This is a genomic window from Brevundimonas sp. CEF1 (assembly GCF_051353055.1).
Taxonomy (GTDB): domain Bacteria; phylum Pseudomonadota; class Alphaproteobacteria; order Caulobacterales; family Caulobacteraceae; genus Brevundimonas.
In genome coordinates, this window is the sequence record NZ_CP195593.1 from 3,212,501 (window position 1) to 3,325,661 (window position 113,161).

Sequence of the window (113,161 nt, forward strand, 5' to 3'; positions counted from 1 at the left end):
GCCCGGCCGGATCGGCGAGAAGGAGGTCTCGGTCCAGGAGGTGTTCGAGGCCATCGGCGCCCACGGCGCCGGCGCCCTGTCCGACGAGGGCCTGAAGGCGGTGGAGAGCGCGGTCTGCCCCGGCGCCGGCGCCTGCGGCGGTCAGTTCACCGCCAACACCATGGCCATGGCCCTGTCGATCATGGGCATCAGCCCCATGGGCGCCAATGACGTCCCCGCCGTCGATCCGGCCAAGGGCGCCGAAGGCGAGCGTTGCGGCCGTCTGATCGTCGAGCGCGTCTTCGCCGGCGACACGGCGCGCAAGTTCATCACCCGCGCCAGCCTGAAGAACGCGGCCATCGCCGTCTCGGCCTCGGGCGGCTCGACCAACGCCGTCATGCACCTGACCGCCATCGCCGCGGAAGCCGGCGTCGATTTCGGCATCGAGGACTGCCACCAGGCCTGCGTCGAGGCTCCGGTCATCTGCGACCTGAAGCCCGGCGGCCGCTTCCTGGCCTCGCACCTGTTCGCGGCCGGCGGCACGCGTCTGGTCGCCCAGCGCCTGGCCGAGGCGGGCAAGATCGTCAACACGCCGACCGTCAGCGGCCGCAGCCTGTTCGCCGAGGCCGCCGAGGCCGAGGAGACCCCGGGCCAACAGGTCGTCACCAGCATGGACGCTCCCGTCATGGCGCGCGGCTCCTACGCGGTTATCTATGGCGACGTCGCCCCCGAGGGCGCGGTCATCAAGCTGACCGGCCACAAGGTCGACCGCTTCGAAGGCCCCGCCGCCGTCTTCGACTGCGAGGAAGACGCCTTCCACGCGGTCCAGGACGGCTCGGTCGGCGAAGGCGACGTCATCATCATCCGCTACGAAGGTCCCAAGGGCGGTCCCGGCATGCGCGAGATGCTGCAGGTCACCGCCGCCCTGAAGGGCCGCAAGATCGAAAACGTCGCCCTGCTGACCGACGGCCGCTTCTCGGGCGCCTCTTACGGCTTCGTCGCCGGCCACGTCTCTCCCGAAGCGGCGGCGGGCGGCCCGATTGCACTCATTCGCGATGGCGATCCGATCGTCATCGACGTCACCAACCGAAGGATCGATGTGCTCGTCGATCTGGAGGCGCGCCGGGCGGACTTCGCCCCCAACCGGGTCCGTCCGGCGCAAGGCGTTTTCGCGAAATACCGCGCCGCCGTCGCCTCCGCCTCGCAAGGGGCCGTGACCATCCCCAATCCGCCACCGGCCCAAACGCCCGCGACCTATTCCAACGCTGCCATCCCAAACGACCAGATTTCTGAGGACGCCTGAACCATGGCCATCACCATCTACACCAACGACGACATCAAGCCGGGCGCCATCGCCGGTCAGCGCATCGCCGTCATCGGCTATGGCTCCCAAGGCCGCGCCCACGCCCAGAACCTGAAGGACTCGGGCCATGACGTGGTGGTCGGCGTTCGTCAGGGCGGCACCGGCTGGAAACACGCCACCGCCGACGGCGTCCCCACCGCCGAGCCGGCCGAGGCCGTTCGCGGCGCCGACATCATCGCCATCCTGACCCCGGACATGATCCAGAACGAGGTCTATCGCGACATCATCGAGCCCAACGCCAAGCCGGGCGCCGCCCTGCTGTTCGCCCACGGCTTCTCGATCATCTACGGCCGCATCACCCCGCGCGACGACATGGACGTTATCCTGGTCGCCCCTAAAGGCCCGGGCGATCTGGTCCGTCGCGAGTTCGCGCGCGGCCGGGGCGTCCCCTCGCTGTTCGCCATTGAGAAAGACGCGACCGGCAAGGCGCGCGACCGCGCCATGGGCTACGCCAAGGGCATCGGCGGCGCGACCGGCGGCCTGCTGGAGACGTCTTTCCGCGAAGAGACCGAGACCGACCTGTTCGGCGAACAGGCCGTCCTGTGCGGCGGCGCCAAGGAGTTGGTCATCTCGGGCTTCAACACCCTGGTCGAGGCCGGCTACCAGCCCGAGATCGCCTACTTCGAATGCCTGCATGAGCTGAAGCTGATCGTGGACCTCTTCTACGAGGGCGGCATCTCCAAGATGCACCACTTCATCTCGGAAACCGCCAAGTGGGGCGCCGTCGCCTCGGGTCCGCGCGTCATCACCGACGAGACACGCGCCCGCATGAAGGAGGTCCTGACCGAGATCCAGGACGGCACCTTCGCGCGCAACTGGATCGCCGAGAACGAGGCCGGCAAGCCGCAATACGACGCCTGGCTGGACGCCGATCGCCAATCCCACATCGAGCAGACGGGCGCCCGCCTGCGCGAGCGCATGGCCTGGCTGCAGACCCCCAAGTCTGAAGCCGCCTGACCTGCATATATATAAAGAGAGACTGACCCGATGAGCGCCGCCGCGCCCGCCCTGAAAACCGCCTCCGCTCCGGCGACCGTGAACGACACGGCCACCGGCGCGCGCCTGCTCGTCTCCAGCCTGGAGCGGATGGGCGTGGAGGTGGTCTTCGGCTACCCCGGCGGCGCCATCATGCCCATCTACGACGCCCTGACCGGGACGGGCCTGAAGCACATCCTGGTCCGTCACGAACAGGGCGCGGCCTTCGCCGCCGACGCCTATGCCCGCGCCTCGGGCAAGGTCGGCGTCTGCATGGCCACCTCTGGCCCCGGCGCCACCAATCTGATCACCGGCATCGCCAACGCCATGATGGATTCGGTGCCGATGGTCTGCATCACCGGCAACGTCCCCCAGGGCGTCATGGGCACCGACGCCTTCCAGGAGATCGACATCCTGGGTGTCACCCTGCCGATCGTGAAACACTCTATATTGGTGCGCGACGCCTCGGAGATCCCGGCGGCCGTCGAACAGGCCTTCCACATCGCCGCCTCGGGGCGCCCCGGCCCGGTTCTGGTCGACCTGCCGAAAGACGTCCAGTTCGCCACCGCCGTCGCCCCCTTCGGCTTCAACATCCCCAATGAGACCAGCGACGTCGATCACGACGCCATCGCCGAGGCCGAACGCTTCATCCGCGCCGCCGAGCGCCCGCTGATCTACATCGGCGGCGGGGTGAAGATTGGTCGCGCGACCGAGGCCGTCCGCGCCTTCGCCGAGGCCACGGGCATCCCCACCGTCTCAACCCTGAACGCCCTGGGCACGGTCGCTACCGACGCCCCCGGCTATCTGGGGATGCTGGGCATGCACGGCACGCGCGCCGCCAACGAGGCGGTCCAGTCGTCCGACCTGCTGATCGTCCTGGGCGCCCGCTTCGACGACCGCGCCACGGGCAAGCTGGCCGAGTTCGCGCCCCACGCCCGCGTCGTCCACTTCGACGTCGACGCCTCCGAGATCGGCAAGCTGCGCGAGACCCATGTCGCGGTTCCCGGCGAGCTGAAGTCCGGCGTCGAGGCCCTGACGGCGCGTCTGGCGTCCGCCCCTCTGGCTATCGACCCCTGGGTCATCCGCTGCGCGACGGCAGCGGTGCATCACGCCGCCCGCTATGACGCGCCGGGCGAAGGCGTCTATGCGCCCGCCCTGCTGAAGCAATTGTCCGAGGCTGCAGGCGACCGCTTCGTCGCCGCCTGCGACGTCGGCCAGCATCAGATGTGGGCGGCCCAGCACTGCCGCTTCTCCAAGCCGGAAGCCCACATCACCTCGGGCGGTCTGGGGGCCATGGGCTTCGGCCTGCCCGCCGGTCTGGGCGCCAAGCTGGCCGACCCGTCGGCCACAGTCGTCACCATCGCCGGCGACGGCGGCTTCATGATGAATATCCAGGAGCTGGCCACCCTGAAGCGTTACGGCGTCGCCCTGAAGATCGTCCTGCTGGACAACGCCTCGCTGGGCCTGGTGCGCCAGTGGCAGGAGCTGTTCTTCGAGGAGAACTATTCCGAGGTCGATCTGTCCGACAACCCGGACTTCGTGAAGGTGGCCGAGGCCTTCGGCATCGAGGCCTTCCGCATCGACCGTCGCGATCAGGTCAAGGACGGCATCGCCCGCCTGCTGGCAGCCGACGGCCCCTGCCTGGCCCACGTCATCATCAACCCCAAAGAGAACGTCTGGCCCCTGGTTCCCCCGGGCAAGAGCAACGCTGAAATGATGGAAGGCGCATGAGCATGAGCGACACCATTCACATCCAGATCGACCGGGCCGACGGCTCGCTTCAGCGTCTTATCGGCCTGGTGGAGCGCCGCGGCTTCCACATCGACGGCATGAGCATGGCCGACGAAGGCGCCTCGCGCCGCATCGCCCTGACCGTGCGCGGCCGCGACGCGGCGCGCTCCATCGACAATCTGGGCTGCCAGATCGACCGCCTGTTCGGCGTCGCTCGCATCGGCGCCCCCGCCTACCAGTCCGAGGCCGCGTAAAATGTCCCGAGTAGAACGAGTATCCAGAACGGCCGAGATTACGGCGTCGGATCCCAACCGCGTCATCATCTTCGACACCACCCTGCGCGACGGCGAACAGGCCCCCGGCTTCTCCATGTCGGCCGAGGCCAAGCTGAAGATGGCCCATGTCCTGCGCGACCTGGGCGTGGACGTGATCGAGGCTGGCTTCGCCGCCGCCTCGCCGGGCGACGAGGAATGCATCCGGCGTGTCTGCGGCGAAATCGAGGGACCGATCTTCGCCTCGCTGAACCGCGCCAACGAAAAGGACATCGACGCCTCGTTCCGGGCTCTGGCCCCGGCGCCGAAATCGCATCGCCGCTGCCACGTCTTCCTGGCCACCAGCCCGATCCACCGCTCGGCCAAGCTGCGCATGAGCACCAACGAGGTGCTGGCCACCATCTCGCGGACGGTGGAATACGCCGCCTCGATGTTCGACGACGTCGAGTTCTCGGCCGAGGACGCCTTCCGCACGGAACCCGAGTTTCTGACCGAGGCCTTGATGGCCGCCGCCGATGCGGGCGCCCAGACGCTGAACGTGCCCGACACCGTCGGCTACGCCACGCCCGAGGAATCGCGCGAACGCTTCGCCTATCTGGACAGCATCATCCGCCCGCGCCACGCCGATGTGATCTTCTCGTCGCACGCGCACAACGACCTGGGTCTGGCCGTGGCCAACTCCCTGGCCGCTGTCGAGGGCGGGGCGCGTCAGATCGAGGGCGCCATCAACGGCATCGGCGAACGCGCCGGCAACGCCTCCATCGAGGAGATCATCATGGCCCTGCGCACCCGCGCGGACCGCTATGGTGTCAGCGTATCCGCCGAGAGCCGTCACCTGGTGCGCGCCTCGCAGACCCTGCGCGACGTGACCGAGACGGTCATCGCCCGCAACAAGGCCATCGTCGGCCTGAACGCCTTCGCCCACGAGGCCGGGATCCACCAGCACGGCATGATGGCCGACGCCCGCACCTACGAGATCATGCGTCCCGAGGACGTCGGTTTCGAAGGCAGCTACTTCGTGCTGGGCAAGCATTCCGGCCGCCACGCGGTCGGCAAGCGGGCCGAGGCCCTGGGTCACGTGCTGGAAGGCCAGCGCCTGGCCGACGTCTTCGCCGGCTTCAAACAACGCGCCGACCAGATCGGCGAAATCAATGACGCGGAGCTGACCGCCATCATCACGGCCGTGACAGCCGGGGGCGCCTCCGCACAAATGGACAAGACCTATGCAACCGCTGGCTAAGAATATCTGGATCAATGGCGAACTGATCGCGTGGGAAAACGCCACGGTTCACGTCATGAGCCACGCCCTGCACTACGGCACCTCGGTGTTCGAAGGCATCCGCGTCTATGACACCCCCAACGGCCCATGCGGCTTCCGCCTGACCGACCACGTGCGCCGCCTGTTCGACAGCGCCCGCATTTATCATTTCCCCCTGCCCTTCACCGAGGACGAGCTGGTTCAGGCCTGCAAGGAGGTGGTCCGTTCCGAGGGCCTTCGTTCGGCCTACCTGCGCCCCCTGGCCTTCCTGGGCGAGTGCGGCATGGGCGTGTCCCCGTCGCCGGACAACATCCGCACCGACGTCATGATCTCGGCCTTTCCCTGGGGCGCCTATCTGGGCGAGGAGGCCCTGGAAAAGGGCGTCGACGCCTGCATCTCCAGCTGGAACCGCGTCGCGCCGAACACCATCCCGGCCGGGGCCAAGGCGGGGGGCAACTATCTGTCCGGCTATCTGATCGGCCGCGAAGCCCGCGTGCGCGGCTTCGGCGAAGGCATCGCCCTGGGCGCTGACGGCCTGCTGTCCGAAGGCGCGGGCGAGAACCTGTTCGTGGTCAAGGACGGCGTGCTGATGACCCCGCCCGCCGCCGCTTCCATCCTGCAGGGCATCACCCGCGACAGCGTCATGAAGCTGGCGCGCGGCCTGGGCTATGAGGCCCGCGAACAGATCCTGCCGCGCGAAGCCCTCTATGTGGCCGACGAGGTCTTCATGACCGGCACCGCCGCCGAGATCACCCCGGTCCGCTCCATCGACGGCATCGCCACTCGCGCCAACGGTCCCGGCCCGATCACCAAGGCGGTCAACAAGGCCTTCCGCGGCCTGTTCGACGGCACGACGCCGGACCGCTTCGGCTGGCTCGAACCCATCGGCGAGGCCGCCACCGCCCCCAAGGAGCGCGTGCATGAGCCAGCCTAGAACCCTGTATGAAAAGGTCTGGGACCGGCACGTCGTCGTGCCGGAAACGGCCGAGACTCCGGGGGTGATGTATGTGGACCTGCACCTGGTCCACGAAGTCACCTCGCCGCAGGCTTTTTCCGAAATCGAGGCGCGCGGACTGAAGGTCCGCCGCCCCGACCGCACCTTCGCCACCCTGGATCACTCCACCCCGACCCTGCCCGCCGGACCGGACGGCCAGCACCCCTATGTCACCGACCAGGCCCGCAAGCAGGTCGAGACCCTGGAGGCCAACTGCGCCCGCCACGGCGTCGAGCTGGCCGGATGGGGCTCGGACCAGCGCGGCGTGGTTCACGTCATGGGGCCTGAGCTGGGCCTGACCCAGCCCGGCATGACCGTGGTCTGCGGCGACAGCCATACCGCCACGCATGGAGCGTTCGGAGCATTGGCCTTCGGCATCGGCACCTCCGAGGTCGGGCACGTCCTGGCCACCCAGTGCCTGTTGCAGCGCCGCGCCAGGTCCATGCGCGTCACCGTCAACGGGGCCCTGCGTCCCGGCGTCTCGGGCAAGGACGTGGCTCTGGCCGTCATCGCCGCCATCGGCTTTGGCGGCGGCACCGGCTACGTCATCGAATATGCCGGTGAGGCCGTGCGCTCGCTGGACATGGAAGGGCGCATGACCCTGTGCAACATGTCCATCGAAGCGGGCGCGCGCGCCGGCATGATCGCCCCTGACCAGACGACTATCGACTGGCTGCGTGGCCGTCGTCATGTCCCCGCCGACTATGAGACCGCCGCCGCCGACTGGCTGGGTCTGGCCTCCGACCCCGGCGCGACCTTCGACAAGGAGGTGACGCTGGACGGCGCCGCCATCCGCCCCATGGCCACCTGGGGCACCACCCCCGACGCGGGCGCTCCGGTCGGCGCCCCAGTGCCGCAGCCGCGCTCGGACTCGGACCGCAAGGCCATCGCCTACATGGGCTTCACCGCGGGCGAGGCGACGACCGGCCACAAGGTCGACGTCGTCTTCATCGGCAGCTGCACCAACGGCCGCCTGCCCGATCTGCGCGCCGCCGCCGAGGTCCTGCGCGGCCGCAAGGTCCAGCCGGGCGTGCGCATGCTGGTCGTCCCCGGCTCCGAAGCCGTGCGCCGCGACGCCGAGGCGGAAGGGTTGGACAAGATCTTCACCGAGGCGGGCGCCGAATGGCGCATCCCCGGCTGCTCCATGTGCATCGCCATGAACGGCGACGTGGTCGGCGAGGGCCAGTTGGCGGTCTCCACCTCCAACCGCAATTTCGAGGGCCGTCAGGGCAAGGGCGCCCGCACCATCCTGGCCAGCCCGGCCACCGCCGCCGCCAGCGCCGTCGCCGGCTTCCTGACCGACCCGCGCGTCTATCTGGAGGCCCCCCTCATGCAGCCGAGCGCCGCGCGCGAGGCGGTAGGGGAGAAACACCATGTCTGAACCGTTCAAGGTGCTGACGTCGAAAACCCTGACCCTGAGCCAGGCCAATATCGACACCGACCAGATCATCCCGGCCCGCTTCCTGACCACCACCACGCGCGAGGGTCTGGGCGCCCAGGCCTTCTATGACTGGCGCTATGAGGCCGACGGCGCGCCCAAGCCGGAATCCGTGCTGAACCGCATCGATCCAAGCGAGCACCGCATCCTGCTGGCCGGGCCCAACTTCGCCTGCGGCTCGTCGCGCGAGCACGCCCCCTGGGCCCTGCTGGACTATGGCTTCCGGGCCGTGATCTCGACCGAGATCGCCGACATCTTCACCTCCAACGCCCTGAAGAACGGCCTGCTCCCCATCGTCGTCGATCAGGCCATCTGGGACGATCTCGCCGCCCACCCGGAACAGCCGGTGACCATCGACCTGGAAGCCGGCGAGATCCGTCGCGGCAACGTCGCCCCCGTCCCGTTCAAGGTCGAGGCCTTCGCCCGCCAGTGCCTGCTCGACGGCGTCGACACCCTCGGCTGGCTGCAAGCCAGGCTGCCCTACATCCAGACCTATGAACGCTTCCGTGAACCGGAGACCATCTGATGCCCAACACCCGCACCTTCAACATCGTGGTCCTGCCGGGCGATGGCGTCGGCCCTGAGGTCGCCCTGGCGGCCCAGCGCGTGCTGACCTGCATCGGCGACATCTATGGCCATCGCTTCGAGTTCGCCGAGCACCTGATCGGCGGCGCCGCCATCGACGCCACCGGAGAAGCCCTGCCCGAGGACACCAAGGCCGCCTGCTTGGCGTCCGACGCGGTCCTGCTGGGCGCCGTTGGCGGTCCCAATTGGGACGGCGCCCCGGTTCGACCGGAGCAAGGCCTGCTGGCCATCCGCAAGGCCATGGGCCTGTACGCCAACCTGCGCCCCCTGCAGGTCTCGCCCGTCCTGGCCCACCGCTCGCCGCTGAAGAAGGAGATCGTCGAGGGCGTCGATCTGATCGTCTTCCGCGAGCTGACCAGCGGCGTCTATTTCGGCGAGAAGACCCGCACCGAAACCAGCGCCTCGGACCTGTGCGTCTATACGGTCGAGGAAATTGAGCGCGTCGCCCGCGCCGCCTTTCAGGCCGCCGGCCAACGCCGCGGCAAGGTCACCTCGGTCGACAAGGCCAATGTCATGGAGACCAGCCGTCTGTGGCGCGAGGTCGTGACCCGCATCCACGCCGAGGAATATCCGCAGATCACCCTGGAGCATGCTCTGGTCGACTCCATGGCCATGCACCTGATCCGCAAGCCGCGCGACTATGACGTCATCCTGACCGAGAATATGTTCGGCGACATCCTGTCGGACGAGATCTCGGTCCTGGGCGGCTCCATCGGCCTGCTGCCCTCGGCCTCTCTGGGCGCCGACGGTCCCGGCCTGTTCGAGCCGATCCACGGCTCGGCCCCGGACATCGCAGGGCAAGATCTGGCCAACCCCGTCGGCATGGTGCTGTCGGCGGCCATGATGCTGCGCCACAGCTTCGATCTGGAGGACGAGGCGGATTCCATCGAGGCCGCCGTCGCCGCCGTCCTGGCCTCGGGCGCCGTCACCGCCGATCTGGGCGGGGCTCTGGGTACGGTCGAGGCCACCCGCGCCATCGTCGACGCCATCCGCGCCATCCACTGGGCGGCGGCGCGTCACGTGCCCATGCACTGGGCCTGAACCTCGGCGTCTATATCTTTAAAGAGAAAGGGCGGGCCTCGCGGCCCGCCCTTTTACATTCAGTTGTCGATCAACCCCTGCAGGGCCACGGCCAATCGCCGCGCCATCTCGGCCTTTTGCGTCTCGTCGAGCGAGGCATAGCCGTCCGACAGCTCGCGTCCGATCGCCATGCCCATGATCAGGCCCGCCGCCAGACGCGCGCGCACTGGCGCATCGGGTCCGCCGATCCACGCCGCCAGAGGATCGAAGAAGCGGCTGTTGGAAGTCCTCTGCATGACGTCCATCGCCTTGGCCGAACCGACCGAGCGCAGCAGGATCAGCAGGCCGCGCATCTTGGCGCCCGCCCCGTCGTCCTGACAGGGCATGACTTCGTCGTAGATGATCTCGCGCGCCATTCGATCGCCGAAATCCTCACGAGGACCATCCATCAGATCGCGGCCGTTCTTGCAGCTGTCGAGGACGGCGACGAACAGGTCTTCCTTTGAGCCGAAGTAGCGGCTGATCAGGGCCGCATCCACGCCGACGTCGCGCGCGACATCGCGCATGCCGACGTCGTCATAACTGTCGGAACAAAAACGCTCCCGCGCCGCTTCCAGAATTGCCTGGCGCGTCGCGTTCGCATTGCGTGGTCGGGGGGCGTCGCACAGGACCAAGTGGTCGTACTCCTATAAACCTTATCGCCTATATGGCTTTGTCATCAGGCGTTGACAAGCGCAACCATGATCATCATTAAGTCACCCGATGTTGACTGGCGCATCCTCCCCCGATGATCGCCGTTCCGCTATGTCTGTTACGTCAAAATCCCCTCCCAAGGAGAATGCGCCGATGCGCACGGTGAAGATCGCGGCCGCGTCCGTACTGATGGCGACCGCCCTCTATGGCTGTTCCAAGGGCGGTGAAGCGCCCGCCCCCCAGGCCCCCCCGGTGACGGTGGCCACCCCTCTGGCCCGTCAGATCGTTGATTGGGACGAGGTCACGGGTCGTTTTGAAGCTCCGCGCACCGTCGATGTGCGCGCCCGCGTCGGCGGCTACATCCAGTCGGTCCACTTCAAGGACGGCGACTTCGTGCGCCAGGGCCAGCTGCTGTTCACGCTCGACCCGCGTCCGGCCCAGGCCGCCCTCGCCTCCGCCCAGGCCCAACTGGCCCAGGCCCAGGCCCAACTGACCCTGGCCCGCACCGAGTTCACGCGCTCCGAAGGCCTGCTGGCCTCGCAGGCCGTGTCCCAGGCCGAAGTCGACTCCAAGCGCGGCGCCGTGGCCCAGGCCCAGGCTGCCGTCTCGGCCGCCAACGCCGCCATCCGCGCGCGTCAGCTGGATGTCGAGTTCACTCGCGTCACCGCCCCGATCTCGGGCCGCGTCTCTGACCGTCGCGTCGATCCGGGCAACCTGGTCGGCGGCGGCTCCTCGGCCCGCGACGTCCTGACGACCGTGGTTTCGGCCTCGCCGATCTACTTCGTCTTCGACGGCTCCGAAGCCCTGGCGCTCAAGTATCAGCGCGACGCCCGCACCGGCGGCGCCGCTCCGATCCGCATCCGACTGCAGGACGAGACCAGCTACGACCGCGTCGGCACGCTGGACTTCACCGACAACGCCATCGATCCGGCCTCGGGCACCATCCGCCTGCGCGCCGTGGTGGCCAACGCCGACGGCTTCCTGAAGCCCGGCATGTTCGGTCAGGCCCAACTGGCCGGCGCCGGCGCCTATCAGGCCCTGCTGGTGCCCGACGCCGCCATCTCGACCGACGCCGCGCGCCGCGTGGTCATCGTCGTCAAGCCCGACGGCTCGACCGAGCCGCGCGCCGTCCAGACCGGTCCCCTGGTCGACGGTCTGCGGGTCATCCGTTCGGGTCTGAAGCCGACCGACCGCGTCATCATCGCCGGCGGCCAGCGCATCCAGATGCCGGGCATGAAGGTCCAGGCCAAGAACGGGACCATCGCCCCGGTCGCCCAACAGCCGACCGCCGCCCCCGTCACCCAGGCGGCGCCGGCCTCCAGCGCCTCCTTCGCCAACGCCGGCTGAACCTAAATGAATATCTCCCGCTTCTTCATCGATCGGCCGATCTTCGCGGGCGTGATCTCGGTGTTCATCACCCTGATCGGCCTGTTCGCCTATCCGATGCTGCCCCTGTCGCAGTATCCAGAGATCGCGCCGCCCACCATCACCATCAACGCCGCCTATCCCGGTGCCTCGGCCGAAACCCTGGCCGAGACCGTGGCGGCCCCCATCGAGCAAGAGGTCAACGGCGTCGAAAAGATGCTGTATCTGACCTCCTCGTCCACCTCGGACGGGGCCGTGGCGATCACGGTGACCTTCCAGCCCGGCACGGATCTCGATTCCGCCCAGGTCCTGGTCCAGAATCGCGTCGCCCTGGCCGAGCCCAAGCTGCCTGAGCAGGTCCGCCAGATCGGCGTGACGGTCAACAAGGCCGAGAGCGGCTTCCTGATGATCGTCGGTCTGACCTCGCCCGACGGCAGCCTGGACAACGACTACGTCGGCAACTTCGCCAACTCGACGCTGCGCGACCGCCTGTTGCGGATCGACGGCGTGGGTCAGGTCCAGGTCTTCGGCGGCGGCAACTATTCGATGCGCGTCTGGATCGACCCGGCCAAGGCGGCCGAGCGCGGTCTGACTGGCTCCGACATCGTCGCCGCCCTGCGCGCCCAGAACGTCCAGGCCGCCGCTGGCTCGATCGGCCAGCCGCCCTTCGCCACCAACGCCGCCGCCTTCCAGCTGCCGGTTCAGGTCCAGGGCCGTCTGTCCGATCCCGATCAGTTCGGCGATGTGGTCATCAAGACCGACGCCGAAGGCCGCGTGACCCGCGTCCGCGACATCGCCCGCGTCGAACTGGGCGCCCAGGATTACGGCATCCGCGGCTTCTTCGACGGCGAGCGCGGCGTCGGCGTCGCCATCGTCCAGCAGCCGGGGGCTAACGCCCTGGGCACCGCCAACCGCGTCCTGGCCGAGGTCGAGGCCGTCAAGGCCGAGCTGCCCGCCGGCATGGCCATCTCCATCCCCTACAACCCGACGGAGTTCGTCGCCGCCTCGGTCGAGGCGGTGCAGCACACCGTGTTCGAAGCCGTCGTCCTGGTGGCCATCGTGGTCCTGGTCTTCCTGCAGACCTGGCGCGCGGCCATCATTCCCATCATCGCCATCCCGGTGGCCCTGGTCGGCACCTTCGCAGTGCAGTTGGCCCTGGGCTATTCGATCAACTCCCTGTCGCTCTTCGCCCTGGTTCTGGCCGTCGGCATCGTCGTCGACGACGCCATCATCGTGGTCGAGAACGTCGAGCGATACCTACGAGAGGGACTGACTCCCAAGGAGGCCGCCTATCGTTCGATGCAGGAGGTCTCCGGCGCCCTGATCGCCATCGGCCTGGTGCTGACGGCGGTGTTCGTCCCGACCGCCTTCGTGCCCGGCATCCCCGGCATCTTCTATCGCCAGTTCGCTGTCACCATCGCCTCGGCGACGCTGATCTCCCTGGTGGTGTCCCTGACTCTGTCCCCGGCTCTGGCGGCTCTGCTGCTGAAGCCGCACGTTCACCACGACAACGTCCGCAAGCCGGGCCTGTGGGGCGCGGTCACCTATTACGTCCGCTGGGCCGGCGATAAGTTCAACCAGGGCTTCGACTGGCTGTCCGACAAATACGGCCGCCTGACCGCCCGCCTGGTGCGTTCGCTGATGGTCGTCATGATCGTCTATGCGGGCCTGCTGGCCCTCACCGGCTGGCGTCTGGTGGACACGCCCTCGGGCTTCATTCCGGAACAGGATCAGGGCTTCCTGATCGGCGTCATCCAGCTTCCGGCCGGCGCCTCGCTGGAACGCACCGAAGCCGTGATGAAGCGCGCCGACGAGATCATCCAGAAGACCGAGGGCGTCGACGGCACCGTGGCCTTCGCCGGTCTGGACGGCTCCAGCTTCTCGTTCGGCTCCAACGCCGCGACCATCTTCGTGCGCCTCGACGCCTTCGAGGACCGCACCAAGGAACAGGCCGCGACCGCCCTGGCCGGCGCCATCACCGGCGCCACCGGCGGCATCGAGGAAGCCAACATCTTCGTCATCGCCCCCCCGGCCGTTCAAGGCCTGGGTAACGGCAACGGCTTCAAGATGATGATCCAGGACCGTTCCGGCGCGGGCTACCGCGCGCTGGAAGGGGCCACCTTCGCCATGATGGGCGGCGCGGCCCAGATGCCCGATCAGGTGCAGCAGGTCTTCTCGACCTACAACACCGGCTCGCCCCGCATCGCCGCCGACGTCGATCGCAACAAGGCCCTGATGATGGGCGTCCAGCCGTCGGCGGTGTTCGACACCCTCGGCGTCTATCTGGGCTCGTCCTACATCAATGACTTCAACCTGCTGGGACGCACCTTCCGCGTCACCGCCCAGGCTGAACCCTCGGCCCGCGACGACATCGCCGACATCGCCAACCTGAAGACCCGCTCCGCCTCCGGCGCCATGGTGCCGATCGGCGCCGTCGCCAACCTGCGCGAGGACTCCGGTCCGGCCCGCGTCGTCCGCTACAACCTGTTCCCGGCTTCCGAACTGCAGGGCCAGGCCGCGGCGGGCGTCTCGTCCGGCCAGGGCATCGCGGCGATGGAGCAACTGGCCTCTCAAGCCCTGCCGCGAGGCTTCAGCTACGAGTGGACCGAACTGGCCCTGCAGGAGAAGCAGGCCTCGGGCGGCGCCTCGGTCATCTTCATCATGGCCGTGGTCTTCGTCTTCCTGGTGCTGGCGGCGCAGTATGAGGCCTTCACCCTGCCGCTCGCGGTGGTGCTGATCGTCCCCATGTGTCTGCTGGCGGCCATGATCGGGGTGAACATCCGCGGTCTGGACAACAACATCCTGGTCCAGATCGGCCTGGTGGTCCTGATCGCGCTGGCGGCCAAGAACGCCATCCTGATCGTCGAGTTCGCCAAGCAGGCGGAAGAGGAAGAGGGCATGGATCGCTTCGAAGCGGCTGTTTACGCCGCCAAGGTGCGCCTGCGTCCGATCCTGATGACGTCCTTCGCCTTCATCTTCGGCGTCGTGCCGCTGATGCTGGCGACCGGCCCCGGCGCCGAAATGCGCCAGTCGCTGGGCACGTCGGTCTTCTCCGGCATGCTGGGCGTGACCTTCTTCGGTCTGATCTTCACCCCGGTCTTCTACGTCATCATGCGCTGGCTCTCGGCCAAGCTGCCCAAGCCCCCGGTCAAGGCGCGCGAGCTGCCGACGACCTACGGCGCGCCGCCGCATGATCCGTATGACCCCCACGACCCCGCGCCGGCCGCCCCCACCACGGCCAGCCCGCGCCTGGGAGACGCCTGATGCACCGTAAAGTCCTTCCCCTCCTGACCGCCTCCAGCGCCGCGCTTCTGCTCGCCGCCTGTGCGGTCGGGCCCAAGGCGCCGGACCCTACGGTTCCGGTGCAGGGCCAGGGCGCCTTCATCGGCTCGCAATCCGCCTCGGTTTCGACCGAGGCGGCCCGCGCTGACTGGTGGCGGCTCTACAACGACGCCACGCTTGACGGCCTGATCCAGCAGGCGCTGACCGAGAACAACGAGCTGGAGGCGGCCGCGGCCAATCTGCGCGCCGTCCGGGCCTCGCTGTCCGAGGCCCGCGCCGGCCGTCTGCCCACGACGAACGCCAACGCCGGCTTCACCCGCAGCCAGGCCTCGACCATCACCAACCCCGCCGCCAACGGCGCCAAGCTGGACGACGTCGACACCTACAGCGTCGGCCTGGACGTCTCCTATGAGGTCGACCTGTTCGGCCGGGTGGAGTCCTCGGTTCGCGCCGCGCGTGGCGACGCCGACGCCGCCCGTGAGGCCCTGGAGGTGGTGCGGATCACCGTCGCCGCCGAAACGGCGCGGGCCTATGCCGACACCTGCTCGGCCAACGCCCAGATCGCGGTGGCCGAGCGCACCATCGAGCTGCAAGGCAAGACCGTCGATCTGACCCAGCGTCTGCTGGACGGCGGTTCGGGCAATGGTCTGGACGTGGCCCGCGCCCGCGCGGCCCTGGAACAGACCCGCGCCAGCCTGCCGCCGCTGCGGGCCTCGCGCGACGGGGCCCTGTATCGCCTCTCGACCTTGACCGGACGCACCCCGGCCGAGGCCAGCGAGGCGGCGCGCGGTTGCCAGTCGCCGCCGCAGCTGTCGCAGCCGATCCCGATCGGCGACGGCGCGGCCCTTCTGGCCCGTCGTCCCGACGTGCGTCAGGCGGAGGCCCGCCTGGCCGCCGCCGCCGCGCGCGTGAACGTGGCCACCGCCAGCCTCTATCCGTCGATCAGCCTGGGCGGCTCTCTCGGCTCGACGGCGCTGGACTCCTCGGACCTGGGCGAGGACGCCAACTTCCGCTTCAGCGTCGGTCCGCTGATCAGCTGGAACTTCCCCAACATCGCCGTGGCCCGCGCCCGCATCAAGCAGGCCGACGCCCAGACCGACGCGGCCCTGGCCACCTTCGACCAGACCGTGCTGACGGCGCTGCAAGAGACGGAAACCGCGCTCAGCAGCTACGCCAACGAACTGGACCGCCGCACGGCCCTGCGCACCGCGCGGGACCAGGCGGCGACGGCGGCCCGTCTGTCGCGTCTGCGTTTCGACGCCGGCGCCGACAGCTTCCTGACGGTGCTGGATTCGGAACGGACCCTGGCCGGCGCCGACGCCGCCCTGGCCGCTTCGGAAGCCCAGGTCACCACCTACCAGATCGCCCTGTTCAAGGCCCTGGCCGGCGGCTGGGATCAGGCGCCCGATCCCGAAGCCTGATCCTCGGATCATCGCTGAAACAGAGACGCCCGGCAGGTTCGACCCCGCCGGGCGTTTTCTTTTGGCCGCGCGCGCATGATTTTGACGCCTGAAGGCGTGACCCTGGCCCGATTGATGCTCTAGGAAGGGCGTCGTGACCCTTTCCGCTGCGCCCTCCCCCGCCGCCGAGACCACCGCCGCCCCCGCGGCGGCCCTGGCCCATGCCCCCCGCGTGGTGGTCAAGATCGGATCCTCTCTGCTGGTTGACGCCGCCACCCGCGCCGTGGCCCGCGACTGGCTGGCCTCCCTGGCCCAGGACATCGCCGACCTGCGCGCGCAGGGCCGCGAGGTCATTGTCGTCTCCTCCGGCGCCGTGGCCCTGGGGCGCGGGCGGCTGAAGACCTCGCCGGGCCGGCTGCAGGACAAGCAGGCCGCCGCCGCCGTCGGCCAGACCCTGCTGATGCACGCCTGGGAAGAGGCCCTGGCCCCCCACGGCCTGATCACCGCCCAGGTCCTTCTGACCCGCGACGACACCGAACGCCGCCGCCGCTGGCTCAATGCCCGCGCCACGGTCGAGGCCCTCCTGGCCCACGGCGTCGTCCCCGTGGTCAACGAGAACGACACTGTCGCCACCGAGGAAATCCGCTACGGCGACAACGACCGACTGGCCGCCCGCACCGCCCAACTAGCGCGCGGCGACCTGTTGATCCTGCTGTCCGACGTGGACGGCCTCTACACCGCCGACCCCCGCCGCGATCCCGAGGCCCGCCACCTGCCCCTCGTCGAGAGCCTCGGCCCCGACATCCTCGGCATGGCCAGCGGCGCCAATGCCGAGGCCGGCGTCGGCACCGGCGGCATGGCCACCAAGCTGGCCGCCGCCCAGATCGCTCGTTCGGCCGGCTGCGCCACCGTCATCGCCTCGGGCCTGACCCCGCACCCGCTGAAGGCCGTGGCCGAGGGCGCCCGCGCCACCCTGATCACCGCACCCGCCACGCCTCTGGCCGCCTGGAAGCAGTGGATCGCCGGCAGCATGGCGCCGGGCGGTTCCTTGACGCTGGACGAGGGCGCCGTGCGTGCGCTGAAGGCGGGCAAGAGCCTGCTGCCCTCGGGAGTCGTCACCGTCAGCGGCGAGTTTGAAAAGGGCGACAGCCTGCGCCTGCTCGACCCGACCGGCGCCGTCGTCGGCGTGGGCCTTGCCGCCTATCCCGCCGACGAGATCGCCCTGATCCGGGGCCGCCACTCCGATGAAATCGAGACCCTGATCGGCTATCGCGGCCCCTCGGTCGTGATCCACCGCGACGACCTGGTGCTGGAAACCCGATGACCGACGTTGCCGATCTCATGCTCGACATGGGCCGCCGCGCCCGCGCCGCCGCCGACGCCCTGCGCGCCACCACGCCGACCGCCCGCACCGAGGCCCTGACCCGTCTGGCCGAGGGCTTGCGCGCCGCCGAGGCCGAGATCCTGGCCGCCAACGGCCGCGACATCGAAAACGCCCGCGCCTCCGGCCTGTCCGAGGCCCTGATCGACCGTCTGGCCCTGACGCCCGCCCGCGTCGAGGGCGTGGCGGTCGCCGTCGAGACCATCGCCGCCCAGCCCGATCCCGTCGGCGCCGAGATGGCCCGCTGGACCCCCGCCAATGGCCTGGACATCGCCCGCGTCCGCACCCCCATCGGCGTGCTGGGCGTCATCTATGAGAGCCGGCCCAATGTGACCGCCGACGCCGCCGCCCTGTGCTTGCGCTCGGGCAACGCGGCCATCCTGCGCTGCGGTTCGGACTGCCTGGCCACCTCGCGCGCCATCGCCGCCGTGGTCGCCCGCGCCGTGTCCGAGGCCGGCCTGCCCGCCGACGCCATCCAGCTGGTCCCCGTCCCGGATCGCGAGGCCGTGGGCGCCATCCTGTCTGGCCTCGAAGGCGCCATCGACCTGATCATTCCGCGCGGCGGCAAGAGCCTGGTCGCCCGCGTTCAGGCCGAGGCCAAGGCCCCCGTGCTGGGCCATCTCGAAGGCCTCTGCCACACCTATCTCGACGCCGCCGCCGACCTCGAGGTCGCCCGTCGCGTCGCCGTCAACGCCAAGATGCGCCGCGTCTCGGTCTGCGGCGCCACCGAGACCCTGCTGGTGGATCGCGCCGCCGCCGCGCGCCTCCTGCCCGCCGTCGCCGCTGACCTGATGGCCGCCGGCTGCGAACTGCGCGGCGATACTGAGACCCGCGCCCTGGTCCCCGCAGCGACCGAGGCGAATGAGGCCGACTGGACCACCGAATACCTGGCCCCCGTCCTGTCGGTGCGGGTCGTGGACGGAGTGGCGGGCGCCGTGGACCATATCCGCCGCTACGGCTCGGGCCACACCGAGGCCATCATCACCACCGATCCCGAGGCCGCCGAACGCTTCGCCAACGGCATCGACAGCGCCATCGTCCTGATCAACGCCTCGACCCAGTTCGCCGACGGCGGCGAGTTCGGCTTCGGCGGCGAGATCGGCATCTCGACCTCCAAGCTGCACGCCCGCGGCCCTGTCGGCGCCGAGCAGCTGACCACCTACAAATACGTCGTGCGCGGCCAGGGCCAGACCCGACCCTGAAACAGAAAAGGCCGGAGCCGCCGCCCCGACCTCTCTATACGGGCCTCAAGCAGCCCGAAGGGCGATAGGCCCAAAAAGGAAGCTTACGACCTGCCTTCCGGCAGGGCGTAAGCGATCACATAGTCCCCCTCGGGCGTCTCCATGAAGTGATGCCCGCCGGCCATGATGACCAGATACTGACGGCCGTTCTGCTCATAGATCATCGGATTGGCCTGGCCGCCCGCCGGCAGGACGTCGGACCAGACGGTCTTGCCCGTTTCGATGTCTATGGCCCGGATCAGGTCGTCGGTCGCGGCGGCGATGAAGATCAGTCCGCCCGCCGTCACCGCCGAGCCGCCGTTGTTCGGCGTCCCGATCTCGAACGGCAGCAGGGAGGGGATGCCGAAGGGCCCGTTCTTGCGCGCCGTGCCGAACGGGCGATCCCACAGGGTGCGGCCGGTCTTCAGGTCGATGGTGCGGAGGCCGCCATAGGGGGGCTGCTTGCACAGCAGACCCGTGGCCTTGACCCGCCAGCCGGCGTTGACGTCGATGGCGTAAGGCACGCCCGCCTGCGGGTCGCCCGCCCCCTCGGCCTTGGACTTTGACAGGTTGCCGCCGCGGTTGGCCGCTTCCTTCTCGCGCTCGATGTAGCGGGGGTCGTCGCGCGAGAACCAGCCCAGCCGATCGGCCTCGGCGCGCGGCACCAGGCGGTTGTGGTTGGGCATGTCGTTGTAGTTGGCGACGATCACGCCGCGCGCCGGATCAACCGCCACCCCGCCCCAGTCCGAGCCGCCGTTGTAGCCCGGATACTGGATCCAGTGCCGATCCGAGGTCGGCGGAGTGAAATAGCCCTCATAGGCCGCCTGACGGAACTGGATGCGACAGAACATCTGATCGATCGGCGACATGCCCCACATGTCGCGCTCGGTCAGGTCCGCCTTCCTCAGCGTGTGGAACAGGGAGAAGGGCTGGGTCGGGCTGCGTTGCGAGGGCTCGACGCCGCCCTGGGGCACGCGGCGATCCTCGACCTTGTGCAGGGGCTGACCGGTGCGACGGTCCAGAATATAGAGATCGCCCTGCTTGGACGGCAGGATCACCGCCGGCACGCCCCCGGGCATGTCCACCAGGGTCGCCTGCGAGCCCAGGTCGTAGTCCCAGACATCCTTGCGCACCGTCTGGAAGTGCCAGCGCGGCTTGCCGGTCGTCACGTCCAGCGCCACCAGAGAGGTCGAGTATTCGTTCTCGGCCGGACGGCGCAGACCGGAATAATAGTCAGCCGCCGAATTGCCCATGGGCAGGAAGACCAGGCCCAGGGCCTCGTCCGCCGTGGCCGTGGTCCACATGTTCGGCGTGCCGGGGGTGTAGGTCTGCCCCTCCGGCGGCAGGGCGGTGATGTCGGGCCGCATCATGTCCCAGGCGAAGCGCAGTTGCCCCGTCACGGCGTCAAAACCCTGAATCACGCCGGACGCGTTCCAGCGCTTCTGCCCGTCCAGGACCTGATGCCCCGTCACCACCACGCCGCGCACGATGACCGGGGCCGAGGTGATGGAGACCATCCCCGGATAGGGGTCGCCCATGCCGGTCTTGATGCTGACCGCGCCATTCGTCCCGAAGCCGGCGCAGGGCGCCCCCGTTCGGGCGTCCACGGCCACCAGCCGACCGTCCAGGGTGCCCTCGATGATCCGCGTGGCGCAGGGCTGGGCTGCATCGACATTGGGCTGGGCGTAATAGGTCACGCCCCGACAGGCGGCGGTATAGGGGATCTGGTCGTCGGCGACCTGAGGATCATAGGTCCACTTCTGCTTGCCGGTCGTCGCATCCAGGGCGAACAGCCGGTTCCGGGCCGAGCACAGATAGAGGGTGTCGCCGATCTTCAACGGGGTGGTTTCCGCTCCGAACCGCTCCTCCGGCAGATCGCCGGTGCGGAAGGTCCAGGCCCGCTGCAAGCCCTTCACATTGTCCTTGTTGATCTGGCTCAACGGCGAATAGCGCTGGGCGCTGTCGGCTCCGCCATAGGCCGGCCAGTCGGCGCCCGTCTTGATCAGGGCCGGATCGCCGATCCCGCCCTGCCCCGCCGCCGGGACCGGGCTTTGCACCCTCGCCTTGTTGGCCTGAGCCACCACCACGCCGGAGATCAGCCCCAGGACGACGATCAGGCCGATCCCGCCGAACGCCAGCTTGCCGCCTCCGCCTTCGCGCTTCAGCGCGGGGAAGGACAGGACGACGAAGATCAGCAGCACCAGGGGCGCGATCACACGCGGCACCAGGGCCCAGCCGTTCAGCCCCACCTCCCACAGCGCCCAGATCACCGTGCCGATGAAGATCAGGATGTAGAGCCAGGCGCCGGTCGTCCTCAGCAGGGCCAGCAGCCCCCCGGACAGGATCATCAGCAGGCCGACGATCAGATAATAGGGCGAGCCGCCCAGCATGATCAGTTGCCCGCCACCGATGGTCAGCGTCAGCCCGATCAGGGCGATGACCACCCCGAGCAATCGCACCAGGACGCTTCCGAATCCGCGCCCGCGTTCAATGGAGGACATGTCGCACGACTCCTGGGAGTTCAGCTTAGGGGCCAGCTTGGCCTTGCCTCAACACCCGCGAAGCCGAGCCGTTCCAGAATGCGGCGAGAAAGCGACCAAAGAAAAAGGGCGGCGCCGCAGCGCCGCCCTCTCCTATCGCTCCGAACCGAACCGATCCGTCAGTTGACGGGGCGGCCTTCGGTGTCGACCACCTGAACCTCGCCCAGGTTGAGGGCGCGGATCTTGGGTTCGATCGCCGCGCGATCGCCGACCACGACCCAGGTCGTCGGCCCGTCGCCGACGATGGCGCGCGCCGCGACCGAGGCCCGCTGCGGATTGGTCGCGTTCACCGAGGCGGCGTAGCCGTCGTAATAGTTTTCCGGCACGCCATAGACGACCATGCTGGTCAGGTCGCCCGCCACGGCGGCATTGGTCTCCCAGTTGCCGGCCATGCCCAGGACCAGGTTGGAGCGCACGGCGGCGATCTCTTCCTCGGTCAGGGGACGCGAACCGACCACGTCGCTCAGCTCCTTGCGGATCTCGACCAGGCTCTCGGCCGTCTTGTCCGACTGGACGCCCGTCGAGACCAGGAACATCCGCTCGCCACGCGTGGTGCGGATGCCCGACCCGGCGCCATAGGACCAGTGCTTGTCCTCGCGCAGGTTCATGTTGATGCGGCTGGTGAAGGCGCCGCCCAGGGCGGTGTTGGCCACATCGATGGCCCCCTCGGTCGCCGCGTCGAAGGCCGGGGCCAGACGGCCGGCGGTGATCGACGATTGCGGACCGGCGCGGTCCACGATCAGGACGCGGGGCGCCGATTGCGACGGCAGGGCCGGCGCGGCGGCCTTGACCGGCAGCGGGGTCGAGGGCGCGCGCCAGGTGCGGAAGGCCTTCTCCAGCGCCGGAGCCAGTTCGGCCTGGGTCGTGTCGCCGACCACCACCAGGGTGGCGTTGTCGGGGCGGAACCAGGCGGCGTGATAGGCCTCGGCGTCGGCGGGCGTCAGGGCCTGAACGCTGGCCTCGGTGCCCGAGGTCGGACGGCCATAGGGGTTTTCAGGACCAAAGACATTGGCCGCCAGAACCCGGCTGGCGATGGCGCCGGGGTTGCGGTTCGACTGCTGAATGCCCGACACCTGCTGGGCCTTGGCCCGCTGGAAGTCCTCGACCCGGAAGGCCGGATTCTGGATGATGTCAGCGTAGAGGGCCAGCGACGGCTCCAGACGCGACTCGATCGCGTTCAGCGAGACGTTGGTGTAGTCGACCGCCGAACCCGCGCCGATCGAGGCGCCCAGCAGTTGCAGCTGGTCGCTGATCTGCAAGGCGTTCAACCGGTCGGTGCCATTGGTCATGACGGCGGGGGCCAGCTGGGCCACGCCGTTCTTGCCCGCCGGATCAGCCGCCGAACCGGCCTCGACGATCAGGTTCATGCTGACGGTCGGCACGCCCGTGCGCGGGGCCAGAACCACCTTCAGGCCGTTGGACAGGGTGAAGCGCTCGAAGCTGGGGAAGTCGGCCTGGGGCGCGGCGCCCGGGTCCGGCATCTTGCTGCGGTCGGCGCCGGTCGCGGCCGTGGTGAAGTCGGGGAAGGGCAGGACTTCCAGGGCATAGCTGCCGTCGGTCAGCCAGTCGCGGCCCGCGCCCGTCAGGTTTGCGGGCGTGGCGGTCAGCAGACGCTCGTAGCTGGCCTTCCAGGCGCCGGGGTCGCCGAGGAAGACCTGGCTCTCGGCCAGGCGGTCGGACTTGCCGCCGAAGCCGCCGATGCGCTCCAGGCCGCGCACCAGACCGGCGCCGGTGACGGTGCGGGCGCGCTCCAGCTCCTCGGCGCTCGGGCCGTCGCGCAGCAGGCGGGCCATTTCCTCATCCACCACGCGTTCGATGGCGCCCAGGTCCTGACCCGGCTTGGCGGTGACCATGACCAGGAACTGGCTGCCGATCTCGCTTTCCGAGGTGCCGGCGAAGACGCTGGTGGCGACCTGATCGTCAAACACCAGACGCTTGTGCAGACGCGAGGTGCGGCCCGACGACAGGACCTGGCCCAGCAGGCCCAGATAGTCGGTGGCGGCGTCGCCCGTCGGCGGCACGTTCCACACCTTGTAGAGGCGCGGCTGGCCGACGCGGTCATACATGATCTCGCGCTGCGCGCCCTCCATACGCGCGATCATGCGCTGCGGCTGGGTGACGGGCGGGCCCGAGGGGATGTCGCCGAAATAGTGCTCGACCTTGGCGCGGGCTTCCTCGGGCGTGATGTCGCCGGCCAGGACGATGGTGGCGTTGGCGGCCCCGTAATAGTCGCGGAACCAGCCCTTCACGTCGTCCAGGCTGGCGGCGTCCAGATCGGCCATCGAGCCGATGACGGTGTGGCCATAGGGGTGGTCGGCCGGATAGGTGGCCTCGGTGATCGCATCCCAGACGCGGCCATAGGGCTGGTTCTCGCCCTGGCGCTTCTCGTTCTGGACGACGCCGCGCTGTTCATCCAGGCGGGCCTGGTCGATGGCGCCCAGCAGGTGGCCCATGCGGTCGCTTTCCAGCCACAGGACGCTGTCCAGCGCCGAGGTCGGGACGTTCTGGAAATAGTTGGTGCGGTCGGTGTTGGTGGTGCCGTTCTGATCGGTGGCGCCGAGCAGTTCGGTCGCCTTGAAGAAGTCGTTGTTGAAGTTCTCCGACCCGTTGAACATCAGGTGCTCGAACAGGTGGGCGAAGCCCGAACGGCCGACCGGCTCGTTCTTGGACCCCACATGATACCAGATGTTCACCGCCACGATCGGCGCCTTGTGGTCCTCATGGACGATCAGGGTCAGGCCGTTCGGCAGCACCATCTTGGTGAAGGGGATGTCCACATCCGGCAGGGCCGGCAGGGCTGCGGCGGCCGCCCGGTTCTGGACGGCGGGCGGCGCGGCGGGCGCCGGAGCGGCGTGAGCGGCGGCGGCCAGCAGGCTGACGGCGGCCCCGCCCAGAAGGGCCAGGCGGCGGGCGGCGATGGTCATGAAGTCCCCCAATGCGATATCGCGATGGCGGGGACCGTAACGGCGCTACGCCGCCAGAAACCAACCTGTCCAAAATTTAATCCGCCCCAGAGGGCCGTCATGCGCCTTCCGGATCGGAATTTCGCGCTGCGACGCACACCGATAATCGGTCGCAACATGCGTCAACCGCAAACGCAACCTCAAATTCATGCCCAAACTCATCATTTTTAGGCTTTGCTTAGAAAAATATTTGCACACCTGCCCCATGTTTCGCTTAATGAGCAGATGCAAAAAGGTGGTCGTTCCAACCCTGGTGGTTTTCTGATTGAGCAGCGTCGGCTGGAGAAACAGCCCGCTGAGTTACGCGTGCGCGCCTTTACAGAGATCACGCTCAAACCGACCGCCGACAGCGGGACGGTTCAGGCGTCGCGCTGCACCGACTGCGGCGTGCCCTTCTGCCAGAACGCCTGCCCGCTGCAGAACAACATCCCCGACTGGCTGGCCCTGTCGGCGGACGGCGACCTGCGCGAGGCCTGGCGCGTCGCCTCGGCCACCTCGACCATGCCGGAAATCTGCGGCCGCATCTGTCCTCAGGATCGCCTGTGCGAGGGCGCCTGCACCCTGCAACAGTCCGGCTGGGACGGCGTCACCATCGGCTCGGTCGAGGCCTGGATCGCGGATGCCGCCTTCGACAACGGCTGGGTCGAGCCCATCCGCCCCCTGGCCGAACGCGGCCAGAACGTGGCCATCGTCGGCTCCGGCCCCGCCGGCCTGGCCGCCGCCGACCGTCTGCGCAGCGAGGGCTACGCCGTCACGATCTATGACCGCCACGACCGCGCCGGCGGCCTGCTGACCTACGGCATCCCCGGCTTCAAGCTTGAGAAGCCCATCGTCCAGCGCCGCGTCGACCGTCTGGTCGAGGGCGGGGTCAAGTTCGTGCTCAACACCAACGTCGGAGTCGATGTGACGATGGACGAGTTGCGTGATCGCCACGACGCCGTCCTGCTGGCCATGGGCGTCTATCAGGCCCGCACGCTCAGCGTGCCCGGTCGCGGTCCGAACGACACCGTCGCCGCCCTGGACTTCCTGATCGCCCAGAACCGCGTCGACTGCGGCGACGTCGCCGACGCGTCAGCGCCCCACGCGGCCGGTCGCGACGTCGTCGTCGTCGGCGGCGGCGACACGGCCATGGACTGCGTCCGCACCGCCATCCGCCAGGGCGCGAACAGCGTCGTCTGCCTCTATCGCCGCGACCGCGACAACATGCCGGGTTCTGCCCGCGAAGTGCAGAACGCCGAAGAGGAAGGCGTCCGCTTCGAATGGCTGGGCGCGCCCAAGGCCCTGATGTCCAAGGGCGAGGCTGTCACCGCCGTCCGCGCCCAGCGCATGGCCCTGACCGAGGCCTCGGCCGGCGGGCGGCGCGACATCGCCCCGGTGGCCGGCTCGGACTTCGACCTGCCCGCCGACCTGGTGATCGAGGCCCTCGGCTTTGAACCCGAGGCCTTTGGCGAACAGCTGGACGCCAACCTCGGCCTGACCAAGTGGAACACCCTGCAGGTGGCGCGTGGCGGTTTCGCCACCACCCTGCCCGGCGTGTTCGCCGCCGGAGACGCCGTGCGCGGCGCCTCCCTCGTCGTCTGGGCCGTGCGCGACGGCCAGGACGCCGCGGCTGAAATCGACCGCTACCTGCGCGCGCGTACCGAGGAAGCCGCCGCATGACCGACGCATCGCAACAAAACTGGCTGGCCCAATACGAAGCCAACCGCGCCCGCCTGATCGACGGCGGCGCCTATGACCCATCGTCGGAACGCGACGCCTGCGGCGTGGGCCTGGTCTGCGCCATCGACGGCAAGCCGCGTCGCGAGATCGTCGAGATGGCCATCAAGTCGCTGAAGGCGGTGGCCCACCGCGGCGCGGTCGACGCCGACGGCCTGTCCGGCGACGGCGCCGGCGTCATGATCGAACTGCCCCAGGCCTTCTTCGCGGCCCAGGTGCGCGCCGTCGGCCAGACCCTGCGTCCCGGCCCCATCGCCGTGGGTCAGGTCTTCCTGCCGCGCACCGACCTGGGCGCCCAGGACCACGCCCGCGCCATCGTCGAGGCCGAGGCCATCCGCTCGGGCTTCTACATCTACGGCTGGCGCCAGACCCCGCTGGACCTGTCGGTCGTCGGCGTCCGCGCCGACGCCACCCGGCCCGAGATCGAGCAGATCATGCTGGCCGCCCCCGAGGGCATGGAGATCGAGGAACTGGAGCGCGAGCTCTTCCTGTGCCGCCGCCGCATCGAAAAGGCGGTGCAGGCTTCAGGCCTGAACGGCTTCTACCTGTGCTCCCTGTCGGCCCGCTCCATCGTCTACAAGGGCATGGTCCGCGCCGAGCTGCTGGGCCAGCTGTATCACGACCTGAACGACCCCAGCGTCGAGTCGGGCTACGCCGTCTTCCACCAGCGCTACTCGACCAACACCTTCCCCGAGTGGAAGCTGGCCCAGCCCTTCCGCATGCTGGCCCACAACGGCGAGATCAACACGCTTCAGGGCAACCTGAACTGGATGCGCGCCCACGAGATCCGCATGGCCGCCTCGGCCTTCGGCGAGCGTGATCAGGAGGTCAAGCCGGTGGTCCAGCCGGGCGGTTCGGACTCGGCGGCCCTGGACAATGTCTTCGAGGTTCTGGTCCGCGCCGGGCGTCCCGCCCCCCTGGCCAAGGCCCTGCTGGTGCCCGAAGCCTGGTCCTCGGACGACGTGGTGATGAAGCCCGAGCACCGCGCCCTCTACGCCTACTGCAATGCGGTGATGGAGCCGTGGGACGGCCCCGCCGCCCTGTGCGCCGTCGACGGCCGCTGGGTCGTGGCGGGCAAGGACCGCAACGGCCTGCGCCCCCTGCGCGCCGTCGAGACCGTGGACGGCCTGCTGCTGGCCGGCTCCGAGGCCGGTCTGGTTCCCCTGCCCGAGGGCCGCATCAAGCGCCGCCTGCACATCGGCCCCGGCAAGCTGATCGCCGTCGACCTGAAGCACGGCCGCATCTATGACGAGCATGAGGCCGTCGACGCCCTGGCCGCCGCCCAGCCCTATGAACAGTGGCTGGAGAACATGGTCGATCTGGAGCCCATCATCGGCCCCGGCCCCGAGCCGCGCGCCGCCACCGGCGAGGCCCTGATCCGGCGCCAGATCGCCGCCGGTTTCAGCCGCGAGGATCTGGACCTGCTGCTGGACGCCCTGGTCCGCGACGGCAAGGAGGCGGTCGGCTCCATGGGCGACGACGCCCCGCCCGCCGTCCTGTCCAGCCTGCCCCGCCCCCTGGCCCACTATTTCCGCCAGAACTTCAGCCAGGTCACCAACCCGCCCATCGACCCCCTGCGCGAAGCCGGGGCCATGAGCCTGAAGACCCGCTTCAAGAACCTGGGCAATATCCTGGCCCAGGACGAGGCCCAGACCGAGGTCTTCGTGCTGGACAGCCCGGTCCTGACCACCGGCATGTACCAGCGCCTGCTGGGCGTCGTCGCCGACGGCTCGACCACGGTGATCGACTGCACCTACCCGGTCCCGGCTCAAGGCGACCGCTCCGGCGCCGGCCTGCGTCAGGCGCTGGACCGCATCCGCGACGAGGCCGAGGCCGCCGCGCGCGAGGGCGCCACCCTGATCGTCCTGACCGACGAGCACGCCTCGGCCGAGCGTCTGGCCGCGCCGATGATCCTGGCCACCGCCGGCACCCACGGCCGCCTGATCGCGGCGGGTCTGCGGACCTATTGCTCGCTGGTCGTGCGCTCCGCCGAGACCCTGGACCCCCACGCCTTCGCCGTTCTGGTCGGGGTCGGCGCCACCGCCGTCAATCCCTGGCTGGCGCAGGAGCTGTTCCAGGAACGTCTGGATCGCGGGGCCTATCCGGGCCTGACACTTCACGACGCCTGCCTCAACTACAAGCACGGCATCGAGGCTGGACTACTGAAAGTGCTGGCGCGCAAGGGCATCAGCATCATCTCCGCCTATCGCGGCGGCTGCGAGTTCGAGGTTCTGGGCCTGTCGCGCGCCCTGGCCGCCGAGTTCTTCCCCGGCGCGCCGTCGCGCATCTCCGGCATCGGTCTGGCCGGTCTGGAGCAGGCGGCGCTCAAGCGTCACACCGTGGCCTTTGGCGCGGCGGTCCCGTCTCCGTCCATGGGCGGCTTCTTCCGCATCCGTGCGGGCGGCGAGGCCCACGCCCATGACGCGAAGACCATCCACCTGCTGCAGGACGCGGTGAACCGCGGCGACTTCAAGCGCTTCAAGCAATACTCCGCCGCCGTCCGCGAGCAGCCGGATCTGGCCCTGCGCGACCTGCTGGATTTCAAGGAGGGGCTGACCCCGGTCCAGCTGCACGAGGTCGAGAGCGTCTCGGACATCCGCCGCCGCTTCCTGTCCCAGGCCATGTCTCTGGGCGCCCTCAGCCCTGAAGCGCATGAGACGCTGAACATCGCCATGAACCGGATGGGGGCGCGCGCCGTCTCCGGCGAGGGCGGCGAGGACCCGGCCCGCTATGTGCCGCGCCCGAACGGCGACAACGCCAACTCGGCGGTCAAGCAGGTGGCTTCGGGCCGTTTCGGCGTCACCGCCGAATACCTGAACCAGTGCCGCGAGATCGAGATCAAGGTGGCCCAGGGCGCCAAGCCCGGCGAGGGCGGCCAGCTGCCCGGCTTCAAGGTCACCGAGTTCATCGGCCGGATGCGCCACGCGGTTCCGGGCACGACCCTGATCAGCCCGCCGCCGCACCACGACATCTATTCGATCGAGGATCTGGCCCAGCTGATCTACGACCTGAAGGCGATCAACCCCGACGCCAAGGTCACGGTCAAACTGGTCTCGGCCACCGGCATCGGCGCCATTGCCTCGGGCGTGGCCAAGGCCAAGGCCGACGCCATCCTGATCGCCGGGCACAACGGCGGCACGGGCGCCTCGCCCCAGACCTCGGTCAAGCACGCGGGCATGCCGTGGGAGATCGGCCTGGCCGAGGCCCATCAGGTCCTCAGCCTGAACCATCTGCGCTCCTCGGTCAGCCTGCGCGCCGACGGCGGCATCCGCACCGGCCGCGACGTGGTCCTGGCCGCGCTTCTGGGGGCCGAGGAATACGGCATCGGCACCTCGGGCCTGATCGCCATGGGCTGTCTGATGGTGCGTCAGTGCCACTCCAACACCTGCCCCGTCGGCGTCTGCTCTCAGGACGAGCGCCTGCGCGCCAAGTTCACCGGCACGCCGGAGAAGGTGGTCAACCTCTTCACCTTCATCGCCGAGGAGGTCCGCGAGATCCTGGCCTCCATCGGCGCGCGCACGATCGATGAGATCGTCGGCCGCACCGACCTGCTGCGTCAGACGCGGCGCGGCGGCTCGCACCTGGACGATCTGGACCTCAACCCCCTGCTGATGAAGGTCGACGTCGACCGGCCCGGCCGCTGGGCCGACAAGGTTCGCCAGCCGGTCCCCGAAAGCCTGGACGCCCAGGTCTTGAAGGACGCCGCCCCCTTCCTCGAACGTGGCCAGACGCTGGAACTGTCCTATCCGCTGAACAATACCCAGCGCACCGCCGGCGCCGGGGTCTCCTCGGCCATCGTCCGCAAGTTCGGCCCTCAGGGTCCGCAAGGCCGTCTGAAACTGAAGCTGGAAGGCATCGCCGGTCAGAGCTTCGGCGCCTTTGGGGCCAAGGGCCTGATCCTCGACGTCACCGGCGAGGTCAACGACTATGTCGGCAAGGGTCTGTCGGGCGCCGACATCCACGTCCGTCCCTATGAGTGGCGCGCCGACCAGCAGGTCTGCGGCAACACCACCCTCTATGGCGCCACCTCGGGCCGTCTGTTCGTGGCCGGCGCGGCGGGCGAACGCTTCGCCGTCCGCAACTCGGGCGCCGAAGCCGTGGTCGAGGGTCTGGGCGCGCACGGCTGCGAATACATGACCGGCGGTCGTGTGGTCGTGCTGGGCTCGGTCGGCTGGAACCTGGCGGCGGGCATGAGCGGCGGCGAGCTGTTCGTGCTGGACGCCGAGGGCCGCGCGGCTCAGGCCCTGAACGGCGACATGGCCGGGATCGGTCGCATCGACGCCGAAGCCGAGACGCGGCTCAAGGCCCTGATCGAGGCCCACGCCGCCGCCACCGCCTCGCCCCTGGCCAAACGCGTCCTGGCCGACTGGACGAAGTTCGCACCGCGCTTCGTCCGCATCGCGCCCAAGACCGTCCTCGCCGCCGAGGCCGCCAACACCGACGTCAGGCTGGCCCAACCGGCCTGACGTCGCCCTCTCCTTTTCGCCCGCGTCTTCTCCTCGAGACCTTCATGACACCACCGACGATCACCAAGGCCGCAGCATTCTGTTGCGGCCTTTTCGCCTTTGCGTTCGCGGCGCCCGCCTTCGCCGCGCCGCCGAACCTGCTGGCGCATCAGGTCCCGCTGGCGCTGGATGGGCCGGGCACGGCCTGGATCCTGACCTCAACGGCCCTGGTGCTGATGATGACCCTGCCGGGTCTGGCGCTCTTCTACGGCGGCATGGTGCGCAAGAAGAACCTGATCGCCACCATCGCCCATTCCACGGCGGCCATGGCCATCGTCACCGTCCTGTGGTTCGTCGCCGGCTACACCCTGTCCTTTGGCACGATTGACGGCCCCGCCAACGGCTTCATCGGCGGGGTTCAGGCCCTCTTCCTCAACGGCGTCGGGGTGAAGACCGCGCACAGCCTGACCCCCGGCCTGCCCGAGTTCCTGTGGATCGGCTATCAGCTGACCTTCGCCATCATCACCCCGGCCCTGATCGCGGGCGCCTTCGCCGAGCGGATCAAGTTCTCGGCCAGCGTGCTCTTCTTCACCCTGTGGCACCTGATCGTCTATGCGCCGATCTGCCATCAGGTCTGGGGCGGCGGCTGGATGGGCGAGCTGGGCGTGCTCGACTTCGCCGGGGGCGCCGTGGTCCACGTCAATGCGGGCGTGGCCGGTCTGGTCTGCGCCATTGTGCTGGGCCCGCGCCACGGCTGGGGCCGCGACAACATGGCCCCGCACAACCTGGCCTTCACCGCCATCGGCACGGGCCTGCTCTTCGTCGGCTGGATGGGCTTCAACGGCGGCTCAGCTGCCGGGGCCAATGAGATCGCCGCGGTCGCCGTCTTCAACACCCTGCTGGCCCCCGCCGCCGCCGCCGTCGGATGGATCGCGGTCGAGTGGACGCTGAAGAAGAAGCCGACCCTGCTGGGCCTGCTGACCGGCGTGGTCGCCGGTCTGGTCGCCATCACCCCCGCCGCCGGTTTCGTCGACCCCAAGGGGGCCTTCTTCATCGGTCTGATTTCCGGCCCCATCGCCTATGTCGGCGCAGTCTGGCTGAAACATAAACTCAAGTATGACGACAGCCTGGACGCCTTCGGGGTGCATGGCATCGCCGGCATCGCCGGCGCCCTGCTGACCGGGGTCTTCGCCAACGCCGCCATCAACCCCGTCGCGGAGGGGGCCACGGTGTGGAAGCAGGCCATCGGCCTGGGCGGCGCCATGGTCTGGAGCGCCGTCGGCACCTTCGTCGTGCTGATGATCTGCAAATACACCGTCGGCCTACGCGTCGAGAAGGAGGCCGAGATCGAGGGCCTCGACTACAGCCAGCACGGCGAAGCCATGCACTGATCCACCGGGCGGCGAGCGCGTGAAGCCTTCGCCGCCCCTCTGCGTTCTGGCTGGATGGCGGCGCGCGGTGAACTCGGCACCTATCAGGCCAAACGGAACTTCGGCGTCACGCCGGAGCCAAAGGGCCGCAAGCTCAAGCCGCGCCAGACCGGCCTGCGCTATCTGATCCAGCGCCACGCCGCGTCGCATCTGCACTACGACTTCCGCATCGAGCACGACGGGGTGCTGAAGTCCTGGGCCGTGACCAAGGCCCCGTCGCGCGATCCCCACGTCAAGCGTCTGGCGGTCGAGGTCGAGGACCATCCGCTCGACTATGGCGGCTTCGAAGGCACCATCCCGGCGGGCAATTACGGCGCCGGCACGGTGCAACTCTGGGACGTCGGCGAGTGGACCCCCCAGGACGCCGACATCGACGCCGCCTTCGCCAAGGGGGCTATCAAGCTGACCCTCGACGGCGAGCGGCTAAAGGGCGGCTGGGCCCTGATCCGGCTCAAGTCCGATCGCGGCAAGCCCTCCAAGCGACCCAACTGGCTGCTGATCAAGGAGAAGGACGCCTATGCCGTCGATGGCGAAGGCGACGCCCTGGCCGAGATCGACGCCTCGGTCGTCAGCGGACGCAGCCTGGCCCAGATCGCCGAGGGCGAGACGCAATGGACCTCATCCAAGGCCACGACGCGCAAGTCGCCGCCCAAACCCCAGCCGTCCAGGGCGACGCACCCCCTCGCCAAACCCCACGCCTTCGTCCCGATCCAGTTGTGCCAGGTCGCCGACCGCCCGCCCTCGGCGCCGGGCTGGGCGCATGAGATCAAGTTCGACGGCTACCGCATCCAGGTCGCCACCGGCGGCGGGCGCGCGACCCTTCGCACCCGCAAGGGGCTGGACTGGACCGACCGCTTTCCCGAACTGGCCGCCGACGCCGCCCACTGGCCCGACGGCGTGCTCGACGGCGAGTTGTGCGCCCTGGACGATCACGACATGCCGGACTTCTCGGCCCTACAGACCGCCATTTCGGAGGGCGCGACCGACCGCCTGGTCTACTTCGCCTTCGACCTCCTGTTCGACGGGTCCGAGGACCTGCGCCGCCTGCCCCTGTCGCACCGCAAGGCCCGACTTCAGGCCCTGATCGACCGCACGCCCAAGGCCGCCGCCGCTCGCCTGCGCTACGTCGAGCATTTCGGGGCCAGTGGTCAGACCTTCCTGGAAAGCGCCTGCCGCATGAATCTGGAAGGCGTCATCTCCAAGACGCTGGACGCCCCCTATCGCGCCGGGCGCTCGGTCGCCTGGATCAAGGCCAAGTGCCGGGGCCGCGACGAAGTGCTCATCGGCGGCTGGTCGTCGGAGGGCGCAACCCGCTTCCGTTCCCTGCTGGTCGGGGTGAAGACAAAGGGCGGCCTGCGCTATCTGGGCCGCGTCGGCACGGGCTATTCGGCGGCCCTGACCAAGAGCCTTCTGCCCGCGCTAAAGGCCGCCGCCGCCGACCGCTCGCCCTTCGTCGCCACGCCCGAGGCGGAGGACCAACTGCACTGGGTCGCCCCCGTCCTCGTCGCCGAGATCGAACACGCGGGCTACTCCAGGGACGGCCTCCTGCGTCAGGCCGCCTTCAAGGGGCTGCGCGAAGACAAGGCGCCCGCCGACGTCACCGCGCCGCCGCAGCCGCCGTCACTCGCCGCCAAGCCCGTCAAGCTGGTCGTCGCGGGCGTGACCATCTCCCACCCCGACAAGATCCTGTGGCCCACCACCGACGCCCACCCCGCCGTCACCAAGGCCGACCTGATCGCCTATTACGAGGCCGCCGCCGAGCGCCTCCTGCCCCACATTCTCGACCGCCCCGTCTCCATCATCCGCGCGCCGGACGGCATAGATGGCCAACGCTTCTTCCAGCGGCATGCCCTGGCCGGCCGCCATCCGGGCCTACGCGCCGTCGATGTCGGCGAAGGCCGGCTCTATCTCGCCGTCACCGACCTCAGCGGATTGATCGCCATCGGCCAGTCCGGCGGGCTGGAGTTGCACCCCTGGGGCTGCAAGCCCGGCGATCCCGAGACGCCGGATCAGATCACCTTCGACCTCGACCCCGACGAAGGACTGGATTTCGACGCCGTGGTCGCCGCCGCCCTCCTGCTGAAACTCCGTCTCGAAGCCCAGGGCCTGAGCCCCTTCGTCAAGACCACCGGCGGCAAGGGTCTGCACGTGGTCGTCCCGATCAAGGCGGACGCCCGCAGTCGCGTCGATTGGGATCAGGCCAAGGCCTTCGCCAAGGGGGTGTCCGAGGCCCTGAAGACCGACCATCCCGACCGCTTCACCACTACCCTGGCCAAGAAGGCGCGCAGCGGAAAGATCTTCCTCGACTATCTGCGCAACGGCCGCGCCGCCACCGCCGTCGCCCCCTGGTCGCCCCGCGCCCGGCCCGGCGCCGGGATCGCCTGCCCCCTGTCCTGGGATCAGGTGAAGCCCGGTCTGGACCCGACCGCCTTCACCCTGCTGAGCGCCGCCGACCTCTTGCAGGCGCCCGATCCCTGGGCGGACTTTCGCGCCTCGGCGGCGTCGCTGAAGCCCGCCCTGCGCCAGCTGGGCTAGGCCTTCAGCCGCTCGGCCAGGAAGTCGACGAAGACCCGCACCCGCGCCGGGGTATTGGCCCCGCCGACGAAGACCGCGTGGATGTTCTCCACGTCGCCCGGATTGAAGTCCTCCAGCAGGGGGACCAGCCGGCCGGCCGCCACGTCATCGGCCACGCTGAAGGCGCCCACCCGCGTCACCCCCACCCCAGCCGCCGCCAACTGGCCCAGGGTCTCGCCGTTGTTGGCCTCGACAGCGCCCCTGACCGACAGGCTGTATTCCCGCCCCTCGCGCACAAACGGCCAGACCGGCTCGACGCGGCGGAAGTTGAAATTCAGGCAGTTGTGGTCGTGCAGGTCCTCGGGCGTCCTCGGAGTCCCGCGCGCGGCCAGATAGGCGGGCGAGGCCACGATGACGCGCCGCGTCTCGCCCAGCTTGCGCGCCGTCAGGCCGCTGTCGGCCAGGGGGCCGAAGCGGATGGCCACGTCCGCCTGCCCCGCCGCCACGTCCACCACCACATCGGTCAGATTGATGTCGACCAGGATGTGCGGATAGAGGGCGACAAAATCGCCCAGCAGGGGCACCACACACAGCCGCCCGTGCGACAGGGAGGCGCTGACCCGCAGCCGTCCGCGCGGCGCCCCTTGGTCGGCGATGGCCTGCTCGGCGTCGTCCAGATCGGACAGGATGCGCCGCGCCGCGCCCAGATAGGCCTGCCCCTCCGGCGTCAGGGTCAGGGTCCGGGTCGTGCGCAGCATCAGCCGCACCCCCAGCCGCGCCTCGATCCGGTCCAGGGTCCGGCTGACCGCCGAGGGGGTCAGCCCCAGGTCGCGCCCGGCGGCGGAGAAACTGCCGCTGGCCGCCACCGCCGCGAAGACCGCCATCTCGCGCGCCCGATCGGCCCCGCCCGCCTGCATCTTTGCGTTCATTTCAAAAATCCTTGGCCTGAACCGCCTCTAACGCGCGCGGCCCCCGCCGTCCATCTGTGCGCCTTCGAACAGAACGGAAGGGACCGTCATGGACTATCGTCAACTCGGATCGTCAGGCCTGCGCGTGCCGGTCCTCAGCTTCGGCACAGGGACCTTCGGCGGTTCCGGCCCCCTGTTCGGGGCCTGGGGCAATAGCGACGTGACCGAGGCGCGCCGCCTGGTCGACATCTGCCTGGAGGCCGGGGTCAATCTGTTCGACACCGCCGACGTCTATTCCGACGGCGCCTCCGAGGAGGTCCTGGGCCAGGCGATCAAGGGCCGCCGCGATCAGGTGCTGATCTCGACCAAGACCGGTCTGCCGACCGGCGACGGCCCCAATGACTGGGGCGTGTCGCGCGACCGCCTGATCCGCTCCGTCGAGGCCGCCCTGCGCCGCCTCGGCACGGACCATATCGACCTGCTGCAACTGCACGCCTTCGACGCCTCGACCCCGGTCGAGGAACTGCTGGCCACGCTGGACCTGCTGGTGACCTCAGGCAAGGTGCGCCACACCGGCGTCTCCAACTATCCCGGCTGGGCCCTGATGAAGGCGCAAGGCCTTGCCGACCGCGACGCCCGTCCCCGCTTCATCGCCCATCAGGTCTATTATTCCCTGATCGGCCGCGCCTATGAGGCCGACCTAATGCCGCTGGCCGCCGATCAGGGCCTCGGCGCCCTGGTGTGGAGCCCCCTGGGCTGGGGCCGGTTGACCGGCAAGATCCGCCGCGACGCCCCCATCCCCGACGGCAGCCGCCTGCATCAGACCGCCGCCTTCGCCCCGCCGGTCGAGGACGAGCACCTGTATCGCGTCGTCGACGCCCTGGACGCCGTCGCCGCCGAGACCGGCAGGACCGTGCCCCAGGTGGCGATCAACTGGCTGCTGCAACGTCCGACCGTTTCCTCGGTCATCATCGGCGCCCGCAACGAGGAACAGCTGCGCCAGAATCTCGGCGCCGTCGGCTGGAGCCTGACGCCGGCGCAGGTCGCCGCGCTCGACGCCGCCAGCGACGTCCTGCCGCCCTATCCCCACGCCCCCTATCGCCAGCAGGAAGGGTTCGCTCGCCTGAACCCGGCCCTGGTCTGAGCCAAGGTTTCCGCCCCATGAAACTCAACCCTCCCCTTCTGGCCCTCGCCGTCGGCGCCTTCGGCATCGGCGTGACCGAGTTCGCCCCCATGGGCATGCTGCCCGTCATCGCCGGCGACCTGGGCGTCTCCATCCCGGCGGCGGGCCTGCTGGTCAGCGCCTACGCCTTCGGCGTCCTGATCGGCGCGCCGCTGATGACCCTGACCACCGGCCGCGTGCCGCGCCGGACCCTGCTGATCGGCCTGATGGGGATCTTCACCCTGGGCAACCTGCTGTCGGCCGTCGCGCCTGAGTATTGGAGCCTGATGGCGGCGCGGGTCGTGACCTCGTTCAACCACGGGGCCTTCTTCGGCGTCGGCTCCATCGTCGCCGCCAGCGTGGTCGCGCCGAACCGGCGCGCGGGCGCGGTGGCGGCCATGTTCATGGGCCTGACCATCGCCAACATCACCGGCGTGCCCCTGGCCGCCTGGGCCGGCGAGACCCTGGGCTGGCGCGCCTCCTTCTGGGGCATTGCGGGCTTGGGCGCCCTGGCCATGATCGCCCTGCGTCTGACCCTGCCCCACGGTCCGGTCGAGGTCTCAACCGATGGCGGCGCCATGAAGGCCGAGCTGGCGGTGCTGAAGCGCGGCCCGGTTCTGGCCGCCCTGGCCCTGACCGTCATCGGCTCCAGCGCCATGTTCACCGTCTTCACCTATATCGCCCCGATCCTGAAGGAACAGACCCTGGCCTCCGGCGCCTTCGTCACCGCCATGCTGGTCGTCTATGGCGTCGGTCTGACGGTGGGCAACTGGCTGGGCGGGCGCTTCGCCGACCGCTCGGTGGACCGCACCCTGATCGTCACCCTGGCCGCCCTGGCCGCCCTGCTGATCCTGTTCGCCGTCGTCATGCCGTGGCAGGCGCCGGCCGCCGTGGTCATCTTCGCCTGGGGCGTGGCCAGTTTCGCCCTGGTGCCGCCGCTGCAGATGCGAGTGATGACGGCCGCCGCCGACGCGCCCAACCTGGCCTCGGCCATGAACATCGGCGCCTTCAACCTGGGCAACGCCATCGGCGCGGCCCTGGGCGGAGCGGTGATCGGCCTCAACCTCGGCTACCCCGCCGTGGCCCTGGCCGGGGCGGCCATGGCGGCCTCGGGCCTGATCCTGGTCCTGCTGCTGGTTCGACGCGAGACCCGCATGACGGCGGCCACAGCCTCCGCCGGCTGCTAGAAAAGTCGGCCCCTTCTTGGTCTGAAGAAGGGGCCGTTTCGCCGCTTTGGTGCTAGGCTTGGTCTTTGCGGATCAAGGACACCCTCATGGCGGGCCTCAAGGACAAGCGCGGCTTCATCGACAAGGACCGGCTGGACCTGTCCGAGCGTCAGGCCGTCGAATACTGGATGAAGCGTTGGGGCGTGACCAAGGACCAGATCACCGCCGCCCACCGCAAGGTCGGCCGCATGACCAAGGACATCGCCGCCGAACTGGGCAAGAAGCGTTGATCCCACAGGCCCTGCTGGTCATCGACATCCAGCCCAGCTTCAGTCCGCCGGACTGGCTGATCGAGGGCGTCAATCGCCTGATCGGGACCATGCCGTCGGTGGCCACGGTCGAGCGCCACGACGAGGCCGTCACCCCCTTCGCGCGCCAGCTCGGCTGGACCCCCGGCCCCGATGACGACAGCCTGATCACCGCCGACGTGGTTCACGTGAAACACGGCTATGCCCCGACGCCCGAAACCATCGCCCATCTGAAGAGCCTGAACCCGGAACGGGTCCTGGTCTGCGGCATCCAGGCCGACACCTGCGTCCTGGCCGCCGGCTTCGCCCTGTTCGACGCCGGCCTGACCCCGACCCTGATCAGCGACCTGACCGTCGGCTCGTCGCTGGATCGCTCGGGCGAACTGGGCGCCCGGCTGTGGCGGCACCACTTCGGCCATGTGGTCGCCACGGCCGACCTCTAGCCCGCCTTCGTCTTCGGCACAGGCTTCTTGGTCGCAGGCTTGGCCGGCCCCTTCAAACTGGCCTTCAGCGCCGCCATCAGGTCGATGACGTTCGTGTCGTCCGGTTCGGGCGCCGAGACCACGCCGCCCTTCTGCTTGGCGGCGATCATCTCGCGCAGGGCCTCGTCGTAGCGATCGTGGAAACGGGCCGGGTCAAACTCCGCCTCCTTCTGGCCGATGATGCGGGCGGCGATCTCGACCATGTCGGCGTCGGCCGTCACCGCCGGGATGTCGTCGAAGAAGTCGTCGGCGTCCTTCACCTCGTCATGGGCGCGCAGGGTGTAGGCCACCAGCCCCTTGCCGTGGACCTCCAGCGCCAGTTGCCGCTCCTTGCCGCGCAGCACCAACTGACCGAGCGCGATCTTGCCCGCGCTCTTCATCGCCTCTCGGATCACGGCGAAGGCCTCGACCCCCACGCCCTTTTCCGGCACCACATAGAAGGGATCGTCCCAATAGAGCCGGTCGATGTCCGCCTCATCGACGAACTGATCGATGGCGATGGTCCGGGTGCTGTCCAGCCTCACCTTGTCGAAGTCGGCCTCGTCGAACAGGACGTATTCGCCCGCCGAGACCTCATAGCCCTTGACCAGGTCGGACCGCTCGACCGGCCCGGTGTCGGGGTCCGTCGTCACCATGCGGATGCGGTTGTTCGTTGCCGGATTGATCAGGTGAAAACGCACGTCGCCGGCGCTGGTCGTGGCCGTGTAGAGGGCGACCGGACAGGTCACCAGCGACAGCTTCAGATGCCCCTGCCAGGTCGGTCGCGTCGCCATGTTCCGCTCCTTCGCCCCTGACCGAACGGGCACAGGGCGGATTTGTTCAGTCCCACTGGCTGCCGTCGCAGAACCGCGCCATCATCCATCCATGTCCTGGATCGTCCGCTCGTTCCGACTGCACGCCGCCCTGTGGCTGGGCCTGGGAGTTCTGGCGGTCGCCGTCGCCGCCACCCCCGCCGCCTGGGACTGGCAGATGCGCGTCGCCGTGGCCTGGGACGTCAGCGCCAGCGTCTTTCTGTTGCTCACCCTGGCCCGGCTGCGGCGCGCCCGCACCGCCGACGCCATCCGTCGACGCGCGGCGGCCCTCGATCAAGCCGGCGCCGCCGTCCTGCCGCTCAGCCTGCTGGCGGCGGGGGCCAGCGTCTTCGTCATCGTCATGGAGACGGCGGACGGCGGCAAACCCACGACGGCCGAGGCCCTCTTCTCCATCGGCACCATCGCCGTCTCCTGGCTCTTCGTCCACGTCATCTTCGCCCTGCACTACGCCCACGAGTTCTACGCCCCGTCCAGCAAGGGCAAGGGCGACCGCCGGGGCCTGATCTTCCCTGGTGAAAGCGAGGCCGACTACTGGGACTTCCTGCACTTCTCCTTGATCATAGGCGTGGCCAGCCAGACCGCCGACATCCAGATCAGCAGCCGCAGACTGCGCCGCATCGCCACCGTCCACAGCCTGATCGCCTTCGTCTTCAACACGGTCATCCTGGCCTTGGCGGTCAATATGGCGGTCAGCCTGCTCTAGGCTTATCCGTCCTTCGCCTTGACTTGGCCGCTATTGAGGCCCATCTGCGCTGCACCGCACAATCGCGGTATCCGGTTTCCTGCAACGCGTGTGGGTCTTCCTCCCCGAAGACCTGATTGCAGACGCAGCCGGCCAGACCTCAGAGTCATTACGTCGTCCGGACACGCGGGGCGGCGCCCGATCCACCCCGACGGCTTCATTCCGAAGCTCTATCGGGACTGGCGGTGCGTCTTCCTTGTTGCGTGCGGTCAGAAGGCTTCGCCTTCTCGACCCGACGCACGCGGGATGCGCACTTCCGCAAGCGAAAGACGCTCCGTGAGCAATATCACTTTTGAATCCATGGGCCTGAACAAGGCCCTCCTCCAGGCCCTGGCCTCGACCGGCTACGAAAAGCCGACCCCGATCCAGGCCAAGGCCATCCCCGACGTCATGGCGGGCAAGGACCTGCTGGGCATCGCCCAGACCGGCACCGGCAAGACCGCGGCCTTCGCCCTGCCGATCCTGCATCGCCTGGCCGAGAACCGCGTCGCGCCCCAGCCGCGCACCACGCGCGCCCTGATCCTGTCGCCGACGCGCGAACTGGCCACCCAGATCGCCGACAGCTTCAAGCAGTACGGCGCCCACCTCGGCTTCCGCGTCGCCGTCATCTTCGGCGGCGTGAAATACGGCCCGCAGGAACGCGCCCTGCAACAGGGCCTGGACGTCCTGGTCGCCGCCCCCGGCCGCCTGCTGGACCACCTGCAGCAGAAGACCCTGGACCTGTCGTCGACCGAAATCTTCGTCCTGGACGAAGCCGACCAGATGCTGGACCTGGGCTTCATCAAGCCCATCCGTCAGATCGTCAGCCGCATCCCGGCCAAGCGTCAGAACCTCTTCTTCTCGGCCACCATGCCGTCGGAGATCGGCAAGCTGGCCGGCGAGCTGCTGAAGGACCCGGTCAAGGTCCAGGTCACGCCGCAGTCCACCACGGTCGAGCGCATCAAGCAGTCGGTCATCCACATCGAACAGGGCCGCAAGCGCGCCCTGCTGACCGAACTGTTCAGCGACCCCGCCTATACGCGCTGCCTGGTCTTCACCAAGACCAAGCACGGCGCCGACAAGGTCGCAGCCTATCTGGAAGCCGGCGGTGTCGAGGCCGGCGCCATCCACGGCAACAAGAGCCAGCCGCAGCGTGAGCGCGCGCTTGAAGCCTTCAAGAACGGCAAGCTGCGCGTCCTGGTCGCCACCGACATCGCCGCGCGCGGCATCGACGTGGACAAGGTCACCCATGTGGTGAACTTCGAACTGCCCTATGTGCCGGAAGCCTATGTCCACCGCATCGGTCGTACGGCCCGCGCGGGCAAGGACGGCACGGCCATCAGCTTCGTCGCCGGCGACGAGATGAAGCTGCTCAAGGACATCGAGAAGGTCACGCGCCAGAAGATCCCGGCCGTGGACCGCCGCAACGACAAGGCCCTGGCCCAGCTGGACGCCTCGATCATGGCCGCCGGCGTCAAGCAGAAGGCCACCCTGCCCGAGCGTGAGGGCCGCGAAGGCCGCGGCGGCGGCGAAGGCCGCAACCGTGCTCGCAACCCGCGTCGCGACGGCGTCAAGCCGGAGGGCGGCGGTCAGCCGCACCGCCAGCGCAAGGGCGGCGCCAACCGCGACCGAACCCACCACGCCGATCGTCCGGCCGCCGTCTATGATCCGATGGCGGGCGAACGTCCCAAGTCGTCGCCGCGCGCCAATCCCTCGGCCGAGCCCAAGCCGGTCGGCGAGATGAAGCGCCGTCCGCGCCGTCGCCCGTCGAACGGCGGCAAGGGCTACGGCTCGCAGAACTGATCCTTCGGATCAGCGCCAAGACCGAAACGCCGGGCCCTCCTCGAGAGCCCGGCGTTTTTCATTTCCGCTCCTGCTTTCCTCCCCACTCTGTGGGGAGGGGGACCGCGTAGCGGTGGAGGGGGCGACGCAAACGTCCGCCGCCGCCCATTGCACTGTTTTTTCGCGGCGCCGCGCAATGCCGACCAAGAAAAACGGCGGCCCCCGCAAAGGAGCCGCCGCATTCCTGTTCGCGATGTCGCTGGATCAGAAGGCCCAGCGCGCGCCCATGGAGGCGACCAGGGCCGAACCCTCGGCCGTGCCGCGCAGGTGCGAGGTCGTCGCCGCCGCCGAGCCGGCATAGAAGGTGCGGTCGTCATAGATGTCCGCATCGCTGAAGGCGACGTAGGACAGGCCCGCGTCGAAGGTCACGCCCTCGGTCACCTCGGTCGAGGCGCCGACCGAGAACAGCCAGCGGTCGGCGTCCGGGATGCGGGCCGTACGCAGGCTGTCACGGGTCGGGGTCGGGTCATAGCCGACGCCGGCGCGCAGGGTGGTCTTGTCGCTGAGGGCGTAGTCCAGGCCGATCGCGCCTGTGGTCACGTCCTTGTAGTTCTGATGGATCGAGTCACCGCCCGCGCCGTATTCGACGTCGATGGCCTGGAACTCGGACCAGCCGATGCGGTTGACCTGGGCGTTCAGCGTCAGCTTGTCGTTGACGGCGTAGCGCACCGAGGCCGAGGCGAACCAGGGCGTGTTGAAGCTGGCCTTGCCGGCGGTGGCGACATTGGCGCCGGCCAGGGGGCCCAGCAGGCCGGCGATGGCGATGTCGCCTTCCAGCTCATGCTCGATCTTGGAGCGGTAGCTCAGGCCGAGGTCCCACGGACCCTTGTGCACCTGGGCGCCGACGTTCCAGCCGTAGTCCCAGCCGTCGCCTTCCAGGGTGTTGGTGCCGTCCGGCAGCAAGGGCGACAGGTTGGGCAGGGCCGAGGTCAGCTTGGCTTTGACGAATTGAGCGTCCAGACCGGCGCCCACGTCCAGCCAGTCGTTGACCTGATAGGCCACGGTCAGGCCGGCGTTGGCCGAGCGCAACTCCGAGGTCAGGGCGTCGTAACGGGTGAAGGAAGCCTTCTCGTACTTGGTCGTGAAGTTGTAGGGCGCGGCCACCGAGAGGCCGACGGCGAAGCGGTCGCCGATCGGCGTGGCGAAGGCGAAGTTCGGCACCAGGCCGCTCTCGATCGGATCGACCGTCGTGTTGCGCGGATTGGTCACCGGCACATTGGCGCCGCCCGGATAGGTCACGTAGGAGCCGCTGTTCTTGACCTCGGAATCGATGCGGATGGCGTGCATGCCGAAGGACAGTTCGCGGCCGCTGCGGGCGATGGCGGCGGGGTTCCACCACAGCGAGCCGACGCCGCGATCCGCAGCCTCGCCCGAATTGGCCCGGCCGACGCCGCGCACCGATTGTTCCTGCAGATAGAAGGAGCCGGCGAAGGCCGGAGCGGCCACGGAGGCCATGAGGATCGCGAGGCCGCTGATGCGGGCCATGTTCCTGGGAGTCATACTGTTTCACCTATGTGGGACCGCCCGACCTTACTGATGGTCGGGTCGTTGTTCGGGGAGAGAGGCGACGCTAACAGCCACAGCGCCTGTGTCATGAAAGCGTTGCGCCCAAGGCCCCTGTCGGACCGCAAATCGGCCAAACCGTGGCGATGAAGTCGCACAATTTCACACCTTGGTGAGGTTACGCAACGGCAAGATCAATGCCCAAATAACGCAGTTCTTGAGAAAGATCGTGTTCCGCAAGGTCAACTTCACCCCCATCACGACCACGAATCACCAGCTGAATTTTGGCCTCTTCGTCGCCGCCGAACCCGAAGGGATAGCCGCAGCACGACAGGCCGGACCATGCGCCGCCTTCCGCCGCGTCATCGTCGCCGCCTGACGGGGTTGAGCTTTTGTGCTAGGTTCGCCATCTGACGTCCAAGACACAGCCCAGCCGCTCCCCCCCTTATCGCGGCGCGCCCGAAAGCAGATCATGTACGAGACCCCCGACCTGGATACCGACGCCTTCGTCCGCAGCCACGAAATCCGCATCCACGATGCGGAGGCCTTCGAGGGCATGCGCAAGGCTGGCCGTCTGGTGGCCGAGGCCCTGGACATGATCGGCGAGCATGTGAAGCCCGGCGTCACCACCGGCGAACTGGACGATCTGGTGCGCGAGTTCACCCTGGCGCGCGGCGGCGTCCCCGCCTGCCTCGGCTACAAGGGCTACACCAAGACGGTTTGCACCTCGATCAACCACGTCGTCTGCCACGGCATTCCCGGCGACAAGGTTCTGAAGGAAGGCGACATCGTCAACATCGACCACACGGTCATCGTCGACGGCTGGCATGGCGACTCGAGCCGCATGTATCCGGTCGGCGAGATCAACGCCCGCGCCAAGAAGCTGATCGACGTCACCTATGACTCGCTGGAACTGGGCCTGGCCCAGGTCAAGCCGGGCAACACCTTCGGCGACATCGGCTTCGCCATCCAGAAATTCGTCGAGGCCCAGCGCATGAGCGTGGTCCGCGACTTCTGCGGCCACGGCATCGGCCGCGTCTTCCACGACAGCCCCAACGTCCTGCACTACGGCCGTCGCGGCGAGGGCGCCGTGCTGAAGCCCGGCATGTTCTTCACCGTCGAACCGATGGTGAACCTGGGCAAGCCGGCGGTGAAGGTGCTGTCGGACGGCTGGACCGCCGTGACCCGCGACAAATCCCTGTCGTCCCAGTGCGAACACACCATCGGGGTGACGGAAGACGGCCTGGAAATCTTCTCGGCCTCGCCGAAGGGCCTGTTCCGCCCGAAATTCTGAGCTAGTCTCCCTTTCGGGGGAGGCTGATGCTCGATCAACCGCCGGAAAAGCCGAAGGCCAAGCCGCACCACGCCGGTCATCGCGAACGGCTGCGCGAGCGTGCGCGCGGCGCCGGCGTCCACCACCTGCCCGACTATGAGCTGCTGGAGCTCTTCCTGTTCCGCAGCCAGCCTCAGGGCGACGTCAAGCCCATCGCCAAGGCCCTGCTGACCCGGTTCGGGTCGCTGGCCGCCGTCCTGGCCGCCTCGGTCGAGGACCTGATGACCGTCCGCGCCGAGGACTCGCGCGGCCGCTCCAAGGGGGTCGGCGCCGAGACGGCCCTGGACCTGGCCGCCCTGCACGAGGTGTCGCGCCGCGTGGCCAAGGAGGAGGCCAACAAGCGCACCGTCATCTCGTCGTGGACGGCGCTGCTGGCCTATGTCCGCCTGTCGCTTCAGCATGAACCGCGTGAGCAGTTCCGCGTCCTCTACCTCGACAAGAAGAACCAGCTCATCCTCGACGAAATCCAGAACCGGGGCACGGTCGATCATGCCCCCGTCTATCCGCGCGAAGTGGTGCGCCGGGCGCTGGAACTGTCGGCCAGCGCCATGATCATCGTCCACAACCACCCCTCGGGCGACCCGACCCCCAGCCGCGCCGACATCGATATGACCAAGCAGGTGATCGAAGCCGCGCGCTCGCTCAGCCTTCAGGTCCACGACCACCTCATCGTCGGCCGCGAAGGCGTGGCCAGCTTCAAGCAACTGGGTTTGATGTGACCATACTGACCACCGACCGCCTGACCCTGAGCCCTGTCGCGGTCAGCGACATGCAGGACTTGATCGGCCTGTGGGCCGACGCCGACTTCACCCGCCACATCATGGGACGCGGCCTGTCCGAGGAAGAGGTCTGGTTCCGGCTGTTGCGTGATCTGGGCCACTGGCAGGCCAAGGGCTACGGCAACTGGTCGATCCGCGAGACCGAGACCGGCGACTATGTCGGCAGCGTCGGGGTGCTGGACTATCGCCGCGAAATGACCCCAGCCTTCGACGCGCCGGAACTGGGCTGGGGCGTCGCCCCCGCCTTCCAGGGCCAGGGCCTGGCCTATGAGGCGCTTCAGGCCGCCCTGGCCTGGACCGACGCCTATCGGCTGGAGCCGCGCACCGTCTGCATGATCTCGCTCGACAACGCCCCGTCGGTGAAGCTGGCCGAGCGTGTCGGCTATCGCCCCTATGCCGAGGCGAACTACAAGGGCTCGCTCGTCACCCTGTTTGAACGTCCGCGCACGGTTGCGGGCTGACAGGACCGACGCCCCTCGGTAGTTTTACAGTTCAGACTGTCCGCCTGTTTCGAGAGTTCCCCCAATGCCCATGTCCGTCGACGTCCTGCGCGCCCATCTGGTCGAGGCCTTCCCCGATGCGGACATCGCCATCGAGGACCTGGCCGGCGACGGCGACCACTATCGCGCCAAGATCGTCTCGAGCGCCTTCAAGGGCCTGCCTCGCGTGCGTCAGCACCAGCTGGTCTATGGCGCGCTGAAGGGTCAGATGGGCGGCGAACTGCACGCCCTGGCGCTGGAAACCTCGGCCCCCGCCGAGGCGGGCTGAGCATGCGGTATCGCCCGTTCGGCGGCACCGGCGCGGCGGTCTCCAACCTGACGCTCAGCCTGGGAACCGAAGCCCTCGGTCGCGGTCGCGCGGCCCTCAGCGAACTGATCTTCACCGCGCTGGAAGCCGGGGTGAACTCTTATCATCTCGAGAACGCCGACCCGGCCCTGGCCGAGATCGTCGGCGAGGCCCTGGGCCATGTCGAGCGCCGCCTGGTCTGCGTCGGCGTCACCCTGGGCGTCGGCGACGGCCGCAGAAAGGGCTTCCGAGACTTCTCCGCCGAGGGCCTGACCGGATCGATCGACCGAGCCCTGCACGCCTCGGGCCTCGGCTGGTTCGACGTGGCCGTGCTGGACGAACCCGCCGACGACGAACTGCCCCAGGCTTCGCTGATCGCATTGAAGGCCCTGCGCAAGGCCGGCCATGTGAAGCTGCTGGGGGTGTCCGGCGACTCTCCGGTCATGGATATCTATGTCTCGACCGGGGCCTTTGATGTTCTGTACACCCCCTTCCACGTCAATGTGGAATGGCGCATCCGCTCACGGATGCGGGCCGCGCGCGAACGCGACATGGCCATCTTCACCTACGACTACTATCCCGAGAGCCTGTCGACCGAGCGCAAGGCGGCGGGCGCCGGGACGCCGAAGAAGAAGGGCCTGTTCGGGTTCGGCGCCAAGCCTGTCGAACAGGGCCTGGCCAACGCCGGCTCCTTTGCCTTCCTGCATCAGACGCCGAACTGGAACGCGGAATCCATCTGCCTGGCCTTCATCCTGACGGACCCGGCCGTCGCCAGCGTCATGGTCGACGCCATCAACCCGGAACGAATGGAGGCCCTGGCCGTCGTGCCGGAACGCGACCTGCCGCCGGGGCTGTCGGCCCAGATCGAAATGGCCCGCGTGGGCTCGGCGGTCGCCTAGAAGCTAGCCTCCCATGGCCGTGAACGGGCCGTTGAGGAAGCCCGGCTTGCGATAGGTCAGGCGCTGGCCGTCCGCGCCCAGAACTCGCCCGCCTGCCGCTTCCAGCACCGCCTGCCCCGCCGCCGTGTCCCATTCGCTGGTCGGGCCGGTACGCGGATAGGCGTCGAAGCGCCCTTCGGCGATCAGGCAGAATTTCAACGACGAGTCCGTGCCCTGCCACTGGGTGCAGCCATGGCGCGCGGCCAGGCGCGTCGCCTCTTCATCGGTCATGCTGTGGCTCAAAAGGGCGACGCCCTCGGCCGGACGGTCGCGCACCTTGATCGGCCGCCAGGCCTCGCCGAAGACGCGGCGCACAGCGCCCTTGCCGGGCGTGGTTGAAGCCCAGGTCACGCCCGTCGCCGGGGCGGTCACCACGCCCGCGACAGGGGCCTCGCCACGCATCAGGGCGATGTTGACGGTGAAGCTCTCGCGCCCCTGAACAAAGCCCTTGGTGCCGTCCAGCGGGTCGATCAGCCAGAACCATTCGCCGACCGAGACCGGCACGCCGTCAGCGGCGGAGGCTTCCTCGGCCACGGCCTCGACCTCGGGCCAGCGCTCAGCCAGCCGCTCCAGGATCAGAGTTTCGGCGGCGCGGTCGGCCTCGGTCACCGGGCTGGCGTCGGACTTGGTCTCGACCGCCGTGCCGCTACGCCAATAAGGCAGGATCAGACGCGCCGCCTCCTCCGCGATGTCGGCAAGGGTCTCGGCGAGGGCGCCGGAAGCGAGGTCGGTCTCAAGGGCGTGCGTCATGTCATCGCCTCGATAGCCCATGCGCGCGGTTTCAAGAACCGGCAAATCAGGTCAGCCTTGACCATTCCCGCCAGCAGACCGTCCGAACGATGACCTTCCCTGACCTTTCCGCCGCCGCGCCCTCGATCGCGCTCGACGCCGCCGACCTGCCTATGGGCGGCGCCGAACTGGCCGCCTTCATCGCCGGCAAGCTGTGCCACGACTTCATCAGCCCGGCCGGCGCCATCATGTCGGGCCTGGACCTGCTGGAAGACCCCACCGCCCAGGACATGCGCGACGACGCCATGAACCTGATCCGCCAGAGCGCCAGGAAGATGGTGGCCCACGTCCACTTCGCCCGTGTCGCCTTCGGCGCCGCCACCACCAGCGAACAGTTCGTCTCGGCCGAGCTGCGCGGCCTGGTGGCCGGCCTGTCGGAAGGCGGACGCGCGAGCCTGGACTGGCGCATTCCCGACGGCGAGACCTTCACCAAGGCTCAGTCGCGCATCCTGATCAACCTGGCGTGGATGACCTTGGGCGCCCTGCCCACCGGCGGGATAGCCACCATCACCGCCCGGCGCGAGGACGACCGCCTGCTGTTGATCGGCTCGGCCGAGGGCAATCGCGCCCGGCTCAAGCCCGAAGCCCTGACCGGCCTCAAGGGCGAGCGCCTGACCGAGGGCCTGGCGGGCCAGTGGATTCAGCCCTACTGGCTGTGGCTGGCCGTGAACGAGAGCGGCGGGCGGCTCGACGTCGCCAGCGAAGAAGGCCGCGTCGGCCTGATCGCCCGGACACCCGCCTGAGCCGATTTCGGCGAACTCCAATCGTCCATTAACCCCCAGGAACGATCATGGCGCGACGCGCGCTTTCGTTTCGCGCAAAGGGATGAAGCCCTTGGACCCCAAGACCTGCCTGATCGTTGACGACAGCCGGATCATCCGCAAGGTCGCGCGCCGCATCCTCGAGGACCTGGGCTTCGAGGTTGATGAAGCCGCTGACGGCGCCGAGGCCCTGACCTATTGCATGGGCGCCATGCCCCATGTGGTGCTGCTGGACTGGCAGATGCCGGTCATGGACGGCCTGTCCTTCCTGCGCCGCCTGCGCGACCTGCCGGGCGGCCGCGCGCCCAAGGTCCTGTTCTGCACCATAGAGACCCGTGCGGAGCGGATCGCAGAAGCCCTGTCCGCAGGAGCCGACGATTATGTTATGAAGCCCTTTGACGGCGAGATCCTTCATTCCAAACTCGCCGAAGTGGGAGCTGTTCAGTCGCCGTCATGACGCCGGAGGATTTCGATCGTCTTCAGACCTTGCTGGCGTCCCGCGCCGGCTTTCGGCTGACTCGCGACCGGATGCACCTGGCCGAGCATCGACTGGGGCCCGTGGCGCGTCGCGAGGGCTATCATAACGTCGAGGCCATGCTGGCGACGCTATGGAGCCAGCCGGTCGCCTCGCTCGGCTGGGCGGTGATCGAGGCCCTGCTGAACGGCGAGACCTGGTTCCGCCGCGATCGCGCCGTCTTCGACGTCTTTTCGCGCGAACTGATGCCCGCCCTGACCGCCGCCCGTCCTGGCGGCAAGGTGCGGCTGTGGTCCGCCGGCGCCTCGACCGGCCAGGAGGCCTACGCCCTGGCCATAGCCGCGCTGGAGAACAGCGCCGACGTCGAGATCGTGGCCACCGATCTGTCGCGACAGGCGATCGAGAAGGCAGCGTCCGGCCTATACACCTCCTTCGAGATCCAGCGCGGCCTGTCGGCTCGCACCATGCTGCGCTGGTTCGAACAGGTCGATGACTCCTGGCGCGCTCGCCCCGAACTGCGCAGCACGGTGAAATTCAAACGCGCCAACCTGTTGGACGAGCCCACGGACGAGGGTCAGTTCGACGTCATCTTCTGCCGCCACGTTCTGGGCGACCTGGAGCCGGCCCGCCGCGCCCAGGTCCTGGACATGCTGGAGCGGCGACTGGTCGATGACGGTTGCCTCTTCCTCGGCCTCGACGAACGGCCCGAGAGCGACAGCGTCGCTTTCCGCCCCGTCGCCGGACGCAAGGGCCTCTATGTGAAGGCGCCTTCGGCCCTACGTCGCGCCGCCTAGGCCGCCAGCAACCCCTCTGCCGCCACGGTCTTGACCCGCAGTTCCGGCGCTTCACTGAAGACCAGGTCCGTCGTTCCGAAATACTCGGCCTGGTTCATGGCGCACCAGTCGGTGGTGACCAGGCGCACCGTCGTCTGGCCGTCCAGTCCGCCCGCCGATCCATAAAGGAAGTCGCCGCTGCGCTCTGCCAGCGACATGGGCCGGTCCTGATTGGCCCGCGCCATGAAGCCCGCCAGGCGCTCGGGCGTGACCTCGGCCGTCATCAGCTTGCCGTCGAACCGCACCACGGCGTCAAAAGCGTAGCGCGTCACATCCCCCGCCGGCAGGCCGGTCCCCAGGGTGGTGTGGCCGATAAAGCCCGCCTCGACGCCCGCCGCCCTGGCCATGGCGGCGGCGACCGCCCGCCCCGTCTCGCCCAGGCTCAGGGCGCGCGGGCTAGCGCCCAGAACCGCCTTTTCCCCATCCGTCAGGTGCGTCGCCAGGGTCGTGGCGATCAGACCAGCCAGACGCGGCGACGGCGCCGCGGCCAGGTCCACCGCCGTCGTTTCCACGGCGATCCGGCCGTCAGCGTAGAGCGTCGCCGTCGTATAGGCATTGCTCCACGATCCGGTGTGGGCATAGGCGCTGCGGCCCTGCTCATGCTGGAACAGCAGGTGGTTGTGGCCGCCGATCATCAGGGCGCCGTCGGGCAACAGGGGCAGGATGTCGCGATCTCCGGCCACCCCCGCATGGCTCATCACCAGCATCAGGTCGGCGCCGTCCAGCAGACGGGCCAGGTTCGCCTGCGCCCAGTCGCCCGGCGCCGGGATCGACAGCCAGTCGCGGCTGGCCTTGGGATAGGTGTTCAGCGAATTCGTGCCCGCTCCAACGACACGCAGCGAGCGCTCGCCCCAGGGCAAGGTGACGGCCGCTTCGGCATAGGGCCGACCGTCGCGCGCATCGATGATGTTGCTGACCACGACGATCCCCAGCGCGCGCATCCGCGCCACCACCTCATGCAGGTCCGGCGTCAGGTCGTTGTCGTGGTTGCCCAGATTGACCACGGTGGGCGCCAGCTTGGGCAGTTCGCCCAGGAAGGCCCAATCAATCACCCCGCCCGACCGCACCGAGACGACATTGCCGTGCTCGAAGATGTCGCCGTCGACGGCGATCAGGTGCGGAACGTCCGAACCCGCGATTTCGGCCTCCAGCGCCGCCAACAGTTGTCCGGTCCGCTCATAGGCCGAATGCAAGTCCGACATGGCCAGAACCCGGCCCAGAACACGCGCATCCGGCGCCCCGGTCAGGGCGCCCAGGCCCGGCGCGGCCGCCGCCACAGCCATCATCTGGAAGAAACGGCGGCGATGGAGGGGGGTGATCGTCATGGGGCGTCCCTGTCAGTCGCGCCCGGCGCATTCAGGGAAAATCTCACCGAAAACAGGCGGCGCAGCCCCGCCGTTTCGCATGAGACATTGCGCCGCACAATAGCGCCGCCTCCGGGTTCAGCCCCATGAACCACGAGTTTTCGACCACCGTGTCCATGTCGCGAAAGCTTCATCGAACTGGCGTTCTCGAGGCTGGCAAAAGCGTCGCCGCAGACCTAGGCCCTCGCCAGTTTCAACGAGGACCCTCCCCCCCATGTCCCCTCGCCTCACCGCTCTCGCCATCTCGGCCAGCAGCCTGGCCCTGCTCATCGCCGCTCCCGCCCTGGCCCAGACTGCCGACGCCGCCGAACAGGCCGTCAGCGTCGACGAAATCGTCGTCACCGCCCAGCGCCGCAGCGAAAACATCCGCGACGTGCCCTTCGCCGTCACGGCGATGAACACCGAGACCCTGACCGCCGTGTCGGCCGGCGGCGCCGACATTCTCAGCCTCTCGGGCCGGGTGCCCAGCCTGCAGGTCGAAAGCTCGAACGGCCGTTACGCCCCGCGCTTCTACATCCGCGGCCTCGGCAATGTGGACTTCGACTTCACCGCCTCTCAGCCGGTGTCGATGGTCATGGACGACCTCGTCCTGGAGAGCGTTTATCTCAAGGGCTTCCCCCTGTTCGACGTGAAGCAGCTGGAAGTGCTGCGCGGGCCGCAGGGCACCCTGTTCGGCCGCAACACCCCGGCCGGCGTCATCAAGATCGACACCACCAAGCCCGGCGACGACTTCACCGGCTTCGGTTCGATCACCTACGGCAACTATGGCTCGACCCGCGCCGAGGCCGCTGTGACCCTGCCGGCTTCCGACACCCTGTCGGTCCGCGTCGCCGCCCTCTGGAACCACCGCGACGACTACATCAACAACGCCTATGACGCCCCCTTCGCCAAGAAGGACGGCAAGGACCTCGGCAATTTCGACGACGTGGCCGGCCGCATCCACGTCGCCTGGACCCCGACCGACCGCCTGTCGACCCTGCTGACCCTGCAGGCCCGCGACTATGAGGGCACGGGCACGATGAACCGCGCCAATGTCCTGACCAAGGGCTCGAACAAGCTGAACAGCAACTTCGACCGCGACACCGTCTATTACGACGGCGGCCGCAACAACTTCCAGAAGCAGCAGACCACCTCGCAGTCGCTGCAGGTCGCCTATGACTTCGGCCCGGCGACCCTGACGGGCGTCGTCGGCTCCTTCCAGGGCTGGAGCCAGGGCGACGGCGACATCGACGGCGGCGTGGCCTCGGCGCCGGCGGGCTCGGGCTACAAGACCCCGTTCAACGTCGAGTCCGGCACCCTTTCCAGCGACCTGCTGCAGAACACCTATGAACTGCGCCTGGCCTCGAACGGCGACGGTCGTCTGGGCTGGCAGGTCGGCGCCTTCTACTGGGACGAGCGCATCAACCTGGTGTCGGGCACCTTCAATGGCACGGGCGGTCTGATGCCGATCAAGGTCACCGACATCGTGCAGAAGTCGGACTCCTGGTCGATCTTCGGTCAAGCCAACTATCAGGTCACCGACGCCCTGAAACTGACCGGCGGCCTGCGCTACACCGACGACAGCCGCGACTATCACGGCCGCATCACGGTCGGCACGCCCGCCAACGCCGAAGGTCAAGTCTCGGTCGGCGACGAAAAGGTCAGCTGGGACGTCAGCGCCCTTTATGAGGTGAACGACAGCCTGAACCTGTTCGCCCGCGTGGCCAGCGGCTATCGCGGTCCGTCGATCCAGGGGCGCAACCTGCCGGTCCTGACCACGGCCGACTCCGAGACCGTCATGTCCTACGAGGCCGGCCTCAAGTCGCGTCTGTGGAACGGTCGCGCCCGCCTGAACGCCACGGCCTACCTCTATAACGTCGAGGACATGCAGTTCACGGCCATCGGCGGCATCGACAACTCCAACCGCCTGATCAACGCCGACAAGGGTCAGGGCTACGGCCTGGAGATCGACGGCGACGTCTATCTGGGCGCCGGCTTCACCCTGGCCGGCGGCGTGGCCTGGAACCACACCGAGATCAAGGACAAGGACCTGCTGGTCGCCATCTGCGGCAACCACCTGTGCACCATCACCGATCCGATCGTGAAGGTTGGGACCAGCGACCGCGCCGCCATCGACGGCAACCCCTTCCCCCAGGCGCCGGAATATTCGGCCAACCTGACCCTCTCCTACGTCCGCCCCATCGGCGACGACCAGGAACTGTTCGCCTCGACCGACTGGGTGATGCAGAAGGACTTCAACCTCTTCCTCTATGAAGCGGTCGAGTTCCGTCAGGACACCAATTTCGAAGGCGGCCTGCGCGCAGGCTGGCGCGACCTGAACCAGGGCCTCGAGGCGGCCGTCTATGTCCGCAACATCACGGACGAGGCCAATGTCATCGGCGCTATCGACTTCAACAACCTGACGGCCTTCGTCAACGAACCGCGCATGTACGGCGTGGAGCTGTCGAAGCGCTTCTAGGCCTTCAGGGCTGAGGCCATCGGAGGGCGGCGGCGGGGAGACCTGCCGCCGCCCTCTTGCCATCCGCCTCCAGCTTGGCCCTACTGCCTCCCGGATCGGGGAGGATCTTTCACATGCGGCTGGCCCTGCTGTTCGGATCACTGACGCTCGCCTTCTTGCTGGCCGTCTGGACCACCCAGGTTCCAAGGCCCCGCCCCGCCGACGCCCCGGCCGCCGCCTTCTCGGCCGCGCGGGCCATGACCGACATCGAACAGATCGCCCGCGCCCCGCATCCCGTCGGATCGGCCGAGCACGCCCGCGTCCGCGCCTACCTCACCAACCGCATGACCCAGCTGGGCCTGTCGCCGCAGGAACAGACCGGCCCCCTGTCGCCCGGTTCGATCCAGCGTCTGAAGAAGGCGGGCGGCGATCCCGACGCGGCTGATAATCAGGCCATCAACCTGATCGGCGTCCTGCCTGGAAAAGACCGCAGCCAGCCCGCCGTCATGCTGATGGCCCACTATGACACCGTGGTCGGCTCCCCCGGCGCGGCCGACGACTCCACCGGCGTCGGCGCCGTCCTGGAGGCCGTGCGCGCCATCCAGGCGCGCGGGCCTATTGAACGCGATCTGGTGGTCCTGCTGACCGACGCCGAGGAGCTGAACCTGGACGGCGCCCGCATCTTCTTCGGCGGCCATCCGCTTCGTGACCGCATCGGGGCCGTGGTCAATCTGGAGGCGCGCGGCGGCGGCGGCCGCGCCGCCATGTTCGAGACCGGACGCGAGGCCGGCCCCACCGTCGACCTGTTCCGCCGCGCCGCCGCCCGCGCCGACGGCGGGACCACCGCCACCTCCCTGGCCGTCTTCATGTACGAGCAGATGCCCAACGGCACCGACTTCACCATCCCCAAGGATCGCGGCGTCGGCGGGCTGAACTTCGCCTTCATCGGCCGCCCGGCCCAGTACCATTCCGCCGACGCCACCCCCGAAAACCTCGACCAGGGCGGGCTTCAACACCTCGGCTCGCAAGCGCTGGAGGCCGCCGACGCCCTGCTGCGCGTCCCCGCCCTGCCCGCCAAGGGTCCGAACACCGTCTATGCCGACGTCTTCGGTCGTCTGACGCTCAGCCATTCGGCGACGATGGGCTGGGTCCTACTGGGCCTGACCGCCCTGCTCGGCGCCTTCGCCGCCTGGCGCACACGCCGCGCGACGGGTCTGAGCGCGGCACAGGTCGGTCGCGGCCTGCTCGACGGCCTGTGGTTCCTGACCGCCGGACTGGTGCTGGCCCAGGCCGTGCGCCTGCTGGCCGGGCCGACAGCCAGCCGCGCAACATCATCAGAGACCTACTACGTCCTGCTGCGCCGCCTGCCGTGGATGGAGGCGGGCGCCGTCCTGACCATCCTGGCCCTCGCCCTGCTGTTTCTGACCGGCGCGCGCCGGTCGCGTCCTCGCGCCGTAGCCGGGGGTGTCGCTATCCTGACCGTTCTGGTTCTGCTGATCGGCGGCTTCAGTCCGATCATGCTCAGCGCAGGCGTCATCGCCGCCGGCCTGTCGCTGTGGCCGATCAGAGCCTCGACCTCCACCTGGGGCGGCTGGCTGGGCCTGATCGCCCTGGTCTTCCTGCTCGGCTGCATGGTTCAGGGCGCCGCGCCCGAGGCCGCCCTGCTGTTCGTCTGGCCCGCTCTCTTGGCGGCGACTGCGGCGGCGCTGGCGGCGCTGATCAGTCCCGACCTGACCCGCCCGGTTAGCCTGATCCCCGCCGCCGTCGCGGGCGTTCTCGGCGGCGCCTGGCTGATGGGCCTCGGCCACTTCGTCTTCCTCGGCATCGGCATGGACCTGCCCGGCGCCCTGGCCCTGATCGGTCTGCTGGCCCTGCTCTTCCTGCGCCCGCTCAGTCCGCCCGTCGGCGCCGTCCGCCCCGTCCTGATCGGCGCCGCCGCCTGCCTGATCCTGGCCTGCGGCCTCAACCTCGCCGCCCGCTTCGCCGAGCCGACCCCCGCCGTGGCCGAGGCCCTGCCCTGACCGCGCACCGCTGGCGAAACCGCACCCAACCGTCTATCGCAGCCTGATGTCCACTGATCCTGTTCTCGTCACCGGTTCCGCCGGCTTCATCGGCTTCCACACCGCCCGGCGGCTGCTGGAACGCGGCGAGACGGTCATCGGCCTGGACAACCTCAACGCCTACTACGATCCAGCGCTGAAACAGGCCCGCCTGGCCCTGCTGCAAGAGCATCCCAACTACCGGCACCACACGCTCGACCTGGCTGACCGCGCCGGCGTCGCCGCCCTGTTCGCCAAGCACCAGCCGCGCCGTGTCGTCCACCTCGCCGCCCAGGCCGGGGTCCGCTACAGCCTCGAAGCGCCCGAAACCTATGTGGACTCCAACGTCGTTGGCTTCCTCAGCATCCTCGAGGGTTGCCGCGCCGTTCAGGCGACCAACCTCGTCTTCGCCTCGACCAGCTCGGTCTTCGGCGCCAACGCCGCCCTGCCCTTCTCCGTGTGCGACCCGGCCGACCACCCGCTGACCGTCTATGCGGCGACCAAGCTGGCCAATGAGGCCATGGCCCATTCCTACGCCCACCTGTTCGGCTTCCCGGCCACCGGCCTGCGCTTCTTCACCGTCTATGGACCCTGGGGCCGCCCGGACATGGCCCTGTTCAAATTCACCCGCGCCATCCTCAGGGACGAGCCCATCGACGTCTATGGCGAGGGCAAGATGTCGCGCGACTTCACCTACGTCGACGATATCGTCACCGGCGTGGTCGCCGCCCTGGACCGTCCCGCCGCCATCGATCCGACCTGGGACGCCAAAGCCCCCAACCCGGCCACCAGCGGCGTCGCCCCCTGGCGCATCCTCAACCTGGGAGCCGGCCGCCCGGTCGCCCTGATGCGCTACATCGAGGTGCTGGAGGAAAAACTGGGCCGCAAGGCCAGGCTCAACCTCATGCCCATGCAGGACGGCGACGTGGCCAATACCGAGGCCGACGTCACCGACACCCTGGCCGCCCTCAACTACGCCCCCTCGACCCCCGTCGAAAACGGCGTCGGCCATTTCGTCGACTGGTACTGCAACTTCTACCGCGAGAACTGACGCGCGGGCGCGCATCGCGCCCAGCGACCTGAGGTCTGATTATCTGGAAACGCCTTGGTGGAGCCGAGGGACGACTAACCCGGTCGCAGGGATCGTCATAGTGCGCCATCTGAAGCCCGCCACCATTGACGTAGCGGCCCGCGTCCGTCGTAAGTCGCCATAGTGCTACGGGGCCAACCGGCCAAACTTTTAGGGTCGCTTTTAGGGTCAGCTTTAGGGTCGATCCCATTTGACCCGCTCTGCGCGTTCGTGGATCGTTCTCTATGGCTCACCAGATCAAGCGGCTGACGGCCGTCGCCGTCCGCGGCCACAGCGCCCCAGGACTCTACGCCGATGGCGCTGGCCTGTACCTCCAGATCAACAAGACCGGCACCAAGAGCTGGGCCTTCATCTTCCAGTGGCGCGGCGCGCGCAAGCAGATGGGTCTCGGCTCGCTGAAGGTTCGGAGCCTGGCTGAGGCGCGTGAAGCGGCGGACACCGCTCGCAAGCTGGTCGCCGACGGCATCAACCCCATCGAGGAGCGCGGCGACACGCGCACGACCGACCGGACGTTCGGCGCCCTGGCAGACCAGTTGCTCGACGCACTGCGGCCAGAGTGGAAGAACGCCAAGCACGTCTACCAGTGGGAGCAGAGCCTCAAGGTCGATGCCGCGCCCCTGCGCTCTCTCGATGTTGACGCGGTCACGACCGAGGACGTCCTGGCCGTTCTGAAGCCGATCTGGGCAGTGAAGCCAGAGACCGCCTCCCGCACGCGCGGCCGCATCGAGCGGGTGCTGGACGCCGCCAAAGCAAAGGGCCTGCGCTCTGGGGAGAACCCGGCCCGCTGGAAGGGCCACCTCGCCCTCCTGCTGCCGAAGCGGCAGAAGCTTTACAAGGGGCACCACCCTGCCCTGCCCTTCGACGAGGTGTCCGATTTCGTCGGACAACTGCGCGCCCGCCCGGCGCCCGCCGCTCGCGCCCTGGACCTGCTGATCCTCACCGCATCGCGGACCAGCGAAGTCGTCGGCGCCGAGCGCTCAGAGTTCGATCTCGTGAAGAAGGTCTGGACCGTGCCGGCCGAGCGCATGAAGGGGAAGGTCGAGCACCGCGTGCCGCTGACCGACGCCGCCGTGAAGATCGTCCGCGCCGCCATGGCCGAGGGCGACGAGTTCGCCAAGCTGAACCCTCAGGCGCCCACGCGGTGGTTGTTCACCGATCCGACCGGCATGAAGCCGATGTCGAACATGGCGATGCTGATGCTCCTGCGCCGCATGGGGCACGACGACATCAGCGTTCACGGCTTCCGCTCTACATTCAGGGACTGGGCTGGCGAGTGCACGAACTTCGCCCGCGAGGTCGTCGAGGCAGCGCTGGCGCACCAGATCGGCAACGAGGTCGAGCGGGCCTATCGCCGGGGTGACGCGCTGGAGAAGCGCCGCAAGCTCATGGACGCGTGGGCCGGATACTGCGATAGACCGCGTTCCACGAACGTCGTTGAGATAAGGCGACCCGCTTGAAGCCTCTGCCTAGAACTTCGTTGATCGCGTTCATTGACGAGTCCGGCGACTTCGAGCTGAAGAATATCAATCCGGCTTATCCCGTCTGTGCCCAATGCGCGCTGACCTGCACGGTGAACGAATACCTTGCGAACGCGGTCCCGAACCTAATGGGGGTGAAGTACTCTTTCTTCGGAAACGAGTGCGTCGTCATGCACGGCCACAAGATCCGAAAAAAGAGTGGTGACTTCCACATCCTCCGGGACGAGGCGGTCCACAAGGAGTTCATGGAAGCCATCGCTTGGTCGATCGACAAGCTGGACGGCTGCCTCATCGTCGCGGCCGTCAATAAGCCCCGCCACGTCAACCAGTACATCAAACCAGAAGACCCCTTCTTTCTGAGCCTGCAGTTTCTCCTGGAGCGGCTGAACATGCACTGGGCGAAGGAATTGAAGGCCGGGGAGCGACTGCTATGCGTTTTCGAGATGCGAGGCGCGACCGAGGATAAGCGCACGCGAGCCTGGTTCGATGAGATCTGCGCCGGGAGGAACCATCGCAGCGAGGTATTCAACTTCGATGCCGACTTCCGTCCAAAGGATCAGAACGTCATCGGCCATCAGTATGCTGATCTCGTCGCCTATGCCGCCTGTCGCTTTGTGGAGACCAACGATGGCAATCGCCAAGACTGGAAGGCCGTGAAAGGCAAGCTGCGAAAGGTCGGGGGACGACTAGAGGGCCACGGCCTGAAAATCTTTCCGTAGCCCTAAAAAGCAGAAGGGCCGCGTGTTACCGCGACCCAGCGCCGACCGACTACGCCGGCCCATTTGACGCAAAGCCTATCATTAGCGCGCTGAAAATGCGAGCAATTTTTGATTCTCATAAACCCTTGATCAGACTCGACCTTTTTCGTCAAGCCGCCCGCGCCGCCGGTGCCTGGTCGATCACCCGCACCAGTTCCTCGCGCGGAACAACCGTCCGCCCCCTCACCTTCTTAGCCACCACCTCGCCCTCGCGCAGCATCGTCCACATGGTGGTGACGCCGACGCCGAGCGCCTGGGCAGCCTCGTCCACGGTGTAGGCCAGCTTCGAGCCGGGCGGCAGGTCGATGACCTTGCGCGGCTTCTTCTCGTTGCAATTCGCGGCGGTCATGCGATCACAAGCCTCGCTGTCTGAGGGGCGCGCGTCATCGCATCGCCGCCGATAACGAATAGGAAAACCCATCGGCCTCGCTAAGCCCTAGCTCGCCGGTCCTTTTGTTCAACGCGTCCACTGCCGCGAGGCGATATGGGATGTCGATATCGGCAGCCCCTATATGCTGGGCGATCTCGAAGACACCCCGGGCCATTCCGTTCGAGCAGACGCGCACGATCTGCACCGCGCCGGCCACAGCCACGGCGACGGTGGTCACCTCGTCGGGAAACTCGCGAGGCAGGTTCTCCATGAAGAGCTTGCGGCTGTCCGCCGGGAAACGGGCGGCCGATAACAGGTCGAGGAGCGAAACGAACGGAAAGTCAGGTCCTTCGCGGTGCGAGCGGAAGAACCGGACCGCCAGGCCGTTGATCTCGACCTCGTGCAGGACGGTGACGGTCGCGGTCATTGCTGCCTCCAGAGAACTTCGCCGGTCAGCGCGTCTTCAATGCGCAGCGTGCCTGGGTTGGCTTCGGCATGAGCGTTCAGGTCGTCGTCGGCCGGAAGGTCAATGACGTAGAACATCGGCTCTCCGTTCGTCAGGCGGTGAAAGATGCGCGGCACCCACTGGTCTTGCGGGGGCAGGGGCTTGCCGGTCGCATAGGTCTGGCCGGTCATGCGCAAGCCCTCGCCAGCTCATGCAGCCCGACCTTCATGCGGACTTCCGCGACGACCTTGGCGCGCACGGCGCCGTCGAACTCCTCCAGGTCAATGACGTGGCGGGAGTAGGCCGGGTTGTCGTGCCAAATCTTCACCTCGCGATAGGGCGCGACCGGCACGCGCTCGGCGCGGTAGGGCGTCCCGCCTTCGCCCGTGAAGTCGAGGATGTAAACGCCCTCGCCCTCGTACGCGGCGGCGGGCTTCACCATCAGGAAGTCACCTGAGCGCAGGGTCGGCTGCATGACGTCGCCCTTGATGGCGAACGGGGCAATGGCGGGGTGTTCGAACACGGCGGGGGTCATCGCGACGCCGCCTTTTCCGCAGCGCAGGCCTTTTCAAACTGCGACCATGCGTAGGCCTTGAGGTGCAGCGCCTCGACTTCCGTCAGGGCGTTGAACATCGCGGACGCTTCGAGCAGTCCTCCGGTTGCGTCAGCGCCGATGCTGAAGCCCACCCCGCTGTCGTGGAAGGTCACCAGGCAACCGGTCTCTGCCGACACCCGAGCTGTCCACTCAGCCGCCCAGGTAGTGTGGACCGACAGATAGTCAGTCAGAGCCTCGACCTGGTGCCGATCAAGCTGAGCGAAGCGGTCGCAGATGGCGGTCGTGTCCGGCCGGCTGTCTCCGGTTCGGTGAAGGATGTTGGGACCAAAGTCATGGTTCTGGAGCGTGAACCGCATGCCTTCGGCGTAGGCGGCCAGCACGAACCGCTCGGCATCGAACCCGTCCAGCCCCACCGGCAGCCCTACGGCTGCGCGCATGCTATCCCGCAACTGGGCTCTGATCTCAGCGCGGCGCACCGGGTCGGTTTTGGCGACCGTGTAAGCGGTGCTGTCCGCGTAGCACCGAATGATGTTCGGATCCGTGTGCGCGGCGGACCAACGCGGCTGCTCAGCCTGCTGGCGCAGCATCCGGGACTGATTGCTGAAGTGGTCCTTCACCTCTGACTGATGCCAGGGTGGCAGAGCCTCGAAAGCCGCCGTGGCCTTCTCAGCATCCGCACCGCCGAAGGTCAGCGATCGGGCGTTGCCGTCCCAGTGACGTCGAACCCTCAGGGACCCCAGCGTCTCGGTGAGCCAGTGCCTTGCCCTGAACGGCGTCGGGCTGGCGTCCGCCAGTTCCTGTGGGCAACCCGTCAGAAAAGCGGCGTCCTGATACAGCGCGATCAGGGCGCGCTCCTCGTAACCGTCGCACATCAGGTGCGAAAGGTAGGCGGGGTTGTCCGGATGGGCGCCTTCCCATCCCGACCGACCCATGAAGGTGGAGATGAAGACCCGGCCCTTCTCGGCGATCTCCCCGACCGTCATGGCCCTCGTCTGCAGGACTGCATCGAGAGCATCATCAACTGCCTGTTCGGCGATCTCCCGTCCGTCGTCATCGCCTGCGGCATCCAGCTCGTCGCGATGGACGCAGAGCAGGCGCCACCTATCCAGGGCCGTCTCGAACGGCGACCGCCCGGCTGCTCGAACCGCCTTCTTGGCGGCTGCCGTCAGCGCTTCCTGGTCGCGGGCGTCCGAGAGGTCGTCGTTCGCTACAGTCTTAGGGTCGGTGGTCTGGGGCTCGGCCAGCATGGCGCTCTCCTCGGGTGTGAGGAGAAGATTGTGCGCAATATTTTACGCGGTCAATCCCGAGTGAGGAATTTTTTATAGCCCGTTATCAGCTCGATGCGTCGGCGTTCGTCGTCCAGCTCGTAAAGGTCCGGCTTTGCTAGGCCGATGTAGGCCCTGACGGCGCGACCAATAATCAGCACTTTGTCTCCACCAGGTTCGTCGCCCTCGTACTGGTTGCTCCCTGAAGGGGTGTACTCGATGACATCGTTCAGGATGGGGTCGCGATACCGCGTCGTCAGTTCAATCGGCGATCCGCCTGTCTGAAAGCCGCGAATGCGGACTTGTCGCGCGGTGATCTCGGCCATTTCGCCGTTAAACCTAAGCCGCGAAATGACCACTACATCCCCATCGTCCAGAGCGATGCTCTTGCCTGTCTCCAGGTGCAGTATCGTTTTTGGAGGGAACAGATCGTCCATGTGGCGATCGACCAGGATAATCGCCTGTTGTCGCATGGCAGGAGCATCGGGGAGTGGAGGCATGAACAGCACGCCGGCACCGGCCATCGGCTCATGCGACACGCTCCACGAGCCGAGGCGAGCTTCTCCTGCGATCCTAATCGTGGGGTCGCCATCCACTGGGCCGACCAAATCGCCAGGTTCTTCCATTCCCCCTGTAAGGTAGGCCGGATTGCACTGAAGGACGGTGGCGAGCGATTGCAAGTTCTTCGCTCGCGGAGACTCGCTTTCGCCGGACAGCATCTTTCCGACGGCGCCGGGGCTAAGGCCGGCTTCCAGCGATGCGCGGCGGGCGGTCATGCCCAGCTCGTCAAGCCGAGCCTGGATGCGTTTTGCAAGAAGGTTCATCGGATTATCGATGCCAGCCCATAGCTGGGCTTGCAATGCGTAAAACTTTCATCACAATAAGGGTCATGACGCTCCCTGATTTTCTGCATCGTTGCGATGCCTACTGTGCTCATCGCCGTATGAGTCGGGCGCGCCTGAGCACAATCCTGTTTGGATCGGGCGTTTCGCTGGACCGACTTCATTCTGGACGCAGCGTCACTGTCCGAGTTCTTGACCGCGCAATCGATCGGTTGAGCGGCCTAGAGCAAAAGCCTGCACCGAGCGAAAGCGCATCGTCCGAACGGGCCGCTTGATGCACCAGCGCATTCGCCTTCTCCCGTTGATCAGCGCCCATAGCCGCCCAGTAGGCGCTGTGCGTCTCGCGCGCCGCGACGCTGCACGCTCCGGCCGCAACTCCATGGCGGATCGCCCGCAAGATTTCTGCGCACGGCTCCGGCCCGCTGTTCGCCCTGTCCAACATCTCAACCCTCTCTTCGTTGACGCGACCATCACTGCTGCAACCGGCGCCGTCACCCGAACAGACCAACGGAACGTCCTGAGAACATGAGCACCCCCGTTATCAAGGCGATCACGAAGCGGGTTCGCCTCCGTCTCGGCTCGACCGAGAACGCAGCCCTAGCGGCTGGCGTCAGTAAGTCGGTCTGGTCGGACTACGAGAATGCCGACAAGCCTGAGAGCTCGATCCCTTTCCATCGTCTTCTCGCCGTCGCTGACGCAGGCGAGCGGAAGGCCTTCGCTGCCTTGCTGTTGGACGGGGACGCCGACTTCGCGATGGACGTCGTGAACGAAGCCCTGGAGGCGACGGAGGCGGTCGTCGCACTGCAGGGGCTGGTCCGTCGCTCGGCGAAAGACGGCGACATCTGCGAGCGAGAAAAGCGCGCCATCCGCGACAAAGCGCTCGAAGCCCGCGCCCAGGTCGATGATGTGCTGACGGCGGTGTCGGCATGATCCGGATCGACTCCGAGTTCCGCGCCTATATTCCGCCGTTGTCGGATGAGGAGCGTCAGCAGCTTGAGGCGAATATCGTCGCCGACGGTTGCCGCGATCCCTTGCTGGTCTGGGATGACGTCCTGATCGACGGCCACAACCGCTATGAGATCTGCACTCGTCTGGGCCTAGCCTACGAGACGGTGCAGAAGGAATTCGCCGACCGCGACGCCGCGCTGGACTGGATGGATGCCCACCAACTCGGTCGCCGCAACCTGACGCCCGACGCACGTAAGCTACTTCTCGGCCGTCGCTACAACCGGGTGAAGAGGGCTCCGACAGACAATCTCGTCCAGAACTCCCCGAAGGATCAAAATGACACTTCGGGAGTGAACACCGCCGCGAAGCTGGCGAAAGAGCATGGCGTCTCGGAAGCGACAGTTAAGCGCGCCGGGAAGTTCGCTGAAGAAGTGGAGAAAGACGAAGGTCTCAAGGCCGCCGTCGAGGCGGGCCAATCGGTCGCTCAGGTGAAGCGAGAGCGCGCCCTGGAGGAACGGTCGGACGAACCGGATGCGCCGCCCTCAGAAGCCGTCGAAAAACGGGACACGCACCCCGCCGAACCTGCCGAGACCATCGACCCCGCCGAAGCAAAGGCCCGTCGCGAGATCGCCCAGCTTCCCGACGAGGCCAAGGTCGACGAGATCATCGGCCTGCGCGCCGAAGTCATCGACCTGCGCAATGCGGTTCAGGAACAGAAGGCCAACAACGCTCGCCTGAAGTCGCAACTGCGCGACCACGACGGCGACAAGGACGCCGCTATTCGGCGACTGAACAAGACGCTCGAGCACAAGAGCAGCGAGATGTTCCGCGCCAAGGAAGAGGCCGCCCGCGTCCTTCGTCACAACAACGCTCTGAAGAAGGAAAACGAGAAGCTCAAGGCCGAGATCGAGAACCAGGTGTTCCAGCTTTGAGCATCGTCGATCGCATCAAATCCCATGGCGGCGATGTCACCCGAGACCGGTGGACTATCAGCCTCCGCAAGGGGCGGCTGGACGCGACTGCGCTTGCATGGATCGCGAAGCGCCGGGCCCAGCTCATGCGCGAGATCTGGCCCCAATACGACTCCTTCGAAGAGCGCGCTGCGATCATGGAGTTCGACGGCGGTCTGACGCGCGCCGAGGCCGAGCAGGCTGCCTATCGCGAGGTCTGCGGATGCTGACCTTCGTCGATACCCGAGAGATCGTCCTGCGCCCGTATCAGGGGTCAGTGGTCGAGCGGCTGCGCGAGAAGATCCGGCAGCGCATCAAGCGCCTGATCCTGTGCGCCACGACCGGCGCGGGCAAGACGCTGATCTCGGCCCACATGATCAAGGAGGCCGCCAAGAAGGACAGCTATGTGCTGTTCATCGTCGACCGCGTCGCTCTGGTCGAGCAGACCAGCGCCGTCTTCGACGAGTACGGCATCCACCATGGCATCGTGCAGGGCATCCACCAGCGCTGGGCGCCACGTGAGAACGTGCAGGTTTGCTCGGCTCAGACGCTCGCCCGCCGCAGCCTGCCACGCGACCCTGACCTAATCGTCGTCGACGAAGCGCATTGCCAGTTCAAGTCGGTCATCGAGTTCATGGACCGCTATCCCAATGCGGTGAAGATCGGCTTGACCGCCACGCCCTTCACCAAGGGCATGGGCCAGCATTGGGACGGCATGGTCAACGCCGTCTCCACCCGCGAGCTGATCAACGACGGCTTTCTGATCGAGCCCAAGATTTTCGTCGCCAGAAGCCCCGATGACAGCGAACTGGGCCGCAACGGTTTCGGCGAGTTCAGCGATCAGAGCGCCGCCTCGGCCGGTATCAAGATCGTGGGCGACGTGGTGGCGGAATGGATCGCCAAGACGCGCGAATATTTCGGCGGGCCGGTGAAGACCATCGTCTTCAGCCCGACCGTTGAGCATGGGCGCGAGTTTTGCGCCGCCTTCGCCGCCGCGGGCTTCAACTTCCAGCAGATCAGCTATCTGGATGACGACGATGAACGCATGGCGCGCATCGCGGAGTTCCGCCGCCCTGACAGCCTGATCCACGGCCTCATTTCCTGCGGGGTTCTGACGAAGGGCTTCGACGTGCCGGATGTGCGCGTCGGAATCTCGTGCAAGCCATATCGCAAGAGCCTGTCGAGCCACATGCAGGAGATCGGCCGCGTGATGCGGTCCCATCCGGGCAAGAACCTCGCTCTCTGGCTCGACCACTCTGGCAACTACGAGCGCTTCCACCAGGACATGCATGATGTCTGGGAGAACGGCGCGGGCGAGTTGGACAAGGCCGAGAAGCGCGACAGCATCGCGCGCGAACGGAATGAAAAGACCCGCGAGAAAGTGGTCTGCCCGGAATGCTCCGGTGCCCTCCGCGGGACAACCTGCACAGCCTGCGGCTGGGAGAGACCCGCGCGTTCGGGCATTCAAGCCGTTGAGGGGGAGCTACGCGAGTTCGATGCTGGCGCAATGAGCATGCAGGCCCGACCAGGGCTGCGCGCCGAGTGCCTGAAGAACCCGAAAGCCGTTTACAACGCCGCCATCTGCTACAGCATCGACCAGAGCCGCAGTGGGGATTGTGAGGCAGCTCGTAAGCGCGCCTGGGGCATCTGGAAAGGCATCTACCCCAACAGCAAGCCGCCCTATCACTGGTTCGGCATGGCGCCGGTCACGCCGGATGCTGGGGCCTATGCCCTGGCTGACCGTGAGGCCCTGCGCTTCCGCAAGTTGAGCAAGACGCGGAGGGCTCCATGACCCTTTCGCTGACGGAAGCCCTGCATCAGGCCTGTGCGGTGGTGGGCATTGAGCCTCCAAAGCGCCGTCTGTCGCCAGGCCAGTGGGTCCGCACGGACACCAAGGGCAAGAATGGTCGCGACGACGCCGCTGTCTTGATCTTCGATGACGAGACGGGCGGCATGGTCTGGAACCACCAGACCGGCGCCAACCATCGCTTCAGCCTGGTCGGAACAGGTCCGGTTCGCCGCGACCCCGAGGCAGAGCGCCGCGCCCGTCGTCGCGAGGCGACCCGGCTTGCTGAACAGCAGGAGGTCGAGCGGATATGCGCGGCCATCGTGCGCGGCTCCCGCCAGGACACCCACCCTTACCTCGAGAAGAAAGGCTTCCCTGACGAGCTGGGACTGATCTGCGATGTCCCCAGCAAGTACTTCCCAGAAACACCATTCGGCGAAGCGCTGGCCAAGGCGCTGCCCGGCATCGGGCCATTCCTGATCGTGCCGGGCCGCATCAGCGGCAAGGTCACGACCGTGCAGTTCATCACCGCAGATGGGGCAAAGAAGAACATCCTGCGCGGCGCTCAGGCCGGAGCAAGCCATCGGATCGCCTCTGGACGGGACACGTGGGTCTGCGAGGGCATCGCTACTGCCATGAGCGTCAGGGCTGCCCTTCGCCTGCTGGGCGTCTCAGCCACGGTCCTCAGCGCGTTCAGTGCGTCCAACGTCGAGAAGGTGGCTGCAGCTATTCCAGGTGCCCGGATCGCGGCCGACCACGACGCCGCGAACGCGCATCTGGAGGGCAGAGGAGCCGGCGAGTTCTACGCCCGCCGCTCGGGCTGCGCCTGGGCGATGCCGCCAGCGATCGGCGACTTCAACGACATGCATGTCGAGCACGGCCTGCGGGCCGTGGCGCTACTCCTCAGGGAGGCGCTGGGATGATCGAGAGACCCCGCGCTCTCGAGGAACGCGGGGCCGGCCTGGCGGACGGTTTGAAGACAGTGGCGCCAGACACCGGAAGCCTACCACGGGGCGGAACCCCAGGCGAAGCGCAGTCCGAAAGAGTGAAGCGCGGTTCCCGGCACGATGACCAAGGTGTCGCAAGTAGCACTCGACGATCCGGGGATAGTCACTCCACCGGATCGGCCAAGACGACGGCTCGGCTCCGGCCAGCAAGATCGTGGAGGCATGGGGACCGACCTTGGAGGCCGACAGGCCACCGGGGCTGGTCTTCCTATGCCTTCGCTCAGGCTCTCTCCAACCAGCAACTACCTTTCAGAAAGAGGAACAGTAGCGATGCAGCACGCGAACGACGAAGCGCCAGACCGTAGGCCGTGACCTGATGGTCGAACGCATCACCCTGGCCCAGCAGCACGCCGTCAACGAGCAGCGGCGGATGGGGCGGACGGACCGGCAGGCCGAGAAGATCGTCGGCCTGCCTCACGGCCTTCTGTCCCGGCGCTTCATCGTGGTCGAGGACGACCGCCCCGTGCGCCTCCGGTTCGCGGAAAGCCGATCATCGGGAGCGAGCGAGTACCGCCGCCCCGTCAACAAGTTCACCCTGTTCTGAGGACCCGCCTGATGGGCAAAGCCACCAACCCCCGCCGCATCGACCCCCGCTCCAAGGGCGGCCGTCCGCGCCAAGAGGGCGACCGCTATCCGAGCGGCCGGCTGAAGCCGGTGAAGCCGAACGCCGAGGTTCTCGCCCGGCGGAAAGCGATCTGCGCCGACCCGGCGATGGCGACCTGTCCGCTGGATGCCTCGCTGGCGAATGGCTGGATCTCGCAGGCTGAGTACGGCGCCGGTCGCGTCTTCCTGTCGGTGCATGTTGGGGCAGGGCTCGACTCACCGGGCGCGGCAGCGATGCGCGACAACAGCATCCCGACCGGCGCCGCCGACGCCATCCGCAAGAACTGGGGCGAGCTGACTGACGTCCAGGTCAGGGCGATGAGCTGGAACGAGTTCAGCGACAAGGAGATCGCCGCCATCTGGGACAGCGCGCTTCGCGACTTGGGGCGGTCGGCCGATCCCGAGGCGGCGAACGACTTCGCCGCACGCGCCCATCAGCGCTGGCGGGCCCTGAACGCCGCCATGTCGCCAATCGAGCGCACCGTGGTCGATAGCTTCTGCATCAGGGAGGAGTGGCCGCAGTGGTTCGCCGAGCGTCTGGCCGGCCGGATGGACACCGTCCACGAGGAGAAGCGGGACATCTTGATCAGCGGCTTGCGGGCTATCGCGCAGGCCATGCGTCAGCCGAAAGCGCCTGTGCGTGACGATCTGGCCAGCCCCAAGCCGAAGCCTAGAGGCCCCGTGATCATCGAGCGTGTCGAGTTCGTAAATGACAACGGCGAGGTGGTGCAGGTCCACGAGCGCATCCGGCGCCAGGCGGGCTGATCGTGAAGGGACGCACCGGCATCATCAGACCGGTGTACCACGTCGAGCCTGACCCGGAGGCTGCCGCCGAGATCAGGGCTGTTCTGCTGGCCGCCGGAGTTGATGGCGCCGTGGTCGATCACGCCATGACGGGGCGGGATTTCGATACCCGAGGAGGACGAGGTCACTACGGCTGGGCCGATCCTGATCAGTGCATCCGGGTTCTGGTCGAGGCCGGGCTCGGCAGTGAGCGCATCGCCGCCGGCATGGGGCTTCTGCTCCGAGTGGTTTCCGCCAGGCGCGAGAAGCTCCGTATCGGCGTCCGCCCCCGGCACTCCGGCGACGCCCTGAAGGGCGAGGAATGGCGCCCAGTCCCCGGCTTTCGCAACGAGGTCTCCAGCTCGGGCCGTGTCCGCGGGCCCCATGGCCTGATGCATGTGGCGACTAAGGGCGGTCGTCGTGCCCGTGTGCCGCTTTCGCCTGATGACGGAGGGCGGAAGCGGATGGCCCTCGTGGCCAGCCTCGTCTTCGGCGTTTTCCACGATCGGCCGATCAACACCTTGGTTCGCCCCCTGAATGGAGACCGTCACGACTGCCGTCTGGTCAACCTGGAAGAAGGGCGACCCGCGCCGACCGGGAAGAAGGCCGACAAGCCTTGGACACTCGCTCAGGATCGCGCCCTTCGCTCATCGAAGAGCTGGGAAGAGGCGGCCCGCCGAACAGGCCACACGATCCCTTACGTGAAGAAGCGGATGGCCGAACTGGGCCTGGCCCTCGCTGCTGGCTACGTCCCGCGTCCGGGCAAGGTGAAGCCGCTCGCCTATCGCGACCTGGCCGAGCTGGATCGCGCGATCGTTGCGCTTCAGGCAGCCGGACTGTCCGAGCGCACGCTGAACCTGGGCCTGCGGATCACCACCTCAGGAGAAGGCTGCTGCGCCGAAGCCGCGGCCGAAGCTGCAGCCTGCGCCGTCACGCTGTTCGGTCTCGGCTGGACCGATCGGGAGGCTGCAACCGCCATGGGCGTGTCCGCCAACGCCGTGGGCGCCTATCTCAAGCGCGCGGGCATACGAGAATGGTGGCCTGAGGGTTGCTCGACCAAGGCCGGGCCGGCGGATTTCCGAGAGGACGAGGAGTGGCGACCTGTCCCCGGCATGCCTTACCGCGTGTCCGACCAGGGGCGCGTCGCCAACCCGAACAACGACCTGATGTCGCAATATGTCGACGGCGCCGGTCGTCCAAAGGTCGGCTTGAAAGGGCCGAAGGGTGGCCGGCGGATCTATCTCATCGCACGCCTGGTCTTGGCGGCGTTCAAGCCAGACCTGACCATGAGCCAAGTGGCCTACCTCGACGGCGACCCATCCAACGCCGCGCTCTCCAACCTGGTGCCGAAGAGCCTGATCCGCCAGCCGTCAGCGGCCACGCCATCGTTCGAGGCCATCAGGAGCGAGGCGAGAGCGCTGTGTCCGCCCGGCCTGGACGATCAGGCCCGACAGGACGTCGTCGCCGAAGCGGCCCTGCTCTACCTCGAAGGTCGCGCGTTGAGCGTGAAACAGGCGGTCAAGGCCGCGCTCAAGTCGTTCTATCAGACCTTCGGCCACAACCGGGAGACGTCGCTGGACGCCATGATCGGCGACAATATCAGCCTGGGCGACCTACTGAACTCCGAGGGAGAGATCGAAGCCACCGGACACCGCCAGCGGAGAGGGGCTTGACGCCCGTTTCTTTTAGGAAGATATCCCTATTGCACATATGTCAGGTTCGCGCCGAAGTGACCTAGTCCAGCCCTCCTCGTGAGGGCTTTTTCGTATCCGCACCCGTCCATGTTCTGCGCTTCGGCAAAGGCTGGTTCAGACCGTGGATCGAAACCCTAGGTCAACTTCCTCGCGGCGGGATCGGCAGCCAGCCTTCGTCGTTCAGCCTGATCTCGATGCCTTTCGCCTTCAGGTGCTCGATAAGTCGAGGATGCTGCTGGGGCACCAAGCCGTCCCAGTTTGACGAGATGCAGATGTCGCAGGCGATGATGTCCCACTGTCTGACCGGCCTGCCGGCGTAGACGTGCGGCCCGAACTGAAACGGCCGTTGGCACAAGAAGCAATCGTACATGAACTTGGGCGTGTCTTTGGGCATCCGTCCCTCCTGACGAATCGGGAGTGTTGCGCGACCTAGCTACTTCCTCAACGCACGAACGTGGTTCCAGGCAGGAGGCATCATGGCGCCGCGTCTGAAGTCCCTGCCGTCGCGCGTCGCGCTCCTGCCGCACCGGGTCGGCCGGGCTCCTGCTCAAACCAACCCGAAGCGCGACCGCAGCGCCGCGCACTGGCGGGCCTGGTACTCGACCAGGCGTTGGCACGAACTGCGGCTCGAGGTGCTGGAGCGAGACGGTTACGTCTGCCAGCGCAGCGGCGTCGTCTGCGCCGGGAAGTCCCCCGACCCCGATAGCCCGGTCGTCAACCACAAGGTCCCGCACCGTGGAGACCCCGGCCTGTTCTGGGATGAGGCCAATCTTGAGACCGTGACCAAGCAGGTCCACGACACCATCATCCAGGCCGAGGAGCAGGGGAGCCTGCACCGCCGCGGCGACTGGAGCTGAGGAGACATCATGCCGACCCAGCCCCCGACTGAAAGACAGAATCAGCCGCCAGCCCCGCCGCCCATGCAGGTGATCCGAGGGAACTTGATCTATGACCCCCGCAACCCGCCGGTCAGGAAGATCATGATGCAGAAGGCCGGTGAAGTTGCCGTCTGGAGCCTCATCTTCGCCGGCTTCGCTGTTTCAGCAGTGCTCGTCGGGGTCGGCCTCTTTCTCGGAGCACGACTGACCTAGGCGGGTGCCATGCGGGTCAAGCTTTGCGGATAGAGGTCGCTCGTGTATCGCGGGTCTATGCAAAAGCTCCTCGCTATGGCCCCCAACGTCGCCGCTCTCGTCAGCATCATTGCAGCGCTGGCGGCCGCTGGCTCGGCTGTGATCGGATGGTCGTACGGCGCCGGAGCGCATGCTGAGCGGGATCGCCAGGTGGACCTAAAGATTGCTGCGCTTGAACGGCAGGTTCGTAACCTGCCCGCTCAAGAGGAAAGCAGTACACGAGCCCAGTGCATCTCTCTGTCCAACCGGGCGGAGGAAGCCCTCCTCAACTCCGATCGCGAGCGGATCCGAGAGTTGATGTCAGACCTTGGCTGTCACCGAAGCCTTTAGGGCGAGCCCCCCCGGGGGGCATGTCCGAGGTCTAAACGGGCCTTCGCCGGAGACCCGCGCCCCCGGCACGGACGGACTTTTTTCTCTGAAATCTCAGGATAGCGTCGATGACCGAAGAAACTCGGCTCGGCCGGCCGCCCTATGAGCCATCGGACGAACTTCGCGAGAAGGTCCGCATCCTCAAGGCGGGCGGGATGTCTGACATCGCCGTCGCCTCGGTTATCGGCGTCTCGGTGCCGACGCTGACCAAGTACTATTCGTTGGAGTTGGAAGAGGGGGGCGCGAGGGTCCAGGCCGACGTTCTGATGGCTCGGTATCGCGCGGCGATGGGGGGCAATGTCACCGCCCAGAACAAGCTGCTGGAACAGATCGGCATGGTGCCGCAGCGCAAGCCCGGCCGCCCCCGCGTCGAGCGCCCCGAACCTGTCGGCAAGAAGGAAGCCGCCGACCAGGCCGCGCAGAGCGCGCACGAAGGAACCGGCTGGGCTGAGCTGCTGAACTGATGACGGACCCCGTCTGGAACTTCGCGCAGCCCGGCTGGGAACAGAAGCTGCGGGACGGTTCGTCGCTGCTCCCTGACCTGCCGCTGAACGAAAAGGACGCCGGGCAGGCCGTCGGCATCTTCAACCGGCTCCGACTGCCGGACGTGCCCGATCAGCCGACCTTGGGTGAAGCCGCCGGCGACTGGCAGCGAGACATCGTCAGGGCGATCTTCGGGTCGATGCAGGACGGGCGCCGGATGGTCCCCGAAGTCTTCTGCATGGTCCCGAAGAAGAACTCGAAGACGACCGGCGGCGCCGCGATCGCGCTGACGGCCCTGCTGATGAACAAGCGGCCTCGGGCGCAGCTGATCTTCGTCGGCCCAACCCAGGAAGTTGCCGACCTGGCCTTCGAACAATGCGCCGGGATGATCGAGGCCGACGACGAGGGCGTGCTGCAGGCGCGCTTCCACGTCCAGGACCACATCAAGACGATCACGGATCGGAAGAACAAGGCGAAGCTGAAGATCAAGACCTTCGACACGAAGGTGGTCACCGGCTCCAAACCCGTCTTCGTCCTGCTCGACGAGCTCCACCTGATGGGCGCCATGAACGGCGCCGGAAAGGTCATCACCCAGCTGCGCGGCGGCCAGATCTCGAACCCCGAGAGCGTGCTTCTGATCATCACCACCCAGTCGGACGAAGCTCCCACCGGCCCCTTCAAAGCCGAACTGTCCTATGCCCGACGGGTGCGTGACGGCGAGGTGACCGGCGCCCGGATGCTGCCTCTCCTGTACGAGTTCCCCCGCGAGATGCAGGCGGACCCGGAGAAGCCTTGGAAGGACCCGACCAACTGGCCGATGGTCCTGCCGAACCTCGGCCGGTCCATCACCCTGGACACCCTGATCGGCGACTACGCCGCCGCGCTCGACAAGGGCGACGAGGAGGAGCAGCGCTGGGCCTCCCAGCACCTGAACATCGAGATCGGCCTGGCCCTTCACGGTGATCGTTGGGCCGGCGCCGACTACTGGGCTGCCGCCGTCGAGAAGTCGCTGACCTTCGAAAGCCTGCTGGATCGTTGCGAAGTGGCGGTCGCTGGATGCGATGGCGGCGGCCTCGACGATCTCTTCGGGCTCGGCGTGATAGGCCGGTGCCGGGAGACGAAGGTCTGGCTGTCGTGGTGCCGGGCCTGGGCTCACACCCGCGTCCTCGAGCGCAGGAAAGATATCGCCGAGAACCTGCGGGAGTTCGAACGCGACGGCGATCTGGTCATCTCAGACGACGGCGCCCTGCCGGCCATCCAGGCAGCGGACTACATCGCCCGCATCAAGGCGGCGGGGAAACTGCCGGAGAAGCATGGGGTCGGCGTCGACCCCTACGCCATCATGGACCTGATCGACGCTCTGGATGAGCGCGACATCCGCGACGAGATGATCGCCGCCATCCGTCAGGGCTCGGCCTTGTCGCCAGCCTCCTGGGGGCTCGAAGTTCGCCTGAGCAAGAAGACCCTGATCCACGCCGACCAGTGCATGATGACCTGGTGCGTCGGCAATGCGCGGGCTGAGCAGCGCGGCAACGCACAGCTCATCACGAAACAGGCGGCAGGCAAGGCCAAGATCGATCCGCTCGTCGGACTGTTCAACGCCGCGATGCTCATGAGCCGAGGCCCGGTGGCCGTCCGGCAGAAGAAGCCCTCTCTCCTCATTCTCTGAAGGAGGCCGGTATGAACCGCGCCTACAGCGTCCTTGAGATCAAGGCCGTCAGTGAAGACGAACGCGTCATCACCGGCATTGCCACGACCCCGTCACCCGACCGCATGGGCGACATTCTGGAGCCGCTCGGCGCCGAGTTCGCCGCCGAGATCCCGGCGCTCTGGCAGCACAACCACCATGAGCCGGTGGGCCATGTGACCTTGGGCAAGCCGACGTCGAAGGGCATCCCCTTCACGATCCGCATGGCGCGCACCGACGAGGCTGGCACACTCAAGGATCGGCTCGACGAAGCCTGGCAGTCGGTGAAGCTCAGGCTCGTGAAGGCGGTCTCGGTCGGCTTCCGCGCCCTTGAATACGCGCTGCTGGAAGGCGGCGGCATTCGATTCCTGAAGTTCGAGATCCTCGAGCTCTCGCTGGTGACCGTCCCGGCCAACGCCGACTGCACCATCAACAGCATCAAGTCGATCGACACCGATCAGCGGGCCGCGACCGGCCATTCGCCGACGGAAGAGATCGACCTGTCCGGGGCCAAGAAGGTCCCCGCTTCGCCCGGCGCTTCGGGCCCCACCAAGGCGGCCCTTCCGGTCGTCTCACACTCGAAAGCGCCCAAGGAGGCACACATGAACGTCGCTGAACAAATCCGCCAGTTTGAAGCCACCCGCCAAGCCAAGGCCGCGCGCATGGCCGAGATCATGGAAAAGTCCGCCACTGACGGCACCACCCTGGATGCCGACCAGTCGGAAGAATACGACGGGCTCGAAGCCGAGGTGAAATCTGTCGATGCGCACCTGAAGCGCCTGCGCGATCTGGAAAAGGCGAACGCCTCGACCGCTCGCCCCGTCGGCGCCGCCAACGACCCGGAAAGCGGAAGCCAAGGCCGCTCGCCCTCGCGCGTCGAGGTGAAGGTCGAGAGGAAGCTCGACGCCGGGATTGGCGTGGCGCGCGTCGCCAAGGCCATCGCCCTGGGCAAGCTGCACGGCATGTCGCCGGTCGAGTTCGCCAAGAGCATGTACGGCGAGCGCAACCCGGTCACGAGCGCGGTCCTCAAGGCGGCTGTCCCGGCCGGTACCACCCTGCCGGGCTCGTGGGCCGAGGATCTGGTCGGCGACGCCACGGCCCTCTACGCCGACTTCGTCGAGTTCCTGCGTCCGACCACCATCCTGGGCAAGTTCGGCTCCGGCAACATCCCGGCGCTGCGCACTGTTCCCTTCCGGGTTCCGCTGATCGGCCAGACCGGCGGTGGCGAGGGTTACTGGGTTGGCGAGGGCAAGCCCAAGCCCCTGACCGCCTTCGACTTCAACCGCAACACCTTGGAGCCGCTGAAGGTCGCGAACATCGCCGTCGTCTCGGAAGAGGTGATCCGTGACTCCAGCCCGGCCGCCGACGTCATCATCCGCGACGCCCTGGCCGCCGCACTCCGCGAGCGCCTTGACCGGGACTTCATCAACCCCGCCAAGGCTGAGGCTGCGGGCATCTCGCCGGCGTCGATCACCAATGGCGTCACTCCCATCGTCGCGACCGGCACTGGCGACGCCGACGATATCCGTCGGGACGTCCGCGCCCTGATGGCCACGTTCATCGCGGCCAACAACGCCCCGACCTCGGGCGTGTGGATCATGTCCAGCATCACGGCCTTGGCCCTGTCGCTGATGGTCAACACGCTCGGTCAGCCGGAATTCCCCGGCGTGACGATGGCGGGCGGCACCTTCATGGGTCTGCCGGTCATCGTGTCGGAGTACGTGCCGACCGCCACCTCGGGCGAACCTGCCGTCACCACAGGCTTCGTCGCGCTGGTCAACGCGCAGGACATCTACTTCGCCGACAACGGCGACATCCGCATCGACATGAGCCAGGAGGCGTCGCTGCAAATGCTCGACAACCCGTCCAGCCATGATGCTGGAACCGGCGACGGCGCCTCGGAGCTGGTCAGCCTCTGGCAGACCAACTGCGTTGGCTTCCGCGCCGAGCGCTCGCTCAACTGGGCCAAGCGTCGCGCGAGCGGCGTGGCGCTGCTCAGCGGCGTGAAGTGGGGCGGCTAAGCCGAACTGAGGGGTCGCTTCGGCGGCCCCTTTCCTTTTCCCGTTCCAGGAGCCTCCCATGGCCGACAAGGTTGATCTCATCGCCAATCGGTCGATGACCTACATGACGCGCCAACTGGTCGCCGAGGACCCGTTCGAAGCGAAGCCGCGCGAGGCCAAGATCCTCGTCGCCATCGGCAAAGCCCGCCTCGTCGGCGCCGCCGCGCCCGCCGCGAAGCCGAAGGCCCCGACCCCGAAACCTAAGGCGCCTCGCGGCAAGCCCGCCGCGAAGCCGAAGGCCTGACCATGAACCCGGTCGCAGCGTTCCTGATCCTAGCTACCGCAGCGGCCCTGTGCGCCGTGTCCGGCGTCGCCATGCTGTTCGGCCCCGGCTGGGCACTGATCGCCGCAGCATGCGCGCTTGCGCTAGCTGCTGGCCTTATCCGAAAAGGTCTGAGCGCTGGTGGCTAAGAGCATCCTGACCACGATTGCCCGCGGGCTCACCCAGCGCGCTCCGTTGACCCCTGCCGGACGCGGAGGTCGCGGGGGCTGGTGGCCAGTGATCCGCGAATCCTTCCCCGGCGCCTGGCAGCAGAATGTCGAGGTGCGCGTCGCCGACGTCCTGGCGTTCCCGACCGTCTATCGCTGCATCAGCCTGATCGCGTCCGATGTCGCGAAGCTGCGGGTGAAACTCGTGCAGCAGGACGAGACCGGCATCTGGTCTGAAGTGCGAAATCCTGCCTATTCGCCGGTCCTCAGGAAGCCAAACCCCTATCAGACCCGCATCCAGTTCTTCGAGACCTGGATGATTTCGAAGCTGACCCACGGCAACACCTTCGCGCTGAAGCAGCGCGACGGCCGGGGCGTCGTGAAGGCGCTCTTCATCCTCGACGCCACGCCCGGCCGGGTTGAGCCGCTGATCGCTGCCGACGGGTCGCTTTTCTACCGTCTGCACCCCGACGAGCTCAGTGGGCTGCCCGCCGAGGTCGTCGTCCCGGCTCGCGAGATCATCCACGACCGGATGAACCCGCTCTATCACCCGCTGGTTGGCGTCTCCCCCATCTATGCGGCTGGACTGGCGGCGGTGCAGGGTCGGCGCATCCAGGAGGAGAGCGCGCACTTCTTCGCCAACGGGGCCAAGCCCGGCGGAGTGCTCACGACCGACGGCGAGATCGACAAGGAAGACGCCAAGGACATCAAGGCCAACTGGGCCAGCATGTTCTCCGGCCGGAACTCCGGCCAAGTCGCCGTTCTGGCTGACGGTCTCAAGTATCAGCCGCTCCAGATCACGGCCCATGATGCGCAGCTGATCGAACAGCTGAAGTGGTCCTCAGAGACCGTCTGCTCGGTCTTCGGCGTCCCGGCCTACAAGGTCGGCGTCGGCACACCGCCCTCGCACGACAACGTCGAGGCGATGGACACCCAGTATTACGCGCAGTGCCTTCAGACGCACTTCGAGCATATCGAGCTGCTGCTGGACGAAGGCCTGGGGATGCCCGAGGGACTCGGCACCGAGTTCGATCTGGAAGACCTGCTGCGTCTCGACAGCAAGTCGCAGATGGAAGTCCTCGACAAGGCCAAGGGCAAGCTGACGGTGAACGAGATGCGCCGGAAGCTGGGCGCCAAGCCCGTCGAGGGCGGCGACACGGTCTACCTGCAGGAGCAGGATCACAGTCTGGCCGCTCTCGCGAAGCGCGACGCGCGCGACGATCCCTTCGCGAAGGGCGCCGCCGCCGCGCCGCCGCCGCCGCCGGCGGCGAACGACAACGACGACGAGCGGCAAGCTGGGGCAGCGGCGCCCGACGTCGTCGCGGACCAAGCTCGCAGTTTCGTGGACGTCGCCCTGGGGCCCGTCCTTGAGCGACTGGTCGCCATCGAGGGGCAACCGGCTCCTGCGGACGGCAACGACGCCGACCCTGATGTTGTCCAGCGCTTGGTTGAGGACGAAGTCGCTAAAGCTGTAGCTGCCCTCCCTGCGGCGGAGCCGGGCAAGGACGGCCAGTCGTGGGAGGACATGGCTCTCGTTCGGACTGGGCCGCGCACGGTCGAGCTGAGCTTCGATCATGGCGAGCGCCGGAACACCTTCGAGCTGGAGTTCCCGGTTCCGCTGTACCGCGGCGTGTTCTCGGCCGGCGGCGACTATCAGGAGGGCGACATGGTCACCTTCGGCGGGTCGCTCTGGCATTTCAACGGCGCCGAGGACGGGGCTGAGGCGGGCAAGCCCGGCGATGGGTCGAAGGCCTGGACGCTGGCCGCCAAGCGCGGTCGAGACGGCAAGGACGCCGACAAGAAGGGCGGGGCGCAATGAGCGAGTTGGTGGGCGTCCCTGAGCTGAAGCAGCGCCTCGGCTTCGACTTCTCGCATGACGACGCGGCGCTTGGCCTGATCCTGACCGAAGCCCAGGACCACGTGCTCAAATACGTCGAGGCCGGAGAGGACCTCTGGTCCGACACGACCGTCCCGCCTCGCATCAAGTCGGCCATCATTCTCGTGGCGGCCCGGCTCTACGCCAATCGCGACGACGACGGCGAGATCCTGACGCCTGCCGTCAAAGGCCTGCTCCGCCGCGACCGAAAGCCCGTCGTCGCATGAAGGAGACCGAAATGCGGATCTTGATGAAAGAGACCCATAACTTCCAGCCGAAGAACGCGGGCCGGATCACCGTCAAATACCTCGCCGGCCAGGAATATACGGTGAAGCGCGGGTGGGGCGCGCTGATGGTGCGCCGCCGCGTCGCCACCGAGATCAAGGCGCCGCCCCGCGCCGGGGCTGCTGCCTGATGGTCGATCTCAACGCCCTGGTGGCCTTCGACCAGCGTGGCCTGGACGCCAACGGCGACGCCGTGAATGACTTTGCAGAGGTCTTCCGCTGCCGTGCCGCGGTGGACTACCAGCGAGGGTCTGAGGCCGCGATCTCGAACCGGCTGGAGAGGCGCCAGCCCGCCACTATCATCGTGCGCGACAACCCCACGACGCGGGACATCACGGCCGCCTGGCGCGCTCGCATCATCGCCGGTCGCCGGGTGATCGTCGGGGACGAGTTCAACATCCAGTCGGCCGCTCCGGCGCGCGAGACGGGCTATCTGAATCTGCTCGGTGTCGCTGGCGGAGCGACGGGCTGATGGGCTTCTCAAACCGCGACCGTCTGCGGCGGAAGATGCGGGCGATTCCTGTGAGCGTCCGCAAGGCGGCGCGGGAGCAGTTGAAGAAGAACGCCGAGGAGTTGGTCGAGACGCAGAAGGGCTTCGCTCCCGTCGACGCCGGTGCCCTGAAAGACAGCATCAAGCAGCAGGACGTGTCAGACAGCATCCGGATCAGTCGGCGCGTGTCGGCTGGCGGCCCCGGCGTGCCATACCCCGCCTGGGTCGAGTTCGGTCACGGCCAGGCCGATCCCAAGCCCTACTTCTGGCCCGCCTATCGGCTGAAGCGCCGGCTGTTCAAGGGCCGCATGAGCCGCGCCGCTCGGAAAGCCATCAAGGGGGCGATCAAGTGAACATCGCCACCGCCATCCGCACCGCCGTCGATACGGCCCTCCGCGCCGACGCCGCCACGGTCGTTGCCTTCGGGACATCGGCTGTCCGCCTCTATCCGCTGACCACGCCGCTGTCGCCGGTGTTCCCCTACATCCGCATGCTCGTCCAGGTGATCGGCGACGACGGCGCCTGCGGCGAGGAGAACGAGGTCAACCTGACGCTGGAGATCTTCGCCCGCGATGGCTCCTACGAGGCAAGCGCCGAGACCGTCGAGGCTATCGCCGGCGCGGCCCGCAAGGCCCTGACCCGCCAACTACCGCTGACCGGCCACGTCATGGATGACTGGCGTTTCGAGGGCGACCGCCCCGTCAGCGACCCGGATGTCCTGACCGCGCACCGCTCGGTCTCGATCAACTATCTGACCTCGGCCACGGCCTAGCCAGACCCCCGCCGCCTCAGGGCGGCTTTTTCATATCAGGAGGCCATCATGGCGTTCAAAGGCACGCGCGGGGTTCGCCTCGTGGTCAAGGTCGGGGACGGTGCAACCCCCGAGGTTTTCACGCCGCTCTGCACCATCAACGCCGAGCGCGGCATCACCTTCAACGCGCAGACCAACGACGAGACGATCCCGGACTGCGAGGACCTGGACGCGATCGCATGGCTGGTCCGCGAGAAGGCCTCGCTGTCCGTCGATGTGACCGGCGGCGGCAAGAGCCACAAGGACGACATCAAGAAGCTCTGGGACTGGTGGAAGTCGCCTGAATCCCAGAACTGCCAGGTGGTGGTCGATGACGATGTCGTCGCCAACCAGATCACCTTCGAAGGCCCCTTCCACCTCGCCCAGTTCGACCTGAACGGGGCCGAGGGACAGAAGATGGCTTCGACGATGTCGCTGTCGTCGGACGGCGAAGTCACCGCCACCTTCGGCGCCAACGTCGGGGGCGCCTGATGGGCCTGAAAACCGAAGTCCGCATCGACTTCGCAGGGGAGAGGCGGTCGTTCGACCTCTCCCCGATCGGGTGCGTCCGGCGGCTGCAGGATGCTTGTGATGCGGGGCCGAACCACATTCGCATGCGGTTGCTGGACGGCACTTGGCTCGAAGGAGATCTGCGCGAGACGCTTATTCAGGGCCTAGTCGGGGGCGGTATGACTCAGCGTGACGCTCAGGCGCTGATTGAAAAGTGGGTCGACCCTGAACCCAAAACGCAGTTCGTGCCGCTCGCGCAGGCGATCATTCTGGCCTGGCTTGTCGGCGCGGAGGATGAAGACCTGGGGGAGGGTACGGGGGAGGGAGAGAGCCCGATCCTCTCCCCCGAGGCAGGATCGGCTTCGCCGGCATCTACGGCACCGGCGTCGGCGTCCTAGGCCTGTCAGCCCGCGACATCGACGCCATGACCTTCTGGGAGTTCGGCGCGGCGGTCCAGGCGTGGGCCAAGGCGAACGGCACCGGCGAAGAGCCCGTCGTCAGCCTGTCAGACGATGAGCACGACGCCTTGATGGCCAAGCACGGCTGAGCCTACCCTCTGGGAAATCTGTAGGGGCTGCCCATGAAACGTTTCGTCATTGCCGCAGTCGGCTTGGGCCTAGCCGGCTGCGGAAACACCGGACCCGCCAAGGAAGCGGTGGGCGATCAGTTGAAAGATCCGTCGTCAGCCCAGTTCAAAGAGGTTCGGCGGGTAGACGATGTCGTCTGCGGCGAGGTCAACGCCAAAAATAGCTTTGGAGCCTACGAGGGCTTCCGAAAATTCTTCGTCGTCGATGGTGCCGCAGCGGTGCTGGAGCCGGCCGAAGAGGGAGCGGCGAAAGAGTACTTCGGCGTCGCGTTCAGCTTGCGCTGCCCCTCAAGCGGCTGAAGGCGGCGACAGTCCAGACATTTCAAAGGCGGTCCTGCGGGGCCGCCTTTTTTCTTTGGAGGCTTAATGGCCCGCGATCAATTGGAGGCGCTCACCCTCACCATGTCGGCGGACCTACGTCGGTTTGAAAAGTCGATGGCCGCCATGGCCGCGACGGCTGACAAGCGATTGACGGCGGTCGAGCGTCGCGCGGTCCAATCGCAGCAGAACCTTTCCCGCATCATGGATGGTGCTGGGCGGGGTATGACCTCTGCCTTGAAGTCAGGGCTCGCCGCGCTTGCGCCAACCCTGGCTGCCGCATTTTCTACGCAGCAGATCATAAAATACGCCGACAGCTACACGACCTTGCAGAACCGGCTGAAGGTGGCCGGGCTGGAGGGGCAGAGGCTTGTCCAAACGGAGGACGCTCTCTTTGCGGCGGCAAATCGGAACGGCGTAGCGGTCGATGCGGTTGCTCAACTCTATCAGCGAGCATCGTTGTCGCGGAAGTCGTTGGGGGCAACGGACGCGCAACTTATCTCGCTGACGGACGGGGTCACGGCTGCCTTGAAGGTGCAGGGCGTTTCAGCGGAAGCGGCAACTGGTCCGCTGCTTCAAATGAGCCAGGCCATTGGCGCCGGGATTGTGCGAGCCGAGGAGTTCAACTCTTTGGCTGAGGGCACGCCAATTATCCTCCAGGCGGCAGCAAATGGCGCATCCAAGTATGGGGGCGACGTCTCGAAGCTGCGGACCGACGTCCTGGCGGGCACGGTGTCGTCCAAGCAGTTCTTCGACATGCTGCTCCGCGGGCTGCCGGCGGTTGAGGCGCAAGCGACCTCCTTCCAGATGACTGTCGGGCAGGCGCTTCAGACGCTCGACAATCAGCTGGGTCGCTACATCGGGCAAACCGATAGCAGTCTGTCAGCCACACAGCGGATGGCTGAGGGCATCGTCCTGTTGGCGAACAATCTGGACGTGGTCACGAACGTAGTTGGTGGCCTGGCCGCTATTATCGGTGGCCGCTATCTGCTGTCCCTCACCGCCTCGGCGTCTGCAACTCTGGCTGCCACCGCCGAGAACGTTCGCTATCAGATGACGCTGGCATCCCTGGAGGCTCGCCAACTCGGCGTGAGCCGCGCCACAGTGCTGGCAACCGGCGCTACACGCGGATTTACCGCCGCAGTCGCCGCCAACCCCTTGGGCGCCGCATTGGTTGCTGTCGCGGCTCTCGCGGCCGGCATCTATTTGCTGAACCAGCGCTTCAGCGAGGGCGCTCGTGCGGCCCGCGAATTCGAAGAGATGACGGCCTCGGGCAGTAAGGCGCTGGCCGAGTACGAAAAGGCGCAGATCGCCGCGCAGAACGCCTCCAAGGAAAGTGCGGCCTACGCTCGCGAAAACGCCAAGGCCATGCGCGAAGAGGCCGAGGCGGCAATCGTGGCGGCGAGAGCGCTTGCGGCTAAGCGGACCCAGGAGGCTCAGACCCGTCTGTCTGCTGCGACCGCGGCGGTTCAAGAGCTGAACAAAGGCCGGATCGGGGAGCCTGGAGAAGCGCTGGGCCAAGTCGCGTACGCCGCCGGTGCAATGCGCGAAAGCGCCAGGGCGCGTGAGCAGGCCGCCGAGGCGATCAGGGAGCAAATCCGTCAAGAGCAAGAGTTCGCGCGGATCAGTTCGGGCATCAACTTGGGAGGTGGCGGCGGTGCCCCCACCGCTGACCCGAAAAAGCCCAAGCGAGCCAGCGGACCCACGGAGGCCGAGCTGGCCGCGCAGCGGGAAATGCTGGCCCTGCAGAGGGAGATTGAACTTCAAAGGGCTCGGGGCAACGACGACGCGGCCAGAGCTAAGCAGCGCGAACTGGACGTCCTGAACCTTACGAAGCAGCTGACCGACGCTGGCGCGACCAATGCGAAGGGCACCGCTGAAAGTCATGTGGCCGCCATCGCGGCAGCAGAGGATGCCCAGCGAGGCCTCGGCATCCTGTGGGAGAAGAACCAAAAGCACCTGGCTGAACTGGAAGAGAAGAACCAGCAAGCCAATGACCTTCTACTCGATCGCATAGGCTTCGAAGCAGAGCTCGCTCGCTTGTCGGGTGATCCCGTCGCGATCAAAGCGAAGGAGCGCGAGCTTTGGATCGAAGAGCGCATCAATGAGCTGATCCGCCTTCGTCCTGGCCTCAGTCGCGAGGCGGCAGCACAGGCGGCGACAAAGGAACGTGGCGCGCTGGATGCGGCCATGCGTCAGGGCGAGCGGGGCGATCAGGCGCGTCTGATGGCGCGAGACTTCGTTGACGTTCTCGCTTCTGAAAACTGGGCCGAAGCTGCCGGACGGAAGTTCAAGGAGGCCGCCTTCGACGGGCTCGAGGACCTGTTGACCCAAGTGCTCTCGCAGATGTGGAAGGGAGGTGGCGGCGCCGGCGGCGGGGGCAACTGGCTCTCGACCATTGCCTCCGTCTTCACCGGCGGACGCAAGGCGGCGACCGGGCGCAGCGCCACGGCGGGCTTCCCAGTCCTGATCGGCGAACGCCGCCCTGAGGTGTTCGTGCCCAATACCAGCGGCACCATCATCCCCAGCGTGAACGCGGCGGTGGGCCGGGCGCAACGGGCGGCGTCGGCGCCATCGATGATCAGCCCTGTCGTGCGGATCGACCTGACCGGCGCCAATGGCGATCAGACAATCCGCTACCTGGCGGCCGAGGCTGCGCGCCAAGCCTATGCCGAGGCGGTCTCGACCAGCAGTCGGGTGGTGCCGGCCCAACAGGCACAGCGCAAACGCTACAGCAGGGGCGGATAATGGCGATCATCCTCCAGGGGCTGCCCCGCCAGACCCGCTACAGCATGCGCGCGGTCTCGGCGGCCAATACGATGTCGCCCGCATTCGGCGGAGCCGATCAGCGGCTGGGCCGGAAAGGGTCGCGGTTCGCCATCGACGTCTCGATCCCGGCGCTGTCGGCGGCGGGCTGCGGCATGGGCCTGATCGTTGACCTGTTGCGCGGCGAGACCGAGACGCTGGTCCTGGCCATCCCCGAACACCTTCCCGCCGTCGCCTATGGGGCGCCCGTGGCCAACGGCGTCTCGACAGGATCGGTTCTCGCGGTGAAGGGCTTGACGCCCGGCGCGATGATCCGCAAGGGCAAGTTCCTGTCGATCATCCTGTCGGGCCAGCGGTTCGTCTACATGGTAACGGCGCAGGTGACGGTGCCTATCGGCGGGCTCGCCAACTTGCCGATCTGGCCCATGCTTCGCCGCCCTACGGCTGACGGCGCGGTCATCGAACTGGCGGAGCCCAAGATCGAGGGCTTCATCGAGCCGGGGCAGGACTGGTCCATCAACAGCCCGAAGGCGGTGGGCATGTCGTTCGCCCTGAAGGAGCGCGAGTGATGGATACCTCCCTCGTTGCTGCCTACCAGCAGCCCGCCCCGATCAAATGCACCCTGGTCCGGTTCGACATGCCGGGCGGCGCGATCTGCCTGACGGACGGCGGCTTCGCGGTTCACGACGCGGGCGAAGGCGATGGCCCTGAGACCTACTTCGGTCGCCACCCGGTCTATGGCGTCCTGTCGTCGGTCGGCTCGATCAAGGATGGCGCCGACGCACAGACCACGCGCATCGACATCGTCATCCTGCCGGCGTCGGACGTGTCGACGGCTGCGCTCGGCAATCCGTCCACCCAGGGCGTCCGCGTCCAGTGGTGGGAGGGCGTCATCGACCCGGCCACCGGCGGACTGATGGGCCTGCCTGAACTGAAGTTCGACGGCGAGATCGACAAGCCCCGGCTTCAGGTCGGGGAAAGCCGGTCGCTGACCCTTGAATGCGGCACCCAAGCCGAGCGCCAGCTTGAGCCGAATGCCGACTGGCGCCTGAACCACGCCTTCCATCAGCGCTGCTGGCCCGGCGAGACGGGCCTGGTCCATGTGGACGGCGTCCTTCGCAAGAAGGAATGGCGTTCGCGCCCCGAGAACCCCGGCTTGTTCAAGCGCCTGCTGCACGCGATTGTGCCCGCGTCCAAATAGCTCAGCGGTGCGCCGCGACCAGAGCCCCGGTCCTTCCGTTTCGGCGGCGGGGCCGGGGTCTTTTTGCGTTGGGGCTAAGAGAAGGGTGAAGGGACTCGACTGCCCGGCGCCGGAGACCCGACTTCGGATAGGTTAGGCGGCCCCCTTCGGCGGACCGGTCAGCTCGCCCGTGTTAACGGCAGGACGGCGGACGCGGTGGAGATTGTGACGTCGTGCGAGGCGCGGGATGCGGCTGCGGTCAGGCGAACCGAACGGCCGTGGTGGGGTAAGCTCTGGCACCGCTATTTCAGACGTCTCTAACCTAGCGCTTGCGCTTGCGCCGTGGCTTGCTCACGTCAGCCTTGCAAGGCCAAGCGACACCCCAACCATCCAGATGCCTCATAACCAAGGAGACGCCATGTCGGACGACGAAGCGATCGAACTGCCGGAAACAACAGTACCCGCCGGCCTCGGCGCGAGCGTCCAGGGCTTCACCAGCGAAGAGGGCGCTCGGGAGTTGGGATCGGTCGTTCTGGAATGGATTTGCGGGCTTGGACGCCTGATCAATCTCTCCACTCTCGACGGTGTAACGATCGCGATTGACTACGATGCGGCCCTGGCCAGTCTCGATCGCGGGCTTGATGGCCTTCGACCATTGTCGCGGTCCAACAGCGAGGAGATGCAAGGCGTGGCCATGTCGCCGGCTGTGCTCCGGGACGGCCGAGTGAAAACACACCTGATTTTCAACGCCGGCCCGATCGCCGCATTGGCCGTCAAAGACGCTCCGGAAGAGGACGTCCAGCTAGCTATCGGCATAATTGCTCATGAGTGCGCCCACGTGCAGATCACAGCTCAGAAGGAGGCGGCCATCCCAGATGCCCGGTTTGGAGCGCGGATCGAGGGCTACGAACGCGGCGTTCTTTTCCAATTGGCCGAGGTCTGTTGGGACGAATACGCGGCCTGCCGTATCTCGGCCCCCTTTGCCAAAGGCCAGAACGAGCGCCACGCCGAAACCGTGGCCGGCGTAGTCGCAGTTGCTCGTGATCGCTCAAACGCGGCTATTCGCAGCTACCGACGCCATGCCGACCTCAATCGCCTCGTAGGCGAAGCGGGGCCAGCACTCTGTGAGCCCATGAAGGCTGTCGCCTATCTGCTGGGCGGGATGGATGGAGATGAAGAGACCTGGACGGATCGGAGGGCCTTGCGTGAGGCCGTTGAAGCAGCCGGGTATGGAGACGTCGTCGATGAACTCCACCACGCCTTGAGGGCGTTGTGGGACACGCAGGACCAGTGGGATCCGACGCTCGATACGTTCGGTCCGTTGCTTGCGATCGGTAAGCGCGTGTTCGAGGCAGGGGGAATATTCTTCAGAAGCGGCCCGGATGGTTCTGCGCGGATCGATGTCCCATTCACGCTCGACACGATCTAAATCGACGGGAGCGGGTCGCCATGGAGCCCAGAGAGAACCACTGCACGCCGGACGCCTGGGCCGCGTAGGTCTTTTTCTGCGAGATGCGAAACTCCACTCCCCGGCATTCCCAACGTCAAATATAGGCCCGCTCCGGTTCGCCGGGGCGGGCTTTTCTGCGCTCAGTTCAGAGATTGGCTGCCGTCGGCGGTGGCTGCCATCTCCATTCTGATGCCCTCGGCCATCGCTGCGACGGCTTGCTCCAGGTCGGCAGGGTTCTTGTGGGGATAAGCGCGAGGAGCGGCTTCCATGAAGGCCGACAGGAACAGCTCGACGACCTGATTGTCATCGAGGTCTGCCCACGTCAGATCCCGCTCTTGCATCCGCCGCTCGAGGATGATGCCGGTTGTCCGCAGGGCAGTTCCGAGCGGGCCTTTCAGCTCCTCGACAAAGGCTTCCAGGTCTTCGAGGGTCCGTTCGTCTCGCTTCATGACCAGAGCCTCTCACGGGCTTGGCGGTTCGCCAAATGGTGCGCTGCTCAGGCCGGAGGTGTTAAACCGCTATCAGGCCCCGGTCTTTCCGCGCTGGCGGGGGCCGGAGACAGGCTTACCTTGGGCGCCGATGAGAAAAAATGCTTTAGGGTCAGCTTTAGGGTCGGAAGACTAGAAATCCCATTGCACGTTGTTTTCATTTACGAAAATGGGCCGCCCTGGTGGAGCCGAGGGGAGTCGAACCCCTGACCTCGTCATTGCGAACGACGCGCTCTACCAACTGAGCTACGGCCCCGACCGACAGGCAGGGGCGGAGATAAGCGGGGCGGCGGGGGGGTGTCAACGGGTCGCGGAGGAATCCTTGGCGTTCCCGAAAGGCCCCGCTAGAAACAGGTCTGCATTCAAGGGAATTGGTTCATGGGCATCGGCGCCGGCGTCATCGGCTTCATCTTCTTCGTGCTGGGCGCGCTGCTGCAGCTGCTGCTGTTCGCCATCATCGCCAATGCGATCCTCAGCTGGCTGTTCGCCTTCGACGTCATCAACTACCGCAACCGCTTCGTGGCTCAGGTGGCTGAGTTCCTGGATCGCTTCACCAGCCCGATCCTGGCGCCGCTGCGCCGCGTGATCCCGCCGCTGGGCGGCATCGACCTGACGCCGATCGTGGCCCTGCTGATCATCCAGGGCGTGCAGGGCTATCTGCTGCCGCCGCTGCACGTCGCGGCGCTGGGCCTCGTCGGCGCCTACTGAGGCGAAACGTTGAGGCGAGGACACGGCGGTCAGGAATCTTAATCCGGCCGCATTCCGCCCCTTGCGCGCGGCGGGCGGGCTCCTAAGGTGCCCGCGACGGGTCCCGACGGGACCGCAGAATGCGCGTATTTATGACTACGATCAGGACAGTCGCCATTATCGGCGCCGGGCAAATGGGTTCGGGCATCGCTCAGGCGGTGGCCTCCGGCGGCTATGAGGTGCGGCTCTACGACCTGTCGGCCGAGCGGATTCCCCTGGCCCTCGGCGAGATCGCGGCCAGCCTGGCGCGCCGCGCGGCGCGCGGCCTGACGACCCCGGCCGAAGCCGACGCCGCCCTGACCCGCATTCAGCCCGTCGCCTCGCTGGCCGAGGCGGCCAAGGCCGATCTGGTGATCGAGGCCGCGTCCGAGGACGAGGCCGTCAAGAAGGCGGTCTTCGTCGATCTTCTGCCGCACCTGGGCCCGGCCACCCTGCTGGCGTCCAACACCTCGTCCATTTCGATCACCCGCCTGGCCTCGGTCAGCGACCGGCCCGACCGCTTCATCGGCCTGCACTTCATGAAGCCGGCGCCGACGATGAAGCTGGTCGAGATCGTGCGCGGCATCGCCACCTCGGCCGCCACCTACGAGGCCGCCGTCGCCTTCGCCGAGAGCCTGGGCAAGATCACCACCGAGTCCGAGGACTTCCCCGCCTTCATCGTCAACCGCATCCTGGTGCCGATGATGAACGAAGCCATCTATGTCCTGTACGAGGGCGTGGGCGACGTCACCTCGATCGATAAGGCGCTGAAGCTGGGCGCCAACCACCCGATGGGCCCGCTGGAGCTGGCCGACTTCATGGGTCTGGACGTGGTCCTGGCCATCATGAACGTGCTTTATGACGGCCTGGCCGACAGCAAGTACCGGCCCTGCCCGCTGCTGGTGAAGTATGTCGAGGCCGGCTGGCTGGGCAAGAAGAGCGGTCGCGGCTTCTATGACTATTCCGGCGCCGTGCCGGTCCCGACCCGCTGATGTCGCGTCTCGACCGGATCGAGGATCTGCCGGGCCTCAAGCGCGTGGCGCCGCAGCGTTCGACTCAAAGATTCGTGCTGGCCGCCCTGGCCGCCGCCGCCTGGCCGCCTCTGATCATCACCCTGATCGTCTGGCCGCCGGAAAACTGGGCCTCGGGCGTCGACACCGACTGGCGGCTGGTGCTGCTGGTGCTGGGCCTGATCGCCGCTCCCGCCGGCCTGTGGATGCTGCGCCAGACCCATGCGCGGGTCGGCCGCCCGTCGACGCGGCTGGGCGTGGTCTGCCGCTTCATGGTCTTTGGCGGTCTGCTGGCCGCCGCCGTCCAGACCCTGATCGCCGTGGTCATGTCTCTGCTGTCGGTGATCGCCTCGCAGAGCCTGGTTCAGGGCCTGGGCGCGCTGGAAACCACCCTGCTGATCTTCGGCGTCGCCGGCCTGCCCCTGGCGGTGCTGGTGGGCGTCAGCTACGCCCTGTGGGCGGGTCTTTGCGTGGCTTTCATCGCGTTTGCGCCCGCCCCCGTGGTCAAGAATCGCATGGGTTTGATGCCCAACGGCCAGCACTGACATTACCGCAATTTAAGGTGTCCCCGCCGCCTGCAGCCCGCAAGAGCGGTCTGCTCACTTGGGGAGGGCCGACGCCATGACCGACCAGACCATCCTCGCGGAGGGGCCTCGGCCCGTAGCCGCCGGCGCCCGCATCCAGACCCTGGACGTGCTGCGCGGGGTCGCCGTGCTAGGCATCCTGGCGGTCAACGCTGCGGCCTTCGCCCTGCCCATGGATGCGGCCATGGCGCCCGAGCAGTCGCCCTTCCCCCTGATCGGCGCCTCGGCCGTGGCCCACTGGACGGTCGAGGTCTTCTTCCATCAGAAGTTCGTCACCCTGTTTTCCATGCTGTTCGGCGTATCGATCTTTCTGGTCGGCGGCGAGCGCGGCGACAAGCCGCGCGGGCGGCTGCTGCGGCGGCGGCTGTTCTGGCTGGCCCTGTTCGGCCTGATCCACGGCGCCGCCTTCTGGTACGGCGACATCCTGCTGCTCTACGCCTGGTCCGGCCTGTTCGTCATGCTGATGCGCTCCATGTCGGCGCGCTCCCTGATCCTGTTCGGCGCTGCCGCCACCCTGGGGCTGGCGACCATGCAGGCCGCAACCCTGTGGATGACGGCCAACGGCCCCGCCGCCCTGACCGACGCCCTGAGCGACGAATCCCTGAGCCTGGCCGAGGGCGCCGTGTCCGCCAGCATCGCCGCCTATCGCAGCGGCTGGCCCGCCGGCCTGATCGAGAACCTCAAGGCCTGGGGCTTCCTGCAGAGCATGAGCTTGTTCGGCTACGTCTTCTCGACCGTGTCGCTGATGATGCTGGGCCTGGGCCTGTTCAAGGCCGGCTTCTTCCACGGCCGCATGCCGACCCACGTCTATCTGACCCTGATCGCGGTCGGCGGCGTCATTCTGGCGGTTCTGGGCCTGCTGGAATGGCGCGAGATCACGGCTGGACCGAGCATTCAGGCCACCGGCGGCTGGGCCAAGGTCGTGGCCTCCTATCCGATCTTCGTCACCCTGGCCTACGCCAGCGGCCTGATCCTGCTGACCACGCGCGGCCTGGGCATGGTGCGCCGGATCTTCGCCCCCGTCGGGCAGATGGCCTTCACCAACTACCTGAGCCAGACACTCATCATGACCAGCCTCTTCTCCATGCCCTGGGGACCGCGTCTGATGGGGCAGGTCGACTATCCGGGCCAGTGGGCCATCGTTGTTTCCATCTGGCTGCTGCAACTGATCTGGTCGCCGCTGTGGCTGAGCCGCTTCCGCATGGGGCCGCTGGAGTGGCTGTGGCGCCGCCTGAGCTATGGCCGCGACCTGCCCTTGCGACGTCCAGCCTGACGTTACAGTCTGAGCCGCAAGTTGCAGCCGGTCCGCCGATGGCTTAATCGCGCGGCATGACCGACGAAGCCCCCATCCGCCCCGAAGCCCGCTCGCCGCGCGGGTTCGCCGACCGTCGCGGCCGCGACCTGACCGCCGAGCGCCGCATCGTCGCGCGCGTGTCCGAGGTCTATGAGCGCTGGGGCTTCGAGCCGCTGGAGACCCCGGCGTTTGAATACGCCGACGCCCTGGGCAAGTTCCTGCCCGACGCCGACCGTCCCAATGAAGGCGTCTTCGCCATGCAGGACGACGCCGGTTCGGACGAGCCGGGTGAGTGGATGGCCCTGCGCTATGACCACACCGCCCCCCTGGCGCGTTTCGCCGCCCAGAACTGGGAGACCCTGCCCAAGCCCTTCCGCCGCTACGCCTATGGCCCGGTCTGGCGCAACGAGAAGCCCGGCCCCGGCCGCTTCCGTGAGTTCTGGCAGTGCGACGCCGACACCGTTGGTTCCGACCGGCCCGAGGCTGACGCCGAGATCATCGCCATGGCCTGCGAGGGCCTGCGCGCGGCCGGTCTGGGCGACGGCCAGTCGGTCATCCGCGTCTCCAACCGCAAGCTGTTCGACGGCCTGTTCGACGCCGGCGGCGTGACCGATGCGGTCCAGCGCCTGACCGCCCTGCGCGCCGTCGACAAATACGACCGCCTGGGTCTGGAGGGCGTCCGCGCCCTGCTGGGCGAGGGCCGTCTGGACGAGTCCGGCGACTACACCAAGGGCGCTCGCCTGCCCGCCGCCGTCATCGGCGCGGTCGAGGCCTTCCTTGTCTCCGCCGAGACCCCCGGCCTGACCCGTTCGGGCGTGCTGGACGCCGTAGCCAAGGCCGGCGCCGCCCTGGGCGCCGCGGGCGAAGCGGCCCTGGCTGAACTGTCGGCCATCGACCGCGCCCTGACCGCCATGCGCGTCGGCGAGGCCGAGGTGAAGTTCGACCCGACCATCGTGCGCGGGCTGGAATATTATACCGGCGCCGTGTTCGAGGCCGAGCTGCTGCTGGACACCAAGGACGACAAGGGCCGCGCCGTGCGCTTCGGCTCCATCGGCGGCGGCGGTCGCTATGACGATCTGGTGGCGCGCTTCACCGGACAATCCGTGCCCGCCACCGGCTTCTCGTTCGGCGTCTCGCGCCTGGCCTCGGCCCTGCGTGCGGCCGGTCGGGGCGCTGATGATGCGACGCGCGGTCCGGTCGTGGTCATCGTCTTCTCTGAGGACGACATGCAGCACTATCTCGACGCCGTGTCCGAACTGCGGGCCGCCGGCATCGCCGCCGAGCTCTACCTCGGTCGCGCCGGCATGAAGGCGCAGATGAAATACGCCGACCGTCGCGGCTCGCCCGCCGTGGTCATCCTGGGCGGCGACGAACTGGCCGCCGGCGAGGTGACCATCAAGGATCTGGACGCCGGACGCGCCCGCGCCGCCGCCATCGCCGACAACGAAGCCTGGAAGGCCGAGCGGCCCGGTCAGCAGAAGGTGGCCCGCAGCGAACTGGTGGCCGCCGTCCGCGCCATTATCGAATAAGCTTCGATAAAATCCACGTCGCAGACATGGGTTATCAACGTTTAGTCATAAATGGCTGCTTTTTGACGTTGGCATTGATTGACTTGGACCCGGCCTTCGCGTCATTTGGTCTCACTCAAGAGGCGCAGCGATCAAACGCAGCGACAACTTGAAGGCGTTTCGGGGAGGAAACGTCCGCTCCTTAGAGAGCGATAAAGCCCGCTGCGATGTATCCCCCGCAGCGGGCTTTTTCATGCCTGAAGTCTGGAACCGTGGCCTGCGCCGCTGGCGTTCGCGGCTTGTTATCGAAGCTTATTCGATAACAAAGCCCCATAGCGCCGTCATCCTCGGGCTTGACCCGAGGATCAGGCCATCAGCGTGCGCACGGCTGAATGCGCGAGCGCGCCACCTCGCTCGCCCCTCGGGTCAAGCCCGAGGGTGACGGCTAGTGCACGATCACTGCTGACACGACGCAAGCCAAGCATCGGCCATGAAAAAGGGCCGGAGCGTCGCCGCTCCGGCCCTCTTCGTTCGTCAGACCTGGCGCTTACCAGATGCGGACGCGGTCTTCCGGGGCGAGGTAGTATTTGTCGCCCGGCTTGACGCCGAAGGCTTCGTACCAGGCGTCGATGTTGCGCACCGGGCCGATCACCCGGAACTCGGCCGGGCTGTGCGGGTCGGTGGCGATCTGGTTCTTCAGCGCATCCTCGCGGTACTTCGACTGCCAGACCTGGGCCCAGCCGTAGAAGAAGCGCTGGTCGCCGGTCACGCCGTCGATCACCGGTGCGGGCTGGCCGTTCAGCGACAGGTGATAGGCCTCAAGACCGACCGCCGTGCCGGCGGCGTCGCCGATGTTTTCGCCCATGGTCAGGCCGCCTTGAACGTGGAAGCCCGGCAGCGGTTCGTAGGAGTCGTACTGCGCGCCCAGACGCGTGGTCAGGGCCTGGAAGTTGGCCTTGTCCTCGTCGGTCCACCAGTTGCGCAGCACGCCGTCGCCGTCGGACTTGGAGCCCTGATCGTCGAAGCCGTGGCCGATCTCGTGGCCGATCACGCCCCCGATGCCGCCGTAGTTGACGGCCGGGTCTGCATCCGGATCGAAGAAGGGCGGTTGCAAGATGGCCGCCGGGAAGACGATCTCGTTATTGGCCGAGTTGTAGTAGGCGTTGACCGTCTGGGGCGTCATGCCCCACTCGGCCTTGTCCACCGGCTGGTTCAGGCGGTTCAGCTGATAGTTCCACTGGAACTGACCCAGACGCTGGGTATTGCCGAACAGGTCGTCGGCGCGGACTTCCAGCGCCGTATAGTCGCGCCATTTGTCGGGGTAGCCGATCTTGACGGTGAACTTGCGCAGCTTCTCCTGAGCCGCCGCCTTGGTGTCCGTTCCCATCCAGGTCAGGTTGTCGATGCGGTGCGACAGGGCGGTGCGCAGGTTGGCGACCAGCTCTTCCATCTTGGCCTTGGATTCGGCCGGGAAGTATTCGGCGACATAGAGGCGACCGGCCGCCTCGCCCAGCGAACCTTCAGCGAAGCTGATGGCGCGCTTTTCGCGGCTGCGCTGCTCGGGCTGGCCCGACAGGTCGCGCGAACGGAACTCCCACTGTGCGTCCGAGAAACGCTTGGACAGGGTCGGGGCGGCGTCGTCGGTCGTGTGGAAGGCCTGCCAGGCTTGCAGGGTGTCGATCGGCGCCTCGGCGAAGATGGCTGCGATCTTGGGCATGGCCGTGTTCTGACGCACGATCAGGCGGTCGATCGAACCCAGACCGGCGGCGTTGAAATAGCCCGTCCAGTCAAAGCCCGGCGCCTCGGCGGCCAGAGTCTGGATGGTGTATTCGTTGTAGGTCTTGTCGCGGTTGCGGTTCTCGATCGGGGTCCAGTGGGCCTCGGCGATCCTGGTTTCCAGGGCGACGATGGCCGCGGCGTGACCGGCCGGATCAGCCCAGCCGATATTGGTCAACATCCGCTCGATATAGGCCTGATACTTCTCTTTCTTGTCCGCGAAGCGGGCGTCCAGATAGTAGTCGCGGTTCGGCAGGCCGATGCCCGATTGGCCGGTCGTGACAGCGTAGCGGGTCGGCTGCTTCTGATCGATGGTGATGCCGGTGCCGAAGAAGGACGAGCCGACGCGGCCTTGCGTCTGCCCCATGTAGGCGGCGATCTTCTCGTGCGTGTCGGCGGCGCGGATGGCGCTCAGGAAGGGCTGCAGCGGCTGGGCGTCCAGGGCCTCGATGCGCGCCTCGTCGATGTAGGAGCGATAGGCGTCGGCGATCTTGGCCTCGTCCGAACCGGCCTTCAGGTCGGTGCGCGCCACCAGCCCCTGGATCAGGGCCTTCATGCGGTTGTCCGACAGCTCGCGCAGCAGCGGGAAGGAGCCGTAGGAGGTGCGGTCCGACGGGATCTCCAGCTTGTCGAAGGCCGTGCCGTTGGCGTAGCGGAAGAAGCTGTCGCCCGGCGACACCGAGGTATCGCGACCCGACAGATCAAAACCCCAGGTTCCATACTTGGGCGCATCCGTGCCGACCCAACCCGCCGGCGCCGCGCCGCCTTCGGGGGCCGAGGCGCCGTGGAACAGCTCCACCACCGTGCAGCTCTCGTCCAGGCAGGCATGGTCGTGACCGTCGTGTGCAGCGGCCACGCCGGCCGGCAGAAGCAGGGCGCCGACAGCGGCCCCGATCAGCAGTTTCTTCATAAGCTATTCCCTCGACTAACCCGTGCTCAGGTTCGGCGCGAACCCTAGTCCCGCCTTGAGCGCGGCTGCGTCTTAAAAAAAGTTCATGAAAGACGCGAGGGCTATCGCCAGATCGTGATCGCCTGCGTCACAGTGGCCGCCACGGAGGATTCATGGGCCAGGGACACGGCGGCGAGTATCGGGACCTGGTGGTCTTTCTGGCGGCGGCCGGGGTGGTGGTGCCCCTGTTCAACCGGCTCAAGATCAGCCCCGTGCTGGGCTTTCTGGCGGCCGGGGTCCTGCTGGGCCCCGACGGCCTGGGCCGGTTCGCCCAATCGTCCGGCTGGCTCAGCTGGCTGACCATCGGCGACCAGGCCCAGATTCGCCAGCTGTCCGAACTGGGCGTCGCCTTCCTGCTGTTCATGATCGGTCTGGAGCTGTCGTGGGAACGGCTTAAGGCCATGCGGCGGCTGGTCTTCGGCCTTGGCATGCTGCAGATCGCCCTGTGCGCCGTCGTCATCGCCGTCGTCTTCATGGCCCTGGGCCAACCGCTGGCCGGGGCTGCGGTTCTGGGCATGGGCCTGGCCCTGTCCTCGACCGCCGTGGTCATGCCGGTTCTGGCGGCTCAGGGACGGATCAACAGCGAGACCGGGCGGGCCACCTTCGCCGTCCTGCTGGCCCAGGACGTGGCCGTCGCCCCCATCCTGATCACCGTCACCGTCCTGGCGACCCTGGCTCAGAGCGGACCCTCCGTCGACCCCGCCGAACTGGGACGCGCCCTCTTCACCCTGGCGCCGGCGGCGGGCGGCCTCTTCCTGATGGTGCTGCTGGGGCGCCTGGTCCTGCGCCCCATGTTCCGCTCGGTCGCGCGCGCTCAGCACCGGGGCGAAGGTCGCGAGCTGTTCGTCGCCGCCTCGCTTCTGGTGGTCGTCGCCGCCGGTCTCGCCGCCCAGGCGGTCGGCCTGTCGATGAGCCTGGGCGCCCTGGTGGCCGGGGTCCTGCTGGCCGAGACGGAGTTCCGCCGCGAGGTCGAGGTCGCCATCGACCCGTTCAAGGGGCTTCTGCTGGGCGTCTTCTTCATCGGCGTCGGCATCAGCCTGGATCTGGACGCGGTGGCGGCCGACCCGGCCACCGTTCTGGGTCTGGCCGGCGGCCTGATTCTGCTGAAGGCCCTGATCATCTTCGTCATCGTCCGCGCCTGGGGGCTGGCGGCCCGCTCGGCCATCGAAACCGCCCTCATCCTCGGCCCGGCCGGCGAGTTCGCCTTCGTCATCCTGTCCACCGGACTGGTCGAGGGCCTGGCGACGCCGGAGCTGACGCACAAGGCCATGCTGGCCGCCACCCTCAGCATGTTCGCCGTCCCTCTGCTGGCCGTCCTGGCGCGTGTCGTGACCCAGCGAGCCGCGCCGGTCGCCGGGCCCGAGGTCGAGGGCCTGTCGCCCGACACCGCCGTCCTCGGCCCCGACGGGGCCGTGCTGGTCGTCGGCTTCGGCCGGGTCGGGCGGCTGGTGGGCGAACTTCTGGCCGAGCACGGTCAGCGCTTCATCGCCCTGGACGCCGACCCCGCTTCGGTCCGTTCCGGCCGCGCCGACGGTCATGAGGTCTATTACGGCGACGCCGCCCGGCCCGACATGCTCACCGCCTGCGGCCTGGAATCGGCCCGCGCCCTGATCGTCACCATGGACAGCCCGACCAAGGTCGATGATGTGGTCAAGGCCGCGCGCGCCCTGCGCCCCGACCTGATCCTGATCGCCCGCGCTCGCGACGACCGCCACGCGGCCCGCCTCTACGCCCTGGGCGTCACCGACGCCGTGCCCGAAACCACCGAGGCCAGCCTGCAGCTGGCGGAGAACACCCTGGTCGATCTCGGCGTGCCCATGGGCCTGGTCCTGGCCTCGATCCACGAACGGCGCGACGGCTTCCGCAGAACCTTCCAAGCGGCCGCGCCGGACGGTCGCGGCGCCCGCCCGGCGCGCGCTTTCCGCACCGCCCGATCCGCCGCCTCACCACAGACCACGGATACGCGATCTACGTAATAACCCTTATGTTTATTGACCTTAAGGTCAAGCTTGAGCAAGATTCACCATCAGGTCATGACCCATTTTGGTCATTGTTCGGTGATGAAAGTTCGACCTCCCCCCGCGGACGTCGGTTGTCGTCCGGTGCGAGTTTTATGCCGAGGCGGCGTGAAACTGGCCCGACGAGACCGTCGTCCTTCATGACCGGCAGGCGTTAAGCCCTTCCCGAGCCAGAGTATTTAACTGATGCGTGAGACCACCCTGTCCGCCCCCGAGGCCGCCGAAACCGAAGCCCCGGCCCGGATGAACCGCCGTCAGGCCGCCAAGATCCGCACCCGTCAGAAGGTGCTGGACGCCGCGCGCGCCCTCTTCGCCGAGCGCGGATACGACGCCGCCACCATCCGCGACATCGCCAAGGGCGCCGGAATGTCGACCGGCGCCGTCTTCGCCAACTTCCAGGACAAGGCCGAGCTGTTCGAGTGCGTCTTCGCCGAGGAAATGGCCGGCCTGCTGCAGGACATCCAGACCGCCGCCGGTCATGAGGGTCGCGTCGCCGAGCGTCTGGCCGAGGGCCTGACCGCCGGCTACCACCGCTCGCTGGAACACCTGCCGCTGATGCAGGCCATGATCGCCCGCTCGTGGTTCCAACCCGAGGCCGCCGACGAACGCTCGCGCACCTTCGTCAAGCCGATCATCGAGGCGATCATCGCCGTGCTGCAGGCCGGCATTCGCGACGGCGAACTGCGTCAGGACCTGGACCAGATGGTCCTGGGCCGGATGATCTGGGACACCTTCATCGCCAACTTCCGCTACGCCGCCTATGACAACTGGGGCATTGAGGAACTGACGCCGCACATCCGCAAGCAACTGGACCTGATCCTGTCCAGCCAGCTGGCGCGGCAGTAAGCATCAGGGCCTACGCCCCTGACCGCTGAACAAGAAGGCCTCTCCCCAACGCGGTGAGAGGCCTTTTTCTTGGCTTCAGACTCTGAACCGGCTGATCGTGGCCGGCTCTGCGATCAGCTCTTCCAACGCAGGACCACTTCCTTGATGGGGTTGAGGAAGGCGCGGCCCTCGGCCCGGCTCTTGCTCCATTCCCGCTTCAACTGCTGATACCACTTGGCCTGCTTGTCGGCGTCGTCGATCCAGATCAGGGCGGGATCGTATTTCAGCCCCTCGTTCTGCAGGTTCACCATGCCGCCGTCCTGCTTCAGGAAGGCGACCACGCCCATCCGCAGGAAGGGCTTGGCCACATTGAACACCCAGTGATCGGACCAGAAGATCTGGGTGATGCGGGTCTTGGTCTCCGTCACCGGCGTCAGGCAGGTCAGGGCCAGCACCTGCTTGGCGCCCACCTGGATATGCTCCCAGCGATAGCCCGGCAGGCGGAAGGTGATCTCGGTCGCCGGGGCGCCGCCCAGGATCTTGTAGAGGCGGCTGTTCGATGACGGGGCGTGGCGCACCATGGCCCAGCCATAGTCGCGCGGGGCGAAGGTCTTGGCCTTCTCGTGCATCGAATGCTCGGAGCGCCACCACCACTGCTGGTGGACGAAGGGTCCGTGCGCCGGGTCCATCAGGCCGACGACGGCGTGGTCGATATGGCTGTCGAAATCCATGGCCTCGACCAGCTTGGCCTCGCCCTCGGCGCCGGGGAAGAGCGGCGGCTCATGGTCCGGCTCGGACGGGTTGCGCGCGTCCGACGCCATCCAGACGAAGACCAGACCCTGGCTCTCGCGCACCGGATAGGAGCGCACACGTATGCGATTGGCCTCGAAGGCCTGATCCTCGACCAGGGACGGAATGGCGGCGCAGACGCCGTCAGGGCGGAAGCGCCAGCCGTGATAGGGGCACTCGATCGTCTCGCCCTCGCCCGGCTTCTCGACCAGACGCCCGGCCGACAGCGGCGCGGCGCGGTGCGGACAGATGTCGCGCATGGCGTAGACCTCGCCCGCGCGCGTCCGGCCGACCAGGACCGGCTCGTCCATCACCTCATAGCGCTTCAGGCTGGCCACCGGCACGTCGCGCGCCAGGGCCACGAAATACCAGGCGTCGCGCACGAAGCCCTTGCCGAAGGCGGTGGGCGGCGCCTTCGCTTCGGGAACGGTCGCGGGAGTGGAAGCAGCGTCAGCAGTCATGGCCGCTATCTAGCAGCAGGGGGCGCCGGTCGTCCAAAGCCCATTCCCTTCCTCGCTCGATGAATTAATCTGGGTCAAATTCTTCGGGGAGAAGACGCCATGATCCGCACCGCCTCCGTCCTTGCTTCCGGGGCCGCCGCCCTGTTGTTGGCCGCCGCACAGCCCGTCTTGGCCCAGGACGGCCACGTCAACCACGCCGCTCACGACCATGCGCACGCCGCCTTCGCCTCGGACCGCATCCATGTCGCCGTCGAGGGTCAGGGGCCGGACGTCATCTTCATCCCCGGCCTCAGCTCCTCGCCCGCCGTCTGGCAAGGAACGGTCGATCACCTGAACGGCGCCTACCGCGTTCACCGCATCCATGTTCAGGGCTTCGCCGGCGCCCCGGCCGAGGGCAATGCAAGCGGACCTGTCGCCGCCCCGGTGGCCGAGGAGATCGCCCGCTACATCCGCGAGCAGGGCCTGAACAAGCCGGCCGTCGTCGGCCATTCCATGGGCGGGACCATGGGCATGATGCTGGCCGCGCGGCATCCCGACCTGGTCGGCAAGCTGATGGTCGTGGACATGATCCCCTTCATGGGCGCCATGTTCGGCCCGCCCGGAACCACGGCGGAAAGCGTCATCCCCGTCGCCGATCAGGTCTTCACTGCCCAGTCGACCGCGCCGCGCGATCAATACCTGACCCAGGCCAAGGCCGCCGTCACCGCCATGATCAGGACCGAAGCCGCCCGCACCGGCCCGCTGCACGACACGGAAACCAGCGACCAGCAGGTCTCGGCCGCCGCCTTCCGCGAACTGATCGTCACCGACCTGCGCCCGGAGCTGGGCAAGATCACCGCCCCGACCGAGGTCCTCTACGTCAAGTTTAACGACCCGCGCATGACCGACGCCATCACCGACGCCATCTATCAGATGTCGTTCGCGACCCTGCCGGGGGCGAAACTGAAGCGCATCGACGACAGCGCCCACTTCATCATGCTGGACCAACCGACGGCCTTCTACGGCGACCTGGACGCCTTCCTGGCGCGATGAGCCATCCGGCCGCGGATCGGATCATCGGCCTCTATCAGGACAAGGCCGCAGACTGGATTCGCGACCGGGGCGCCGCCCTGCGCCAGCACGAGGGCGACTGGGACGAAGTCGCCTGGCTCGACCGCTTCACGGCGGGCTGGCCGCCCGGCGCCCGCGTGCTGGACGTCGGCTGCGGTTCGGGCTGGCCCATGGGCGGCGCCCTGCTGGCGCGCGGCTTCAAGGTCGTCGGCCTGGACGCCTCGCCCGCTCTGATCACCCACGCCCGCGAGACCCTGCCCTCAGGCGACTGGCGCCTCGGCGACATGCGCCAGGCCGTGCCGGAGGGTCGCTTCCATGGCGTTCTGGCCTGGCACAGCCTGTTCCACCTGACGCCCGAGGCTCAGACGCATGTCCTGCCTGCCCTCGCCGCCCGCGTAGCCGAGGACGGACGCCTGATGTTCACCGCCGGTCCCGCGCATGGCGAGGCGATCGGCGAATGGCGCGGCGAGCCCCTCTATCACGGCAGCCTGGCTCCCGAGGCCTATCGCGTCCTGCTGACCGAGGCCGGACTGACGGTCGCAAACGCCGGCGATCAGGGCGTCTGGCTGGCCCGACGCGCCATTCTTTCGGCGAAATAGGCGCTCACGCTCATGTGAACTCAAGCGGGGCGTTTTCTGCGGCCACGTGACCGGCTAGGGTCGCGTCGCTGGCAAGAGGGACTTTCATGGCGCGTAGAGACGGCGGACCGGACCGCAACGACCAGGGCGGCGGCCCGAACGGCAGAACCAAGCCGCGTCGATCCTTCCTCGGCAACCTCCTCTATTGGGGCGCGGTCCTGGCCGTCTGGGGCCTGATCTTCGCCGTCGTCTTCTTCGCCGTCTTCGCGCGCGACCTGCCCGACACCTCGACCCTCTATGACGTCGATCGCCAACCCTCGATCACCTATCTGGACCGCTCCGGCGCCCTGATCGCGGTGCGCGGCACCCAGATGGCGCCCCCGGTCGATCTGGACGCCCTGCCCGACTATGTCCCGGCCGCCTTCATCGCCATCGAGGACCGGCGCTTCTATCACCACCCCGGTTTCGACCCCATCGGCATGAGCCGGGCCATGGCCTTGAACCTCAAGGCCGGGCGCGTGGTCCAGGGCGGTTCGACCATCACCCAGCAACTGGCCAAGAACCTGTTCCTGACGCCGGACCAGAACCTGAAGCGCAAGGTTCAGGAGCTGATGCTGGCCGTCTGGCTGGAGATGAAGTTCACCAAGAAGGAAATCCTCGCCCTCTATCTGAACCGGGTCTACTTCGGCGCCGGCGCCTATGGCATCGAGGCGGCTTCACAGCGCTATTTCGACAAGAGCGCCGACAAGCTGACGGTGGGCGAATCCGCCCTGCTGGCCGGCCTGCTGAAGGCCCCCTCGCGCTATTCGCCCGTGTCAGAGAGCGAACGCGCCGCCACCCGCGCCAATGTCGTGCTCAACGAAATGGTCGACGTCGGCGCCATCACCCCGGCCCAGCGCGACGCCGCCGTGGCCCAGCCCGTCCGTGTCTCGCGCACCCTGGCCAGCCAGCACGCCCAGTATTTCATCGACTGGCTGGACAAGCAGATCCGCGGCCTGGTCGGCGAACCAACCGAGGACATGGTGGTCGAGACCACCCTGGACCTGACCTTGCAGACCGACGCCGAGCGCGCCGTGCGCCGCATCCTGGACCGCGACAAGGGCCGGGGCGTCGAACAGGCGGCCCTGGTCGCCCTGGACGGCGAAGGCCGGGTGCGCGCCATGATCGGCGGCGGCTCCTACGCCGACAGCCAGTTCAACCGCGCCACCGACGCCCGCCGTCAGGCCGGCTCGGCGTGGAAGCCCTTCGTCTATCTGGCGGCGGTCGAGGCCGGCTACACCCCGACCACGCCGGTCGTGGACCAACCCGTCACCATCGGCGGATGGTCGCCAAAGAACTATTCCGGGCGTTTCTCCGGCCAGATGACCCTGGCCCAGGCCGTGGCCCAGTCGACCAATACGGTGGCCGCCTACGTCGCCGACCAGGTCGGTCGCGACAGCGTGGCCCGCGCCGCGCGTCGCCTCGGCATCACCAGCGAGATCGGCCTGCAACCGTCGATGGCCCTGGGCGCCGTCGAAGTCAGCCCGCTGGAGATGGCCCAGGCCTATGACGCCTTCGCCAACGGCGGCAAGCGGGTCGAAGCCTATGGCATCAGCCGCATTCGCACCCCCTCGGGCCGCGTCATCTACAACCACGGCACGGGCGAAAACGGCCAGACCATCAACAACCCCTCGCTCTATTACATGAACCAGATGCTGCGCGGGGTGATCACCTCGGGCAGCGGCCGTTCGGCGGCCATCGGCGGGCGCGACATCGCCGGCAAGACCGGCACCACCTCGGACTACAAGGACGCCTGGTTCGTCGGCTACACCGGCGGCTTCGTCGCCGCCGTCTGGGTCGGCAAGGACGACAACAAGGCCATGCGCGGCGTGACCGGCGGCTCCTCGCCGGCCGCCATGTGGCGTGGCTTCATGGAGGCCGCCCTGCCCAAGCTGGCGGTCCAGACCATCCCCAACGGCCCGCCCCTGCCCGAAGGCTGGGTCGCGCCCGACCCCGTCGGCGACATGATGGGCCAGGTCGAGGACCCCTACGCCCAGCCCGCAGACGGCCTGTCCGGCCCGGCGGTCGTGGACGGCCAGCCGATCCCGACGCCCGTCCCCCTGCCCAACGACCAACCGATCATCCGCCCGACCTCGCCCCAGCCGGCCGCCAAGGAGGCTCCGCGCGCCGAGAAAAAGGCCGACGCCGACTTCTTCTAGGATAAGGCGGTCGCAGACCCTGTCGTCGGCTAGGGGCGGCTAGTTGACGATACAGCCCAAACCCAGGATCGGCTTGACGGAAAGCATCCGGTCCACTTCGTATTCGGACTTCCAAAGCCCCAGATGACCGCCTCCGAATGGGGTAAGATGCTTCCGACCCACAAAGCGCACCTCAAAGGCGTCCAACGGCCACACGCCATCTCGGCTACGATATGTTCCTGTGCTCGGAAGCGGATGCTCGTGTCGCGCTGCCGGGACAGCTTCGGCCAGCCCGTAGTTCAGCCAGCCCGCGCTATCGCGATTGCGATACAGGTCGCATTCGCGCCCCGGCAGTCGCTACTCGAAAAACTCTGAACCCTCGAACATATAGAGCCAGGTGCCTTCGATGACGCGGGTGCGCTCCGCATACCGCCAGGCACCGACCGCTACCGCCGCCGCCAAACCCGCTGCCAGGACCGCTGCTCTCACCCACATGCTTTATCTTTGCAGCGAGCGGCCACACCGGCAACCGATCAAAAATCGACGTTAGATATAGATAGACGACAGGTCGATCAGACGATCGCTTTACCGCCCCACGGCGTGCAGGGCCGCGCCGTGGTCGCGCAGCCATTGGCGGAAGGGTCGATGGTCGCCGACCAGCCGATGCACCACCGCCCAATAGGCCGGGCTGTGGTCGGCGTGGACCAGGTGGGCGACCTCGTGCGCGGCCAGATAGTCGGCCACCTCGGCCGGAGCCATGATCACCCGCCAGGAATAGCGGATCGAGCGGTTATGCGGGCTGCACGAGCCCCAGCGCGAGCGGGTGTCGACGATGGACACCCTGACCGGCTTCTGGCCCAGTGACTTCAGATGAACCTCGGTGCGGGCCGTCAAAAACTCGCGCGCCGCCCGCTTGAACCAGTTCTCGACCCGGCGCGAGAAGGCCTCGCCCTCGCCGCCCGAGCGGATCACCGGCCCGTCCGGCGTCTCGACCAGACGCGCCGCGCCCGCCCCGCCCACGGCCTCCAGCCGCACGCTTCGTCCCAGCCAGGACACCTCGCCGCCCGGCGCCAGAGGCGTTCCCGCCACCCGTGCGGCCAGTCGGTCAGCGATCCAGTCCGACTTGGTGCGGGCGAAGGCCACGACCTCGCCCAGCCGGCGTTCAGACGGCGCCACGGCCACGGCCTCGCCGGCGCGGGCGTCGATGCGGATCGACAGCCTTCGTGCACGCGGGTTCACCGACAGGCGAAGAGCGCCCCCGCCCTCAAGCGGCAGCCGCTGACCGTTCCGATACTGCACTCAAGGACTCGTTCTGGGCGATGAAGTCGCGCACCCGCGGATAGATCTCGTCGCGGAAGCGGCGGCCGTTGAAGACCCCGTAATGCCCCACGCCCGGCTGGACGTATAGCAGGCGGCGATCGTCGGGAAGATTGGGCGTCAGGCCATGGGCGGCCTGGGTTTGACCCACGCCGGAGATGTCGTCCTTCTCGCCCTCGACCGTGGCCAGACCGATGTCGGTGATGGCCGACAGGTCCACCGTCTTGCCGTGATGTTCCAACAGGCCGCGCGCCAGCAGATGCTGCTGGAAGACGATGTCGATGGTCTGGAGATAGAACTCCTCGGTCAGGTCCAGCACCGACAGATATTCGTCGTAAAACTGCTCGTGCTTCTCGACCCCGTCGCCGTCGCCATCGACCAGGCTCTCAAAATAGCGGCGGTGGGCGTCGATGTGCTTGTCCTCGTTCATCGACATGAAGCTGTAGAGCTGGACGAAGCCCGGATAGACCCTTCGTCCAAAGCCCGGATAGGGCCAAGGCACGGTGTGGATCATGTTCGACTTGAACCAGGTGAACGGCTTTTCCTCGGCCAGCTGGTTGGTCACCGTCGGCGACAGGCGGGCGTCGATGGGCGAGCCCATAAAGGTCATGGAGGCGGGCCGATTGGGGTCGTTCTCGGCCGCCATGACGGCGCAGGCCGCCAGCACCGGCGGCCCCGGCTGACAGACGCCGACGACGTGGGCGCGCGGGCCGATGGCCGTCAGCATGGCCCGAACGTGGTCGATGTAGTCGTAGAAGTCGAAGCGGCCTTCCAGCACCGGCACCTGGCGGGCGTTCTCCCAGTCGGCGACATAGACGTCGTGGTCTTGAAGGAAACCCTCGACCGTGCCGCGCAGCAGGGTGGCGTAGTGGCCCGACAAGGGGGCGACGATCAGGACGGCGGGCGCCGCCGTCGCCTTCCCAGCCCGCTTGAGGTCCCCGAGGTGGCGCGCGAACCGCACCAGCCGGCACCAAGGCGAGGACCAGACGACCTGCTCGGTCGTGCGCACCGCATGACCGTCGATGTCCAGAGTCTCCAGACCCCAGGCGGGCTTGCCGTAGCGGCGCGTCAGGCTCTCGAACACCTCGGCCGAGGCATAGGCCGTGCGACCGATGGCCGTGTCAGAGGCCGGGTTGAAGGGCGACGTCCAGAACTGGCGGGCCATCTGGGCCCCGATCCGAAACGGCGTCGCCGAATGATAGGCGAGCTCGTGAAATGCGTAGAGCATGAAACCCCGACTGCGGCCCCCGCCGATGCGGCAGTGCAGCATATAACGCATTCCAACGCAAAACAGACCAAGGTCGGGCCTGATCAGGGAAAGGTGATCAGCCGCGCTCCATGGCGTTCTCGATCAGCTTGGCGGTGCGATCCGGCCCCAGGTCGTGGGCCACGGCGCTGCGGAACTGGCCGTCCGGCCCCATCAGATAGACGGTCAGGCTGTGGTTCATCGTATAGCCCTCGCCCTCGCCGACCTTCTGGTAGAAGGCGCGGTATTCCTTGGCGACCCGGGCCGTCTGCTCCGGCGTGCCGGTCAGGCCGATGACACCCGTGGGGAAGCCGTCCGACGACAGATAGTCCTTCAGCAGTTGCGGCGTGTCGCGCTCGGGGTCGATGCTGATGAAGACGATCTGCAGGTCCTTGGCCTTGTCGCCCATACGTTCCTGCACCGCGTTCAGCACGCCGAGCGTCGTCGGGCAGTAGTCGGGGCAGTAGGTGAAGCCGAAGAAGACCAGGGTCCACTTGTCCTTCAGGATCGACTGATCGACCACCTGTCCGTCCTGGTTGGTCAGGGTGAAGGGGCCGCCGACGGCGGGCTGGCCCGTGCCGCTCTCCGCCACCTGCGCGGACTGTTCGCGTCCCTTGACCACGACCATGGTGATCAGGCCCAAGGCCAGGGCGATGACCGTACAGGCGGCGGCGAACAGAATGACGGGGCGACGCGGCATCGGCTTCTCCTGCGACGGCGAGGATGCAGCCGTCAGCTTGGCGGTCTATAGAAGAGGCGTGAGCAGCACAGAAGCCCCCTCCCTGTCGCAGGCTGTAAAGGCCGCCGCCGGCTCCTCCGGTTCGATGGAGGCCCTGCGCGAGCGTCCCCGGCGCGGGCGCGGCCTGTCGCTACGGACCCTGATCGTGCTGCGCTGGCTGGCCGTCGTCGGTCAGACCTGCGCCATCCTGACCGCCTATTTCGCCCTGCACTTCCCCCTGCCCCTGTGGGAATGCCTGGCGACCATCGGGGCCGGGGTGGTGATGAACCTGGCCGCCATGGCCCGCGCCCGGCGTATCGACGGCAGCCTGCCCAACGGCCCGCAGACGGCGGCCCAGTTGGGCTTCGACATCCTGCAGCTGGCCACGCTCCTGGCCCTGACCGGCGGGCTGGACAATCCCTTCTGCCTGCTGCTGGTCGCGCCGGTGACCATAGCCGCCGCCTCCCTGCCCTCGCGTCAGGCTCTGGTCCTGGGGGTCATGGCCCTGATCGCCCTGGCCGTCCTCTTCTCCTGGTCCCTGCCCTTGCCGTGGCGGCTGCACGAGCATCTGGTCCTGCCGCCCCTCTATCGCTTCGGCATGGGGCTAGCCCTAGCCACCGGCGTCCTGTTCACCTCGGGCTATGCCTGGAAGGTCGCCGCCGACGCCGAGAAGCTGGAGCTGGCCCTCGCCACCACCCAGGACGTGCTGCAACGCGAACAGAGGCTGGCGGCGCTGGGCGGTCTGGCCGCCGCCGCCGCGCATGAGCTGGGCACCCCGCTGGCGACCATTCAGGTGGTGGCCAAGGAGCTGCTGCGCGCCTCGCCGCCCGACAGCCCCGTGGCCGAGGACGCCGCCCTGATGCTGCAACAGGCCGAGCGCTGCCGCGACATCCTGAAACAGCTGTCGGCCCAGCCCGAGGAAGGCGACGCCCTCTACGCCGACGTCGACCTCAAGGCCCTGCTGGAAGAGGTGGTCGAGCCGCACCGGGGCTTTGACCTGGACTTCCTGACGGCGGTGAAGGCCCCGCCCGGTCAGCCCCTGCCGCGCGTTCACCGCCTGCCCGAGGTCATCCACGGCCTGTCCACCCTGATCGAGAACGCCGCCGACTTCGCCAACAGCCGGGTGCGCGTCACCGCCATCGTCGACGCCGGCTGGATCGAGATCGACATCCTGGACGACGGCCCCGGCTTCGCCTCGGAGATCCTGCCGCGTCTGGGCGAGCCCTATGTCACCAGCCGGCCTCAGGCCAAGGCGCGTCGGGCGCTGGCGGCCCAGATCGCCGCCGCCTCGGACGCTCCGCGCAAGACCGGCCGCAAGGCCGCCGCGCCGCCGCCGGTCACCGCCCCTATCGCCCCCAGCCAGGGCGGCATGGGCCTGGGCTTCTTCATCGCCCGCACCCTGCTGGAACGCAGCGGCGGCAAGGTCTCGGTCGGCGCCGGCGACGGCGAGAAAGGCCAGCCCAGGGGCGCCCGCGTCACCGTCCGCTGGCCGCGACAGGCCCTGGAAGTCGCCGATCCCGCCCTTGAAACCGCCAAGGTCTAGGTGGAACCTGATGTCGCAGCCGGGAGCTAAAACCTTGACCATGCGGCTGAGACGCACGACCTGAGCCTCAGGAGAACCGAATGTCCGAACTCGAAGCCCGCATCGCCACCCTGGCCGACAAGACCCTGCTGCTGCTGGACGACGACGCGGCCCTGCGCACCCGCATGGGTCGAGCGCTGGAAGCGCGCGGTTTCGACGTCACCCTGGCCGGTTCCGTGGCCGAGGCCAGCGACGCCCTGCGCGTCTCGGTCCCCGCCTTCGCCGTGCTGGACATGCGGCTGGAGGACGGCAACGGCCTGAAGGTGGTCGAGGCCATCCGCGAGCGGCGCGAGGACGCCCGCATCGTCATGCTGACCGGATACGGCGCCATCGCCACCGCCGTCGCGGCGGTCAAGGCCGGCGCCGTCGACTATATGCAAAAGCCCGCCGACGCCGACGACGTGGTCAAGGCCCTGCTCTCGGTCGGCGAAGCCCCCGAGCCGCCGGAAAACCCGATGAGCGCCGACCGGGTGCGCTGGGAGCATATCCAGCGCGTCTATGAGCTGTGCGACCACAATGTCTCGGAAACCGCCCGTCGCCTGGGCATGCATCGTCGCACCCTGCAGCGCATCCTGGCCAAGCGCGCCCCTCGATAAGAGACCCTCTGGCGCCTGGCGGATCAGTCCGCCGGCATCCGCCCGTAGTTGACCGCGATGCGGCCGATCAGACCCTTGACGATCAGGTCGACCGGCGTGCCCTCGCGATAGTCGCCCTCGGCGACGAAGTTGACGCGATCTTCCGAGATCAGGCGGTGGATCTTGTTGTGGTCGCGCGGGGTGTTGTCGGGGTCGTAGACGGCGATGGAGAAGCCGCCCTTGGTGTGCATCATCTTCATGGTCGGGACGTCGGTGTCGCCGTCGCCGAGGAAGATCATCCGGTCAAACGGGATGGGGCGTTCCTCGTCAGGGATGAAGCGGTTGATGCGTTCGTCGTCCCAGTGGTTGTGCACGCCCTTGTTGATGCGGAACAGGTACTGGGTCTTGGTGGTGTAGTTGACGCCGACGGCGGGCCAGACGGCGACCTCCTTGTCGTCATAGGCGTACTTCGAGGCGAAGACGTGGGTGAAGGCCTCGGCGATGGGGCAGCCCTGGATCATCTCCTCCAGGCCCGCCGAGATGATGTAGTGCTCGATCTCCAGGCCGTACTGGGCGCCGAATTCGTTCATCCGGTCGAACCAGGAACGGTCGCGCAGGCCTTCGAACAGAGCCACGTCGCGACCATGGTCCTGAAGCGTCTGGCGCGTCACCGGCGCGCCCTGCTCGCGGGCCGTCTGCAGCATCATCTGCATGTACATCAGGATGCCGTCGCCGTCGGAGGCGATGGTCCGGGGACGGACGGTTTCGTTCCAGAACTGGGCCGGCGTCATCCCGATCGAGGGGATGAAGCTGACCTCCTGCATATTGCCCCGCGCCAGGGTGCCGTCGAAATCATAGATGATGGCGGTCTTGAGCAGGGGGCGGGTCGTGTCGGCCATGGGGGCGTCCTAGAGGGCTTGGACAGGCCCTCTAGCACGACATGGGCGAAACATCAGCCCAGCAGCAGTTCCGGGGCCGCCGTGGGGGCCGTGGCCTCGACCGGCAGGTGCAGGATGAAGGCCGCGCCCTTGCCCGGTTCGGACTGGACCTCGGCCCAGCCGCCGTGCAGCTCGACCAGGGCCTTGACCAGGGCCAAGGCCACGCCCGGCCCGCCGCGCTCGCGTCGCACGAAGCGGTCGAAGACGTGGGCCTGCAGGTGATAGGGGATGCCCCGGCCGGTATCCTCGACGCGGATGCGGATCTCGCCCGATCCGACCTCGGCGGTCAGGGTCACGGCCCCGCCCTCGGACACGGCCCGGCAGGCGTTTTCCAGCAGATGATCGACGGCCTGACCGATGCGGCGGGCGTCGGCGCGGACCGGCTTCAGGCGGGCAGGGCAGGCGACGGTCAGGACCGCGCCCCGGCCCTCGACCTTGCCGCGCACCTTCTCCGCGCAGGCCTCCAGCAGGTCGCAGACGCGCATGTCGCCTAAGGTCAGCTCCATCTCGCCGGCGTCGATCTGGGCCATGTCCAGGACGTCGTCGATGGAGCGGGCCAGATGGCTGGCGGCGACGCGGATGGCCCCGGCGTGCTGGCGGCTGCGCTCGGGCAGGTCGCCCATGGCCTCCAGCAGCTCCGAATAGCCGACGATGGTGGTCAGGGGCGTGCGCAGCTCATAGGAGACGCTGCCGACGAACTCGCGCTTCAGGGCCTGGCTCTCGGCCAGGGCGGCTTCCTTGGCGGCCAGGGCCTGTTCCAGCTCGCGCCGGGCGGTGACGTCGGAGAAGGCGACCAGGGTGGCGCCGTCGGGCAGGGGCCGGGTCTGCCAGGCCACCACGCGGCCGTCGTCGGTGCGGGCCTCGCCCGAGATCGGCACGCGGCTTTCGGGATCGGGGTCGGCCACACGCGCCTTCAGCCCCAGCCACAGGGCGGCGTCGTCCAGAACCGGGCGGCACAGGGCGGCCACGGCGTCGAAATCCCCGGCCTCGGCCAGCTTCTCGGCCGAGACGCCCCAGAAGATCTCGAAGGCGTCGTTGTTGAGCCGCAGCCGGCCGTCCGAGCCAAAGACGGCGACGGCGTCGTTCAGCTTGTCCAGGGTCGCGGTCTGGACCTGGATCTGTGCGTTGTAGCGGCTGCGCAGCTGCAGCTCGTCGGTGATGTCCGAGAAGATCAGCAGGATGCCGCCCAGGGGGTGGGGCTGACGCACCACGCGCAGGGTGCGGCCGTCGGGCAGGGACCAGCTGTCGTCCGGCGCGGCCTGGGCGGCGCCGTAGAACTCCAGCTCCTGCGCCTTCCACCCGGCGTAGTCGATGACCTCGGGCAGCTGGCGCTTCTGGCGCAGGCGATCCAGCAGTTCGGCGTGGGTCGGGCGCTCGTCCAGCCAGGCCGGGTCGATGTTGAACAGCGACTGGAAGGCGGTGTTGTGGAAGGCCAGCCGCTTGGCCGGGCCGAAGATGGCGACGGCGTCCGCCAGGTGGTTCAGGGTCTCGTCATGGGCCTCGACGTGACGACGCAGGGTGTCGCGCGTCTCCTCGGCCTCGGTCATGTCGATGGCGAAGGCTATGACGGCGCCGCGCCCGCCCGCCAGGGGCTCGGCCAGGATGCGCCAGGCCTTGCGCCGACCGTCCGACGACACCCAGCGGAAGCCCTCCTGACGGGCGTTCAGGCGCGAGGCCTCGGCCACGATCAGGTCAGCCCCGCGATCGAAGCTGAGCCCCGCCTCATGCGCCTCGGCCAGGGTTTCGGCCTTGGTCTCGGTCAACCAGGCCTTATTGGCCCAGATCAGCTGCCCGGCGCCGTCAACCACCCAGGTCGGGGCCGGCGAAGCCTCGGTCAGGGCCCCCAGGCCGGCGTCGGCGGCGGTTTCGGCCCCGCCCAGCTTCGACAGGCGCAGCCAGGCCGAGCCGCCCAGGGCGCGGCCTTCGACCGTCCAGGCGCCGTCGGCGGATTCCAGCAGGGTCTCGAACGGCTCGCCGCGCTGGATCAGCCCCTCCATGTGCCCGGTGTGAGAGGCGTTCAGCGCCGCGACAATCGCCTCGGCCGCCGCCGCGCCTTCGCGACCGGGCGCGAGCACCGCCAGGGCCTCGGGCGCGCCGAACACCGACTGCGCCGCCCCCTCGGGCGTCAGGGCCAGCCGCACGTCGTCGAAGACGTTGAGGGCCCCCTCGCAGGCGGCGGCGTGGGCGCGCTCGCCGGACAGCCAGGTTTCGACCTCGGTCTCGCGCGCGCCCAGACGCTTGCGCAGCCGCCAGGCCCAGGCGCTGATCGCCAGCGCCAGCCCTGCCGCGCCCGCGGTGGCCACATAGGCGATGTCGGCCTCGGCCATGCCTTCCCCAAGAAACCCGTCTGTCGCCGGACCCGCGCCACACGGGCGTCGAACCGATTCGCGTTTACCATACCCTGATTGCAGCGATTGCGATGCGGCGAGACGACGGATTGCGGCGCGCGCGTCCCGAGGCGATATCGGAACCATGACCCAGACCCCGAACCCGGCGTGGAACGACCAGCCCGCCCCCTCGCTCGACGACTTCGCCCGCCTGGCCGAGGCCGCCTTCGCCGCCCTGCCCGAAGTGTTTCGCCAGGCGGCCGGCGAGGTGGTGATCCGCGTCGACGACTTCGCCGACGAGCAGACCCTGGCCGATCTGGAGATCGAGGACCCGTTCGAACTGACCGGCCTCTATTCCGGGGTCCACATCGGCGAGCGCGACGCCATGGGTCCGGCGGCCGAACCGTCGCGCATCTTCCTCTATCGCCGCCCGATCCTGGATGAATGGTGCGAGCGCGGCGACGTCGGTCTGGCCGAGATCATCGCCCACGTCCTGATCCACGAGATCGGCCACCACCTGGGCCTCGACGACGATCAGATCCATCACATCGAGGACGAGGACTGAGGCGGCGGCCGCCGAGCGTTAGCGCTCGGGGAAGCCCGTGCGGTCAAAGCTCGCCTTGCGGCTATTCGGCAGGATGACGATCGCGTCGAAGGCGTAGATGAAGTCTCGCAGGGCCGGCTGTTGCTCGACCGGAACCTGGGCGACGAACAGACTGGCGGTCGGGTGCAGGGCGCGCAGGTCGATCACGACCGGCTGATCCGTGGCGGACAACAGGGGCGCCATCCACGACGGTTCGCGCGCGTGTTCGCCCCGCGCCACGACGTAGACGCCATAGGCCTCGGCGTCGTTGGCTATGGCGAACTCGTGGACGAAGTTGCCGATCGGGAAGGCCTGGTTCGGATTGCGTCCCCGGTACATATGCCAGGCGCCCATCTTGAACAGGGCGCGCGGCGTGCGGCCGGCGGCCTCGGCGGCCCGATACTGGCGCAGGAAGAGTCGCTTCATCAGCGCCTCACGCACGGTGTTGTTGAACAGGCCCACCGGCTCGCCGGCACGCGCGCGGCGGTAATAGGCGTAGATTTCGGCCGAGGTCGTCATCGTCTCCAGCAGGAAGGCCGCCCGCGAGTCGGGCGCGGCGGCGAAGGCCGTGGTCAGGGCCTGGAGCCGAGGCAGGGTTTCGGCATCCCCATGAAGAAAGGCCCCGAACTGATCGCGCCGCGTCTCCAGGGTCTTCAC

The 113,161-nt window shown here is 67.7% G+C and carries 104 protein-coding genes and 1 tRNA gene (2 of these 105 cut by a window edge); 79 read left to right on the forward strand and 26 right to left on the reverse strand.

What is annotated here, in order from left to right; translation table 11 throughout:
• The 9 genes in view from ACR9FL_RS16145 to leuB are tightly spaced (at most 30 nt apart) and all read left to right on the forward strand, a layout consistent with a single transcriptional unit that may run on beyond the window.
• Positions 1-1,282: the 3' portion of a dihydroxy-acid dehydratase gene (locus ACR9FL_RS16145; RefSeq protein WP_436356359.1), read on the forward strand. Its footprint begins 473 nt before the window's first position; 1,282 of the gene's 1,755 nt are visible here — the last part of the coding sequence; its start codon lies beyond the left edge, outside the window; it ends in the stop codon at positions 1,280-1,282.
• 3 nt (positions 1,283-1,285) lie between these two features.
• Positions 1,286-2,299 carry a ketol-acid reductoisomerase gene (gene ilvC / locus ACR9FL_RS16150; RefSeq protein WP_436356360.1) on the forward strand — a complete coding sequence of 338 codons (1,014 nt, stop codon included), beginning with the start codon at positions 1,286-1,288 and terminating at the stop codon, positions 2,297-2,299.
• Between the two features lie 30 nt (positions 2,300-2,329).
• Positions 2,330-4,048: an acetolactate synthase 2 catalytic subunit gene (ilvG, locus tag ACR9FL_RS16155; RefSeq protein ID WP_436356361.1), complete on the forward strand. Its 1,719-nt coding sequence runs from the start codon at positions 2,330-2,332 to the stop codon at positions 4,046-4,048.
• Positions 4,049-4,050: 2 nt separating this feature from the next.
• On the forward strand, positions 4,051-4,302 hold the full coding sequence (locus ACR9FL_RS16160; RefSeq protein ID WP_114818162.1) for an ACT domain-containing protein: 252 nt from the start codon (positions 4,051-4,053) through the stop codon (positions 4,300-4,302).
• Position 4,303: 1 nt separating this feature from the next.
• On the forward strand, positions 4,304-5,560 hold the full coding sequence (locus ACR9FL_RS16165; protein ID WP_436356362.1) for a 2-isopropylmalate synthase: 1,257 nt from the start codon (positions 4,304-4,306) through the stop codon (positions 5,558-5,560).
• Positions 5,544-6,512 (forward strand): branched-chain amino acid transaminase, encoded by a 969-nt coding sequence (locus ACR9FL_RS16170; protein ID WP_436356363.1) that lies wholly within the window; start codon positions 5,544-5,546, stop codon positions 6,510-6,512. Before ACR9FL_RS16165 ends, ACR9FL_RS16170 begins: the two co-directional genes overlap by 17 nt.
• Positions 6,499-7,953 carry a 3-isopropylmalate dehydratase large subunit gene (gene leuC, locus ACR9FL_RS16175; RefSeq protein ID WP_436356364.1) on the forward strand — a complete coding sequence of 485 codons (1,455 nt, stop codon included), beginning with the start codon at positions 6,499-6,501 and terminating at the stop codon, positions 7,951-7,953. Before ACR9FL_RS16170 ends, leuC begins: the two co-directional genes overlap by 14 nt.
• Complete coding sequence (gene leuD / locus ACR9FL_RS16180; RefSeq protein WP_436356365.1) at positions 7,946-8,536, forward strand: 3-isopropylmalate dehydratase small subunit; 591 nt, start codon at positions 7,946-7,948, stop codon at positions 8,534-8,536. The genes leuC and leuD overlap by 8 nt, the downstream gene beginning before the upstream one ends.
• Positions 8,536-9,636: a 3-isopropylmalate dehydrogenase gene (leuB, locus tag ACR9FL_RS16185; protein ID WP_436356366.1), complete on the forward strand. Its 1,101-nt coding sequence runs from the start codon at positions 8,536-8,538 to the stop codon at positions 9,634-9,636. The genes leuD and leuB overlap by 1 nt, the downstream gene beginning before the upstream one ends.
• 59 nt (positions 9,637-9,695) lie before the next feature.
• Here leuB and ACR9FL_RS16190 read toward each other — a convergent pair whose 3' ends face one another.
• On the reverse strand, positions 9,696-10,181 hold the full coding sequence (locus tag ACR9FL_RS16190; RefSeq protein ID WP_436356367.1) for a TetR family transcriptional regulator: 486 nt from the start codon (positions 10,179-10,181) through the stop codon (positions 9,696-9,698).
• Positions 10,182-10,461: 280 nt separating this feature from the next.
• Here ACR9FL_RS16190 and ACR9FL_RS16195 point away from each other — a divergent pair, with 280 nt between their 5' ends.
• From ACR9FL_RS16195 to ACR9FL_RS16215, 5 genes are all read left to right on the forward strand, one after another.
• Positions 10,462-11,655, forward strand: a complete 1,194-nt coding sequence (locus ACR9FL_RS16195; protein WP_436356368.1) for an efflux RND transporter periplasmic adaptor subunit — start codon at positions 10,462-10,464, stop codon at positions 11,653-11,655.
• A 6-nt stretch (positions 11,656-11,661) separates the two neighbouring features.
• The gene (locus ACR9FL_RS16200) at positions 11,662-14,937 is read left to right on the forward strand and encodes an efflux RND transporter permease subunit (RefSeq protein ID WP_436356369.1); all 3,276 of its coding nucleotides are present in this window, start codon (positions 11,662-11,664) and stop codon (positions 14,935-14,937) included.
• Positions 14,937-16,376, forward strand: coding sequence for an efflux transporter outer membrane subunit (locus tag ACR9FL_RS16205; RefSeq protein ID WP_436356370.1), 1,440 nt, complete (start codon positions 14,937-14,939; stop codon positions 16,374-16,376). Before ACR9FL_RS16200 ends, ACR9FL_RS16205 begins: the two co-directional genes overlap by 1 nt.
• A gap of 133 nt (positions 16,377-16,509) precedes the next feature.
• The gene (gene proB / locus ACR9FL_RS16210; RefSeq protein WP_436356371.1) at positions 16,510-17,679 is read left to right on the forward strand and encodes a glutamate 5-kinase; all 1,170 of its coding nucleotides are present in this window, start codon (positions 16,510-16,512) and stop codon (positions 17,677-17,679) included.
• Positions 17,676-18,938, forward strand: coding sequence for a glutamate-5-semialdehyde dehydrogenase (locus tag ACR9FL_RS16215; RefSeq protein ID WP_436356372.1), 1,263 nt, complete (start codon positions 17,676-17,678; stop codon positions 18,936-18,938). Before proB ends, ACR9FL_RS16215 begins: the two co-directional genes overlap by 4 nt.
• A gap of 83 nt (positions 18,939-19,021) precedes the next feature.
• Here the strand turns inward: ACR9FL_RS16215 and ACR9FL_RS16220 are convergent, their stop codons facing one another.
• Together ACR9FL_RS16220 and ACR9FL_RS16225 are read right to left on the reverse strand one after the other, a co-directional pair.
• Entirely contained in the window at positions 19,022-21,457 is a 2,436-nt protein-coding gene (locus tag ACR9FL_RS16220; protein WP_436356373.1) for a membrane-bound PQQ-dependent dehydrogenase, glucose/quinate/shikimate family, read from the reverse strand.
• Between the two features lie 158 nt (positions 21,458-21,615).
• Positions 21,616-24,420: a M16 family metallopeptidase gene (locus ACR9FL_RS16225; RefSeq protein ID WP_436356374.1), complete on the reverse strand. Its 2,805-nt coding sequence runs from the start codon at positions 24,418-24,420 to the stop codon at positions 21,616-21,618.
• A gap of 264 nt (positions 24,421-24,684) precedes the next feature.
• Here ACR9FL_RS16225 and ACR9FL_RS16230 point away from each other — a divergent pair, with 264 nt between their 5' ends.
• The 4 genes from ACR9FL_RS16230 to ligD are packed head-to-tail and all read left to right on the forward strand — an operon-like array spanning position 24,685 to position 34,585.
• Positions 24,685-26,118 (forward strand): NAD(P)-dependent oxidoreductase, encoded by a 1,434-nt coding sequence (locus ACR9FL_RS16230; protein WP_436356375.1) that lies wholly within the window; start codon positions 24,685-24,687, stop codon positions 26,116-26,118.
• Positions 26,115-30,641 carry a glutamate synthase large subunit gene (gene gltB / locus ACR9FL_RS16235; protein WP_436356376.1) on the forward strand — a complete coding sequence of 1,509 codons (4,527 nt, stop codon included), beginning with the start codon at positions 26,115-26,117 and terminating at the stop codon, positions 30,639-30,641. Before ACR9FL_RS16230 ends, gltB begins: the two co-directional genes overlap by 4 nt.
• Positions 30,642-30,685: 44 nt before the next feature.
• A complete protein-coding gene (locus ACR9FL_RS16240; RefSeq protein WP_296174565.1) occupies positions 30,686-32,011 on the forward strand; it encodes an ammonium transporter in 1,326 nt (441 codons plus the stop codon).
• Positions 32,012-32,065: 54 nt separating this feature from the next.
• A complete protein-coding gene (gene ligD / locus ACR9FL_RS16245) occupies positions 32,066-34,585 on the forward strand; it encodes a DNA ligase D (protein ID WP_436356377.1) in 2,520 nt (839 codons plus the stop codon).
• On the opposite strand, the gene ACR9FL_RS16250 is transcribed toward ligD, so the two are convergent.
• Positions 34,582-35,493, reverse strand: coding sequence for a LysR substrate-binding domain-containing protein (locus ACR9FL_RS16250; protein WP_436356378.1), 912 nt, complete (start codon positions 35,491-35,493; stop codon positions 34,582-34,584). The genes ligD and ACR9FL_RS16250 overlap by 4 nt on opposite strands.
• Before the next feature lie 88 nt (positions 35,494-35,581).
• Between ACR9FL_RS16250 and ACR9FL_RS16255 the strand changes: the two genes are divergently transcribed.
• The 4 genes from ACR9FL_RS16255 to ACR9FL_RS16270 all read left to right on the forward strand — a co-directional run bounded on the left by ACR9FL_RS16255 (position 35,582) and on the right by ACR9FL_RS16270 (position 38,551).
• On the forward strand, positions 35,582-36,616 hold the full coding sequence (locus ACR9FL_RS16255; protein WP_436356379.1) for an aldo/keto reductase: 1,035 nt from the start codon (positions 35,582-35,584) through the stop codon (positions 36,614-36,616).
• 17 nt (positions 36,617-36,633) lie between these two features.
• Positions 36,634-37,821 carry an MFS transporter gene (locus tag ACR9FL_RS16260; protein WP_436356380.1) on the forward strand — a complete coding sequence of 396 codons (1,188 nt, stop codon included), beginning with the start codon at positions 36,634-36,636 and terminating at the stop codon, positions 37,819-37,821.
• A gap of 86 nt (positions 37,822-37,907) precedes the next feature.
• Positions 37,908-38,090 carry a DUF3606 domain-containing protein gene (locus tag ACR9FL_RS16265; protein WP_087120133.1) on the forward strand — a complete coding sequence of 61 codons (183 nt, stop codon included), beginning with the start codon at positions 37,908-37,910 and terminating at the stop codon, positions 38,088-38,090.
• Entirely contained in the window at positions 38,087-38,551 is a 465-nt protein-coding gene (locus ACR9FL_RS16270; RefSeq protein WP_436356381.1) for a cysteine hydrolase family protein, read from the forward strand. The genes ACR9FL_RS16265 and ACR9FL_RS16270 overlap by 4 nt, the downstream gene beginning before the upstream one ends.
• Here ACR9FL_RS16270 and ACR9FL_RS16275 read toward each other — a convergent pair.
• A complete protein-coding gene (locus ACR9FL_RS16275) occupies positions 38,548-39,363 on the reverse strand; it encodes a Ku protein (RefSeq protein WP_296174551.1) in 816 nt (271 codons plus the stop codon). The two genes, ACR9FL_RS16270 and ACR9FL_RS16275, sit on opposite strands and share 4 nt — an antisense overlap.
• Before the next feature lie 91 nt (positions 39,364-39,454).
• On the opposite strand from ACR9FL_RS16275, the gene ACR9FL_RS16280 reads away from it, so the two are divergent.
• Positions 39,455-40,105 (forward strand): DUF1345 domain-containing protein, encoded by a 651-nt coding sequence (locus tag ACR9FL_RS16280; protein ID WP_436356382.1) that lies wholly within the window; start codon positions 39,455-39,457, stop codon positions 40,103-40,105.
• A gap of 315 nt (positions 40,106-40,420) precedes the next feature.
• Positions 40,421-41,926, forward strand: coding sequence for a DEAD/DEAH box helicase (locus ACR9FL_RS16285; RefSeq protein WP_436356383.1), 1,506 nt, complete (start codon positions 40,421-40,423; stop codon positions 41,924-41,926).
• 243 nt (positions 41,927-42,169) lie between these two features.
• Here the strand turns inward: ACR9FL_RS16285 and ACR9FL_RS16290 are convergent, their stop codons facing one another.
• Complete coding sequence (locus tag ACR9FL_RS16290) at positions 42,170-43,465, reverse strand: OmpP1/FadL family transporter (RefSeq protein WP_436356384.1); 1,296 nt, start codon at positions 43,463-43,465, stop codon at positions 42,170-42,172.
• Positions 43,466-43,637: 172 nt separating this feature from the next.
• Here ACR9FL_RS16290 and ACR9FL_RS16295 point away from each other — a divergent pair, with 172 nt between their 5' ends.
• The 6 genes from ACR9FL_RS16295 to ACR9FL_RS16320 all read left to right on the forward strand — a co-directional run bounded on the left by ACR9FL_RS16295 (position 43,638) and on the right by ACR9FL_RS16320 (position 47,265).
• Positions 43,638-43,847: a hypothetical protein gene (locus ACR9FL_RS16295; RefSeq protein ID WP_436356385.1), complete on the forward strand. Its 210-nt coding sequence runs from the start codon at positions 43,638-43,640 to the stop codon at positions 43,845-43,847.
• A 93-nt stretch (positions 43,848-43,940) separates the two neighbouring features.
• Positions 43,941-44,762, forward strand: a complete 822-nt coding sequence (gene map / locus ACR9FL_RS16300) for a type I methionyl aminopeptidase (protein WP_296178658.1) — start codon at positions 43,941-43,943, stop codon at positions 44,760-44,762.
• A gap of 26 nt (positions 44,763-44,788) precedes the next feature.
• Complete coding sequence (gene radC, locus ACR9FL_RS16305; RefSeq protein ID WP_436356386.1) at positions 44,789-45,520, forward strand: RadC family protein; 732 nt, start codon at positions 44,789-44,791, stop codon at positions 45,518-45,520.
• Positions 45,517-46,041, forward strand: a complete 525-nt coding sequence (locus ACR9FL_RS16310) for a GNAT family N-acetyltransferase (RefSeq protein ID WP_436356387.1) — start codon at positions 45,517-45,519, stop codon at positions 46,039-46,041. The genes radC and ACR9FL_RS16310 overlap by 4 nt, the downstream gene beginning before the upstream one ends.
• A gap of 64 nt (positions 46,042-46,105) precedes the next feature.
• On the forward strand, positions 46,106-46,348 hold the full coding sequence (locus tag ACR9FL_RS16315) for a BolA family transcriptional regulator (RefSeq protein ID WP_296174165.1): 243 nt from the start codon (positions 46,106-46,108) through the stop codon (positions 46,346-46,348).
• A gap of 2 nt (positions 46,349-46,350) precedes the next feature.
• Positions 46,351-47,265 (forward strand): aldo/keto reductase, encoded by a 915-nt coding sequence (locus ACR9FL_RS16320; protein ID WP_296174167.1) that lies wholly within the window; start codon positions 46,351-46,353, stop codon positions 47,263-47,265.
• A 3-nt stretch (positions 47,266-47,268) separates the two neighbouring features.
• Here ACR9FL_RS16320 and cysQ read toward each other — a convergent pair whose 3' ends face one another.
• A complete protein-coding gene (gene cysQ, locus ACR9FL_RS16325; protein ID WP_296174169.1) occupies positions 47,269-48,054 on the reverse strand; it encodes a 3'(2'),5'-bisphosphate nucleotidase CysQ in 786 nt (261 codons plus the stop codon).
• Positions 48,055-48,143: 89 nt separating this feature from the next.
• Between cysQ and chpT the strand changes: the two genes are divergently transcribed.
• From chpT to ACR9FL_RS16340, 3 genes are all read left to right on the forward strand, one after another.
• A complete protein-coding gene (gene chpT / locus ACR9FL_RS16330; protein WP_436356388.1) occupies positions 48,144-48,836 on the forward strand; it encodes a histidine phosphotransferase ChpT in 693 nt (230 codons plus the stop codon).
• An 82-nt stretch (positions 48,837-48,918) separates the two neighbouring features.
• A complete protein-coding gene (locus tag ACR9FL_RS16335; protein ID WP_199183658.1) occupies positions 48,919-49,311 on the forward strand; it encodes a response regulator in 393 nt (130 codons plus the stop codon).
• On the forward strand, positions 49,308-50,123 hold the full coding sequence (locus tag ACR9FL_RS16340) for a CheR family methyltransferase (protein ID WP_296174182.1): 816 nt from the start codon (positions 49,308-49,310) through the stop codon (positions 50,121-50,123). The genes ACR9FL_RS16335 and ACR9FL_RS16340 overlap by 4 nt, the downstream gene beginning before the upstream one ends.
• Here ACR9FL_RS16340 and ACR9FL_RS16345 read toward each other — a convergent pair.
• Positions 50,120-51,487, reverse strand: coding sequence for a metallophosphoesterase (locus tag ACR9FL_RS16345; protein WP_436356389.1), 1,368 nt, complete (start codon positions 51,485-51,487; stop codon positions 50,120-50,122). The genes ACR9FL_RS16340 and ACR9FL_RS16345 overlap by 4 nt on opposite strands.
• A 253-nt stretch (positions 51,488-51,740) precedes the next feature.
• Here ACR9FL_RS16345 and ACR9FL_RS16350 point away from each other — a divergent pair, with 253 nt between their 5' ends.
• The 5 genes from ACR9FL_RS16350 (at position 51,741) to ACR9FL_RS16370 (ending at position 59,289) form a co-directional block, all read left to right on the forward strand.
• A complete protein-coding gene (locus ACR9FL_RS16350) occupies positions 51,741-53,984 on the forward strand; it encodes a TonB-dependent receptor (RefSeq protein ID WP_436356390.1) in 2,244 nt (747 codons plus the stop codon).
• Positions 53,985-54,097: 113 nt separating this feature from the next.
• Complete coding sequence (locus tag ACR9FL_RS16355) at positions 54,098-55,984, forward strand: M28 family peptidase (RefSeq protein ID WP_436356391.1); 1,887 nt, start codon at positions 54,098-54,100, stop codon at positions 55,982-55,984.
• Positions 55,985-56,030: 46 nt separating this feature from the next.
• Positions 56,031-57,053 (forward strand): NAD-dependent epimerase, encoded by a 1,023-nt coding sequence (locus tag ACR9FL_RS16360; RefSeq protein WP_436356392.1) that lies wholly within the window; start codon positions 56,031-56,033, stop codon positions 57,051-57,053.
• Between the two features lie 263 nt (positions 57,054-57,316).
• Positions 57,317-58,549, forward strand: a complete 1,233-nt coding sequence (locus ACR9FL_RS16365) for a tyrosine-type recombinase/integrase (RefSeq protein WP_436356393.1) — start codon at positions 57,317-57,319, stop codon at positions 58,547-58,549.
• A gap of 20 nt (positions 58,550-58,569) precedes the next feature.
• Entirely contained in the window at positions 58,570-59,289 is a 720-nt protein-coding gene (locus ACR9FL_RS16370) for a DUF3800 domain-containing protein (RefSeq protein ID WP_436356394.1), read from the forward strand.
• Positions 59,290-59,437: 148 nt separating this feature from the next.
• On the opposite strand, the gene ACR9FL_RS16375 is transcribed toward ACR9FL_RS16370, so the two are convergent.
• Genes ACR9FL_RS16375 through ACR9FL_RS16400 form a run of 6 tightly spaced genes read right to left on the reverse strand, consistent with a single transcriptional unit; the run spans position 59,438 to position 62,788 of the window.
• Complete coding sequence (locus ACR9FL_RS16375; RefSeq protein ID WP_436356395.1) at positions 59,438-59,677, reverse strand: helix-turn-helix domain-containing protein; 240 nt, start codon at positions 59,675-59,677, stop codon at positions 59,438-59,440.
• A gap of 34 nt (positions 59,678-59,711) precedes the next feature.
• Complete coding sequence (locus tag ACR9FL_RS16380) at positions 59,712-60,125, reverse strand: hypothetical protein (RefSeq protein ID WP_296174201.1); 414 nt, start codon at positions 60,123-60,125, stop codon at positions 59,712-59,714.
• Positions 60,122-60,334: a hypothetical protein gene (locus ACR9FL_RS16385; protein ID WP_296174204.1), complete on the reverse strand. Its 213-nt coding sequence runs from the start codon at positions 60,332-60,334 to the stop codon at positions 60,122-60,124. The genes ACR9FL_RS16380 and ACR9FL_RS16385 overlap by 4 nt, the downstream gene beginning before the upstream one ends.
• Positions 60,331-60,678: a S24 family peptidase gene (locus ACR9FL_RS16390; RefSeq protein ID WP_296174206.1), complete on the reverse strand. Its 348-nt coding sequence runs from the start codon at positions 60,676-60,678 to the stop codon at positions 60,331-60,333. The genes ACR9FL_RS16385 and ACR9FL_RS16390 overlap by 4 nt, the downstream gene beginning before the upstream one ends.
• Positions 60,675-61,946 (reverse strand): hypothetical protein, encoded by a 1,272-nt coding sequence (locus ACR9FL_RS16395; protein ID WP_436356396.1) that lies wholly within the window; start codon positions 61,944-61,946, stop codon positions 60,675-60,677. Before ACR9FL_RS16395 ends, ACR9FL_RS16390 begins: the two co-directional genes overlap by 4 nt.
• A 50-nt stretch (positions 61,947-61,996) precedes the next feature.
• A complete protein-coding gene (locus ACR9FL_RS16400) occupies positions 61,997-62,788 on the reverse strand; it encodes a helix-turn-helix domain-containing protein (RefSeq protein WP_436356397.1) in 792 nt (263 codons plus the stop codon).
• Between the two features lie 543 nt (positions 62,789-63,331).
• Here ACR9FL_RS16400 and ACR9FL_RS16405 point away from each other — a divergent pair.
• The 8 genes from ACR9FL_RS16405 to ACR9FL_RS16440 all read left to right on the forward strand — a co-directional run bounded on the left by ACR9FL_RS16405 (position 63,332) and on the right by ACR9FL_RS16440 (position 70,556).
• On the forward strand, positions 63,332-63,736 hold the full coding sequence (locus tag ACR9FL_RS16405; RefSeq protein ID WP_296174211.1) for a hypothetical protein: 405 nt from the start codon (positions 63,332-63,334) through the stop codon (positions 63,734-63,736).
• Positions 63,733-64,686 (forward strand): hypothetical protein, encoded by a 954-nt coding sequence (locus ACR9FL_RS16410; RefSeq protein ID WP_436356398.1) that lies wholly within the window; start codon positions 63,733-63,735, stop codon positions 64,684-64,686. The genes ACR9FL_RS16405 and ACR9FL_RS16410 overlap by 4 nt, the downstream gene beginning before the upstream one ends.
• A complete protein-coding gene (locus ACR9FL_RS16415) occupies positions 64,683-64,934 on the forward strand; it encodes a hypothetical protein (RefSeq protein WP_436356399.1) in 252 nt (83 codons plus the stop codon). Before ACR9FL_RS16410 ends, ACR9FL_RS16415 begins: the two co-directional genes overlap by 4 nt.
• Positions 64,928-66,496, forward strand: coding sequence for a DEAD/DEAH box helicase (locus tag ACR9FL_RS16420; RefSeq protein ID WP_436356400.1), 1,569 nt, complete (start codon positions 64,928-64,930; stop codon positions 66,494-66,496). The genes ACR9FL_RS16415 and ACR9FL_RS16420 overlap by 7 nt, the downstream gene beginning before the upstream one ends.
• A complete protein-coding gene (locus ACR9FL_RS16425; RefSeq protein ID WP_436356401.1) occupies positions 66,493-67,413 on the forward strand; it encodes a toprim domain-containing protein in 921 nt (306 codons plus the stop codon). Before ACR9FL_RS16420 ends, ACR9FL_RS16425 begins: the two co-directional genes overlap by 4 nt.
• Positions 67,414-67,813: 400 nt before the next feature.
• Positions 67,814-68,041, forward strand: a complete 228-nt coding sequence (locus tag ACR9FL_RS16430; protein WP_436356402.1) for a hypothetical protein — start codon at positions 67,814-67,816, stop codon at positions 68,039-68,041.
• Positions 68,042-68,052: 11 nt separating this feature from the next.
• Positions 68,053-68,865 (forward strand): hypothetical protein, encoded by an 813-nt coding sequence (locus ACR9FL_RS16435; protein ID WP_436356403.1) that lies wholly within the window; start codon positions 68,053-68,055, stop codon positions 68,863-68,865.
• Positions 68,866-68,867: 2 nt separating this feature from the next.
• Positions 68,868-70,556, forward strand: a complete 1,689-nt coding sequence (locus ACR9FL_RS16440; RefSeq protein ID WP_436356404.1) for a hypothetical protein — start codon at positions 68,868-68,870, stop codon at positions 70,554-70,556.
• A 160-nt stretch (positions 70,557-70,716) separates the two neighbouring features.
• Here the strand turns inward: ACR9FL_RS16440 and ACR9FL_RS16445 are convergent, their stop codons facing one another.
• Positions 70,717-70,971, reverse strand: coding sequence for a hypothetical protein (locus ACR9FL_RS16445; protein ID WP_436356405.1), 255 nt, complete (start codon positions 70,969-70,971; stop codon positions 70,717-70,719).
• An 82-nt stretch (positions 70,972-71,053) separates the two neighbouring features.
• Here ACR9FL_RS16445 and ACR9FL_RS16450 point away from each other — a divergent pair, with 82 nt between their 5' ends.
• The 20 genes from ACR9FL_RS16450 to ACR9FL_RS16545 all read left to right on the forward strand — a co-directional run bounded on the left by ACR9FL_RS16450 (position 71,054) and on the right by ACR9FL_RS16545 (position 86,964).
• The gene (locus tag ACR9FL_RS16450) at positions 71,054-71,434 is read left to right on the forward strand and encodes an HNH endonuclease (protein ID WP_436356406.1); all 381 of its coding nucleotides are present in this window, start codon (positions 71,054-71,056) and stop codon (positions 71,432-71,434) included.
• Between the two features lie 9 nt (positions 71,435-71,443).
• Complete coding sequence (locus ACR9FL_RS16455; RefSeq protein ID WP_436356407.1) at positions 71,444-71,668, forward strand: hypothetical protein; 225 nt, start codon at positions 71,444-71,446, stop codon at positions 71,666-71,668.
• A 476-nt stretch (positions 71,669-72,144) separates the two neighbouring features.
• Complete coding sequence (locus ACR9FL_RS16460; protein WP_436356408.1) at positions 72,145-72,540, forward strand: hypothetical protein; 396 nt, start codon at positions 72,145-72,147, stop codon at positions 72,538-72,540.
• Positions 72,540-74,228 carry a terminase large subunit gene (locus ACR9FL_RS16465; protein WP_436356409.1) on the forward strand — a complete coding sequence of 563 codons (1,689 nt, stop codon included), beginning with the start codon at positions 72,540-72,542 and terminating at the stop codon, positions 74,226-74,228. Before ACR9FL_RS16460 ends, ACR9FL_RS16465 begins: the two co-directional genes overlap by 1 nt.
• 11 nt (positions 74,229-74,239) lie before the next feature.
• Positions 74,240-76,267 (forward strand): phage major capsid protein, encoded by a 2,028-nt coding sequence (locus tag ACR9FL_RS16470; RefSeq protein WP_436356410.1) that lies wholly within the window; start codon positions 74,240-74,242, stop codon positions 76,265-76,267.
• Between the two features lie 58 nt (positions 76,268-76,325).
• Positions 76,326-76,550 carry a hypothetical protein gene (locus tag ACR9FL_RS16475; protein WP_436356411.1) on the forward strand — a complete coding sequence of 75 codons (225 nt, stop codon included), beginning with the start codon at positions 76,326-76,328 and terminating at the stop codon, positions 76,548-76,550.
• Positions 76,551-76,805: 255 nt separating this feature from the next.
• A complete protein-coding gene (locus tag ACR9FL_RS16480) occupies positions 76,806-78,554 on the forward strand; it encodes a phage portal protein (RefSeq protein WP_436356412.1) in 1,749 nt (582 codons plus the stop codon).
• Entirely contained in the window at positions 78,551-78,838 is a 288-nt protein-coding gene (locus ACR9FL_RS16485) for a head-tail connector protein (RefSeq protein ID WP_436356413.1), read from the forward strand. Before ACR9FL_RS16480 ends, ACR9FL_RS16485 begins: the two co-directional genes overlap by 4 nt.
• Positions 78,835-79,026: a hypothetical protein gene (locus tag ACR9FL_RS16490; protein WP_436356414.1), complete on the forward strand. Its 192-nt coding sequence runs from the start codon at positions 78,835-78,837 to the stop codon at positions 79,024-79,026. Before ACR9FL_RS16485 ends, ACR9FL_RS16490 begins: the two co-directional genes overlap by 4 nt.
• Complete coding sequence (locus tag ACR9FL_RS16495) at positions 79,026-79,367, forward strand: phage head completion protein (RefSeq protein WP_436356415.1); 342 nt, start codon at positions 79,026-79,028, stop codon at positions 79,365-79,367. Before ACR9FL_RS16490 ends, ACR9FL_RS16495 begins: the two co-directional genes overlap by 1 nt.
• 50 nt (positions 79,368-79,417) lie before the next feature.
• Complete coding sequence (locus ACR9FL_RS16500) at positions 79,418-79,738, forward strand: HK97 gp10 family phage protein (protein ID WP_436356416.1); 321 nt, start codon at positions 79,418-79,420, stop codon at positions 79,736-79,738.
• The gene (gp17, locus tag ACR9FL_RS16505; RefSeq protein ID WP_436356417.1) at positions 79,735-80,157 is read left to right on the forward strand and encodes a tail completion protein gp17; all 423 of its coding nucleotides are present in this window, start codon (positions 79,735-79,737) and stop codon (positions 80,155-80,157) included. Before ACR9FL_RS16500 ends, gp17 begins: the two co-directional genes overlap by 4 nt.
• A gap of 48 nt (positions 80,158-80,205) precedes the next feature.
• Positions 80,206-80,667 (forward strand): phage tail tube protein, encoded by a 462-nt coding sequence (locus ACR9FL_RS16510; RefSeq protein ID WP_436356418.1) that lies wholly within the window; start codon positions 80,206-80,208, stop codon positions 80,665-80,667.
• On the forward strand, positions 80,667-81,083 hold the full coding sequence (locus tag ACR9FL_RS16515; RefSeq protein WP_436356419.1) for a gene transfer agent family protein: 417 nt from the start codon (positions 80,667-80,669) through the stop codon (positions 81,081-81,083). The genes ACR9FL_RS16510 and ACR9FL_RS16515 overlap by 1 nt, the downstream gene beginning before the upstream one ends.
• A 26-nt stretch (positions 81,084-81,109) precedes the next feature.
• Complete coding sequence (locus ACR9FL_RS16520; protein WP_436356420.1) at positions 81,110-81,232, forward strand: hypothetical protein; 123 nt, start codon at positions 81,110-81,112, stop codon at positions 81,230-81,232.
• Between the two features lie 33 nt (positions 81,233-81,265).
• Entirely contained in the window at positions 81,266-81,571 is a 306-nt protein-coding gene (locus tag ACR9FL_RS16525) for a hypothetical protein (protein WP_436356421.1), read from the forward strand.
• Between the two features lie 66 nt (positions 81,572-81,637).
• Positions 81,638-84,337: a tape measure protein gene (locus ACR9FL_RS16530; protein ID WP_436356422.1), complete on the forward strand. Its 2,700-nt coding sequence runs from the start codon at positions 81,638-81,640 to the stop codon at positions 84,335-84,337.
• Entirely contained in the window at positions 84,337-84,924 is a 588-nt protein-coding gene (locus ACR9FL_RS16535) for a hypothetical protein (RefSeq protein ID WP_436356423.1), read from the forward strand. The genes ACR9FL_RS16530 and ACR9FL_RS16535 overlap by 1 nt, the downstream gene beginning before the upstream one ends.
• Positions 84,924-85,556 carry a hypothetical protein gene (locus ACR9FL_RS16540; protein WP_436356424.1) on the forward strand — a complete coding sequence of 211 codons (633 nt, stop codon included), beginning with the start codon at positions 84,924-84,926 and terminating at the stop codon, positions 85,554-85,556. The genes ACR9FL_RS16535 and ACR9FL_RS16540 overlap by 1 nt, the downstream gene beginning before the upstream one ends.
• Positions 85,557-85,953: 397 nt before the next feature.
• Positions 85,954-86,964, forward strand: a complete 1,011-nt coding sequence (locus ACR9FL_RS16545) for a hypothetical protein (RefSeq protein WP_436356425.1) — start codon at positions 85,954-85,956, stop codon at positions 86,962-86,964.
• A gap of 161 nt (positions 86,965-87,125) precedes the next feature.
• On the opposite strand, the gene ACR9FL_RS16550 is transcribed toward ACR9FL_RS16545, so the two are convergent.
• Both ACR9FL_RS16550 and ACR9FL_RS16555 read right to left on the reverse strand, forming a co-directional pair.
• Complete coding sequence (locus ACR9FL_RS16550; protein ID WP_436356426.1) at positions 87,126-87,434, reverse strand: hypothetical protein; 309 nt, start codon at positions 87,432-87,434, stop codon at positions 87,126-87,128.
• A 219-nt stretch (positions 87,435-87,653) separates the two neighbouring features.
• Positions 87,654-87,729, reverse strand: a tRNA-Ala gene (locus ACR9FL_RS16555).
• Positions 87,730-87,851: 122 nt separating this feature from the next.
• Between ACR9FL_RS16555 and ACR9FL_RS16560 the strand changes: the two genes are divergently transcribed.
• The 5 genes from ACR9FL_RS16560 to hisS all read left to right on the forward strand — a co-directional run bounded on the left by ACR9FL_RS16560 (position 87,852) and on the right by hisS (position 92,616).
• Positions 87,852-88,181, forward strand: a complete 330-nt coding sequence (locus ACR9FL_RS16560; RefSeq protein WP_296174226.1) for a YggT family protein — start codon at positions 87,852-87,854, stop codon at positions 88,179-88,181.
• Positions 88,182-88,312: 131 nt separating this feature from the next.
• The gene (locus tag ACR9FL_RS16565; RefSeq protein ID WP_436356427.1) at positions 88,313-89,191 is read left to right on the forward strand and encodes a 3-hydroxybutyryl-CoA dehydrogenase; all 879 of its coding nucleotides are present in this window, start codon (positions 88,313-88,315) and stop codon (positions 89,189-89,191) included.
• On the forward strand, positions 89,191-89,754 hold the full coding sequence (locus ACR9FL_RS16570) for a hypothetical protein (RefSeq protein ID WP_296174228.1): 564 nt from the start codon (positions 89,191-89,193) through the stop codon (positions 89,752-89,754). The genes ACR9FL_RS16565 and ACR9FL_RS16570 overlap by 1 nt, the downstream gene beginning before the upstream one ends.
• A 76-nt stretch (positions 89,755-89,830) precedes the next feature.
• Entirely contained in the window at positions 89,831-91,066 is a 1,236-nt protein-coding gene (locus ACR9FL_RS16575; protein ID WP_436356428.1) for a DUF418 domain-containing protein, read from the forward strand.
• Between the two features lie 56 nt (positions 91,067-91,122).
• Positions 91,123-92,616, forward strand: coding sequence for a histidine--tRNA ligase (gene hisS / locus ACR9FL_RS16580; protein ID WP_436356429.1), 1,494 nt, complete (start codon positions 91,123-91,125; stop codon positions 92,614-92,616).
• A 526-nt stretch (positions 92,617-93,142) separates the two neighbouring features.
• On the opposite strand, the gene ACR9FL_RS16585 is transcribed toward hisS, so the two are convergent.
• Positions 93,143-95,281, reverse strand: a complete 2,139-nt coding sequence (locus tag ACR9FL_RS16585) for a M13 family metallopeptidase (RefSeq protein ID WP_436356430.1) — start codon at positions 95,279-95,281, stop codon at positions 93,143-93,145.
• Positions 95,282-95,433: 152 nt separating this feature from the next.
• Here ACR9FL_RS16585 and ACR9FL_RS16590 point away from each other — a divergent pair, with 152 nt between their 5' ends.
• Together ACR9FL_RS16590 and ACR9FL_RS16595 are read left to right on the forward strand one after the other, a co-directional pair.
• Entirely contained in the window at positions 95,434-97,296 is a 1,863-nt protein-coding gene (locus ACR9FL_RS16590; protein WP_436356431.1) for a cation:proton antiporter domain-containing protein, read from the forward strand.
• A 228-nt stretch (positions 97,297-97,524) separates the two neighbouring features.
• Positions 97,525-98,184 (forward strand): TetR/AcrR family transcriptional regulator, encoded by a 660-nt coding sequence (locus ACR9FL_RS16595; protein ID WP_296174239.1) that lies wholly within the window; start codon positions 97,525-97,527, stop codon positions 98,182-98,184.
• A 113-nt stretch (positions 98,185-98,297) separates the two neighbouring features.
• Here the strand turns inward: ACR9FL_RS16595 and ACR9FL_RS16600 are convergent, their stop codons facing one another.
• Complete coding sequence (locus tag ACR9FL_RS16600) at positions 98,298-99,413, reverse strand: Rieske 2Fe-2S domain-containing protein (protein ID WP_436356432.1); 1,116 nt, start codon at positions 99,411-99,413, stop codon at positions 98,298-98,300.
• A 99-nt stretch (positions 99,414-99,512) separates the two neighbouring features.
• On the opposite strand from ACR9FL_RS16600, the gene ACR9FL_RS16605 reads away from it, so the two are divergent.
• From ACR9FL_RS16605 to ACR9FL_RS16615, 3 genes are all read left to right on the forward strand, one after another.
• Positions 99,513-100,445, forward strand: a complete 933-nt coding sequence (locus tag ACR9FL_RS16605) for an alpha/beta fold hydrolase (protein WP_436356433.1) — start codon at positions 99,513-99,515, stop codon at positions 100,443-100,445.
• A complete protein-coding gene (locus ACR9FL_RS16610; protein ID WP_436356434.1) occupies positions 100,442-101,062 on the forward strand; it encodes a class I SAM-dependent methyltransferase in 621 nt (206 codons plus the stop codon). Before ACR9FL_RS16605 ends, ACR9FL_RS16610 begins: the two co-directional genes overlap by 4 nt.
• A gap of 86 nt (positions 101,063-101,148) precedes the next feature.
• Positions 101,149-103,239 carry a PBP1A family penicillin-binding protein gene (locus ACR9FL_RS16615; protein ID WP_436356435.1) on the forward strand — a complete coding sequence of 697 codons (2,091 nt, stop codon included), beginning with the start codon at positions 101,149-101,151 and terminating at the stop codon, positions 103,237-103,239.
• A 336-nt stretch (positions 103,240-103,575) separates the two neighbouring features.
• Here ACR9FL_RS16615 and ACR9FL_RS16620 read toward each other — a convergent pair whose 3' ends face one another.
• The 4 genes from ACR9FL_RS16620 to ACR9FL_RS16635 form a co-directional block, all read right to left on the reverse strand.
• Complete coding sequence (locus ACR9FL_RS16620; protein WP_436356436.1) at positions 103,576-103,713, reverse strand: hypothetical protein; 138 nt, start codon at positions 103,711-103,713, stop codon at positions 103,576-103,578.
• Between the two features lie 90 nt (positions 103,714-103,803).
• On the reverse strand, positions 103,804-104,517 hold the full coding sequence (locus ACR9FL_RS16625) for a M48 family metallopeptidase (protein ID WP_436356437.1): 714 nt from the start codon (positions 104,515-104,517) through the stop codon (positions 103,804-103,806).
• A complete protein-coding gene (locus tag ACR9FL_RS16630; protein WP_436358174.1) occupies positions 104,483-105,763 on the reverse strand; it encodes a polyhydroxyalkanoate depolymerase in 1,281 nt (426 codons plus the stop codon). Before ACR9FL_RS16630 ends, ACR9FL_RS16625 begins: the two co-directional genes overlap by 35 nt.
• A 97-nt stretch (positions 105,764-105,860) precedes the next feature.
• The gene (locus ACR9FL_RS16635) at positions 105,861-106,481 is read right to left on the reverse strand and encodes an SCO family protein (RefSeq protein ID WP_436356438.1); all 621 of its coding nucleotides are present in this window, start codon (positions 106,479-106,481) and stop codon (positions 105,861-105,863) included.
• Positions 106,482-106,539: 58 nt separating this feature from the next.
• Between ACR9FL_RS16635 and ACR9FL_RS16640 the strand changes: the two genes are divergently transcribed.
• Together ACR9FL_RS16640 and ACR9FL_RS16645 are read left to right on the forward strand one after the other, a co-directional pair.
• A complete protein-coding gene (locus ACR9FL_RS16640; RefSeq protein WP_436356439.1) occupies positions 106,540-108,042 on the forward strand; it encodes an ActS/PrrB/RegB family redox-sensitive histidine kinase in 1,503 nt (500 codons plus the stop codon).
• A gap of 80 nt (positions 108,043-108,122) precedes the next feature.
• Entirely contained in the window at positions 108,123-108,677 is a 555-nt protein-coding gene (locus tag ACR9FL_RS16645; protein WP_296175720.1) for an ActR/PrrA/RegA family redox response regulator transcription factor, read from the forward strand.
• Positions 108,678-108,700: 23 nt separating this feature from the next.
• Here ACR9FL_RS16645 and ACR9FL_RS16650 read toward each other — a convergent pair whose 3' ends face one another.
• Both ACR9FL_RS16650 and ACR9FL_RS16655 read right to left on the reverse strand, forming a co-directional pair.
• Positions 108,701-109,555 carry an HAD family hydrolase gene (locus ACR9FL_RS16650; protein WP_436356440.1) on the reverse strand — a complete coding sequence of 285 codons (855 nt, stop codon included), beginning with the start codon at positions 109,553-109,555 and terminating at the stop codon, positions 108,701-108,703.
• 53 nt (positions 109,556-109,608) lie between these two features.
• Complete coding sequence (locus ACR9FL_RS16655) at positions 109,609-111,921, reverse strand: ATP-binding protein (RefSeq protein ID WP_436356441.1); 2,313 nt, start codon at positions 111,919-111,921, stop codon at positions 109,609-109,611.
• A gap of 145 nt (positions 111,922-112,066) precedes the next feature.
• On the opposite strand from ACR9FL_RS16655, the gene ACR9FL_RS16660 reads away from it, so the two are divergent.
• On the forward strand, positions 112,067-112,486 hold the full coding sequence (locus ACR9FL_RS16660; protein ID WP_436356442.1) for a metallopeptidase family protein: 420 nt from the start codon (positions 112,067-112,069) through the stop codon (positions 112,484-112,486).
• An 18-nt stretch (positions 112,487-112,504) separates the two neighbouring features.
• On the opposite strand, the gene ACR9FL_RS16665 is transcribed toward ACR9FL_RS16660, so the two are convergent.
• On the reverse strand, positions 112,505-113,161 hold the 3' portion of the coding sequence (locus tag ACR9FL_RS16665; RefSeq protein WP_436356443.1) for a hypothetical protein. 585 nt of this gene lie beyond the right edge of the window; the window shows 657 of its 1,242 coding nt (coding positions 586-1,242); its start codon lies beyond the right edge, outside the window — the gene reads right to left on this strand; it ends in the stop codon at positions 112,505-112,507.

Coding starts and splice junctions, on each gene's coding strand:
- ACR9FL_RS16340 (WP_296174182.1), top strand. CDS start 49,308: ATGACGCCGGAGGATTTCGATCGTCTTCAGACCTTGCTGGCGTCCCGC.
- ACR9FL_RS16170 (WP_436356363.1), top strand. CDS start 5,544: ATGCAACCGCTGGCTAAGAATATCTGGATCAATGGCGAACTGATCGCG.
- ACR9FL_RS16320 (WP_296174167.1), top strand. CDS start 46,351: ATGCGGTATCGCCCGTTCGGCGGCACCGGCGCGGCGGTCTCCAACCTG.
- ACR9FL_RS16395 (WP_436356396.1), bottom strand. CDS start 61,946: ATGCTGGCCGAGCCCCAGACCACCGACCCTAAGACTGTAGCGAACGAC.
- ACR9FL_RS16405 (WP_296174211.1), top strand. CDS start 63,332: ATGAGCACCCCCGTTATCAAGGCGATCACGAAGCGGGTTCGCCTCCGT.
- ACR9FL_RS16430 (WP_436356402.1), top strand. CDS start 67,814: ATGGTCGAACGCATCACCCTGGCCCAGCAGCACGCCGTCAACGAGCAG.
- ACR9FL_RS16585 (WP_436356430.1), bottom strand. CDS start 95,281: ATGAAGAAACTGCTGATCGGGGCCGCTGTCGGCGCCCTGCTTCTGCCG.
- ACR9FL_RS16315 (WP_296174165.1), top strand. CDS start 46,106: ATGCCCATGTCCGTCGACGTCCTGCGCGCCCATCTGGTCGAGGCCTTC.
- ACR9FL_RS16355 (WP_436356391.1), top strand. CDS start 54,098: ATGCGGCTGGCCCTGCTGTTCGGATCACTGACGCTCGCCTTCTTGCTG.
- ilvG (WP_436356361.1), top strand. CDS start 2,330: ATGAGCGCCGCCGCGCCCGCCCTGAAAACCGCCTCCGCTCCGGCGACC.
- leuB (WP_436356366.1), top strand. CDS start 8,536: ATGCCCAACACCCGCACCTTCAACATCGTGGTCCTGCCGGGCGATGGC.
- ACR9FL_RS16635 (WP_436356438.1), bottom strand. CDS start 106,481: ATGCCGCGTCGCCCCGTCATTCTGTTCGCCGCCGCCTGTACGGTCATC.
- ACR9FL_RS16205 (WP_436356370.1), top strand. CDS start 14,937: ATGCACCGTAAAGTCCTTCCCCTCCTGACCGCCTCCAGCGCCGCGCTT.
- ACR9FL_RS16475 (WP_436356411.1), top strand. CDS start 76,326: ATGGCCGACAAGGTTGATCTCATCGCCAATCGGTCGATGACCTACATG.
- ACR9FL_RS16495 (WP_436356415.1), top strand. CDS start 79,026: ATGGTCGATCTCAACGCCCTGGTGGCCTTCGACCAGCGTGGCCTGGAC.
- ACR9FL_RS16530 (WP_436356422.1), top strand. CDS start 81,638: ATGGCCCGCGATCAATTGGAGGCGCTCACCCTCACCATGTCGGCGGAC.
- ACR9FL_RS16655 (WP_436356441.1), bottom strand. CDS start 111,921: ATGGCCGAGGCCGACATCGCCTATGTGGCCACCGCGGGCGCGGCAGGG.
- ACR9FL_RS16485 (WP_436356413.1), top strand. CDS start 78,551: ATGAGCGAGTTGGTGGGCGTCCCTGAGCTGAAGCAGCGCCTCGGCTTC.
- ACR9FL_RS16290 (WP_436356384.1), bottom strand. CDS start 43,465: ATGACTCCCAGGAACATGGCCCGCATCAGCGGCCTCGCGATCCTCATG.
- ACR9FL_RS16470 (WP_436356410.1), top strand. CDS start 74,240: ATGAACCGCGCCTACAGCGTCCTTGAGATCAAGGCCGTCAGTGAAGAC.
- ACR9FL_RS16385 (WP_296174204.1), bottom strand. CDS start 60,334: ATGACCGGCCAGACCTATGCGACCGGCAAGCCCCTGCCCCCGCAAGAC.
- ACR9FL_RS16195 (WP_436356368.1), top strand. CDS start 10,462: ATGCGCACGGTGAAGATCGCGGCCGCGTCCGTACTGATGGCGACCGCC.
- gltB (WP_436356376.1), top strand. CDS start 26,115: ATGACCGACGCATCGCAACAAAACTGGCTGGCCCAATACGAAGCCAAC.
- ACR9FL_RS16450 (WP_436356406.1), top strand. CDS start 71,054: ATGGCGCCGCGTCTGAAGTCCCTGCCGTCGCGCGTCGCGCTCCTGCCG.
- ACR9FL_RS16615 (WP_436356435.1), top strand. CDS start 101,149: ATGGCGCGTAGAGACGGCGGACCGGACCGCAACGACCAGGGCGGCGGC.
- ACR9FL_RS16250 (WP_436356378.1), bottom strand. CDS start 35,493: ATGAACGCAAAGATGCAGGCGGGCGGGGCCGATCGGGCGCGCGAGATG.
- ACR9FL_RS16420 (WP_436356400.1), top strand. CDS start 64,928: ATGCTGACCTTCGTCGATACCCGAGAGATCGTCCTGCGCCCGTATCAG.
- ACR9FL_RS16525 (WP_436356421.1), top strand. CDS start 81,266: ATGAAACGTTTCGTCATTGCCGCAGTCGGCTTGGGCCTAGCCGGCTGC.
- ACR9FL_RS16490 (WP_436356414.1), top strand. CDS start 78,835: ATGAAGGAGACCGAAATGCGGATCTTGATGAAAGAGACCCATAACTTC.
- leuD (WP_436356365.1), top strand. CDS start 7,946: ATGTCTGAACCGTTCAAGGTGCTGACGTCGAAAACCCTGACCCTGAGC.
- ACR9FL_RS16335 (WP_199183658.1), top strand. CDS start 48,919: ATGAAGCCCTTGGACCCCAAGACCTGCCTGATCGTTGACGACAGCCGG.
- ACR9FL_RS16570 (WP_296174228.1), top strand. CDS start 89,191: ATGTCGCGTCTCGACCGGATCGAGGATCTGCCGGGCCTCAAGCGCGTG.
- ACR9FL_RS16515 (WP_436356419.1), top strand. CDS start 80,667: ATGGGCCTGAAAACCGAAGTCCGCATCGACTTCGCAGGGGAGAGGCGG.
- ACR9FL_RS16365 (WP_436356393.1), top strand. CDS start 57,317: ATGGCTCACCAGATCAAGCGGCTGACGGCCGTCGCCGTCCGCGGCCAC.
- ACR9FL_RS16200 (WP_436356369.1), top strand. CDS start 11,662: ATGAATATCTCCCGCTTCTTCATCGATCGGCCGATCTTCGCGGGCGTG.
- ACR9FL_RS16590 (WP_436356431.1), top strand. CDS start 95,434: ATGGGCCAGGGACACGGCGGCGAGTATCGGGACCTGGTGGTCTTTCTG.
- ACR9FL_RS16425 (WP_436356401.1), top strand. CDS start 66,493: ATGACCCTTTCGCTGACGGAAGCCCTGCATCAGGCCTGTGCGGTGGTG.
- ACR9FL_RS16255 (WP_436356379.1), top strand. CDS start 35,582: ATGGACTATCGTCAACTCGGATCGTCAGGCCTGCGCGTGCCGGTCCTC.
- ACR9FL_RS16565 (WP_436356427.1), top strand. CDS start 88,313: ATGACTACGATCAGGACAGTCGCCATTATCGGCGCCGGGCAAATGGGT.
- hisS (WP_436356429.1), top strand. CDS start 91,123: ATGACCGACGAAGCCCCCATCCGCCCCGAAGCCCGCTCGCCGCGCGGG.
- ACR9FL_RS16520 (WP_436356420.1), top strand. CDS start 81,110: ATGACCTTCTGGGAGTTCGGCGCGGCGGTCCAGGCGTGGGCCAAGGCG.
- ACR9FL_RS16410 (WP_436356398.1), top strand. CDS start 63,733: ATGATCCGGATCGACTCCGAGTTCCGCGCCTATATTCCGCCGTTGTCG.
- ACR9FL_RS16445 (WP_436356405.1), bottom strand. CDS start 70,971: ATGCCCAAAGACACGCCCAAGTTCATGTACGATTGCTTCTTGTGCCAA.
- ACR9FL_RS16190 (WP_436356367.1), bottom strand. CDS start 10,181: ATGCGCGATGTCGCGCGCGACGTCGGCGTGGATGCGGCCCTGATCAGC.
- ACR9FL_RS16280 (WP_436356382.1), top strand. CDS start 39,455: ATGTCCTGGATCGTCCGCTCGTTCCGACTGCACGCCGCCCTGTGGCTG.
- ACR9FL_RS16265 (WP_087120133.1), top strand. CDS start 37,908: ATGGCGGGCCTCAAGGACAAGCGCGGCTTCATCGACAAGGACCGGCTG.
- ACR9FL_RS16610 (WP_436356434.1), top strand. CDS start 100,442: ATGAGCCATCCGGCCGCGGATCGGATCATCGGCCTCTATCAGGACAAG.
- ACR9FL_RS16540 (WP_436356424.1), top strand. CDS start 84,924: ATGGATACCTCCCTCGTTGCTGCCTACCAGCAGCCCGCCCCGATCAAA.
- ACR9FL_RS16465 (WP_436356409.1), top strand. CDS start 72,540: ATGACGGACCCCGTCTGGAACTTCGCGCAGCCCGGCTGGGAACAGAAG.
- ACR9FL_RS16535 (WP_436356423.1), top strand. CDS start 84,337: ATGGCGATCATCCTCCAGGGGCTGCCCCGCCAGACCCGCTACAGCATG.
- ACR9FL_RS16160 (WP_114818162.1), top strand. CDS start 4,051: ATGAGCGACACCATTCACATCCAGATCGACCGGGCCGACGGCTCGCTT.
- ACR9FL_RS16380 (WP_296174201.1), bottom strand. CDS start 60,125: ATGACCGCGACCGTCACCGTCCTGCACGAGGTCGAGATCAACGGCCTG.
- chpT (WP_436356388.1), top strand. CDS start 48,144: ATGACCTTCCCTGACCTTTCCGCCGCCGCGCCCTCGATCGCGCTCGAC.
- ACR9FL_RS16545 (WP_436356425.1), top strand. CDS start 85,954: ATGTCGGACGACGAAGCGATCGAACTGCCGGAAACAACAGTACCCGCC.
- ACR9FL_RS16345 (WP_436356389.1), bottom strand. CDS start 51,487: ATGACGATCACCCCCCTCCATCGCCGCCGTTTCTTCCAGATGATGGCT.
- cysQ (WP_296174169.1), bottom strand. CDS start 48,054: ATGACGCACGCCCTTGAGACCGACCTCGCTTCCGGCGCCCTCGCCGAG.
- ACR9FL_RS16560 (WP_296174226.1), top strand. CDS start 87,852: ATGGGCATCGGCGCCGGCGTCATCGGCTTCATCTTCTTCGTGCTGGGC.
- ACR9FL_RS16510 (WP_436356418.1), top strand. CDS start 80,206: ATGGCGTTCAAAGGCACGCGCGGGGTTCGCCTCGTGGTCAAGGTCGGG.
- ACR9FL_RS16455 (WP_436356407.1), top strand. CDS start 71,444: ATGCCGACCCAGCCCCCGACTGAAAGACAGAATCAGCCGCCAGCCCCG.
- ACR9FL_RS16230 (WP_436356375.1), top strand. CDS start 24,685: ATGCAAAAAGGTGGTCGTTCCAACCCTGGTGGTTTTCTGATTGAGCAG.
- ACR9FL_RS16650 (WP_436356440.1), bottom strand. CDS start 109,555: ATGGCCGACACGACCCGCCCCCTGCTCAAGACCGCCATCATCTATGAT.
- ACR9FL_RS16460 (WP_436356408.1), top strand. CDS start 72,145: ATGACCGAAGAAACTCGGCTCGGCCGGCCGCCCTATGAGCCATCGGAC.
- ACR9FL_RS16645 (WP_296175720.1), top strand. CDS start 108,123: ATGTCCGAACTCGAAGCCCGCATCGCCACCCTGGCCGACAAGACCCTG.
- ACR9FL_RS16435 (WP_436356403.1), top strand. CDS start 68,053: ATGGGCAAAGCCACCAACCCCCGCCGCATCGACCCCCGCTCCAAGGGC.
- map (WP_296178658.1), top strand. CDS start 43,941: ATGTACGAGACCCCCGACCTGGATACCGACGCCTTCGTCCGCAGCCAC.
- ACR9FL_RS16620 (WP_436356436.1), bottom strand. CDS start 103,713: ATGTGGGTGAGAGCAGCGGTCCTGGCAGCGGGTTTGGCGGCGGCGGTA.
- ACR9FL_RS16260 (WP_436356380.1), top strand. CDS start 36,634: ATGAAACTCAACCCTCCCCTTCTGGCCCTCGCCGTCGGCGCCTTCGGC.
- ACR9FL_RS16595 (WP_296174239.1), top strand. CDS start 97,525: ATGCGTGAGACCACCCTGTCCGCCCCCGAGGCCGCCGAAACCGAAGCC.
- ACR9FL_RS16220 (WP_436356373.1), bottom strand. CDS start 21,457: ATGTCCTCCATTGAACGCGGGCGCGGATTCGGAAGCGTCCTGGTGCGA.
- ACR9FL_RS16215 (WP_436356372.1), top strand. CDS start 17,676: ATGACCGACGTTGCCGATCTCATGCTCGACATGGGCCGCCGCGCCCGC.
- ACR9FL_RS16600 (WP_436356432.1), bottom strand. CDS start 99,413: ATGACTGCTGACGCTGCTTCCACTCCCGCGACCGTTCCCGAAGCGAAG.
- ACR9FL_RS16400 (WP_436356397.1), bottom strand. CDS start 62,788: ATGAACCTTCTTGCAAAACGCATCCAGGCTCGGCTTGACGAGCTGGGC.
- ACR9FL_RS16375 (WP_436356395.1), bottom strand. CDS start 59,677: ATGACCGCCGCGAATTGCAACGAGAAGAAGCCGCGCAAGGTCATCGAC.
- ACR9FL_RS16165 (WP_436356362.1), top strand. CDS start 4,304: ATGTCCCGAGTAGAACGAGTATCCAGAACGGCCGAGATTACGGCGTCG.
- ilvC (WP_436356360.1), top strand. CDS start 1,286: ATGGCCATCACCATCTACACCAACGACGACATCAAGCCGGGCGCCATC.
- ACR9FL_RS16550 (WP_436356426.1), bottom strand. CDS start 87,434: ATGAAGCGAGACGAACGGACCCTCGAAGACCTGGAAGCCTTTGTCGAG.
- radC (WP_436356386.1), top strand. CDS start 44,789: ATGCTCGATCAACCGCCGGAAAAGCCGAAGGCCAAGCCGCACCACGCC.
- ACR9FL_RS16240 (WP_296174565.1), top strand. CDS start 30,686: ATGACACCACCGACGATCACCAAGGCCGCAGCATTCTGTTGCGGCCTT.
- ACR9FL_RS16350 (WP_436356390.1), top strand. CDS start 51,741: ATGTCCCCTCGCCTCACCGCTCTCGCCATCTCGGCCAGCAGCCTGGCC.
- ACR9FL_RS16390 (WP_296174206.1), bottom strand. CDS start 60,678: ATGACCCCCGCCGTGTTCGAACACCCCGCCATTGCCCCGTTCGCCATC.
- ACR9FL_RS16360 (WP_436356392.1), top strand. CDS start 56,031: ATGTCCACTGATCCTGTTCTCGTCACCGGTTCCGCCGGCTTCATCGGC.
- ACR9FL_RS16275 (WP_296174551.1), bottom strand. CDS start 39,363: ATGGCGACGCGACCGACCTGGCAGGGGCATCTGAAGCTGTCGCTGGTG.
- leuC (WP_436356364.1), top strand. CDS start 6,499: ATGAGCCAGCCTAGAACCCTGTATGAAAAGGTCTGGGACCGGCACGTC.
- ACR9FL_RS16660 (WP_436356442.1), top strand. CDS start 112,067: ATGACCCAGACCCCGAACCCGGCGTGGAACGACCAGCCCGCCCCCTCG.
- ligD (WP_436356377.1), top strand. CDS start 32,066: ATGGCGGCGCGCGGTGAACTCGGCACCTATCAGGCCAAACGGAACTTC.
- ACR9FL_RS16630 (WP_436358174.1), bottom strand. CDS start 105,763: ATGCTCTACGCATTTCACGAGCTCGCCTATCATTCGGCGACGCCGTTT.
- ACR9FL_RS16605 (WP_436356433.1), top strand. CDS start 99,513: ATGATCCGCACCGCCTCCGTCCTTGCTTCCGGGGCCGCCGCCCTGTTG.
- ACR9FL_RS16225 (WP_436356374.1), bottom strand. CDS start 24,420: ATGACCATCGCCGCCCGCCGCCTGGCCCTTCTGGGCGGGGCCGCCGTC.
- ACR9FL_RS16575 (WP_436356428.1), top strand. CDS start 89,831: ATGACCGACCAGACCATCCTCGCGGAGGGGCCTCGGCCCGTAGCCGCC.